The organism is Enterobacter sp. 301B, assembly GCF_003850715.1.
GTDB classification, from domain to species: domain Bacteria; phylum Pseudomonadota; class Gammaproteobacteria; order Enterobacterales; family Enterobacteriaceae; genus Enterobacter; species Enterobacter intestinihominis.
The window spans coordinates 171,390-273,720 of record NZ_PQTC01000005.1 but is presented as its reverse complement, the minus strand read 5'-3'; the positions used below and the strand labels follow the sequence as shown (position 1 = coordinate 273,720).

Sequence of the window (102,331 nt, the reverse complement as noted above, 5' to 3'; positions counted from 1 at the left end):
CGCGATCAACAACCTGTTTGACTGCTTCAGTTTTAAACTCTTCGGGATAACGCTTACCGCTCATGGGCACCTCTCTTTAAGCCATCTTAAATGACTCTGAGGTGTCTGTTAAACCCGTGGCGATTCAGCCTTTGTTTTGCATGAGATAACAAAAATGAGGCAATGGTGTTTTATATACTAAACAAGATAGCGAATTTGAGGGGGAATGTCATCGGGAATTGATGCCGGTAGCATTTGTCGGCTGGTGGCTTCGCCTTACCCGACCTACAAGGTACTGGCGAAAGACAGATAGCAAAAAGGCGCCTTTAGGGCGCCTTTCTACATTGGTGGGTCGTGCAGGATGACTCGGCTTCGCCTCGCCCTTCGGGCCGTTGCTAAAGCAACGTTATCCTTCACGTGTAGTATCTGAGTAAGACATTAAAATTGGTGGGTCGTGCAGGATTCGAACCTGCGACCAATTGATTAAAAGTCAACTGCTCTACCAACTGAGCTAACGACCCCTTACGGGATGTACTTCAAATCTATTCAGGCTGGTGGGTCGTGCAGGATTCGAACCTGCGACCAATTGATTAAAAGTCAACTGCTCTACCAACTGAGCTAACGACCCATTCGGGTGTTGCCTGAATTATCACTCGGAACCAATAAAATTGGTGGGTCGTGCAGGATTCGAACCTGCGACCAATTGATTAAAAGTCAACTGCTCTACCAACTGAGCTAACGACCCGAGTGGTGGGTGATGACGGGCTCGAACCGCCGACCCCCTCCGTGTAAAGGAGATGCTCTACCAACTGAGCTAATCACCCACTCTGTACTGCCGGAACTGCTTTAAGTGGTGGGTCGTGCAGGATTCGAACCTGCGACCAATTGATTAAAAGTCAACTGCTCTACCAACTGAGCTAACGACCCACTTTTGCGCTGCTTTCACGTTGTTTGATATCCCGTGGCAACGGCGGCATATATTACTGATTTAAGAATTCTGCGCAACAAAAATTTCGATGAAGATCACTTAACTGCTTAGGAATCATGCTGCACGACCAGAAATGACGCGATTTCTGGTCATGCGATAATCAACCCATCGAACTTAAACGTTTTTGCGCTTGTTTGGCGCCGTCTGTACCCGGGAATTTTGCAACCACCTGCTGATAAACCGCTTTGGCTTTTGCAGTGTCGCCTTTGTCCTGCATGATCACGCCGACTTTATACATCGCATCAGGCGCTTTCGGTGATTTCGGGTAATTTTTCACCACAGAGGCAAAATAAAACGCCGCATCATCCTTTTTACCCTTGTTGTAATTCAACTGACCCAGCCAGTAGTTCGCATTTGGCTGGTAAGTGGAATCAGGGTACTTCTTAACGAAGTTCTGAAACGCAACGATAGCATCGTCCTGGCGCGATTTATCCTGCACCAGGGCAATGGCCGCGTTATAGTCCGTATTCGCGTCACCGCTCTGTACAGGCGCACCTGACGACGCGGAGGCATCTGCCGCAGGTGCAGGCGTCGCCGAACCGCTTTGATCGCCTGCTGCTGGCTGTGCTGTTGCTCCGCCGCTGTTCAGGCTATCCATCTGCAACAAAATTTGCTTCTGGCGCTCCACAACCTGATTAAGCTGATACTGGCTCTCCTGAATCTGACCACGAAGGGAATCAATATCATTCTGGTTATCGGAAAGCTGCTGCTGGAGTTGAGTTAAAAGTTGGCTGTGAGCGTTAGAAATACGCTCGAGTTGAGTAACCCGGTCTTCTACCGAGCCTGAGCCGACACTACTGATTGGTGCCTGAGCAAAAGCGGCCCAGGGGGCCGCTATTCCAACCAGTAACGACAGACTCATCAGATGATGTCTGAAGTTACTGCTCATGCAATTCTCTTAGTAAACGAGTACGGCACGACGGTTTTTGGAGTAAGCCGCTTCGTCGTGACCCAGTACTGCTGGTTTTTCTTTACCGTAAGAAACGATGGAGATCTGGTCAGCAGAAACGCCTTTACCCTGCAAATACATTTTAACAGCGTTTGCACGACGTTCACCCAGGGAGATGTTGTACTCCGGAGTACCACGTTCGTCCGCGTGACCTTCTACGGTGACTTTGTAAGACGGGTTGCTACGCAGGAAGTTTGCGTGCGCATCCAGCATCGCAGCGAAGTCAGAACGGATGTCGTATTTATCCAGATCGAAGTAAACGATGTTGTTCTGCTGCAGCTGCTGCATCTGAAGACGCGCTTGCTCTTCAGAAGACATATTGCCATTGCCGTTAGCGTCCATACCGGTGCCGGCACCCATCATGCCTTCGCCGCTCTGGTCATTGCTTGCGTTCTTGTTAGAAGAACACGCTGCGATTGCCATAACAGGCAGAGCGATCATCAGCCCCTTCAGCACTTTGTTCAGTTGCATTTCTAAGATTCCTTTAGTAATCAATTAATTATTATTACAGATACGGCGACCAGGCAGGTGATTTTACCTGTCCATCAGTTGCCGGAAGACGCGCTTTGAAACGCCCATCTGTAGAAACCAGATTCAGCACGGATCCCATCCCCTGAGAAGAGCTGTAGATTACCATGGTGCCGTTAGGTGCCAGACTTGGCGTTTCATCCAGGAACGTTGACGACAGTATTTGTACGCCTCCCGTTACCAGATCTTGTTTGGCAATGTGCTGCTGACCACCCGCAGTGCTGACCATTACCATTGTTTTACCATCGGCACTGACGTCAGCATCCTGGTTCTGAGAACCTTCCCAGGTAATACGCTGCGCTGCTCCGCCGTTGATATTCACTTTATAAACTTGTGGACGACCTGCCTGGTCGGACGTAAAGGCCAGATTCTGGCTGTCCGGGAACCAGGTTGGCTCAGTGTTATTGCTACGACCATCCGTGACCTGACGGATCTGACCAGAACCAATATCCATTACGTACAGGTTCAGGCTACCGGTTTTAGACAGGGCAAACGCCAGTTTGGTACCGTCCGGAGAGAACGCAGGTGCACCGTTGTGACGTGGGAATGACGCAACCTGACGAACAGCACCGTTAGAGAGCGTCTGGATGACCAGCGCGGAGCGGCCGCTTTCGAAGGTCACATACGCCAGCTTAGAGCCGTCCGGAGACCATGCCGGAGACATCAGCGGCTGCGGTGAACGGTGTACGGTGAACTGGTTGTAACCATCGTAGTCAGAGACGCGCAGCTCATAAGGGAACTGGCCGCCGTTGGTCTGTACCACGTACGCGATACGGGTACGGAACGCACCTTTAATACCGGTCAGCTTCTCAAACACTTCGTCACTCGCCGTATGGCCAGCGTAGCGCAGCCACTGCTTGTTCACTTTATACGTGTTCTGAGCCAGAACGGTACCCGGCGCACCGCCGGTATCAACCAGCTGATACGCAACGTTATAGCCGCCGTCTGGTGCAGGCGTAACCTGACCGACAACTACCGCATCAATACCCAGCGCAGACCATGCAGCAGGCTGAACGTCCTGCGCAGTACCCGGCTGCTGAGGCAGGCGGGAACGATCTAATGGGTTAAATTTACCGCTGTTACGCAGGTCAGCTGCAACAATGCCGCCAATATCTTCAGGCGCAGCGCCCGGGCCTGCCCACTGGAACGGAACGACACCAATCGGACGCGCCGAGTCCACCCCCTGGGTGATCTCGATACGTACTTCTGCGTGCAGTACAGCTGCCCACAGCATTAAAAAACTAACTGCTACACGTAATGCCTGCTTCATCATATCTCCCTTATCTGGGTAACCTTACCCACGATAATTTAGCAGAATGTTAACAAACCCAAATAGACAAAACTACTTATCCTGTTTACGACCATAGACTGTTTTTCATACTTCCGTTAGAAGAGTTGATTACAGCTTAAAGTCCAGTTTGGCATCTTTTATCCTTTCATAAACAGCCTCGCTAGGCGGTTTAGGAATGTTCGCCGATCTGGCTGCGGCCAGCGCAGCCTGACAGAGCGCAGGATCGCCCCCTTCAGACGTCACGCTTTTCAACCTGCCGTCTGGCGCAAGATTGATGTGCAGTACGCATTGCTTGCCCTGATACAGGCCTGCATCAAAGAGTCGGCTCTGAATCGCAACCTGGATCTGTTTGGCATAAGCACTGATATCTGCACCTGTTGCCCCACCGTTGGCTCCGGAGGTACCGCTGTCTTTTGACGGCTGTCCATTTCCTTTCGCCCCACCGCCCGTTTTCGGTGCATTCTTACCGGAACTCAGGTCGCCCAGCAGATCGTCAACTCCTGCGGCTGCGGCAGCTTTCTCAGCGGCAGCGGCCTTTTTAGCAGCGGCTTTTTCGGCTGCTGCTTTCTTATCGGCAGCGGCTTTCTCAGCTGCAGCTTTTTTATCAGCAGCGGCTTTTTCCGCAGCGGCGGCTTTTTCTGCCGCAGCTTTCTCAGCGGCAGCCGCTTTCTTCGCCGCTTCGGCGGCCGCTTTTTTCTCTGCTTCCTGGGCGGCTTTCTTCGCGGCTTCTGCTTCGGCTTTCTTCTGTGCGTCAGCAGCGGCTTTTTTCGCGGCTTCGGCTTCCGCTTTCTTCTTCGCATCAGCAGCGGCTTTCTTCGCGGCTTCTGCTTCGGCCTTCTTCTGCGCGTCAGCAGCGGCTTTTTTCGCTGCTTCTGCGGCTACTTTCGCCTGAGCATCTGCCTGCGCCTTAGCGTCTGCTGCGGCTTTGGCTGCCGCCTCCTCCGCCTGCTTCTGCTGTTCCTGAGCTTTCTTCGCTGCGGCTTCAGCCTGTTTCTGCTGCTCCGCCTGCTCTTTCGCGGCTTCCTGCGCCTGCAAACGCTCTTTCTCAAGCTGCTTCAAACGTTCCTGCTCGGCGGCCTGCTTTTCACGCAGCTCTTCCGCCTGCTGTTGCGCCTGTTTTTCACGCTGCTCTTCAGCGCGTTTTGCGCTCGCCTGCTGCTGTTGCTGACGATTATAGTTCTGCACTACCGCACCGGGATCTACCATGACGGCGTCGATGGATGAGCCTCCACCACCGCCCGATGCATCAATGTGCTCATCGAACGAACTCCAGATCAGCGCTGCAAAAAGAATCACGTGCAGCACTGCGGAGACGATTATCGCTCGCTTAAGCTTGTCGTTCTGTTCGGTTGCCTTTGACACTATCGGTTCCCAAAAACTACGCAGATGATCAAATAGGCTGAGTCATTAAGCCAACTGACTTAACGCCCGCGCTATGTAGCAAGTTCAGCGCTTTGATAATTTCATCATATGGTACGTCTTTCGCACCACCGATTAAGAAGACCGTCTTCGGATTTGACTCCAGGCGTCGTTGCGCTTCAGCAATAACCTGCTCTGGGGGGAGCTGATCCATACGATCCTTCTCGACCACCACGCTGTACTGCCCTACGCCGGAAACCTCAATGATGACCGGAGGATCGTCATTGGTGCTTACCGCCTGTGATTCTGTCGCATCCGGCAGATCAACTTCTACGCTCTGGGTGATGATGGGGGCTGTCGCCATAAAGATCAGCAGCAGCACCAGCAGCACGTCCAGTAACGGAACGATATTGATTTCGGACTTGAGCTCGCGACGACCTCGTCCACGCGATCTGGCCATGGTTTACCCCTTGTTGCTCTCGGTGCTGGTAAACGCCTGACGATGCAGAATCGCGGTGAACTCTTCCATAAAGTTGTCGTAGTTCAGTTCCAGTTTATTCACGCGCTGGCTCAGACGGTTGTACGCCATTACCGCCGGAATTGCCGCGAACAGACCGATTGCGGTCGCGATCAGTGCTTCTGCGATACCCGGTGCCACCATCTGCAAGGTTGCCTGCTTCACCGCCCCCAGGGCGATAAAGGCGTGCATGATCCCCCACACCGTACCAAACAGGCCGATATACGGGCTGATGGAGCCAACGGTACCGAGGAAAGGAATATGCGTTTCAAGATTTTCCAGTTCGCGATTCATGGAAATGCGCATCGCACGCGACGCACCTTCTACCACGGCTTCCGGCGCATGGTTGTTAGCACGGTGTAAGCGAGCGAACTCTTTGAAACCACTATAAAAAATTTGTTCGGAGCCTGAAAGGTTATCACGGCGTCCCTGGCTTTCCTGATAGAGACGAGAAAGCTCTATACCCGACCAGAACTTATCTTCAAACGCTTCGGCTTCGCGGCCAGCGGCATTGAGGATACGCGTTCTCTGGATGATGATGGCCCAGGATGCGATTGAAAAACCAATCAAAATCAACATGATAAGTTTAACCAGAAGGCTTGCCTTCAGGAACAAATCAAGGATATTCATGTCAGTCACTGCTTAAACTCCGCGACAATAGACTTAGGAAGCGCACGAGGCTTCATTATGGTTGGATCAACACAGACAATCAGGACTTCAGCTGAGTTCAGTACCGTGTTCTCTGCATTGACTATCCGCTGCGTGAAAACCAGTGAAGTTCCGCGCATTGATGTAATTTCTGTTTGGACTTCGAGCATATCGTCGAGTCTGGCAGGCGCAAAATACTCAAGCGTCATCTTGCGTACCACGAAGGCAACTCGCTCAGCCAACAGCACCTGTTGACTAAAGTGATGATGGCGCAGCATCTCTGTGCGTGCCCGTTCATAAAAAGCAACGTAGCTGGCGTGGTAGACCACACCACCGGCATCGGTATCTTCGTAATAGACACGTACCGGCCATCGAAACAGCGTTGTATTCACTTTACATCCCGGTAATACAAGAAAAGTTGGAGCTTTCAAACTTCGCTACTATACGCGCGGGAATGATGGTTTGGAATGGGGGAAAGTAAACGGAGAGTAAATTTTTATGGGCTCGGGTAAGCCCATATCATTAACGGACATTTCTTATTCAGAAGAAGAAGAAAATCAAACCGGCGAGAAGAACCAGATCGGCAATCAGCGGGCAGAAGATGCCCTGCCAGTGAAGCGCTTTCGGACGAAAGCCGACACCGTGAATCACACCTGCACACACCGCCCACATAATCAGGAAACCGTGCCAGATCTCAAGCTCGCTGGTTTTAGCCGCGAAGCGCGACGGGTCCCAGAAGATACAGCCCGCCAGCAGTAATGCCATAATGAGGGAAAGCGCCCGCAGGGGGCGCTTGTCCATTACCGCATATAACGTTGCGATAATATTCATTAGTGCTTATCTTCACCTGCTTTAGACGCTTCTACATGCTCAAGCGCCAGGGCAGTGATGACACCAAATGCACAGGCAAGAAGCGTCCCTAAAATCCATGCGAAATACCACATATTCAGCTCCTTACTTAATACATAGAGTGGGTGTTGCTTTCGATATGTTCTTTAGTGATGCGACCGAACATTTTCCAGTAACACCAGGCGGTGTAGAGCAGGATAATCGGCACGAACACGCAAGCAACGTACGTCATCAGGTTCAACGTCAACTGGCTGGACGTTGCATCCCACATGGTCAGGCTAGCATTCATCATGGTGCTGGATGGCATCACGAATGGGAACATAGCAATACCTGCCGTCAGGATAATGCACGCCAGCGTCAGGGAAGAGAACACGAACGCCATAGCGCCTTTCTCCAGACGAGACATTAACACTGTCAGCAGTGGCAGCAGCACACCCAGAGCAGGGATAGCCCATAGCGCAGGCATATTGTTGAAGTTCACCAGCCATGCGCCAGCCTGACGCGCCACCTCTTTGGTCAGCGGGTTAGACGGTGCGGTATGGTTAATGGCGGAGGTCACCACGTAGCCATCAATACCGTACACGACCCACACGCCTGCCAGCGCGAAGCAGACCAGCGTCACCAGCGCCGCCACCTGAGCGGTCGCACGGGAACGCAGGTGCAGTTCACCCACGGTACGCATCTGGAGATAGGTTGCGCCCTGGGTGATGATCATCGCCACGCTCACCACGCCAGCCAGCAGACCAAACGGATTCAGCAGCTGGAAGAAGTTACCGGTGTAGAACAGACGCATATATTCGTCGACGTGGAACGGTACGCCCTGTAACAGGTTACCGAACGCCACACCAATGACCAGCGGTGGAACGAAGCTACCAATGAAGATGCCCCAGTCCCACATGTTACGCCAGCGGGTGTCTTCAATCTTGGAGCGGTAGTCAAAACCTACCGGACGGAAGAATAAAGAGGCCAGCACCAGAATCATCGCCACATAGAAGCCGGAGAACGCAGCCGCGTAAACCATCGGCCAGGCAGCGAACAGCGCGCCGCCTGCGGTGATCAGCCACACCTGGTTACCGTCCCAGTGCGGGGCGATGGAGTTGATCATGATTCGACGCTCGGTGTCATTACGACCGAGGAAACGGGTGAGCATGCCCACGCCCATATCGAAACCATCGGTGACCGCAAAACCAATCAGCAGAACGCCGATCAACAGCCACCAGATAAAACGCAATACTTCATAATCGATCATTTGATGACTCCTGTCTTAGCGTGCCGGCTGAGTAGTCGTAACAGACTGCTCGTAGTGATAGCGACCGGTTTTCAGGCTGCTTGGGCCAAGGCGCGCGAACTTGAACATCAGGAACAGTTCAGCCACCAGGAACAGGGTGTACAGACCGCAAATCAGCAGCATGGAGAAGATCAGGTCGCCTGCGGTCAGGGAGGAGTTCGCTACCGCTGTTGGCAGCACCTCACCGATCGCCCATGGCTGACGGCCATATTCCGCAACAAACCAGCCGGACTCGATAGCAATCCATGGCAGTGGGATACCGTACAGCGCGGTGCGCAGCAGCCATTTTTTCTCACCGATACGGTTACGAATGACTGACCAGAACGAGGCCGCGATGATCAGCAGCATGATAATGCCGCAACCCACCATGATGCGGAACGCGAAGTACAGCGGCGCAACGCGTGGAATAGAGTCTTTGGTTGCCATCTGAATCTGCGCTTCCGTCGCGTCGGAGACGTTCGGGGTATAGCGTTTCAGCAGCAGACCGTAACCGAGGTCTTTCTTCACGTCGTTAAATTGATCGCGAACGGCCTGGTCGGTAGAGCCGGCGCGCAGCTGTTCCAGCAGCGAGTAGGCTTTCATCCCGTTACGGATACGCTCTTCATGCTGCACCATCAGATCTTTCAGGCCAGTCACCTGTTTGTCGACGGAGCGCGTGGCGATAATACCCAGAGCGTAAGGAATTTGAATGGCGAAGCGGTTTTCCTGCGCGTCCTGGTCAGGCACGCCGAACAGGGTAAACGCTGCCGGTGCCGGCTGGGTTTCCCATTCAGCTTCAATTGCGGCGAGTTTGGTTTTCTGCACGTCACCCATTTCGTAACCGGATTCATCACCCAGAACAATAACGGACAGAATCGCGGCCATACCGAAGCTTGCTGCGATAGCGAAAGAACGCTTGGCGAACGCGAAGTCACGGCCGCGCAGCATATAGTAGGAGCTGATGCCCAGCACGAACATCGCGCCGCACACATAGCCAGACGCCACGGTGTGCACGAATTTAACCTGGGCAACCGGGTTCAGGACTAGCTCAGCGAAGCTGACCATCTCCATACGCATGGTTTCGAAGTTGAAATCAGATGCGATTGGGTTTTGCATCCAGCCGTTCGCCACCAGGATCCACAGTGCGGACAAGTTGGAGCCTAATGCCACCAGCCAGGTTACCGCCATATGCTGGACTTTACCCAGACGGTCCCAACCGAAGAAGAACAGACCTACAAAGGTGGATTCGAGGAAGAAGGCCATCAGACCTTCAATGGCCAGCGGCGCACCGAAAATATCCCCTACATAGTGGGAATAGTAAGACCAGTTTGTCCCGAACTGGAACTCCATGGTCAGACCGGTTGCCACGCCCAGCGCAAAGTTGATACCAAACAACTTGCCCCAGAACTTGGTCATATCTTTATAAATCTGTTTGCCGGAGAGGACGTAAACCGTTTCCATGATGGCCAGCAGGAACGCCATACCGAGCGTCAGCGGCACAAAAAGGAAGTGGTACATCGCGGTCAAGGCAAACTGTAAGCGCGACAGTTCGACTACGTCTAACATTATGACTCCTTGCTCATCGCATGAAGACTCCGAGAGTGAACCCCGTTAGATAAGGATCCACACGCATGCCCCAATACAAAGTTATCTGCTTCCCTTCTTCGTTGCTTATTCTCTACAGGAGGAAAAAGCAATGATGAAAGGTTACAAATACGTTAAGAAAAACCAAATTGATCCCGTAAATATAATACGCTGCAAAACCCTTACAATAAACAGGTTTTTATTCGAACAGATTTACGTTTTTCGACGGCGATCAATTTATAGCAAAATTACCACTTTTCGGCCATTTTGATCGGGAACAATTTAACGCCTTTTGGAGCCTTTTTCCAAGGATTAAACATTGATTTAAATCAAAAACAGCCGGCACTGTTAATGATGTTTCTTTGTGACATGGATAGTAAAAACCTTGTTAATAACATGTATATTTAAAGGCATTAATGGTTATAAAAGCCAGAAGATAATATAAACAGTTGTGATTTTTATTAACGCGTGTGAAAAAAGACCTTTTTGCAGGGAGAGAAACATATAATGTTATCCGCTTCACAGTATTTTTCTTTCGTTTTACTACCCGCCTAAAAGATTACATTTCATTCACCTTCGCTAATCTTAAAATTAACACCCTTTAGTGACTATTTGATGAAATAAAGGCCGCAGGGGATGCGGCCTTGATATTGTTCTTGAGATTACCTTTCAATTTTTATGCTGAAGGTGCGTGACTGGCCTGGCCTGAAAGGCCCCGTAATGGCTGAGCCCTCCTCCCCTTGCGCTTTGCACACCTCATTCATGTCCGTTTCGCAACAGGCCTGGACCTCACGGTTCACAGACAAAGCCACGTCACAGGAGCGGGTCTCCGAAGGGTTGTACAGACGAAGAATCATCTCGTCACGATCCTCCGCTTTTTTCAGCGCACTGAGTACACATCCGTTAGGCGCCAGCGTTAGCAGGCTATAGCTACAGGGTGTGGTGAAAGAGGCACGGTTAAGCTTCATCGCATCCCACGGAATTTTGTTATAACAGTGCACTGGCGTTAACCACGACTTCGCCTGCTGCGCAACGCCAGCACTGACGGGCGTACCATTAAAACTGAACAGGCTAAAGCGACAGGTTAACTGGCCCCGCATCTGCGAATCAGGCACCGGCATTTTGATCCCGGACGGTCTGCCAGGGCGCAGAAGTAAGTCTTCCTTCCCAAGCAACCCCACGCCGCGAAGCAACGTCAGGGCAAACGTGTTTTGACGCTCACCTGTTACTTCGAATTCGCGCAACCCTTCGGTAAATAGCGCCATCCCGTTACGCCGTTCCTGGAGCACCGCGTAGTTGAGCAGATTCCACACCGGCAGCGGCGCTTCCTTCCATCCCTCCTCCTGCCAGTCTGCCATCGCTTCATCCTGTACAGGGCGCGTCAGCGAACCAAACTGGGTATCGGCTAAGACCGTCTCTGTGGTGAATGGTGTCGGGATCAGCACCCGCACACGGTGGTCATCCGCGTGATTTCCGAGACGTGCCTCGACGTCGATACGTCGGCTGTTATGGCTGAGCGTGACCGTGAGTTCTGCCTCAAGCGTTCCCGTCTGCTGACGCGCAGAACGTTCAGCGAGATCCGCTGGCACCGCCATTCGATGGCGGATCACCGCCCTGCTCTGCCAGGCCTCGTGGATCACCTCAACCTCATGTTCGCCCTGCGCGGAAGAGAGTCTCCACTCTTCCCGTGAAGGCGAGTAGTCGTACTCATCGCCATCATCCGAGCTCTCTTCAATTTCCAGCGCGCGGTCATAGATAAGCCCGGACGCTTTATCGAGCAGACGCAAAGTACCGTCCTCGTTTAACGTTACTTCCCAGAAAGCATTTTCCAGTAACGCCTCCGGCGATTTATCTGGCGTCTGCAGTTTGCCGGCCACGTGCGGCTCGATATAGAGCATGCGGTAACCCATAGATGGCAGGATCTGTTTGAGCTGGATGTCAAACTCCATGAAGGGATCGTAGTTGCCGTAATGCACTATCTGCCGGTCAATCAGCCCGGGGTCTATCTCACGCGCGCTGCGGAGATAATAAGGGATTTCATTTCCCTTTTCGTCCAACAGGCGGAACTGGCTGGCGCGCAGACGTATCGTGGTGTTGATCACTTCCTCACGCGGCCAGGGCGTGAGGTTAAACATCACCAGTTTGTCTTCCTCGCTCTGCGGCATGTTGTCGACAATCTTGCGCATATAGAAGCACGTCAGGTTATCGGCCATGTCTTCCGCCAGCTCAAAGCGTGACATCACCTCGCGATGCACTTTATCGCTGCAGCAGCAGCCGATACTGTCGTGGGCGTGATTCTTGAGGATCTCTTTCCACATTTTTTCCAGCAAGCCGTGGTGATAGTCAAAGCCCAGCGTCCAGGCAAGCGTAGCCAGCGGCTCGAGGACGTTGACGATTTTATTCTCTATCCGGGCGTGGGCGATTTTGATGTCCATCCGCGTGGAGCCGATCGTCCGGTGCACCCGCATATATTTACCGTCAATAAATTCCCCTTTCAGCGTCGCCAGTTCATCGCGGTGCGCATCGATATGGTCAAACACCTCCTCGAAGCGGCTCATCACAAACTGACGCTGCGGGTAGATTTTGCGCAGCTTATCCATCACCGCAAATATGTTCTGCTGGAGCGGCATCTGATCATGGCCGTTAGGCAGCAAAATTTCTTTCGTCACGGAGGCTTTTTCGAGCACCTCGAAGTAGTTGTCGAGCCGTTTGCGCAGTCCGGCTTCATCCTCCGGTAAGTACTTACCAATCGCGTAGCCCAGCGGCAGTACCTGTGCCGTCACTTCGCTGCCGTCCTGGCTTTGCCAGAGAAATTCGGTTTTATCGGTACCGTGCCGCTCGGAACCCCCGCGCCAGAACATGGTGCGCGTGATGCCAAAACCGTTGTAAATGTGTGGCAGCTGGGAAGACATGCCGAAGGAGTCCGGCAGATAGCCAATTTTCATCGGCTCGCCAAAGGCCAGACAGTCGCGCATGCCGTACATCAGATTGCGCACAATCGACTCGCCGGAGACAAGGGTGGTGTCCGTCTGGGTATACCACGGCCCGATAATCAGCTTCCCGGCCGCCACCAACGCCTTCACGCGTGGCCTGTTTTCCGGTTTCACGGCAAAATAATCTTCCAGCACCGCCGTCTGGCCGTCGAGAACGTAGTATTTATACTCTGCGTCCTGCTCAAGACGGGTGAGGATCTCTTCCATATTATTGACCAGAAGAATACGTGACGCTTCGGTGGTGAAGTACCACTCTCGGTCCCAGTGCATATGTGGCGTGATATGAACGCGAGATACAGCTTTCATCTTCGTTTCCTGTCAGTGCGTGTTTAGGTTGGTATGTCTTCAGTCACGTAGGTACCGCTCTTCACGGCCTGGCGTCGCCAGAGCAGTAAAATGAGCGTAGAGATTGCGGCGCCCACCAGCGCGGCGCCAAACCAGCCGGCAGCGGCTATCACGCCGCCCAGCCCGGCATCATGCAGTAAGAAGAGAGAGAAAATGCCCGCGCCCGGGGTGGAGAGCCCAATCCCCATCGCTCCGACAATCGCTCCGGTCGCCATTGACCCCAGAACAAATGAGCCGATGACTCGCAACGGATCCTCGATAGCCATCGGAATTGCCCCTTCGGTGATGCCCGCCAGCCCCAGCAGCCAGGTGGATTTGCCGGTCTCAATTTCGAACTGTTTAAACAGATTCGGAGCCAGCATCGTTGATGCCGTCACGGTAAAAGCCGAAACCATTTTGACGGAGGCGAAGATCGCATAAGGCCCGTATACGCCGTTGGCCATCGCGCCCAGACAGAACGCGTAAGAGGCTTTGTTGACCGGACCGCCCAGATCGAACGAGCACATAAAGCCCAGGATCGCCCCCAGCAGCAGCGCGTTCGCACCGGAGAGACCATTAAGCCAGGCGGTCAGGGCGTTATTGATCCAGGCCACCGGTTCGCCGATCACAAACAGCATCAGGCTGCCTGCGCCCAGTACGCCAATCACCGGATAGAGATAAAAGGTTAGAAAGCCGTTGTAGCGGCTACTCAGCCGGATGTGGTTTTTCACCCAGCGCATCAGGTAGCCCGCAATCAGCCCGCCGACGATGGCCCCCAGAAAGCCGGAGCCGATCATATTGGCGGCAAGACCCGCCGCAAAGCCCGGCGTAAGCGCAGGTTTATCCGCCAGCGAGTAAGCGGTATAGGCCGCCAGAACAGGGACCATCAGAATGCCGAGCATCCCACCGCCCAGTTTACGGTACATCCACAGCCACGAGTTTTCCTGATCGAACAGGTGCTGCAAGCCAAGGATTTGCGCCAGCAGTACCGACACGGCCAGCACCGTGCCGCCAGCGACAATCAGCGGCACCGCAAAGGAGATACCGCTGAGCAGCGCTTGCTTGAGTTCGGTTTTAACGGACTTTTTCGCGTCCGAGTCGACATGCGCAGGACGCGCATCGGATACAGGCTGTAGCGCCAGCGCACGCTCAATGAGCGCTTCCGCATGGCGCAAGGGTTCCGCGACGGGCACGGAAATGGCGGGGATCCCCTGAAAACGCTCACGCTCTTTGATCGCCACTTCCGCCGCGAAGATACACGCTTTTGCCTCCTGCAAATGCTGCGCGGTGATGCGCCCCTCAATACCGTTTGCCCCCTGCTTTTCGACCACTACATTGACGCCGAGCTTACGTCCCGCTTTTTCGAGATATTCCGCTGCCATGTAGGTATGGGCGATCCCGGCCGGACAGGCGGTAACGCAGACGATCGTCGGGGCATTCTCTGCGACGGCGGTTTCTTGCGCGTCAGGCGTCGTTTCCAGCGCAGCAAGCACCTCTTCCGCGCTGGTCGCCGTCATCACGTGCGCCCTGAGATCGTCATCCGCCAGGCGGGACGTCAGTTCCGTCAGCACCTGAATATGCGTTGATCCCGCTTGTGCGGGAGGAATGGCGAGCAAAAAAATCAGCTCGACCTCCTCCGGTCCGTCCACGCCTTCCCAGGCCAGCGGCTCGCGCAGTGTTGCCACGGCAAAAGCCGCTTCCTTTACTGCCGCTGATTTACCATGGGGTACGGCCAGCCCCTCGCCCAGCGCCGTCGGGCCAAGCGATTCGCGATGGAAAACCTCTGCCAGAAACGTATCGGCGTCGGCTATTTTGCCCAACGCTACCAGCCGCGTCGCAAGCTGACGGATTGCCTCATCACGGCTGGTAAACTGCGCCTGCACGCAGACAGCACGGGGGTCGGTCAGAGTCGTCAGGTTCATAAGATCCTCACCTATCCAAAGTTATTGTCTGGGGAGGATTGTGGCAGACTGGATAATACATTTATGTGATCATTTTCACTAACAACGATATTTGTATTTAATTTGTATTATTTACAAATCAGTCACTGAAGGCATAATTCCCCTAAAAAGGTATTAAAAAGGCGTAACACAATGGGCAATAAACCGATGTACCGGCAGATCGCCGATGCGTTCCGCGAGAAGATTAACGCCGGGGAATTAAAACCCGGAGACGCGCTGCCGACGGAATCCAGCCTTCAGGAGGCATTTAACGTTAGCCGTGTCACCGTGCGGCAGGCTTTGAAGCTGCTCGCCGACGAGCTGATCATCGAAAGCATTCAGGGCAGCGGCTCGTATGTAAAAGAGGAGCGGGTGAATTACGATATTTATCAGCTTACCGGCTTTTACGAAAAACTGGCGGATCGCAACGTTGATACGCACAGCGACGTCAGCGTCTTCGAAGTGGTGAAAGCCGATGAGCGGCTCGCGGCAAAACTGGCGCTCAATCCGGATGATAAGGTCTGGCACGTCAAGCGCGTACGCTTCATCAGGGAAAAGCCGGTGAATCTGGAAGAGACATGGATGCCGCTGGCGATGTTCCCCGACCTCACCTGGGAAGTGATGGAACAGTCGAAATACCATTACATTGAGCAGGTCAAAAAGCTGGTTATCGATCGCAGCGAGCAGGAGCTGGTGCCAGTCATGCCATCGGACGAGGCGATTGCCGCCCTGGCGCTCGATCCGGCAAAACCAATTCTTGAAAAAGTTTCCCGCGGCTTCCTGAAAGACGGCCGGGTATTTGAATACAGTCGCAACGTGTTTAATACCGACGACTATAAATTCACTCTGGTGGCTAAACGCAGGCAATAAAAAAAGGCCGCTTTACAGCGGCCAACCATGTCGAAACGGACATTTTTTATACTTCAACGCGCCCCATTCGGAGAGCAGAGAGGACTTACTTAATGATGGATTTCAGTGCTTCACCGATATCCGCCAGGCTGCGAACGGTTTTCACGCCTGCGGCTTCCAGTGCTGCGAATTTCTCATCAGCCGTACCTTTACCGCCAGCGATAATCGCACCCGCGTGACCCATACGTTTGCCTTTCGGCGCGGTCACACCCGCGATATAACCCACCACCGGCTTGGTCACATGATCTTTGATGTAAGCAGCCGCTTCTTCTTCCGCGCTACCACCGATCTCACCGATCATCACGATCGCTTCGGTCTGTGGATCTTCCTGGAACAGCTTCAGGATGTCGATAAAGTTAGAGCCTGGGATCGGGTCACCGCCGATGCCCACGCAGGTGGACTGGCCGAAGCCGTAATCGGTGGTCTGCTTAACCGCTTCATAGGTCAGGGTACCGGAACGGGACACGATGCCCACTTTGCCCGGTTTGTGAATGTGGCCCGGCATGATGCCGATTTTGCATTCGCCCGGGGTGATAACGCCTGGGCAGTTCGGACCGATCATGCGCACGCCTGCTTCGTCCAGCTTCACCTTCACGGTCAGCATATCCAGCGTCGGGATACCTTCGGTGATGGTGATGATCAGCTTAATGCCTGCGTCGATCGCTTCCAGAATAGAGTCTTTACAGAACGGCGCTGGAACGTAGATCACGGTCGCGGTTGCGCCCGTCGCTTCTACTGCTTCACGCACGGTGTTGAACACCGGCAGGCCCAGGTGCGTGGTGCCGCCTTTACCTGGCGTTACGCCGCCAACCATCTGCGTACCGTAGGCAATCGCCTGTTCGGAGTGGAAAGTCCCCTGGCTACCGGTGAAGCCCTGGCAGATAACCTTGGTATCTTTATTAATTAAAACGGACATTATTTCCCCTCCACTGCGGCAACAACCTGCTGAGCTGCATCCGTCAGACTTTTCGCTGCAATAATATTCAGGCCGCTGTCAGCCAGTTTTTTCGCGCCGAGTTCAGCGTTATTCCCTTCCAGACGTACAACAACCGGAACGTTAACGCCCACTTCTCCTACCGCGCCGATGATACCGTCGGCGATCAGGTCGCAACGTACGATACCGCCGAAGATGTTCACCAGAACCGCTTTTACGTTGCTGTCAGAGAGAATGATTTTGAACGCTTCGGTTACGCGCTCTTTGGTTGCGCCACCGCCCACGTCGAGGAAGTTCGCTGGCTCACCGCCGTGCAGCTTAACGATGTCCATGGTGCCCATTGCCAGGCCCGCACCGTTAACCATGCAGCCGATGTTGCCATCCAGCGCCACGTAGTTCAGCTCCCACTGGGCAGCCTGCGCTTCACGCGGATCTTCCTGAGACTGGTCGCGCATTTCGCGCAGATCCGCCTGGCGGAACAGCGCGTTGCCGTCAGCGCCCAGCTTGCCGTCGAGGCAGATCAGGTCGCCCTGGGTGGTGATCACCAGCGGGTTGATCTCGATCAGCGCCAGATCGCGCTCCAGGAAGATGGTCGCCAGCCCCATGAAGATCTTGGTGAACTGCTGAACCAGCTTGCCTTCCAGACCCAGTTTGAACGCCAGCTCACGACCCTGGTAAGGCATTGGGCCCGCCAGCGGATCGATTGCCACTTTGTGGATCAGGTGCGGGGTCTCTTCCGCCACTTTTTCGATTTCCACGCCGCCTTCGGTAGATGCCATGAACACCACGCGACGGGAGCTACGGTCTACGACTGCGCCGAGGTACAATTCTTTCGCGATGTCGGTTGCCGCTTCAACCAGGATCTGGTTGACCGGCTGGCCATTCGCATCTGTCTGGTAGGTTACCAGACGCTTGCCGAGCCAATGTTCAGCAAACGCACGGATCTCTTCTTTGCTCTTAACAACCTTCACACCGCCCGCTTTACCACGGCCACCAGCGTGAACCTGACATTTAACTACCCACGGGCCGGAACCGATTTTAGATGCGGCTTCTTCTGCTTCACGCGGGGTAGTACAGGCATAACCCACCGGAGCCGGTAAGCCTGACCTGGCAAACAGCTGTTTGGCCTGATATTCATGTAAATTCATGTGTTCTATCCATCCTTCAGGGTAATCGTTATCTTCAAACCTGTAGACCGGCGCTACGCTTATCCGGCCTACAGGGCAGGTGATGCTAAATAGTTACTAAACGTCCAGCAGCAGACGCGTTGGATCTTCCAGCAGCTCTTTAATGGCAACCAGGAAGCCTACGGACTCGCGGCCGTCGATCAGGCGGTGATCGTATGAGAGCGCCAGGTACATCATCGGCAGGATCTCAACTTTACCGTCTACCGCCATTGGACGATCTTTAATGGCGTGCATACCCAGGATCGCGCTCTGCGGCGGGTTGATGATCGGGGTAGACATCAGCGAGCCGAACACGCCACCGTTGGTAATGGTGAAGTTACCGCCGGTCAGGTCTTCAACGGTCAGCTTGCCGTCGCGGCCTTTCACGGCCAGCTCTTTGATTTTCTTCTCAATGTCAGCCATACCCAGGGTGTCCACATCACGCAGAACCGGGGTGACCAGGCCGCGTGGGGTAGAAACCGCCATGCTGACGTCGAAGTAGTTGTGGTAAACCACGTCATCGCCATCGATAGACGCGTTCACTTCCGGGTAGCGTTTCAGCGCTTCAACTACCGCTTTCACGTAGAAGGACATGAAGCCCAGACGGATACCGTGACGTTTTTCAAACGCGTCACCGTACTGCTTGCGCAGGTCCATGATTGGCTTCATGTTGACTTCGTTGAAGGTGGTCAGCATCGCGGTGGAGTTTTTCGCTTCCAGCAGACGCTCGGCCACGCGCTTGCGCAGGCGGGTCATTGGCACGCGTTTTTCGCTACGTGCACCCAGAGCTGGCTGTGCCGCTGGTGCTGCCGCAGGGGCTTTCGCTTCCGCTTTCGCCTCTGAAGGCGCTTTTGCCAGATGCTTGTCGATATCTTCGCGAGTCAGACGGCCACCCACGCCGGTACCTTTGATGGCTGCCGGATCGAGGCTGTGCTCAGCCAGCAGGCGACGGATCGCCGGGCTGAGCGCGTCATTGGTTTGCTCTTCCAGAGACGCCTGCTGGCGCTGGGCTGGGGTAGACGCTTTCTCTTCAGATTTCGCGCTGGACTCTTTGCCCGCGCTGTTGCCTTCACGCAGGCGACCCAGGATCTGGCGAGAAGTCACGGTCGTACCTTCGTCTTCCAGGACTGCATCCAGAATGCCATCCGCTGAAGCCGGTACTTCCAGTACCACTTTGTCAGTTTCGATTTCTACCAGCACTTCGTCACGGGTTACCGCGTCGCCTGGTTTTTTGTGCCAGGTGGCGACGGTTGCATCTGCTACGGACTCAGGCAGGTCGGGAACAAGAATATCTACGCTACTCATTATGTATCCTTTAATTAATCGACGTTCAGCGCGTCATTGACCAGATCTTGTTGCTGCTTCTGGTGAACGGACATATACCCTACCGCCGGAGAGGCGGAGGCCGGGCGACCTGCATAACGCAGGGCAGACCCAAATGGAATCACTTCACGGAAATGATGCTGGCTGCAATACCATGCGCCCTGGTTGAGCGGCTCTTCCTGGCACCAGACAAAATCATGAACGTGAGCGTACTGTTTCAGTACTTCCTGCATCGCCTGATGCGGGAACGGATAAAGCTGCTCGATACGCACGATGGCGACATCTTTCTGATCGTTCTTACGGCGCTGTTCCAGCAGGTCGTAATAAACCTTACCAGAACACATTACGACACGCTTAACGGCCTGCGGATCCAGCTCGTCAATTTCACCGATGGCTGGCAGGAAGGTGCCGTTAGCCAGTTCATCCAGGCTCGAAACCGCCAGCGGATGACGCAGCAGGGATTTTGGCGACATGACCACCAGCGGACGACGCATACCGCGCAGCGCCTGACGACGCAGCATGTGGTACACCTGAGCCGGGGTGGACGGCACGCAGACCTGCATGTTCTGCTCGGCGCAGAGTTGCAGATAACGCTCCAGACGCGCGGAGGAGTGCTCCGGCCCTTGTCCTTCATAGCCGTGCGGCAGCAACATCACCAGACCACACATACGGCCCCACTTCTGCTCACCGGAGGAGATGAACTGGTCGATGACGACCTGCGCACCGTTGGCGAAGTCACCGAACTGCGCTTCCCAGATAGTCAGGGTGCGAGGTTCTGCGGTGGCGTAGCCGTATTCGAAGGCCAGAACCGCTTCTTCTGACAGCACGGAGTCCCAGACCTTGAACTGGCCCTGACCGTTATGCACGTGCTGAAGCGGAGTATAGGTTGAACCGTTAGACTGGTTGTGTACAACCGCATGACGGTGGAAGAAGGTGCCACGACCCGCATCTTCACCGGACAGACGAACCGGAATACCTTCGTCAACCAGCGTCGCATAGGCCAGCGTTTCCGCGCCGCCCCAGTCGAACAGCTTTTCACCCGCCGCCATGGCCTGGCGGTCGCCATAGATCTTGGCCACGCGGGATTGCATCTCGATCGCTTCCGGCACGGTGCTGATGCGTTTAGCCAGCTCCTGCAAACGCTTCATCTCAACCTTGTTCGGGTAGCTCTCGTCCCACTCGTGGTTGAGGTACGGCGACCAGGTAAAGGAGTGCATGTTCATTGGGCGCAGCTCTTTGACCACGCATTCACCCGCGTCCAGCGCGTCGCGATAAAGATTGACCATTTCGGTCGCATCTTCCAGCGTCGCCACTTTTTCGCTTTCCAGCTTGTCAGCATAGATTTTACGCGGCGTCGGGTGTTTTTTGATTTTCTGGTACATCAGCGGCTGGGTTGCACTTGGCTCATCCGCTTCGTTGTGGCCGTGACGGCGGTAGCAGAAGAGGTCAATGAACACGTCGCGCTTAAAGGTGTTACGGAAGTCCAGCGCCAGACGGGTAACGAAAGCAACGGCTTCCGGGTCATCCGCGTTTACGTGGAAGATTGGCGCCTGAACCATTTTACCGATGTCGGTGCAGTACGGGGTAGAACGCGCATCCAGCGGGTTAGAGGTGGTGAAGCCCACCTGGTTGTTGATTACGATGCGAACGGTACCGCCCACTTCATAACCACGCGCTTTCGACATGTTCAGGGTTTCCTGAACCACGCCCTGCCCTGTGACTGCCGCATCACCGTGAATGGTGATTGGCAGCACTTTATTGCTGCTCGGCTCGTCCAGACGATCCAGACGCGCACGCACGGAACCGATAACCACCGGGCTGACGATTTCCAGGTGCGACGGGTTAAACGCCAGCGCCAGGTGAACCTGACCGCCCTCGGTTTCGATATCCGACGAGAAGCCCATGTGGTACTTCACGTCACCGGTGCCGAGGTGCTCTTTATGTTTACCCGCAAATTCGTCGAACAGATCCTGCGGTTTTTTACCCAGCACGTTAACCAGCACGTTCAGACGGCCACGGTGCGCCATGCCCAGCACCACTTCGCGCGTGCCGCTCTTACCGGCATGACGAATCAGCTCTTTCAGCATCGGGACTAACGCATCGCCGCCCTCCAGTGAGAAGCGTTTTGCGCCCGGGAATTTCGCGCCCAGATAGCGCTCAAGGCCTTCGGCTGCCGTCAGTTCGCTCAGGAAACGTTTTTTCTCGTCTGCTGAGAAATTCGCGTGACCCGCCACGGATTCGATACGCTGCTGGATCCAGCGTTTCTCTTCGGTGGAGGTAATGTGCATATATTCCGCGCCGATGGAGCCGCAGTAGGTTTGCTTGAGCGCATCAATCAGATCGCCCAGCTTCATCGTGTCTTTGCCGATGGCAAAGGAACCTACGTTAAAGCTTTCCTGGAAATCGGCCTCGGTCAGATCGTGATAAGCCGGATCGAGATCCGCTACACGTTCCTGCTGCCACAGTCCCAGCGGATCGAGATTCGCATGCTGGTGACCACGGAAGCGATAAGCGTTGATAAGCTGCAGGACTTTTACCTGCTTCGCATTGGTGTCAGGGTCGGAAATCGCAGAAGAGTAACGTGAGGCATCCTTCGCCAGACGACGGAAATAATCACGTGTTTTTGAATGGAATTGATCCGGTTTGACCCCTGTACCAGGCAACTGCTGGAACATGGAACGCCAGTTTGCGTCCACTGAGTCAGGATCGGTTAAGAAGTCTTCATAGAGCTGTTCTATCCAGCTCTGGTTTGAACCAGAGAGGTAAGAAGAGTCCAGCCAGGCTTTCATTGCGCCGTTCTGCATCGTGATCCCTTAAGCATTTTTATGCTTACTTTCGCCGTAGAAACTACCACGCACACCACGTGTACGTGCCGGGGTTCACCTGCGAGCTCTTTTCATTTGGCCCGCGAAGGAACCTTTAGAAACTGTCTAAACTTCAGGGCAGTTTTTAAAGGTTTCTGCAATTTGCCCGGTGGCGCTACGCTTACCGGGCCTACTGTTACGTAGGCCGGATAAGCGCAGCGCCATCCGGCGTTGTTACTTACGCACTGCGCTGCAACAACATCGACTTAATATGGCCGATGGCGCGCGTCGGGTTCAGCCCCTTAGGACACACACTGACGCAGTTCATGATGCTATGGCAGCGGAATACGCTGAAAGCGTCACTTAACCCTTCCAGACGATTCTCGGTTTCGGTATCGCGGCTGTCGATCAGGAAGCGATAGGCAGCCAGCAGACCCGCAGGGCCGATAAATTTATCCGGGTTCCACCAGAATGACGGGCATGACGTTGAACAGCATGCACAGAGAATACACTCGTATAACCCATCGAGTTTTTCACGCTGCTCAGGCGACTGTAAGTGCTCGCGAGCGGGTGGATTTTGCCCATTATTCAATAAGTAAGGCTTAATCTTCTCATATTGTGCATAGAATTGCCCCATGTCCACCACCAAATCACGCACGACCGGCAGGCCAGGCAGAGGACGGATGACAATTTTCTGGCCTGCACGCTGTAGCGCTGAAATTGGCGTGATACAGGCCAGACCGTTTTTGCCGTTCATGTTTACACCGTCAGAGCCACATACCCCTTCACGGCAGGAGCGGCGGAACGACAGCGTAGGATCTTTTTCTTTCAGCTGGATTAAAGCATCCAGCAGCATCATGTCACGACCTTCTTCCGCTTCGAGGGTGTAATCCTGCATACGCGGAGCATCGTCTACATCCGGGTTATAACGATAAACTGAGAATTCGAGTTTCATTATCCTGTCTCCGCATTAGTAAGTACGAATCTTCGGCGGGAACGCCGGACGCAGTTTCGGTTCCATGTTAACGCTACGACGCGTCATGGTTTCCGACTCTGGCAGATACAGGGAATGGCACAGCCAGTTTTCGTCATCACGATCCGGGAAGTCGAAGCGGCTATGGGCGCCACGGCTTTCGGTACGGAAGTTTGCCGACATCGCAGTGGCGAACGCGGTTTCCATCAGGTTATCCAGCTCCAGGCACTCAACGCGCTGGGTGTTGAACTCGCTCGAGGTATCGTCCAGACGGGCATTCTTCAGACGCTCGCGGATCGCTTTCAGCTGCTCCAGCCCTTTGGCCATCGCGTCACCTTCACGGAATACCGAGAAGTTGTGCTGCATACACTCTTGCAGCGCTTTACGGATTTCAACCGGATCTTCGCCGTTACGGTTGCCGTTCCAGCGGTTGAGGCGCTCAAGAGAGGCATCAATTTCGTCGTCGGTCGCATCACGCAACGCGCCCTGCTCGGCAATAGATTCCTGGAGATGCAGCCCCACCGCACGGCCAAATACCACCAGGTCCAGCAGGGAGTTGCCGCCCAGACGGTTTGCGCCGTGCACGGATACGCAGGCAATTTCGCCTACCGCGAACAGACCAGGGATGACCACGTCTTCACCCTGCTCGTTCACGGTCAGCGCCTGACCGGTCACTTTGGTCGGAATACCGCCCATCATGTAGTGACAGGTTGGGATAACCGGAATCGGCTCTTTTACCGGGTCGACGTGGGCGAAGGTGCGGGACAGTTCCAGAATGCCCGGCAGACGGGATTCCAGCACTTCTTTACCCAGATGGTCGAGTTTCAGCTTCGCGTGCGGGCCCCAAGGGCCGTCGCAGCCGCGGCCTTCACGGATTTCGATCATGATGGAACGCGCCACCACGTCACGACCCGCCAGGTCTTTCGCATTCGGGGCATAACGCTCCATAAAGCGCTCGCCATGTTTGTTCAGCAGGTAGCCACCTTCACCACGGCAGCCTTCTGTCACCAGCACGCCCGCACCGGCGATACCGGTTGGGTGGAACTGCCACATCTCCATGTCCTGCACCGGCACGCCAGCGCGGATAGCCATCCCAACGCCGTCACCGGTGTTGATGTGGGCGTTGGTAGTGGACTGATAGATACGGCCTGCGCCGCCGGTGGCCAGCACGGTTGCGCGCGCTTTGAAATAGACCACTTCACCGGTTTCAATGCACAGTGCGGTACAACCCACCACCGCGCCATCGGCGTTTTTCACCAGATCCAACGCATACCACTCGGAGAAGATGGTGGTGTGGTTTTTCAGGTTTTGCTGATAAAGGGTGTGCAGCAAAGCGTGACCGGTACGGTCAGCCGCTGCTGCGGTACGTGCCGCCTGTTCGCCGCCGAAGTTTTTCGACTGGCCGCCAAACGGACGCTGATAGATGGTGCCATTTTCCAGACGGGAGAACGGCAGACCCATGTGGTCCAGCTCCAGAATCGCTTCCGGGCCGGTTTTACACATATATTCGATGGCATCCTGGTCACCGATGTAGTCGGAACCTTTTACCGTATCGTACATGTGCCATTCCCAGTTATCTTCATGGGAATTACCCAGCGCAACGGTGATACCGCCCTGCGCAGACACAGTGTGGGAACGGGTCGGGAATACTTTAGAGAGCAGCGCACAGGTCTGGCCGCTCTGGGAAATTTGCAGTGCGGCACGCATACCTGCGCCACCCGCACCAATCACAACAGCATCAAATTCTCTGACTGGCAGTTTCATTACACACCCCACACCACAACAAATCCATAAATGACGTAAACCAGCAGAGCAACAACAATAATCAGTTGCAGCGGAAGGCGAATCGCCAGCGGTTTAACGTAATCGGTCAACACCTGCCACATGCCAATCCAGGCATGAATAAGGATGGAGAACAGGGCCAGCAGGGTGAACACTTTGGTGAAGGCCGATCCGAAGAAACCACTCCAGATTTCCCACGTCAGTGTGCCGCTAGTGGCGAAGAAACCGATCATATAGATGATGTAGAGCGTGAGGACGATGGCGGTAGCGCGGACCAAGATGAAGTCATGTACGCCGTTGCGTCCTAATGCGGAGGCGTTGCTTACCATACGAGAACTCCTGCGAGAAGTGAAAGCACGACAGTGATCACAAATGAAATGTTAGCGGTACGTTTACCGGCCTCGAACGTCTCTTCCAGGTAGCCAAAGTCCATCAGCATATGGCGAACGCCGCCAACCACGTGATAGGCCAGCGCGGTCAGAATGCCCCACATGATAAATTTCACGAAGAAGCTGTTCATGATGGCTGAGGCCTGGAGGAATCCTTCAGGAGATGAGAGGCTGGTTCCCAGTAACCACAGCAAGATACCAACCGCCACAAACGTAATCACACCAGAAACACGGTGCAGAATGGACGCTATTGCTGTTACAGGGAATCGGATCGTTTTGAGATCCAGATTGACAGGTCTTTGTTTTTTCACATTTCTTATCATGAATAACGCCCACATGCTGTTCTTATTGTTTCCTTCCTCCGGACTGCGATGCGGGTCAGACAGCGTTCCTTTTCTATAACTGCGCGTCATGCAAAACATTGCTTCCAAATGCTAAAACGACACGTTACAACGCTGGGTGGCTCGGGATTGCAGGGTGTTCCGGAGACCTGGCGGCAGTATAGGCCGTTCACAAAATCATTACAATTAACCTACATACAGTTTGTTGGGTTTTCTCTGGAACAGTGATCGGGGTCACGATAACAACATCTTTTTAATTTTTAATCATCTGATTTGACAAATGTTAAACAATATTGTTACAAACGTCATCAGAAAAGGCATATAATGCGCAAAAGTTATGAGGTCTCTCTTTCACCTGACAAATAGTTATGTAACAGTGTGATGGTATTGACCGAAGTTATCAGGACAGTTATTAGTGATATACAGGTTTGAATAATTCGGACTGCAAAAACGCTGATTTGCTGTTGTTTCACTGATATTTCATTCGTTTACCTGCAAGGCGCCATAGCTCTGTACCCTGGTTTCTCCTCGTGAGCTGAGCGGTAAGCCAAATAACAATCTGGTAACGATGATTAACAGCTGAAAGCAAATCCGGTAAAGCGCAGTCTTAAGCATAAGGCGCTAAGGAGACCGTAAATGGCTGATACAAAGGCAAAACTCACCCTAAATGGTGATGATGCTATTGAACTGGATGTGCTAAAAGGCACGCTCGGTCAGGATGTTATTGATATCCGTACGCTGGGTTCCAAAGGGGTATTCACCTTTGACCCTGGATTCACCTCTACCGCATCTTGCGAATCCAAAATCACCTACATTGACGGTGACGAAGGTATCCTGCTCCATCGCGGCTTCCCCATCGATCAGTTAGCCACCGAATCCAACTATCTGGAAGTGTGCTACATCCTGCTGAACGGCGAAAAACCGACGCAGGCCCAGTACGATGAATTTAAAACCACCGTGACCCGTCACACCATGATCCATGAGCAGATTACCCGTCTGTTCCATGCGTTCCGTCGTGACTCTCATCCGATGGCGGTCATGTGCGGTATTACCGGTGCGCTGGCGGCGTTCTACCACGATTCTCTGGACGTGAATAACCCACGTCACCGTGATATCGCGGCGTTCCGTCTGCTGTCCAAAATGCCTACCATGGCGGCGATGTGTTACAAATACTCTATCGGTCAGCCGTTTGTGTATCCACGCAACGACCTCTCCTACGCAGGTAACTTCCTGCGCATGATGTTCTCCACGCCGTGTGAAGAGTATGAAGTGAACCCGGTGCTGGAACGCGCGATGGACCGTATTCTGATCCTGCACGCTGACCACGAACAAAACGCCTCGACCTCTACCGTCCGTACCGCGGGCTCTTCCGGCGCGAACCCGTTCGCCTGTATCGCTGCGGGCATCGCCTCCCTGTGGGGACCGGCGCACGGCGGCGCGAACGAAGCAGCACTGAAGATGCTGGAAGAGATCAGCTCCGTTGAGCACATTCCTGAGTTCGTGCGCCGCGCGAAAGACAAGAATGACTCCTTCCGTTTGATGGGCTTCGGTCACCGTGTTTACAAAAACTACGACCCGCGCGCGACCGTCATGCGTGAGACCTGCCACGAAGTACTGAAAGAGCTGGGCACCAAAGATGATCTGCTGGAAGTGGCGATGGAGCTGGAACACATCGCGCTGAACGACCCGTACTTCATCGAGAAGAAACTCTACCCGAACGTCGATTTCTACTCTGGCATTATTCTGAAAGCGATGGGCATTCCGTCTTCCATGTTCACCGTAATCTTCGCCATGGCGCGTACCGTGGGCTGGATTGCGCACTGGAACGAAATGCACAGCGAAGGCATGAAAATCGCGCGTCCTCGTCAGCTGTATACCGGCTACGAGCAGCGTGATTTTAAGTCTGACATTAAGCGCTAAAAAACACGCCCGGCGGCGCTTCGCTTGCCGGGCCTACAAGTGCGAGATGTAGGCCGGGTAAGGCGTAGCCACCACCCGGCTTTTTTACATCTGGCACCCAGGACACCAGTAAAACGGCCTGGAAGAGATCGTCGCCTTCTCAATCACCCCGCCGCACCGCTCACACTTTTTACCTGCCCGATGAAACACCTTGAAGCGGAACAGCGCCCCGTGATGCTTGTTCTCATCCACCACGCCGCGCGTGTTGTACGACAGCCGTGGAATATCCAGTAACGCGTACGACAGCGCCTCCAGCTGTTCATCGCTTAGCTGCGACGCTTTGCGCTGCGGCGCCAGCCCCACTTCCCAGAGGATCTCCACCCGCAGGTAGTTTCCCAGCCCCGCCAGAAATGCCTGATCGAGCAACAGCCCGGAAAACTGCCGGTTGCGGAATGTGGCGGATAACAACCGGGCTTTCACATCGCTTGCCGTCAGACGCATGTCGAGCACGTCCGGCCCGACCCGCTGTAAGAACGGATGCGTCAGCAGCTGCTCCGGCGTTAACATTTCGATATCAGAGGCGCTGTAAAGCAGGATCGCCTTATCCGCCGTTTGTAGCCGCACGCGCAGCACGCGGGTCGTTTGCGGCTTCTCGTCCGCCTCCACCACCCGCCAGACGCCGTAAAGCTGATTGTGGCTATATAACGTCAGGTTATGGGAAAAGTGGGTGAGTAACGCTTTGCCGCGCGTTTCAATGTGGGTCACCGTCTGTCCCACCAGCTGCGATTCAAACGGTTTGAGTTGAGGAAAGGCAAACCAGACGTGTGTCAGAGGTTTGCCCTTTATCGCCGCCTCCAGGCTATCCGCCGCGCGGCGGATCTCCGGACCTTCTGGCATGTTATTGTCCTTTCATGATTATTCTGCGCTGACAACAATGCCCTCTTCCGAGAACGCCGCCCGCAGGCGTCGTGCAAACTGGAGCGCATGCTCGCCGTCACCGTGTAAGCACACCGTATCAGCCTGAACGTTTGCCGTTGTACCCTCCGTCGAGGTTACTCGCCCGAAGCGCACCATCTCCAGCGTCTGCGCCAGCGCTTTCCCTTCGTCGGTGATCAGCGCACCGGCCTGCGTACGCGGAACCAGGCTGCCGTCCGGCAGGTATCCCCGATCGGCAAACACTTCCTGCCGCGTAATCAGCCCCAGCCGTTCGCCGGCACGGATAAGCTCGCTGCCCGCCAGGCCCACCAGCACCAGACGCGGATTGCAGTCCCGTACCGCGCGGGCAATGGCGTCTGCCAGCGCCGGATCTTTCGCCGCCTGGTTATAGAGCATGCCGTGCGGCTTGACGTGGCGCATCTCGCCCTTCTCAGCGCGCACTATCGCCTCCAGGGCACCGATCTGGTAGAGCATTTGCGCGTAAACCGTCTCAGGCGGCAGATCCATCGCCGTGCGACCAAAGTTTTCCCGGTCCGGAAAGCTGGGGTGAGCGCCTATCGCCACGCCATTTTTCATGGCATTGCGCACGCTCGCCAGCATGGTCTGCGCATCGCCGGCATGAAACCCACAGGCGATGTTCACCGAGGAGACCAGCGTCATCAGCGCCGCATCGGCGCTGCTGCCCTCCCCCAGATCGGCGTTTAAATCAATCTTTACCATCGAGCCTCCACGCCAGCTGTTCGAGATAACGCTGCTGATCCTGACGGGCTTTCAGCGCCTCCTCCAGCGAACACTGCACAAAATGAATTGGTTGACCGAGAGGAATTTGCGCCAGATGGTAGCGATCCGCTTCAATAATGCAGGCAATACGCGGATATCCTCCCGTGGTTTGCGCATCGTTCATCAGTACGATGGGCTGTCCGTTGCCCGGCACCTGAATCACCCCCGGCAACAGACCATGGGAAAGCAGCTCCCGGTCAGTCGTGCGGGTCAGCGGCTGGCCCTGAAGCCGGTAACCCATGCGGTTACTCTGCGGGCTGATCTTCCATGGCGAGCGCCAGAAAGACTCTTTTGAGGCCTCATCGAACTCATGATATTCCGGCCCCGGCAGGGCGCGGATCAGGTTCCCCCACAACAGCTGCTTCACGCCCTGCGTGGTGGTGAAATGGCGCGCTGATGGCTTAATCGCCAGGCGATCGCCGTCGCGCAGCAGCCGTCCTTCATGTCCGCCCATTCCCGCTTTCTGGTCGGTGCTGGATGAGCCCAGCACCTCCGGCACGTCGATACCTCCCGCCACCGCAAGATAGCTGCGCACGCCGTGCAGAGGACGCTTGAGCGTCAGACGCTGTCCGGCTTTCGCCCGCAGGCGCCAGCCGGTCCACACCGCTTTGCCGTCCAGCGTCGCGTCACAGCCCGCGCCGGTTAAGGCAAACCAGGTTTCCTGACCAAACTCAATCACGCACTGACCCAGCGTAATTTCTAACGCCGCCGTGCTGCCGGCGTTGCCTACCAGCAGGTTGGCAATCTCCAGCGAGGGACGATCAAGCGCACCGCAGTAGCTCACGCCCGACTGACGCAGGCCAAAGCGCCCGGCATCCTGTACCGAGGTGTAAAGCCCTGCGCGAATAAGCGTTAACATATCCCCTCCTTTTGCGGGATAAAGCGCAGGGTATCCCCCGGACGCAGGAGTATGGGCGCGTCCTGGCCTGGTTCAAATAACGGCGTGGACGTGTGCCCGATAAGCTGCCAGCCTCCCGGCGAGGCGAGCGGATAAATTCCCGTTTGCTCACCACCAATCGCCACGCTGCCCGCCGGTACGCTCAGGCGTGGCTCAGCCCGGCGCGACGTATGCAACTGGGGCGATAACCCGCCCAGATAGGGGAAACCCGGCTGAAATCCCAAAAACCAGACGACATAGTCGACTGAGCTATGCAGCTCCACAACCTGCTTCTCCGTTAATCCACAGTGTTCGGCCACGACGCCAAGGTCGGGGCCTCCCTTGCCGCCATAGACAACCGGGATCTCAATCGTCCGCGATTCCGGCTCCAGCGCCTCGCTCTCCTCCCACCAGCGTTGCAGGCGCTCAATGGCATCCAGCGCCCCCGTGTGCGGATCACGCAGCACCACGGTGATATTATTCATACCCGGAATAGCTTCAACCACGCCAGGTAGCTCGGGCAGTCGCTGAGCCAGACGCCAGATACGCTTTTGCGTGGCAAGCGTCACCGGAGGCTCAAGCTCCAGAACTACCGCGGTTTCACCCAGAAGATAACAACGCGCTCGCTGCACTTAACTACCTCTCATCAGGCCGGATTAGGGATATCAATAAACGTCACATCCAGATCGGTATTTTCCGTCAGCCACTCGCTGAGGGCGCGGATGCCGCCACGCTCGGTGGCGTGATGGCCTGCCGCGTAAAAATGCAGGCCTTGTTCACGGGCAGAGTGAATGGTCTGCTCGGAAACCTCGCCGGTAATGAAGGCGTCGACACCGAAACGCGCCGCGCTATCAATAAAGCCCTGGCCGCCGCCGGTGCACCATGCCACGCGCTTCACGGTATCCGGCCCGGTGTCGCCGCACCACAGCGGACGACGCCCCAAGCGTGCTTCGATCCACGATGCCAGCTCCAGACCCGGAACCGGCATCGACAGTTCACCCCACGGCACCAGGGGTTCAATTTCGCCCATCACGGTAATCCCCAGCAGCTGCGCAAGCTGAACGTTATTCCCCAGTTCAGGATGCGCATCGAGCGGCAGGTGATAGCCGTACAGGTTGATGTCATTCGCCAGCAGCGTTTTGAGACGGTTGCGCTTCATGCCGCGAATAATCGGTGATTCGTTTTTCCAGAAATAACCGTGATGGACAATCACCGCGTCGGCTTCCTGACGCACCGCCTCATCCAGCAGCGCCTGGCTTGCCGTTACGCCGGTGATGATTTTTTGCACCGTCTCGCGACCCTCCACCTGCAAGCCATTCGGACCGTAGTCGCTAAACGAGGCGGTGTTGAGTTTTTCGTTAATCAGGCGTTCCAGTTCACTGTTTTTCATCATCATTCTCTCAAACTTTTCGGGCGGTTTCGTACGCCGCCAGCGTGGCGACGCGCGCCTGTTTATGGTCGACAATGGGACGGGGATAGTTCAGGGTAACACGCTGTTTATCCGCCCATGCCCAGGGTTCATGAATGGCTTTGGCGGGGACATCCTTAAGTTCAGGCAGCCAGCGACGGATAAACTCGCCGTCGACGTCAAATCGTTGTCCCTGCGTGGTCGGATTAAAGATCCGAAAATAGGGAGCCGCATCCGTGCCGGTGGAGGCCGCCCACTGCCAGCCGCCATTATTCGCCGCCAGATCGCCATCGATCAGCTGAGAGATAAAATAACGCTCTCCGGTTCGCCAGTCGATAAGCAGATCCTTTACCAGGAAGCTGGCGGTAATCATACGCAGACGGTTATGCATCCACCCGGTTTCATTGAGCTGCCGCATAGCCGCATCAACAATCGGGAAGCCGGTAAGCCCACGCTGCCATGCCTTCAGCAGCTTCTCATTCGACTGCCACTGTACCTTATCGGTCCAACGAATGAAGGGGCGATGTTTACATAAATCAGGATGATACGTCATCAGATGGCGATAAAACTCACGCCAGATCAGTTCGTTCAGCCACACTGCGCCCGCCCCCCCGTCTAACGCCTGAGGCTGTTCCGCCAGTAGCCGATGTAAACACTGGCGCGGGGAGAGCGCGCCCAGCGCTAAACAGGCCGACAGGCGGCTGGTGCCTTCAATCGCTGGAAAATCCCGCCGCGCCTCGTAATCCGCCGCCCCCTGCGCGCAGAACTGACGCAACCGGGCGATAGCCGCTTTCTCGCTGGGGGGGAATACCGTTTCATCATACGACTGCTGGGGATAATTCAGCCTGATGTCCTGCAGATCCGTTATCGTTTCCCCTCTTATGGCCGGGGCGGGAACGCATTCTGGCAGCCCCTCTTTCAGGCGTTTGATAAAAGCATTTTTAAACGGCGTGAAAACTTTATACATTTCGTGACTGCCGGTCATCACGCTGCCCGGTGCGAGCATCACGCTGTCATCAAAGCCTTCACAGACCACGCCCGTAAGGTTTTTCTCCAGCTGACGATCCCGCTGCTGCTCGTTAAATTCATACTGGTAGTTGTAAAAAAGACGCGTTACCGCGTGCTGCTTACAGATTGCCTGCACCATCTCAAGCTGTGCGGCAAAATCATGGGCCTCTTTATAGATCAGCGGAATGCCTTTTTCGGCCAGTGAATGTTGCAGGTCATTCAGATACGCGCTGAGTAATGCCGCTTGCCGGGGCGCCATGTCATGCTGCTGCCACTGTTCAGGCGTGGCGATAAACAGGGCCAGCACATTCGCGTCTTTAGCGCGGCAGGCGGCCGCGAGAGCGAAGTTGTCGTGAATGCGTAAATCCGCGCGAAACCAAACCAGATGGGTGGGCATAAAACTCCAGGCAATTGTCCATTATGTCCGTAAGGGCATGCCGTAAAAGGAAAAAGGCATGCATTGAACTACTTTGCCATGAAGTGTAGACGGGATGAAATAAAAAAGGCCGCCCGAGGCGGCCTTAACGCTACTTGTCCTGCGCTATCGGGGTAAAGGCAATAAACACATCCGGTTTATCACTCTTTACAACGAGTGCGCTGGCGACAATGAACGCGATGCATAAATAGCGTTTCACTATGCGGTCCCTGCTGCTAACCGCTCCACCTATCACCACCGGTGATAAATCGGTGGACACAAGCCCGGGTAGGCGGGCTGCTTTACGGCTATGGATACACATTTCCCAGGACCGATGCCCATTTGCGAGATGGCGGAAAGGGACGTGGCATCATAATTAACACCAACGCCAAAAGTAAGTTATTTCAGTAAAATTAGGAATTTATAAAGGTGAAGTGGATTGCGAACTTTTTAAAGAAGGGTATGATAAAAATCCCGGGTAGGGGCTGCAAGATTACCCAACGGACCGCGAATCCCGAGGGACAAAAAAACCGCCACTTTGCTGTAGGCGGTTTTTTTATGGCTACGATGTCACACCGTATCAGTAGAAATCGCAGGTTGCTTTCTCGGCCTGATCCATCCACACCGGCTTTTCGCTGGTTTTCGCCCAGACGCGGTGCAGATAGCTGTAAAAACGTGCGCGATCTTTCCAGAACAGCATCACCGGCAGGGCCAGCACGCCAGCCACTACGGCGAAAGTGCGACGCATGAACACGATATGAGCCGGATACTCTTTATAAAGATCCATATTTTTCTCCCCTGTAGTTGGCCGGAAACCGTCTCCGGAAAATGTGAAATCTGTGACCTGGTTAAAATAATACCGCTTTGTTTGTAATTTTACTACTCATCCGACCACTTATTTTCATCCATTTCGTGAATATTTACATTCACGCCTGTAATTAAGTTACAAAAAAGTTAACAGTTTACTTAACAATAGTTAAATTGTGGTCTTTCCCATTTTTATACTTTTTTTACACCTGCCCTTCTGATTTTTGCGAAATCTTTGCGCCACAAATCCTACCGTTTGTACAACAACAAAAGTCACCCGGAGGTGGAGTGTGAGTGCAGGTCTGATTGCCGGCATCGTGCTGGTGTTCCTGTTATTGGGTTATCTGATTTATGCCCTGATTAATGCGGAGGCATTCTGATGGCTGCTCAGGCGTTTTTGCTTATTGCCAGCTTTTTACTGCTGCTGTTTGTGCTCGCCAGGCCGCTGGGAACAGCGCTGGCACGGCTGATAAATAACGTGCCACTGCCGGGTACGCGAAAAATTGAAAACGTGCTCTGGCGCATTTCAGGTATCAGCGACCGCGAAATGAGCTGGGGCCAGTACCTGATGGCGATACTGCTTCTGAATATCGTGGGGCTTATTGCCCTCTTTACGCTGCTCATGCTCCAGGGCAATTTGCCGTTGAATCCGCAGCAGTTACCAGGTTTATCCTGGCATCTGGCGCTGAACACGGCGGTCAGCTTTGTCACCAATACCAACTGGCAGTCTTACGCCGGTGAAACCACGCTCAGCTACTTCAGCCAGATGGCCGGGTTAACCGTGCAAAACTTTCTGTCTGCAGCCAGCGGTATCGCGGTGATCTTCGCCCTGACGCGCGCGTTTGCCCGTCAGAATGTCAGCACGCTCGGCAACGCGTGGGTTGATGTCACGCGCATCACCCTTTGGATCCTGGTGCCTGTTGCGCTGATTATTGCCCTGTTCTTTATACAGCAAGGCACTCTGCAAAACCTGCTGCCTTATACCCCTTACACCTCGCTTGAAGGGGGCAGGGAACTCCTGCCAATGGGGCCAGTGGCGTCGCAGGAAGCAATCAAGATGCTGGGCACCAACGGGGGCGGCTTCTTCAACGCCAACTCATCGCATCCGTTTGAAAACCCAACGGCATTAACCAATTTTGTACAGATGCTGGCGATATTCCTGATCCCCGCCGCGCTCTGCTTCGCCTTTGGCGATGTGGTTAACGATCGCCGCCAGGGCCGTACGCTGCTGTGGGCCATGTCGTTAATCTTCGTGGTCTGCGTTGCACTGGTGATGTGGGCCGAATGGAACGGCAACAGCCATTTCATGCAGCTGGGGGCTAACAGCAATATCAACCTGGAAGGCAAAGAGAGCCGCTTCGGTATTCTTGCCAGCAGCCTCTACGCGGTGGTCACCACGGCGGCCTCCTGCGGGGCGGTGAACGCCATGCACGACTCTTTCACCGCGCTTGGCGGCATGATCCCGATGTGGCTGATGCAGATTGGCGAGGTAGTCTTCGGTGGGGTCGGTTCGGGGCTGTACGGCATGCTGTTGTTCGTTCTGCTCGCCGTGTTTATCGCCGGGCTGATGATCGGCCGCACGCCGGAATATCTCGGCAAAAAAATCGACGTCCGCGAAATGAAATTAACCGCGCTGGCAATCCTGGTCACCCCCGCCCTTGTGCTGCTCGGTACCGCGCTGGCGCTGATGACCGACGCCGGGCGCAGCGGCATCTTTAACCCGGGCATTCACGGCTTTAGCGAAGTGCTTTACGCCGTTTCGTCTGCCGCAAACAACAACGGCAGCGCCTTTGCAGGGTTAAGTGCCAACTCACCGTTCTGGAACTGTCTGCTGGCGTTCTGCATGTTCTTCGGTCGTTTCGGCGTGATTATTCCCGTCATGGCGATCGCCGGAACACTGGTGAATAAGAAGATCCAGCCGACCACTACCGGTACGTTACCGACTCACGGCGCGCTGTTCGTCGGCCTGCTGATTGGCACCGTTCTGCTGGTAGGTGCCTTGACCTTTATCCCCGCCCTCGCGTTAGGCCCGGTTGCGGAATATCTCTCTTTACGCTGATTTTGCGGAGAATTTGTCATGAGTCGTAAACAACTGGCCCTGCTCGAACCAACCTTAGTTCGTCAGGCCCTCATGGATGCGGTAAAAAAACTGAGCCCGCGCGTGCAGTGGCACAACCCGGTGATGTTTATTGTCTGGACTGGAAGTTTACTCACCACCGCATTGGCGATTGCCATGGGAACGGGACACCTTTCAGGAAATGCAACCTTTACCGGCGCCATCAGCCTGTGGCTGTGGTTTACCGTGCTGTTCGCCAACTTTGCCGAAGCGCTGGCGGAAGGCCGCAGTAAGGCGCAGGCCAACAGTCTGAAAGGGGTCAAAAAAACCGCCTTTGCGCGCAAATTACGCGAACCTAAATACGGCGCGCAGATGGACCACGTTCCGGCGGATGAACTGCGCAAAGGTGACGTGGTGCTGGTGGAAGCCGGGGACATCATCCCCTGCGACGGGGAGGTAATTGAGGGCGGCGCGTCGGTAGACGAAAGCGCTATTACCGGGGAATCCGCGCCCGTGATCCGTGAGTCGGGCGGAGATTTCGCCTCAGTTACCGGCGGAACGCGCATTCTTTCCGACTGGCTGGTGATCCAGTGCAGCGTTAACCCGGGCGAAACCTTTCTCGACCGGATGATCGCCATGGTGGAAGGCGCACAGCGTCGTAAAACGCCGAACGAGATCGCCCTGACCATTCTGCTGGTGGCGCTCACCATTGTGTTCCTGCTGGCAACGGCGACCCTGTGGCCCTTCTCTGCCTACGGCGGTACAGCGGTCAGCATCACCGTACTGATCGCCCTGCTGGTCTGTCTGATCCCCACCACTATCGGCGGCCTGCTTTCCGCGATTGGCGTGGCGGGGATGAGCCGTATGCTGGGCGCGAACGTCATCGCCACCAGCGGACGCGCCGTTGAAGCGGCGGGTGACGTAGACGTACTGCTGCTGGATAAAACCGGGACCATCACCCTGGGTAATCGTCAGGCCTCTGACTTTTTACCTGCTCCCGGCGTGGATGAAAAAACGCTGGCCGACGCGGCGCAGCTTTCTTCGCTGGCCGATGAGACGCCGGAAGGTCGCAGTATCGTGATCCTCGCCAAGCAGCGCTTTAACCTGCGCCAGCGCGACGTACAAAGCCTGCACGCCACGTTCGTGCCCTTTACGGCGCAAACCCGCATGAGTGGAATTAACATTCAGGACCGGATGATCCGTAAAGGGTCCGTTGATGCCATTCGCCGTCATATTGAAGCCAATAATGGACATTTCCCTCCGGAAGTCGACCACCTGGTGGAAAGCGTGGCGCGTCAGGGGGCAACCCCGCTGGTGGTGGCGGAAGGTGCAAGCGTTCTGGGGGTTATCGCCCTGAAGGATATCGTTAAAGGCGGTATAAAAGAGCGTTTCGCCCAGATGCGTAAGATGGGCATTAAAACGGTGATGATCACCGGGGATAACCGTCTGACTGCGGCGGCCATTGCCGCCGAAGCGGGCGTGGATGATTTCCTTTCCGAAGCGACACCGGAAGCGAAGCTGGCACTCATTCGCCAGTATCAGGCGGAAGGTCGTCTGGTGGCGATGACCGGCGACGGCACCAACGACGCCCCGGCGCTGGCGCAGGCCGACGTGGCGGTGGCGATGAACTCCGGTACCCAGGCGGCAAAAGAGGCGGGCAACATGGTGGATCTCGACTCGAACCCGACCAAGCTGATCGAAGTGGTGCATATCGGGAAGCAGATGCTGATGACGCGCGGCTCGCTGACCACGTTCAGTATCGCCAACGACGTGGCGAAGTATTTCGCCATAATCCCGGCGGCCTTTGCGGCAACCTATCCGCAGCTGAATGCCCTGAACGTAATGCACCTGCACTCTCCAGCCTCGGCCATTTTGAGCGCGGTGATCTTCAACGCGCTGATTATTGTCTTTCTTATTCCTCTGGCGCTGAAAGGGGTGAGCTATAAGCCATTGACGGCCGCCGCCATGCTGCGCCGTAACCTTTGGATTTACGGTCTGGGTGGGCTGGTGGTGCCCTTTATTGGAATCAAGGTTATCGACATGTTGTTAACGCTGTTCGGGCTGGTTTAAAAGGTGAATCTCATGACGATGTTACGTCCCGCTATACTGTTGTTTATTCTGCTGTCTCTGATTACCGGCGGGCTTTACCCGCTGATGACAACCGCGCTGGGCCAGTGGTGGTTTGAGGACCAGGCCAACGGCTCGCTGATTATCCAGAACGGTGAAAACCGTGGCTCGCGTCTGATTGGGCAAAACTTTACGGACCCGCGCTACTTCCAGGGACGCCCTTCCGCCACTGCGGAAAGCCCGTATAATCCAATGGCCTCCGGCGGCAGCAATCTGGCTGGCAGTAATCCTGACCTGGACAAAGCCGTTGCTGAACGCGTTGCCGCCCTGCGCGCCGCGAATCCGCAGGCCAGCCGTGAGGTGCCGGTTGAGCTGGTCACCGCCTCCGCGAGCGGGCTGGATTACAGCCTGACGCCGGACGCAGCGGCGTGGCAGATCCCACGCGTGGCCGCCGCCCGTCAGCTGACCGTCGAGCAGGTGAGCCAGCTGGTTGCAGAACATACGCAAAAGCCGCTGGTCAGCTTCATCGGCATGCCGGTAGTGAACATTGTTGAGCTGAATCTGGCGCTGGATGCGCTAAGGAAGAATTAAATGACCGATGAGCCCATGCGCCCGGATCCGGACAGGCTGCTTGAACAAACGGCTGAAGCCCACCGCGGCAAGCTGAAAATTTTCTTCGGCGCCTGCGCGGGCGTCGGGAAAACCTTCGCCATGCTGACGGAAGCCCAGCGGCTTCGGGCGCAGGGGCTTGATATTCTCATCGGCGTGGTGGAAACCCACGGTCGCAAAGAGACGGCGGCGCTGCTGACGGGGCTGGCGACGCAGCCGCCCCAGCGTATCAGCCATCGCGGTCGGCTGGTGACGGAGTTCGATCTTGATGCCGCCCTCGCCCGCCGCCCCGCGCTGATCCTGATGGACGAACTGGCGCACAGCAACGCGCCTGGCTCACGCCACCCGAAGCGCTGGCAGGATGTTGAGGAGCTGCTTGAAGCCGGCATCGACGTCTTCACTACGGTGAATGTTCAGCATCTGGAAAGCCTGAACGACGTGGTAAGCGGGGTAACCGGTATCCAGGTGCGGGAAACCGTCCCCGATCCGTTTTTTGATTCTGCCGATGAAGTCGTACTGGTTGACCTGCCGCCTGACGATCTGCGCCAGCGCCTGCACGAAGGCAAGGTGTATATTGCCGGCCAGGCCGAACGCGCCATCGAACATTTTTTCCGCAAAGGAAACCTGATTGCCCTGCGCGAGCTGGCCCTGCGCCGCACCGCCGATCGCGTGGATGACCAGATGCGCGCCTGGCGAGACCTGCAGGGGCGGGAGCGCGTCTGGCACACGCGTGACGCCATTCTGTTATGCATTGGTCACGGCAGCGGCAATGAAAAACTGGTCCGCACCGCCGCCCGGCTTGCGGCGAAGTTTGGCAGCGTCTGGCACGCGGTGTATGTCGAAACGCCACAGCTTCACGGCCTGCCGGAAAATCAGCGTCGCGCCATTTTGAGCGCGCTGCGGCTGGCGCAGGAGCTGGGTGCCGAAACCGCAACCCTGTCCGATCCGCAGGAAGATAAAGCCATTCTGCGCTACGCGCGCGAGCATAACCTGGGCAAGATTGTCATTGGACGTCGCCAGCATCGCCGCTGGTTTAGCCGCGAATCTTTTGCCGACAGGCTGGCACGCCGCGCGCCGGATCTGGATTTAGTCATCGTCGCGCTGGATGACAAGCCCGCCCCCCTGCCCGGCCGTACGCCGGACGCACGCACCTTTGGCGATAAATGGCGCGTCCAGATCCGGGGCTGCCTGGTGGCCGTGGTCCTTTGCGCCCTGATTACGGTGATTGCCAGCCAGTGGCTAATCGCCTTCGATGCCGCCAATCTGGTCATGATTTATCTGCTGGGCGTCGTTGTGGTCGCGCTCTTTTATGGCCGCTGGCCGTCGGTGCTGGCAACGGTGATCAACGTCATCAGCTTCGACCTCTTTTTTATCGCTCCGCGCGGGACGCTTGCTGTCTCGGACGTGCAGTACATTCTGACCTTTGCCGTGATGCTTACCGTCGGGCTGGTGATCGGGAATCTGACGGCAGGCGTGCGCTACCAGGCACGCATTGCCCGCTATCGCGAGCAGCGCACCCGCCATCTGTATGAGATGTCAAAATCGCTGGCGGTCGGCCGCACGCAGCAGGATATCGTCCAGACCAGCGAGCAGTTTATCCGTTCGACCTTTCATGCCAGTAACCTGATTTTGCTCCCCGACGAGCAGGGGCGCCTTCGCCCGCTGACCTCCCCTTCGGGGATGACGCCCTGGGATGAAGCGATTGCACGCTGGAGCTTTGATAAGGGTTTACCTGCCGGTGCTGGCACCGACACTCTGCCCGGGGTGCCTTACCAGATCCTGCCGCTGCGCAGCGCGGATAAAAATCACGGGCTGGTCATCGTCGAGCCGTCTAACCTGCGTCAGCTGATGATCCCCGAGCAGCAGCGCCTGCTGGAAACCTTCACCCTGCTGGTCGCCAGCGCCCTTGAACGGCTGGCGCTCACCGCCAGCGAAGAGCAGGCGCGGCTGGCAAGCGAGCGCGAAAGTATTCGCAATTCGCTGCTGGCAGCGCTGTCTCACGATTTGCGCACCCCGCTTACCGTGCTGTTTGGCCAGTCCGAAATTCTGACGCTGGATCTGGCGGCGGAAGGATCAAAACATGCGATGCAGGCCAGCGAAATTCGTCAGCACGTGCTAAATACCACGCGTCTGGTGAACAACCTGCTGGACATGGCGCGCATTCAGTCCGGCGGGTTTAACCTCAAAAAAGAGTGGCTCACCCTTGAGGAGGTTGTCGGCAGTGCGCTGAAGATGCTGGAGCCGGGTCTCGGCGGGCGCCATATCGAGCTGGACATGCCGGAACCCCTGACGTTAATCCATGTGGATGGCCCGCTGTTTGAGCGCGTGCTGATTAATCTTCTGGAAAATGCCGCTAAATACGCCGGGGCAAAGGCCCGGCTGGGGATTGCTGCCAGGGTGGATAAACGTGTGCTGCGGCTCGACGTCTGGGATAACGGGCCGGGTATTCCGGCCGGCCAGGAGCGCGCCATATTCGAAAAATTTGCGCGCGGTAATAAGGAATCCGCCATTCCGGGCGTTGGGCTGGGTCTGGCGATCTGCCAGGCGATTGTCGACGTGCATGGTGGCACCATTTCCGCAGAGAACCGCCCGGAAGGTGGGGCACGCTTTTGTGTTACACTTCCTCTTGAAACCCCACCAGAACTTGATGAATTACCAGAGGATTTGTGATTAACGTTCTGATTGTTGAAGATGAGCTCGCTATCAGCCGATTTCTGCGTACCGCGCTGGAAGGCGACGGCTTGCGCGTGCATGAAGCCGGTACGCTTCAACGGGGGTTAATTGAAGCCGCCACCCGCAAGCCAGATCTGGTGATCCTGGATCTGGGACTTCCGGATGGCGACGGCATCGATTTTATTCGTGAGGTGCGTCAGTGGAGCCAGATGCCCATTCTGGTGCTCTCTGCCCGCACCGAAGAGACGGATAAAATCGCCGCGCTGGATGCCGGAGCGGATGATTATCTGATCAAACCGTTTGGCATTGGCGAGTTACAGGCCCGGCTTCGTGTGGCGCTGCGTCGACACAGTGCCACCACTCCTTCTGAACCGGTGTACGTCTTTGGCGATATCCGCGTCGATCTTGCCGCCCGCCGCATCGTGCGAGGGGAAGAAGAGATCCACCTTACGCCTATCGAGTTTCGTCTGCTGGCCGTGTTGCTCAGTAACCACGGAAAAGTGTTAACGCAGCGACAGCTGTTAAGCCAGGTCTGGGGACCGAATGCTGTCGAACATAGTCACTATTTACGCATTTATATGGGACACCTTCGCCAGAAACTTGAAGCCGATCCCGCGCGTCCTCGTCATTTATTAACAGAAACCGGTATCGGATATCGGTTTATGATCTGAATAAGTATTCACTTTAATTTTAAATAAAGAACACACCAGCCTGAATATAGCCATGAAAATAACGACGAGATTATTTTCATGCCTATATTCTCCCTCACTAAACATAATTAGAACACCAATTTAACACCAAACCAACAAAACAGCATTTTGATCTGCGTTATTCACTCAAAACGACTAATTATTTCTGAAATGATCGGTTATTGGTGATCTGTTTCACAGTTAATCCCTTTTTCCTGGATAAAATGACCGTGCTTTCAATTACTGAAAGGAAAATGAACATGGAAAACAATAATCGTTTAATGCCCCATATAAGGCGGACAACACATATCATGATGTTTGCCCACCGAAACTGTTTTGACTTTCATCTCTTTAACGCCCGGTAGTCCTTCGACTTCTGGCGCATCTGCTTACAGGTTATCCTGAAAAACGCTATTTTACAGGCTGTTGCCTGTGAACACCTGCGCTCATTCCTTGTGATTCAGATTCTCCGCAACCGGGCGGACTGAATTCTACTCAGCAAAAAAGCAATTAACTGATTTCGTATCAGCGGACACGCTTTGCTTTTTTTCCGGAAAAAATCGATTTCTTTACCGCAAGAAGTCGAGGGACCCATATTGCCTGAAATAAAGAGATAAAGATGAAAACGTTAAAAATTGCCGTCAGCCGTGCCTGCCCTGAATGCTTTACCACTTCGCGCGAGATCGTGGATATCACCGCATCGGATTATACTGATGTGGCAGCCGTGGTTCTGGCCGTCAGTGATATTTTCAATGGCGCCATAGAAGAAATAGAAGCCACGGGATTCGGTATTCCGGTGTTTATTGCCACGCATAAAGAAGAAAGGGTTCCGGCTGAATTTTTGTCGCGTATTCACGGCGTTTTTGAGTACTCCGACACCAGCAATGCGTACTACGGACGCCAGCTTGAAGCGGCTGCGCAGAAGTACGAAACCCAGCTCCGTCCGCCGTTCTTCCGCGCGCTGGTCGATTACGTCCAGCAGGGGAACAGCGCGTTTGACTGCCCCGGACATCAGGGAGGCCAGTTCTTCCGCCGCCATCCGGCCGGAAACCAGTTTGTCGATTTCTTTGGCGAAACGCTTTTCCGCGCCGATCTGTGCAATGCCGACGTGGCAATGGGCGATCTGCTGATCCATGAAGGTGCGCCATGCATCGCCCAACAGCATGCGGCAAAAGTCTTTAATGCGGATAAAACCTACTTCGTGCTGAACGGCACCTCCTCTTCCAATAAGGTGGTGCTCAATGCCCTGCTCACGCCAGGCGATCTGGTGCTGTTCGATCGCAATAACCATAAATCTAACCACCACGGGGCGCTGTTACAGGCGGGAGCGACGCCGGTGTATCTGGAAACAGCGCGCAACCCGTACGGGTTTATCGGCGGTATTGACGCACACTGTTTCGACGAGAGTTACCTGCGGGAACTGGTGTCAGAGGTCGCGCCTGGTCGCGCGCGGGATGAACGTCCCTTCCGTCTGGCGGTGATCCAGCTGGGCACCTACGACGGTACCATTTATAACGCCCGTCAGGTGGTGGATAAGATTGGTCACCTGTGCGATTACATCCTGTTTGACTCCGCCTGGGTGGGTTACGAGCAGTTTATCCCGATGATGGCCGACTGCTCGCCGCTGCTGCTGGAGCTGAACGAAAACGATCCGGGCATTCTGGTTACCCAATCGGTGCATAAGCAGCAGGCGGGCTTCTCGCAAACCTCGCAAATCCATAAGAAGGACAGCCACATAAAAGGCCAGCCGCGCTATGTTCCGCATAAGCGCCTCAACAACGCCTTTATGATGCACGCCTCCACCAGCCCGTTTTATCCGCTGTTTGCCGCCCTGGATATCAACGCCCGCATGCACGACGGGCAAAGTGGGCGCAACATGTGGATGGACTGCGTGGTGACGGGTATCGAAGCGCGAAAACTGATCCTTCAGAACTGTCAGTTTATTCGCCCGTTCGTGCCGGAGATGGTGGATGGCCGTCCGTGGGAAAGCTGGGATACGGCGGAGATCGCCACCGATCTGCGCTTCTTCCATTTCGTTCCGGGCGAACGCTGGCACGCCTTTGAGGGATATGCCGAGCATCAGTATTTTATTGATCCCTGCAAACTGCTGCTGACCACGCCAGGCATCAACGCCTGCACCGGCGAGTATGATGATTTCGGCGTGCCCGCCACCATCCTCGCCAACTTCCTGCGTGAAAACGGCATCGTGCCGGAAAAATGCGACCTCAATTCCATTCTGTTCCTGCTCACCCCGGCGGAGGACATGGGCAAATTGCAGCAGCTCGTCGCCCAGCTGGTGCGCTTCGAAAAACTGCTCCAGAGCGATGTGCCGCTGAAAGAGGTTCTGCCCTCTCTTTATAAGCAACATCCGGAACGTTATGCGGATTATTCCCTGCGTCAGATTTGTCAGGAGATGCACGACCTCTACGCCCGCCATAACGTGAAGCAGTTGCAGAAAGAGATGTTCCGCAAGTCTCACTTCCCGCGCGTCATGATGAACCCGCAGGAGGCGAACTATGCCTATCTGCGCGGTGAGGTCGAGCTGGTGTCACTGCGCGACGCGGAAGGCCGTATCGCCGCGGAAGGCGCGCTGCCTTACCCACCGGGGGTGTTGTGCGTGGTTCCGGGGGAAGTCTGGGGCGGTTCCGTGCTGCGCTATTTCGCCGCGCTGGAAGACGGGATCAATCTGCTGCCGGGCTTTGCGCCGGAGTTACAGGGGGTTTACGTCGAGGAGTGTGACGGGCGCAAACAGGTGCGCTGCTACGTCATTAAACAACCCGCCGCTCAGCCGTCTCTGCTGAAGGGAGAAAAATTATGAGTAAGTCCAACAAGATGGGCGTGGTACAACTCACTATCCTCACCATGGTGAATATGATGGGGTCCGGGATCATCATGCTGCCCACCAAGCTCGCTGAAGTGGGGACGATTTCGATTATCTCCTGGCTGGTAACGGCAGTCGGCTCAATGGCGCTGGCGTGGGCGTTTGCCAAGTGCGGGATGTTCAGCCGTAAGTCTGGCGGCATGGGCGGCTATGCCGAATATGCGTTTGGCAAGTCGGGCAACTTTATGGCCAACTACACCTACGGCGTGTCGCTGCTGATCGCCAACGTGGCGATTGCCATTTCCGCTGTCGGTTACGGTACGGAGCTGTTTGGCGCGACGCTGACCCCGGTGCAGATTGGGCTGGCGACCATCGGCGTGCTGTGGATCTGCACCGTCGCCAACTTTGGCGGCGCGCGCATCACCGGACAACTCAGCAGCATCACCGTCTGGGGCGTGATCATTCCGGTTGTCGGTCTGTGCATCATCGGCTGGTTCTGGTTCAGCCCGACGCTGTACGCCAATTCCTGGAACCCGCATCACGTACCGTTCTTCACCGCCGTGGGATCATCCATCGCCATGACGCTATGGGCTTTCCTCGGGCTGGAGTCAGCCTGTGCGAATGCGGAAGTGGTGGAAAACCCGGAAAAGAACGTGCCGATCGCGGTACTCGGCGGGACGCTGGGGGCGGCGGTGATCTATATCGTCTCAACCAACGTGATTGCGGGAATTGTGCCCAACATGGATCTCGCCAACTCCACGGCGCCGTTCGGGCTGGCGTTTGCGCAGATGTTTACGCCAGAGGTAGGGAAAGTGATCATGGGACTGATGGTGATGTCCTGCTGCGGCTCGCTGCTGGGCTGGCAGTTCACCATCGCCCAGGTATTCAAATCCTCCGCTGACGAAGGTTATTTCCCGAAAATCTTCTCCCGCGTCACCAAAGCGGATGCGCCGGTACAGGGTATGCTGGCGATTGTGATTTTCCAGAGCGGTTTGTCGCTGATGACCATCAGCCCGTCACTGAACAGCCAGTTTAACGTGCTGGTCAACCTGGCGGTGGTGACGAACATCATTCCGTACATTCTGTCGATGGCGGCACTGGTGATTATTCAGAAGGTGGCGAAGGTGGATCCGCGCAAAGCCCGGGCGGCCAATATCGTGGCGCTGATTGGGGCGATTTACAGCTTCTATGCGCTCTACTCGTCCGGTCAGGAGGCGATGCTGTATGGCGCGATGGTGACCTTTATGGGCTGGACGCTGTACGGTCTGGTATCGCCGAGATTTGAACTGAAGAATAAGCATAGTTAAAAAAGAAGCCCGGTGGCGCTAACGCTTACCGGGCCTACGAGATCAATGTTTTCTCCCTCTCCCTGTGGGAGAGGGCCGGGGTGAGGGCATCAGCCCGCACCAGACACCACTTACGCGTTTTTCAGCACTTCGCTGACAATCTCTACCGCTTCTTTCTCAATCTGCTGGCGGTGCTCAGCGCCGAGGAAGCTTTCGCAATAGATTTTGTACGCATCTTCCGTACCGGATGGACGCGCGGCGAACCAGCCGTTTTCGGTCATCACTTTCAGGCCGCCGATGGATGCGCCGTTACCCGGTGCCGCCGTCAGACGCGCGGTGATCGGGTCACCTGCCAGGGTGCTTGCGCTGACCATCTCCGGAGAGAGTTTGGACAGAGCGGCTTTCTGAGCAGAGGTCGCGCCAGCCTGAATACGGTTATAGCTTGGCGCACCAAAGCGTGCTGCCAGGTCGTTGTAATGTTCCTGCGGGTTCTTACCGGTAACCGCGGTGATTTCCGCCGCCAGCAGGCACATGATGATGCCGTCTTTATCGGTTGACCATGGGGTGCCGTCGAAGCGCAGGAAGGATGCCCCCGCGCTCTCTTCACCACCAAAGCCGAAGCTGCCGTCGTGCAGACCGTCAACAAACCACTTGAAGCCCACCGGCACTTCCACCAGCTTGCGGCCCAGCGCATCGACCACACGGTCAATCATGGCAGAAGAGACCAGCGTTTTACCCACCGCAACCTCTTTGCCCCACTGCGGACGGTGCTGGAAGAGATAGTTAATCGCAACAGCCAGGTAGTGGTTCGGGTTCATCAGCCCAGCCGGGGTGACGATACCGTGACGGTCGTAGTCCGGGTCGTTGGCAAACGCCAGATCGAACTTGTCGCGCAGCGCCAGCAGGCCCGCCATCGCGCATTCGGAGGAGCAGTCCATACGGATCGCGCCGTCTTTGTCCAGGTGCATAAAGCGGAAGGTCTGATCGACGTGATCGTTCACGATGGTCAGATCCAGCTTGTAGTGATCGGCAATGCGTTTCCAGTATTCAATACCGGAGCCGCCCAGCGGATCCACGCCCAGCTTCAGACCGGCTTTCTGGATAGCGGCCATATCGACGATATCCGCCAGCCCTTCCACGAACGGCTGCACCAGATCCTGCTCTTTCACGTGGCCGGACGCCATGGCTTCATCCAGCGAGATGCGCTTCACGCCGTTCAGACCGTTAGCCAGTAACGCGTTGGCGCGATCTTCCACCACTTTCGTGACGTTGGTATCCGCCGGGCCACCGTTAGGTGGGTTGTACTTGATGCCGCCATCTTCCGGTGGGTTGTGGGACGGGGTGATCACAATACCGTCCGCCTGCGCGCCACCTTTTTTGTTATGTACCAGAATAGCGTTAGAAACCGCAGGCGTTGGCGTGAAACCGTTGTTCTCCTGAACAATCACGTCTACGCCGTTTGCCGCCAGTACTTCCAGCACGGAGATAAAGGCAGGTTCAGACAGGGCGTGGGTATCTTTCCCAACATAGCACGGACCGGTGACGCCATTTTTGGCGCGCTCTTCCGCGATGGCCTGAGCAATGGCCAGAATGTGCGGTTCGTTAAAGCTATGGCGCGCCGCGCTGCCGCGGTGGCCAGATGTACCAAACTTCACTGCGTGTTCTGCGTTGCCCACCACCGGCTTCAGCACGTAGTACTGCGCGGTCAGTTGAGCGACGTTAATCAAATCGCGTTGTTGTGCAGGTTGTCCTGCACGGCTGTGATTTGCCATTGCCTGGTCCTTCTGATGCAAGGGTTAAATTGTACCGCAAACCTTTTCGATCAATTCCGCCGGGAACTGCATGGACTGCATGATATGTTCGATCATGCTGCACTTGCGGCCCGTATTGGTATTGGTGATCACCCAGTATGGCGTACCGGGAACATGTTTGGGTTTGGTTTGGTTGCCATTTTGCAGCAGGGTATGCTCGTCACCTGCGAAGTAAACGCGCGTGCGACCGTGCAGCGACTCTGTCGCTTCTGCAAATGCGTTGTTATCCAGTGAGTAAAGTGTAGACAGCACCAGCATAAAGCGGTTAACCGCCTTTTTCTGCTCTGCATATTCATCGGACAGCAGCAGCTCGCGCATCGCGCGCACTTTGTCTTTTGCCGGCATGACGGCAGGTTTTACTTGTGCAACAACGCTCGGCTGAGACACAACATCTTTTGTGACAGGAGTGGGCTGTGAGGCGGCGGAAATTTTAAGCATGCGCCGTAAAATGTCGGACGCGCTCTCCCCAATATGCCGCGTCTGGCTGGCAATATACTGATAGAGTTCGTCATCAACTTCGATTGTTTTCATCTTAATCCAGTGCGATATCTTATCTGAATACAAGTCGTTGAGATTATAAGGTCTAATCCCAACAGCGGATAGCGTCAAACCAGGTTGGCGGCAAAAGTCAGATTAAACTGGATCCTTGCCCCCGGGCGGCAGAATGGTCAACATGATACCCTAACCTGACAAACCTAAAAAAAGAACTTTGCCATGAAATTGAATACCCGAGCGCAAACTGCACAATCGCCGAACAATAATTCTCCCATCGTACTGGTTCACGGCCTGTTTGGTAGTCTGGATAACCTGGGCGTGCTGGCGCGCGATTTAGTGACCGATCACGAGATCCTCCAGGTTGATATGCGCAATCACGGTCTTTCAGGGCGCTCTGAGGAGATGACCTACGCAGCCATGGCGCAGGATCTGCGGGACACCCTCGATGCGAATAATATCCAGAAAGCGACGCTCATCGGGCATTCAATGGGCGGTAAAGCGGTGATGGCGCTTACAGCGCTGGCCCCTGAGCGAATTTCCGGTCTGGTGGTCATTGACGTTGCGCCCGTCAATTACGACGTTCGCCGTCACGATGAGATTTTCGCTGCGATCAATGCTGTGACAGAGTCAGGCGTCTCCACACGCCAGCAGGCGGCAGCCGTTATGCGCGAGCATCTCGATGAAGAAGGCGTGGTCCAGTTCCTGCTGAAATCCTTTGTTGACGGACAATGGCGCTTTAACGTCCCGGTACTGTGGGATCAGTATTCGCATATTGTGGGGTGGGAAAATGTCCCCGCCTGGCCGCACCCTACCCTCTTTATTCGCGGCGGCAACTCCCCTTACGTCACTGACGCGTACCGTGACACGCTGCTGGCGCAATTTCCGCAGGCTCGCGCTCACGTCATCGCCGGTGCCGGGCACTGGGTCCACGCGGAAAAACCGGATGCGGTCCTGCGCGCCATTCGCCGCTATCTTACTGATACAGCGAATTGATTAAAAAGCCAGCGACCGGAAGACGCCGGGCTTCCAGTCGTTGGCGTGTGGATTTGGGTGATGTATGATGGCGCGCTTATCGCCCGGGCATTAGCAGGGCGGCGTGTTTCCCCCGAAGTCTCAGAATCATGGCCAAAGAACAAACGGACCGTACGACACTAGATCTGTTCGCGAATGAGCGTCGACCGGGACGACCGAAAACGAATCCGCTTTCGCGCGATGAACAGCTGCGTATCAATAAACGCAACCAGCTTAAACGCGATAAAAATCGTGGGCTTAAGCGTGTCGAACTCAAGCTGAATGCCGATGCCGTCGATGCGCTTAACGAGTTAGCTGACGCGCGCAACATCAGCCGCAGCGAACTGATCGAAGAGATGCTGATCGCCCAGCTTGAGACGTTACGCGGCAAGGCGTGAGTCAGAAAATCCCCAATATTACCTTTTTCATGTAGCACAGAGTGCAGTCCTGCGTGATAGCTGTTTCCGCAGGGTTGCCTGTTCTGCTATTATTGCCCTTATCCGTGGACAATTTGCGCCACCATACCATTAAGTTTCAAGAGGTTATTTTACTCATGGCAATCATCGGCATTTTCTTTGGCAGTGATACCGGCAATACTGAAAATATCGCAAAAAACATTCAAAAACAGCTCGGTAAAGACGTTGCTGATGTGCATGACATCGCCAAGAGCAGCAAAGAAGATCTCGAGGGCTATGACATCCTGCTGCTGGGCATCCCGACCTGGTACTACGGTGAAGCACAGTGTGACTGGGACGATTTCTTCCCGACGCTGGAAGAAGTCGACTTCAACGGCAAGCTGGTTGCCCTGTTTGGCTGTGGCGATCAGGAAGACTACGCTGAGTATTTCTGTGATGCGCTGGGCACTATTCGTGACATCATTGAGCCGCGCGGTGCGGCGATTGTTGGTCACTGGCCAACAGCGGGTTACCACTTCGAAGCTTCCAAAGGTCTGGCAGATGACGATCACTTCGTTGGCCTTGCCATTGATGAAGACCGTCAGCCAGAGCTGACCGCAGAGCGTGTAGAAAAATGGGTTAAGCAGGTTCGTGAAGAACTGAACCTGGACGATATCCTTAACGCCTGATATCCCTGCGGCGCAACTCCGGTTGCGCCCGTTGTCCAGGTAAAACCGATTAAATTAATTGCTACAAACTTTTAACTTTTTCGTCCAGACCTGTACAATATCCCCCTGGTAAAAAGTGGGTGCCATCGAACAAGTTTGTTGGTGATACCACGTTTTTATAAGCATACTTTGCTTGAGACTTGCAGTTTTCATTTAGCCATGGCAGTTCTATAATGAGACGCATTATCCCAAGTGCATTTTCTGTCACTTCTTCTTTTGAAGTGAATCGTTTAGCAACAGGACAGATTCCGCATGACTGACAACAATACCGCATTAAAGAAAGCTGGCCTGAAAGTAACGCTTCCTCGGTTAAAAATCCTTGAAGTGCTTCAGGGGCCAGACAATCACCATGTCAGTGCGGAAGACCTTTATAAGCGTCTTATCGATATGGGTGAAGAGATTGGGCTGGCAACCGTCTATCGTGTGCTGAACCAGTTTGATGACGCGGGCATTGTTACTCGTCATAATTTCGAAGGCGGTAAATCCGTGTTCGAGCTGACTCAGCAGCACCACCACGATCACCTGATCTGCCTCGACTGTGGCAAGGTCATTGAATTTAGCGATGATTCCATTGAATCACGCCAGCGTGAAATCGCCGCCCGTCATGGCATCCGCCTGACCAACCACAGCCTGTACCTGTACGGTCACTGTGCTGAAGGGGATTGCCGCGAAAATGAACATGCGCACGACGCAAAATAAGTCAGTGTTCATACTCTGAGCCAACCGTGAGGTTGGCTTTTTTTTGCCTGGAAAAAGCCCGGTAAGCGCAGCGCCACCGGGCGTAAAGCAACTTATTTATTGTTATTGCGAATCTCGTCCCAAATCTTATCGCAACGCTTCGCCACTTCCTGATCGTTACCGGTTTTACGCGCCTGAATACAGGCCTGGTAATCCATCACGCGAACGTTTTCCTGCGTGGCGAATTGCTCATGGGCTTTGTCTTTTTTTAGCTCGTTCAGCACGCTTTGACAGGCTTCAATCTTCTCATGTGAACCTTGTGCGGTATTGATGCAAGCGCTATACGCCTCTTTCAGACGGGAGTCTTCTTTCGGCGCCTGATCCTGCGCGCACGCCACCAGCCCGAATGCCAGCAGCGCAACGATTACCCTTTTTTTCATCATGTTCAGTCTCCATAACGGCGGGACACAGCCCGCCGCAGCATTCATCAGAAGATGGTAAATGGCGCAATGACCATAAATTTCACGTCGCGCTCATCCTGGAAGATGTTGCCGTAACCGCCCGCGTAGCTCGGGATATCGGAGTGGTTGTCATACTGGGTGAAGTGCAGTTTGAACATCGTGCCTTTCGCACGCCCCTCCTGCAGGGTGTAAATCGCATCCAGACTGTATGAAGACTCTTTCAGACGGTAGTTCGGATCGTAGTAGGCGTCTGGCGTAGCCATATCCGCTGGCTTCGCGTCCCAGGCGTACGCGTAGGACGCACCCACTGCCCAGCCAGGCAGGTTCCAGTTCTTCAGGTCATACATTGCGCCGAAGAAGACCGCCTTTTCACCGTCGGCGTTGAAGTCAGAGCGATTATCCCACCAGATATCCAGACGACCATTGGAAGAGGCGTAGGTTGGCGTCATACGTTGCAGGAAGTAGCCCTGCTGCCCTTCTGCCTTGACCCATGTACCCTCCAGACGCAAATCAACCTGACCCACCTTGTAGCCGAAGGTCAGCGCCTGTAACCACGCGGTGCCGTCATAAATATCATTTACGCTGCCATCGCTGACCTTGTCGCGCGTACCGTAGAACTGATAGCTGGTGCTCAGCGGGCTACCTGCGATATCAAATTTGTAGCTGGCTTTAGCAAAGTACTGATCGATATAGCCTTCAGCCTGACCAAAAGCCGCTTCCAGCACCAGATCGTTTTTGAAGTCGTACTTCGCCCCCAGCGAGTGGAGATAATCAACTTTGGTTTTTTTATCGTTTTGATAGAACTTGTCCATCTCAATGTGCCACGGCGCTTTGTACTCATTGGTCCACATATAGGAGAAGCTCAACGCCCCCGCATCGCCGTAGTCAAAATTAGCACCGGCTTCCGCGCCCTGATAGGTACCTGGCATAAAGCTCCAGTGCGGCGCTAACAGCGTCTGACCGGTTGGCTGGATATAACCACCACGCGCCCAGACCGGGCCATATTTGAATTTTGCAGCCGCTTTATACAGGCTGATTCCGCTTTTATCGCCGGACCAGTCTTCGTCGTAAGCTTTATTGCTGGAGGAAAACGCAATTTCGTTCGGATGGCCGCTGTCGCCATTTTCGGCCATTTCAATTGCGGTGAACGCTGCAATATCGATCCCGAACATATCGGCGGCATATCCCGACTGGAAATCCAGGTTGGCGTTCCAGGTCGAGTGAGAGAGGTTAGTTTTGTATTTATCTTCAGTGACGTCTTTACGGTCACGCTCACGTTGCCAGTAATAAATACCGCCCGTAAGGGTGGAATCTTCAATGAAACCTGCTGCTTTTGCCTCTGGCGCAACCACCAGGCCCGACATTGCTGTCACACCGGCGATAGCCAGCGCCAGCGCACTACGTTTGCCACTGAACGTACGCATAGATTATTCCTCTTTGACGAATTAAAACGCCTTAAACGGCGAAAAACAGAAAAGACCAAATGGTCAGGGGTAGTCAGAAATACCCTCGAATTAACTACCGTCTTTAGGTTATTTTTCGCGACGCGAATTATCAATGCTTTTAATCAGGCAAAAGTCAGGATTATGACGAAGAGCACATATTTCGTAGTGCTTTGTAACATTTACCGTGAAGCGAGTACTGGCGGGGGAATACGCTAATTTTCAGTAAGTAACATTGAGATTGAGAATATATTTTTCAGCGTTTCTGTTTTTGGAAAACAACAAACTTTTTTTAAATAAAATAAGTAGCACCACATTGACCTGGAATGTTGGCTTTAAAAGATTATCCCGATGCTTAACGACATGATCGTTAAATAAAAAAACGCCGCATTACGCGGCGTTTGTTTCTCATTGACCAGAGCAGCGTTATTATTCGCCGATCTTAGTCCAGGTATCACGCAGACCCACGGTACGGTTAAATACCGGTTTTTCTGCCGTGCTGTAACGGCTGTCCAGGCAGAAATAACCCTCACGTTCGAACTGGAGCGCTTTACCGGCTTCAGCGGCTTTCAGAGACGGCTCGGCATACCCCTGCTTGATAATCAGCGACTCAGGGTTAATAACCGCCAGGAAGTCTTCCGCTGCGCCTGGGTTAGGCACGCTGAACAGACGGTCGTATAGACGGATCTCAACCGGCAGCGCATGCTGCGCGCTCACCCAGTGGATTACACCTTTCACTTTACGGCCATCCGCCGGATCTTTGCTCAGCGTTTCTGCGTCGTACGTACAGAAGATGGTCGTGATGTTACCTTCCGCATCTTTCTCTACGCGCTCGGCTTTGATTACATAGGCGTTACGCAGACGTACTTCTTTGCCCAGCACCAGACGCTTGTACTGCTTGTTCGCTTCTTCGCGGAAGTCGGCACGATCGATCCAGATTTCACCGCTGAACGGCACGTCGCGGGTGCCCATTTCCGGTTTGTTCGGATGATTAGGCATAGAGACCAGTTCGCTCCCGCCCTGCGGATAGTTTTCGATAACCAGTTTCACTGGATCGATCACCGCCATCGCGCGCGGCGCGTTTTCGTTCAGGTCTTCACGAATGCAGGATTCCAGAGACGCCATTTCGATGGTGTTGTCCTGCTTGGTGACGCCGATACGTTTGCAGAACTCACGAATGGAGGCGGAGGTGTAGCCACGACGACGCAGGCCAGAGATGGTCGGCATACGTGGGTCGTCCCAGCCTTCAACGTGCTTGTCAGTGACCAGCAGGTTCAGCTTACGCTTGGACATCACGGTGTATTCCAGGTTCAGACGAGAGAACTCGTACTGACGCGGATGCACAGGAATGGTGATGTTATCCAGCACCCAGTCGTACAGACGACGGTTGTCCTGGAATTCCAGCGTGCACAGAGAGTGCGTAATGCCTTCCAGCGCATCGCTGATGCAGTGGGTGAAGTCGTACATCGGGTAGATGCACCACTTGTTACCGGTCTGGTGGTGTTCTGCGAACTTAATGCGGTACAGCACCGGATCGCGCATCACGATGAACGGAGACGCCATATCGATTTTGGCACGCAGACACGCTTTACCTTCTTCGAAGCCACCGGCACGCATTTTTTCAAACAGCGCCAGGTTCTCTTCCACGCTACGATCGCGGAACGGACTGTTCTTACCAGGCTGAGTCAGCGTACCACGGTATTCACGGATTTCGTCAGCAGAGAGCTCGTCGACGTATGCCAGACCCTTGTTAATCAGTTCAACCGCATAGGCATACAGCTGATCGAAATAGTCTGAGGAGTAGCAGATATCGCCAGACCAGTTGAAGCCCAGCCATTGCACGTCGTTTTTAATCGACTCAACGTATTCGATGTCTTCTTTTACTGGGTTGGTGTCATCGAAACGCAGGTTGCACTGCCCCTGGTAGTCTTGCGCAATACCAAAGTTCAGGCAGATCGATTTGGCGTGACCAATGTGCAGGTAGCCATTTGGCTCCGGCGGGAAACGCGTGTGGACTGTGGTGTGCTTACCACTGGCCAGATCTTCATCGATGATCTGACGAATAAAGTTACTCGGGCGGGCTTCTGCCTCACTCATCGTGGATTCCTCAAAGCGTAAACAACGTATAACGGCATATGATCTTATAAGCCGGACGTAGTGACAACCCTTAAAACGTCCCGGAAGAAAATAATGGGGGCAATTGCTGCAAAAAAAAGCGGCGGAGGATATCCCCCGCCGCTAAAGGCATAACTCTACTCAGGAGCGATTACTTGCCTTTAATCTCATACAGTGGCGTTTGGCCTGCAACTACCTGCCCCTGCGCCTGGATCACCAGACCGCTGAAGTCGTCGATGTTGCTGCACACTACCGGGCTTATCATGGAGCGCGCGTTGGCGTTCAGGAACTCCAGATCCATTTCCAGAATCGGCTGGCCTGCCGCCACTTCAGCGCCCTCTTCCACCAGGCGAGTAAAGCCCTGACCGTTCAGCGCAACGGTATCGATACCCATATGGACAACGATCTCCGCGCCTTTTTCCGTTTCCAGGCAGAACGCGTGGTTGGTGTTGAAGATTTTCACGATAGTACCGGCTGCCGGAGAGACCACGGTTTTGTCCGTTGGTTTCACCGCCACGCCATCACCGACCGCTTTGCTGGCGAACGCTTCGTCAGGCACCTGCTCAAGCGCAACAACGTCACCTGTCACCGGAGAAACCAGCGCAGCGATGGTCACCGCATTTGGCACAGCCTGCGGTTTTGCAACCGGCGCGTCAGCCACTGGCGCGTTATCCGTTGAGGCGGCAGCGACCGGCCCACGGGCAACCACTTTTTTCATTTCATCGCCGATAGATTCGGCTTTCGCACCCACGATAACCTGGATGGTTTGTTTGTTCAGCTTCACCACACCAGACGCACCAAGGCGTTTGCACATTGCATCGCTCACGCGTGCGGAGTCGCCCACGGTCAGACGCAGACGGGTAATACAGGCATCGATCGCTTTCAGGTTGTCGGTGCCACCCACAGCGGCAATATAGCTAGTTGCCAGCTGGGTTAAACCCTCTTCGGTATTGCTGTTGGCTTCACTGGTCACAACATCATCTTTCGTATCTTCGCGGCCCGGCGTCTTCAGATTAAACATACGAATAACCGCGCTGAACAGAACGAAGTAGATAACGAAGAAGATCAGGCCCATCACCACCAGCATCCAGACGTTGCTGCTTGCCGCTGGCAGGTTGTACATCAACACATAGTCGATAGCGCCTGCGGAGAAGGAGAAGCCTGCATGGATACCCAGAAGGGTGGCAACGAACAGGCTGATACCGGTCAGGATCGCGTGCATCAGATACAGCAGCGGAGCCAGGAACATGAACAGGAATTCCAGTGGCTCGGTCACGCCGGTCAGGAAGGCGGTGATCGCAACGGACAGCAGCATCCCGCCAACCATTGGGCGACGCGCTTTCGGCGCAGCCAGGTACATTGCCAGCGCGGCGCCAGGCAGACCAAACATCATGATTGGGAAGAAGCCGGACATGAACATGCCCGCGGTGCCGTCACCTGCGTAGAAGCGGTTGATATCACCGTGGAATACCGCGCCAGCCGCGTTGGTGAACTCACCAATCTGGAACCAGGCGATGGTGTTCAGTACCTGATGCAGACCGGTTGGGATCAGCAGACGGTTAATGAAACCGAAGATGCCCGCGCCCATTGCGCCCGCAGATACGATCCACTCGCCACCCGCATGGATAGCATGCTGAACCGGTGGCCAAACGTAGCCAAAGATGGCGGCGAGGATCAGACAGAAAAAGCCCGTCGCAATCGGCACAAAACGTTTACCGCCGAAGAAGCTCAGGAAGTCAGGCAGTTTGATACCCGCCCAGCGGTTGTACACGGCGCCACCGACCAGACCGGTAATGATACCCGCCAGTACACCCATGTTGATTTCCGGGTTGATGGTTACCATCGCTTTCGTGAGGATGAAGTAACCTACCGCCCCTGCCAGTGCCGCAGCACCGGCGCTGTCTTTTGACCAGCTTGACGCCACGCCGATGGCGAAAATCAGCGCAAGGTTGTCAAAAATGGCGCCGCCTGCCTGGGCAATAAACGGCACATTAAGAAGATCGGGTTGCCCGAATCGCAGCAGCAACGCTGCAACCGGTAGCACGGCGATAGGGAGCTGCAAAGCCCTACCGAGGCGCTGGAAAAAACCTAAAATATTCATCCTATTCCCCCTACGAGACCCTTTGTTAAGACTCGCGCATAAACTATGTTTTTATTGTGTCACGAACGATAGATACTGTTGATGATTCACTGGCAGTGTGAGTGTGTGAAAAATTAATTCGTATCGCAAATTAAACACCTATTTTTTGTGATTATTGTCACCAAATATCGTATTAAACCCTCCCTTTCACTGGCTAACCACGAAAACTTATTTTATCATTCAAAAAATCAAGACGGATTGATCCGGCCTGAAAGGTTCCAGGTTACGCTTAGTTCAGGTTGCACTAATCATCCGCCCACTTTTACTTAAACTTTAGAGGTGAATAATGAGACTGATTCCCCTGGCAACAGCTGAACAAGTCGGAAAATGGGCTGCTCGTCATATCGTTAACCGCATCAACGCGTTCAAACCAACAGCCGATCGTCCTTTCGTACTCGGTCTTCCAACCGGTGGAACTCCCCTGACCGCATATAAGGCTTTGGTTGAAATGCACAAAGCGGGCCAGGTTAGCTTTAAACATGTTGTGACCTTCAACATGGACGAATATGTCGGCCTGCCAAAGGAACATCCGGAAAGTTACCACAGCTTTATGCACCGTAATTTCTTCGATCACGTTGATATTCCGGCTGAAAACATTAACCTGCTGAATGGAAACGCGCCTGATATTGACGCAGAATGCCGTCAGTATGAAGAAAAAATCCGTTCCTACGGTAAAATCCACCTGTTTATGGGCGGCGTAGGCAACGATGGTCATATCGCGTTCAACGAACCGGCATCTTCACTGGCTTCCCGTACCCGTATTAAAACGTTGACCCATGACACGCGTGTGGCTAACTCCCGCTTCTTTGACGGCGACGTCAATCAGGTGCCGAAATACGCGCTGACCGTGGGTGTGGGTACACTGCTGGATGCCGAAGAAGTGATGATTCTGGTACTGGGCGCAGTGAAAGCGCAAGCGCTTCAGGCTGCCGTTGAAGGCAACGTGAACCATATGTGGACGATTAGCTGCTTACAGTTGCATCCAAAAGCGGTTGTCGTGTGTGACGAACCGTCCACCATGGAGCTGAAAGTGAAAACGCTGAAATACTTCAACGAGCTGGAAGCTGAGAACATTAAAGGTCTGTAATTGAATAACCGCCTCTTTTATCAGGGGCGGTCGCTTTTTTAACCGGGGGTCGATATGTACGCTTTAACCCACGGTCGGATTTATACCGGCCATGAAATTCTGGATGACCATGCGATTGTAATCGCCAATGGCCTGATTGAACGTGTTTGCCCGCTGGCGGAACTGCCGCCGGAGATCGAACAACGTTCCCTCAATGGAGCAGTAATCTCCCCCGGTTTCATCGACGTACAGCTTAACGGCTGCGGCGGTGTCCAGTTTAACGATACCGCAGAGGCGGTAACGGTTGAAACGCTGGAAATCATGCAAAACGCCAACGAGAAATCGGGCTGCACCAGCTATCTGCCAACGCTGATTACCAGCAGCGATGACCTGATGAAACAGGGTATCCGCGTCATGCGTGAATACCTGGCAAAACGTCCGAATCAGGCGCTGGGTCTGCACCTGGAAGGACCATGGCTGAATATGGTCAAGAAAGGCACCCATAACCCGAACTACGTGCGCAAACCGGATGCCGAGCTGGTGGATTACATGTGCGCCAATGCCGATGTGATCACCAAAGTGACGCTGGCACCGGAAATGACCGGCACGGACGTTATCAGCAAACTGGCCGCCGCCGGGATTGTGGTATCTGCGGGCCATTCGAACGCGACGCTGAAAGAGGCGAAGGCCGGTTTCCGCGCAGGCATTACATTTGCCACACACCTTTATAACGCGATGCCGTATATTACCGGTCGCGAACCGGGACTGGTTGGCGCAATTCTGGATGAACCAGACGTCTACTGCGGCATTATCGCCGACGGCTTGCATGTCGATTACACCAACATCCGCAACGCCAAGCGCCTTAAAGGCGACAAGCTCTGCCTGGTCACGGATGCAACCGCTCCGGCAGGAGCGAATATTGACCAGTTCATTTTTGCTGGTAAAACAATATACTACCGGAATGGACTGTGTGTGGATGAGAACGGCACGCTGAGCGGTTCTTCTCTGACGATGATCGAAGGGGTACGTAACCTCGTTGAACATTGCGGCATCGCGCTTGAGGAAGTGCTGCGCATGGCCACGCTTTATCCGGCGCGCGCTATTGGCGTCGATAAACAGCTCGGCGGTATTGCGCCAGGTATGGTTGCAAACCTGACGGCGTTCACACACGATTATAAAATTATTAAGACCATCGTTAATGGTAACGAGGTCGTCACTGAGTAAGTAAAAGTATGACACCAGGCGGACAAGCTCAAATCGGTAATGTCGATCTCGTTAAACAACTTAACAGCGCGGCAGTTTATCGCCTGATTGACCAGCACGGGCCAATCTCACGCATTCAGATAGCCGAACAAAGCCAGCTTGCTCCCGCCAGCGTGACAAAAATTACACGTCAGCTTATTGAGCGCGGCCTGATCAAAGAAGTGGATCAGCAGGCCTCCACCGGCGGCCGCCGCGCGATTTCCATCGTCACTGAAACCCGCAATTTTCAGGCCATTGGCGTTCGCTTAGGCCGTCATGACACCACGCTTACGCTCTACGATCTGAGCAGCAAGGCCATTGCCGAAGAGCATTACCCCCTTCCTGAGCGCACGCAGGAGACGCTCGAACACGCGTTACTGAATACCATCGCGCAGTTTATCGAAAGCTGTCAGCGCAAGATCCGTGAACTCATCGCCATCTCGGTGATTTTACCCGGTCTGGTTGACCCGGAAAGCGGCGTTATTCGCTACATGCCGCATATTAAAGTAGAGAACTGGGGGCTGGTTGAGGCGCTGGAAAAACGCTTCAAGCTGACCTGCTTTGTTGGTCACGATATCCGCTCGCTGGCGCTGGCGGAGCACTACTTTGGTGCGAGCCAGGACTGCGAAGACTCTATTCTGGTGCGCGTTCACCGTGGTACAGGTGCGGGTATCATCTCGAATGGCCGCATTTTTATTGGTCGTAACGGTAACGTAGGCGAGATCGGTCATATCCAGGTGGAACCGCTTGGCGAGCGCTGCCACTGCGGTAACTTTGGCTGTCTTGAAACCGTTGCCGCCAATGCCGCCATTGAACATCGCGTCCGCCACCTGCTGGAGCAGGGTTATCAGAGCCGCGTCACGCTGGGCGACTGTAAGATCGGTGCCATCTGCAAAGCGGCAAACAAAGGCGATGCGCTGGCCTGCGAAGTGATCGAACAGGTAGGACGCCACCTGGGTAAGACCATCGCCATTGCCATCAACCTGTTTAATCCGCAAAAAGTGGTGATCGCCGGCGAGATCGTTGAAGCCGAAAAAGTATTACTGCCTGCCATTGAAGGCTGCATCAATACCCAGGCGCTGAAGGCATTTCGCCAGAATTTGCCGGTGGTGCGATCTACGCTCGATCACCGCTCGGCAATTGGCGCATTCGCCCTGGTAAAACGTGCCATGCTCAACGGGATCCTGCTGCAACATTTGCTGGAATCCTGATCGGACCTTATAGTAACGCCTTCTTTTTTTGATGTCGGATTGTCCATGACCATTAAGAATGTAATTTGTGATATCGACGGCGTGCTGATGCACGACAACGTTGCCGTGCCGGGTGCTGCGGAGTTTCTTCACCGCATCATCGACAAAGGAATGCCACTGGTTCTTCTCACGAACTACCCTTCACAGACTGGTCAGGATCTGGCAAATCGCTTTGCTACTGCGGGCGTCAATGTCCCGGACAGCGTGTTTTATACCTCTGCGATGGCGACCGCGGATTTCCTGAAGCGTCAGGAAGGCAAAAAAGCCTACGTGGTTGGCGAAGGCGCGCTGATCCACGAGCTGTATAAGGCGGGCTTCACCATCACCGACGTGAATCCGGACTTTGTCATCGTGGGCGAAACGCGCTCCTTTAACTGGGAGATGATGCATAAAGCAGCCTACTTTGTCGCCAATGGTGCACGTTTTATCGCCACCAACCCGGATACGCACGGTCGTGGTTTTTATCCAGCCTGCGGTGCGCTGTGCGCCGGTATCGAAAAAATCTCAGGCCGTAAGCCGTTTGTTGTCGGCAAACCGAGCCCGTGGATCATCCGCGCTGCACTGAACACAATGCAGGCACACTCAGAAGAAACCGTCATTGTTGGCGACAACCTGCGCACCGATATTTTGGCCGGCTTCCAGGCCGGGCTTGAAACCATCCTGGTGCTTTCTGGCGTTTCACAGCTTGATGACATTGATACGATGCCGTTCCGGCCAAGCTGGATTTACCCCTCTGTCGACGAAATCGACGTTATTTGATTCAGAACCACGCCCCAGGGCGTGGTTTTTCATTTCTGCCGCCTGAAAATATCACTTCATCTAACGAAATCAGCTCTTCATTGAGAAATCATCAATAGAATGGCTTAATGCATACTCTTTTTTTAAGATTCGGCAATTGCCATTGCACTTTTTACGTTTTCATCGGTAAATCGCTTGCGCCCCCTCCCCTTTTTGCGGCATTTTCATAAGCAAGCAACATCACAACGCAACAGGGTTAACGGAGAAGGTTATGTGTTCTATTTTTGGCGTACTGGATATTAAAACTGACGCGGGCGAACTGCGTAAAAAAGCACTCGAATTGTCCCGCCTGATGCGCCATCGCGGTCCGGACTGGTCAGGCGTTTACGCCAGCGATAAAGCGATTCTGGCTCACGAACGTCTTTCCATTGTTGATGTCAACGCTGGCGCACAGCCGCTGTATAACGAGAAAAAAACGCACGCGCTTGCTGTTAACGGTGAAATTTACAACCATCAGGCGCTGCGCGCTGAGTACGGCGATCGCTACGCGTTTCAGACCGGCTCAGACTGCGAAGTGATCCTGGCGCTGTATCAGGAGAAAGGCCCGGAGTTCCTCGACGACCTGCAAGGTATGTTCGCCTTCGCGCTGTACGACAGCGAAAAAGACGCTTACCTGATTGGCCGCGACCATATTGGTATTATCCCGCTGTACATGGGACACGATGAACACGGTAACTTCTACGTTGCCTCAGAGATGAAAGCCCTGGTACCGGTGTGCCGCACCATCAAAGAGTTCCCGGCAGGTAGCTACCTGTGGAGTAAAGACGGCGAGATCCGCCCGTACTACCAGCGCGACTGGTTTGATTATGAAGCGGTGAAAGACAACGTGACGGATAAAGCCGAACTGCGTCAGGCCCTGGAAGAGTCAGTGAAAAGCCACCTGATGTCAGACGTACCTTATGGCGTACTGCTCTCCGGCGGTCTGGACTCCTCCGTGATCTCCGCGATCACCAAGAAATTCGCTGCACGTCGCGTGGAAGATCAGGAGCGCTCTGAAGCCTGGTGGCCGCAGCTGCACTCCTTTGCCGTGGGTCTGGAAGGGGCACCTGACCTGAAAGCCGCCCAGGAAGTGGCGAACCATCTCGGCACGGTGCACCATGAAATTCACTTCACCGTACAGGAAGGTCTGGATGCGATCCGCGATGTGATCTATCACATTGAAACCTATGATGTGACCACCATTCGCGCCTCCACGCCGATGTATTTGATGTCGCGGAAGATCAAAGCGATGGGCATCAAGATGGTGCTCTCCGGCGAAGGTTCTGACGAAGTGTTTGGCGGTTATCTCTATTTCCACAAAGCGCCAAACGCCAAAGAGCTGCATGAAGAAACGGTGCGTAAGCTACAGGCGCTACACATGTTTGACTGCGCGCGCGCCAACAAAGCGATGTCCGCCTGGGGTGTGGAAGCCCGCGTGCCGTTCCTCGATAAGAAATTCCTCGATGTGGCGATGCGCATCAACCCGCAGGACAAAATGTGCGGCAACGGCAAAATGGAGAAACATATCCTGCGTGAATGTTTTGAATCCTACCTGCCGGCGAGCGTGGCGTGGCGTCAGAAAGAGCAGTTCTCCGATGGCGTAGGTTACAGCTGGATCGACACCCTGAAAGAGGTGGCGGCAAAACAGGTTTCTGATCAACAACTGGAAACTGCGAGCTTCCGCTTCCCGTACAACACGCCAGCCTCGAAAGAAGCGTATTTGTACCGTGAGATCTTTGAGGAGCTGTTCCCGGTTCCAAGTGCAGCCGAGTGCGTACCGGGTGGTCCATCGGTCGCCTGCTCTTCTGCTAAAGCCATTGAATGGGATGAATCCTTTAAAGCCATGAACGATCCGTCAGGACGCGCAGTGGGCGTTCACCAGTCTGCCTATAAATAATGTTCAGAGTATCATCAGGCCCTCCGGGGCCTGATTTTTTTGCCTCTCTTTTCCCCGCATAAAATCGATTAATAACCAATAATTGTCGAATATTCGGCCTCGCTGTTCGCAACCTAACCAAACAGTCACATTCCGGCTATTTTCATTGAAAAAGGTGTTGACGCTGCAAGGGTCTATACGCATAATGCGCCCCGCAACGCCGATAAGGTAACGCGAAAAAAAGATGGCTACGTAGCTCAGTTGGTTAGAGCACATCACTCATAATGATGGGGTCACAGGTTCGAATCCCGTCGTAGCCACCATCTTTTTTGCGGGAGTGGCGAAATTGGTAGACGCACCAGATTTAGGTTCTGGCGCCGCAAGGTGTGCGAGTTCAAGTCTCGCCTCCCGCACCATTCCCAGGTAAGCGTTGCACGGATGGGGTATCGCCAAGCGGTAAGGCACCGGTTTTTGATACCGGCATTCCCTGGTTCGAATCCAGGTACCCCAGCCATATTTCTTCGATCATGCGGTTCTCCGCGGTATTGGGGTATCGCCAAGCGGTAAGGCACCGGTTTTTGATACCGGCATTCCCTGGTTCGAATCCAGGTACCCCAGCCATCGAAGATTGCAGTACTGGCTACGTAGCTCAGTTGGTTAGAGCACATCACTCATAATGATGGGGTCACAGGTTCGAATCCCGTCGTAGCCACCATATTTATGTTATCGAATACGATTCGGTAAACTGAACATTGTTGGGGTATCGCCAAGCGGTAAGGCACCGGATTCTGATTCCGGCATTCCGAGGTTCGAATCCTCGTACCCCAGCCACTTTAAAGTCGTTAAGCAGTTTGTTTAACGCAATTGGGGTGTCGCCAAGCGGTAAGGCTCTGGTTTCTGATACCAGCATTCCGGGGTTCGAATCCCTGCACCCCAGCCACTTAAAACAAACAAGCCCGCTCTGCGGGCTTGTTTGTTTTTGTTGCTCAGAATAGTGCGGCCTGATGCCCTCACCCTAACCCTCTCCCACGGGGAGAGGGAATAAAGATTAGAGTCCGAGGGCGTATTTCAGTGCCTGACGCTTCAGACCACCGGCACGTTCCGCTGCCATCAATCCAATATTGCGCAATATCCGCACCGGACCCACGTCATTGCTGAACCCGGCATAGAACAGATCCATCCCCGACTGCATAATGAAGTTATCCGCCATACGGCGCGTCTGGTAGCGCTTCAGTACCTCATGGCTGGCCCAGGCTTCCGCGTGGGCGCGAGCGTTACCCAGCACATCCAGTAACGCATCGACGTCACGGTATCCCAGGTTAACCCCCTGCCCCGCCAGCGGATGAATGGTGTGCGCCGCGTCTCCCACCAGGGCCAGCCCTTCACGGGCATACTGCAACGCATGGCGTCGCATCAGCGGGAATGCGCCAGCGGCAACCGGGGTCACGTTACCCAGACGGCGCGGGAAGTGCTGGCGGATTTCGCGCTGCAACTGTTCCATGGACAGCCCCTGCAAATGTCGAATACGCGCCGGTTTGTCGTACCACACCAGCGAAGCCCAGTTATCAAACAACGGTAAGAATGCATGCGGGCCGTTCGGCGTAAAATGCTGCCAGGTGCTTTCGCCCGGCGCGTTTTCTGACTGCACGGTGATCAGCATGCAGGATTGCTGATACTGCCAGGCATGGATCCCAATGCCTGCCATCTGCCTGACCTGCGAGTTCGCGCCATCCGCCCCCACCACCAGCTTTACGGCCAGCTCATCGTCGTTATCCAGCGTCAGGAGATATCCACCTTCATGACGATGCAGGGCTTTCAGCGAGTCCGGAACGCGCAGCGTCACCTTCGGGTGCGCCTCCAGCGCCTGCCAGAGCGCCTGCTGGAGCACGTTGTTTTCCACCATATAGCCCAGACGCGGCAGTTTCAGCTCGGCGGCGTCAAACGAGACGTGAGCATTTTCCCACTCCCAGGTTTCAAGACGGCTGTAGGGGTGCGCGCGCATCGCCAGCACCGCCTCCCAGACGCCCAGCCCGCGAAGCAGATCAACAGAGGACGCGCTGATGGCGGAAAGACGCACGTCCGGTTGGCTGGAAGGATCGAATACCGGCGGAGCCGCCTGTTCAATAACGGTTACGTCAAATCCCTGCTGCGCCAGCCCCAGCGCCAGTGCGCCGCCGACCATACCGCCGCCAACAACGGCAACTTCGGTGTTCAGGAGTGTCATGGTCACTATTCCTTATTGGAGAATACCTTAAGTTTACCGGATTTTTGCGGCCCTGAGGTTGACAACCTTCATACTGGTCACAACCGCACCAAAGCATTACAATACGCGGCTTGCAATCCTGAGCTGAGCAAGTCGATGACTAAAAAACTCCATATAAAAACCTGGGGCTGTCAGATGAACGAATACGATTCATCGAAGATGGCCGATCTGCTGGATACCACCCACGGATACCAGCTGACTGAAAATGCGAAAGAAGCCGATGTGCTGCTGCTGAACACCTGTTCAATTCGTGAAAAAGCACAGGAAAAAGTCTTTCATGTGTTAGGCCGCTGGAAGCTTCTCAAACGGAAAAATCCGGACCTGATCATTGGCGTGGGTGGCTGCGTCGCATCGCAGGAAGGTAAGCTGATCCGCCAGAGAGCCCCCTATGTGGATATCGTTTTTGGCCCTCAGACCCTTCACCGCCTGCCAGAGATGATTAATCAGGTTCGCGGCAGCCGTAGCCCGGTGGTTGACGTGAGTTTCCCGGAGATCGAGAAATTTGACCGTCTGCCAGAGCCGCGCGCTGATGGCCCGACCGCCTTCGTCTCCATCATGGAAGGCTGCAACAAATACTGTACTTACTGCGTGGTACCTTACACCCGTGGTGAAGAAGTGAGCCGCCCGGCAGACGATATCCTGTTTGAAATCGCGCAGCTTGCCGCGCAGGGCGTTCGCGAAGTGAACCTGCTGGGCCAGAATGTGAACGCCTGGCGCGGGGAAAACTACGACGGCACCACCGGCAGCTTTGCTGAACTGCTGCGTCTGGTGGCGGCGATTGACGGCATTGACCGCATTCGCTTTACCACCAGCCATCCGATGGAATTTACCGACGACATTATTGACGTCTATCGCGATACGCCAGAGCTGGTGAGCTTCCTGCACCTGCCGATCCAGTGCGGCTCTGACCGCGTGCTGAACCTGATGGGTCGTCCACATACGGTGCTGGAGTATAAGTCCACCATCCGCAAGCTGCGTGAAGCGCGCCCGGATATCCAGATTAGCTCCGACTTTATCGTCGGCTTCCCTGGCGAAACCGCTGATGACTTCGAGCGCACCATGAAGCTCATCGGCGAGGTGAATTTCGACGTCAGCTACAGCTTCATCTTCTCAGCACGCCCGGGCACCCCAGCGGCCGATATGGTTGACGATGTGCCGGAAGAAGAGAAAAAGCAGCGTCTGTATATTTTGCAGGAGCGTATCAACCAGCAGGCCAACGCCTGGAGCCGTCGTATGCTCGGCACTGTCCAGCGTATTCTGGTGGAAGGCACTTCCCGTAAGAGCATCATGGAACTGTCTGGTCGAACCGAAAATAACCGCGTGGTGAATTTTGAAGGCACCCCGGACATGATTGGTAAGTTTGTGGACGTCGAGATTGTCGAAGTGCTCACGAACTCGCTGCGCGGGAAGGTGGTACGCACTGAGGACGAAATGGGTCTGCGTATTGCACAGACTCCGGAATACGTTATCTCTCGCACCCGTAAAGTCAACGATTCTGGCGTAGGTATTTACCAGCCCTGATCCCTCTGGCCTGCCTGTCCGGCAGGCCTTGTATTTCCTCTCATCACCCCCAATATCTACCGCAACGCTTGCGCCTTTATTCTATGGCGTGAATAATTTCGGTAATGACCGTTTTATTACGCCGTGTGGCCACAGGTCAGTTAACCAAATAAAGAGGAACCGTTTGAACATAGATACGCGTGAAATTAGCCTTGAGCCCGCAGACAACGCTCGCCTGCTGAGCCTGTGCGGGCCGTTTGATGACAACATCAAACAACTGGAGCGACGTCTGGGTATCGAAATCAATCGTCGCGATAACCATTTCAAACTCACCGGACGCCCAATCTGCGTCAACGCCGCGGCAGATATTCTCCGCAGCCTGTATGTTGATACCGCCCCGATGCGCGGTGAGATCCAGGATATTGAACCTGAACAGATCCACCTGGCCATCAAAGAGGCGCGCGTGCTTGAGCAGAGCGCGGAAAGCGTGCCGGACTATGGCAAAGCCATCAACATTAAAACCAAACGCGGCGTGATTAAGCCTCGTACCCCGAACCAGGCACAGTACATCGCCAACATTCTCGACCATGACATCACCTTTGGCGTGGGTCCGGCGGGTACGGGTAAAACCTATCTGGCCGTTGCTGCTGCTGTCGATGCGCTTGAGCGTCAGGAGATCCGCCGTATCCTGCTGACCCGCCCTGCTGTAGAAGCCGGTGAGAAACTCGGCTTCCTGCCGGGCGATTTAAGTCAGAAAGTGGACCCCTACCTGCGCCCGCTGTACGACGCGCTGTTCGAAATGCTCGGCTTCGAGAAAGTTGAAAAGCTCATCGAGCGTAACGTGATTGAAGTGGCTCCGCTGGCCTACATGCGTGGGCGTACACTTAACGACGCGTTCATCATTCTGGATGAGAGCCAGAACACCACCATTGAACAGATGAAGATGTTCCTGACGCGTATTGGCTTTAACTCGAAAGCGGTTATTACCGGTGACGTCACCCAGATTGACCTGCCGCGTAACACCAAATCGGGTCTGCGTCACGCCATCGAAGTGCTGGCCGAGGTAGACGAAATCAGCTTTAACTTCTTCCACAGTGAAGATGTGGTACGCCACCCGGTGGTCGCGCGTATCGTTAACGCTTATGAGGCCTGGGAAGAGGCAGATCAGAAGCGCAGGGCCGAGCTGGCCGCAGAACGTAAGCGCGAAGCGCAGGAGCATGAACAGAAATGAGTCAGGTGATCCTCGATTTACAGCTGGCCTGTGAAGATAATTCCGGCATGCCAGAAGAGGCACAGTTTCAGAAATGGCTGGATGCCGTTATCCCCCAGTTTCAGGAAGAATCAGAGGTCACGATTCGCCTGGTGGATGAAGCAGAAAGCCATGAGCTCAACCTGACCTATCGCGGGAAAGATAAGCCGACCAATGTGCTCTCTTTCCCGTTCGAAGCCCCTCCGGGCATTGAGATGCCGCTGCTGGGCGATCTGATCATCTGCCGTCAGGTGGTTGAGCAGGAAGCCAAAGAGCAGCAAAAGCCGCTGGAAGCGCACTGGGCACACATGGTGGTGCACGGTAGCCTGCATCTTCTGGGTTACGACCATATTGAAGATGACGAAGCGGAAGAGATGGAATCCCTCGAGACAGAGATAATGCTTGCTCTGGGCTATGAGGATCCGTACATTGCCGAGAAAGAATAGTCAGTCACTGACTACCATGCCGCCGCGCAGGGACATAGCGCGGCGGTTAACGTTGAACTAACAAGAGAACCCTTAACAAACGCCATGAGCGACGACAATTCACACAGTAGCGACACGACAACCACTAAAAAGGGATTTTTCTCCCTCATCCTGAACCAGCTTTTCCACGGCGAACCGAAAAACCGTGATGAACTGCTGGAGCTGATTCGTGATTCCGGGCAGAACGACCTTATCGACGAAGATACGCGCGAAATGCTCGAAGGGGTGATGGACATCGCCGACCAGCGCGTCCGCGACATCATGATCCCCCGCTCGCAGATGATTACCCTGAAACGCAACCAGACGCTGGACGAGTGCCTCGATGTGATTATCGAATCGGCTCACTCACGTTTCCCGGTCATCAGCGAAGACAAAGATCACATCGAAGGGATTTTGATGGCGAAAGATCTGCTGCCGTTTATGCGCAGCGATGCCGAAGCCTTCAGTATGGAAAAAGTGTTACGCCCGGCCGTGGTTGTGCCGGAAAGTAAGCGTGTGGATCGGATGCTGAAGGAGTTTCGCTCCCAGCGCTATCACATGGCGATTGTTATTGATGAATTTGGTGGCGTTTCCGGTCTGGTCACAATCGAAGACATCCTTGAGCTGATCGTGGGCGAAATCGAAGATGAGTATGACGAAGAAGAGGATATCGACTTCCGTCAGCTGAGCCGCCACACCTGGACCGTGCGCGCGCTGGCCTCCATTGAAGACTTCAATGACACCTTTGGCACCAGCTTCAGCGATGAAGAAGTGGACACCATTGGTGGTCTGGTGATGCAGGCCTTCGGCCATCTTCCGGCCCGCGGTGAAACCGTTGACATCGATGGTTACCAGTTCAAGGTCGCAATGGCTGACAGCCGACGTATTATTCAGGTTCATGTCAGAATGCCGGACGACTCACCGGTGCCAAAACTGGAAGATTAATGTAAATGGCATTTGCCCCACTCTTTGAACGCCAGCGCGTCCGTTTGCTGCTGGCGCTGTTACTCGGAGCCAGCGGTACGCTGGCTTTTTCTCCTTACGATATCTGGCCAGCCGCTATTCTCTCCCTGATGGGGCTACAGGGTCTTACCCTGAATCGTCGTCCGGTACAGGCCGCGGCCATAGGCTACTTCTGGGGGCTGGGGCTGTTTGGCTCTGGTATCAACTGGGTCTACGTCAGTATCGCGCAATTTGGCGGAATGCCGGGGCCGGTTAACGTCTTCCTGGTTGTGCTGCTCGCCGCCTATCTTTCGCTCTACACTGGCCTGTTCGCCGGTATTCTATCTCGTCTGTGGCCTAAAACGACCTGGCTGCGCGTCGCGATAGCGGCTCCCGTTGTCTGGCAAATCACCGAATTTCTGCGCGGCTGGGTACTGACCGGCTTCCCGTGGTTGCAGTTCGGCTATAGCCAGGTGGACGGCCCGCTGAAAGGTCTGGCTCCCGTCATGGGCGTGGAGGCGATTAACTTCCTGCTCATGGCGGTCAGCGGCCTGCTGGTGCTGGCTCTGGTGACACGTAACTGGAAGCCGCTGGTTGCCGCGTTAATCCTGTTTGCCCTGCCTTTCCCACTGCGTTATATCCAGTGGTTCACGCTGGAGCCCGCGCGCGCCACGCAGGTATCGTTGATACAGGGCGATATCCCGCAGTCATTGAAATGGGATGAGAATCAGCTGCTGAACACGCTGAAAATCTACGCCAACGCCACTGAAAAGGTGATGGGCAAATCGCAGCTCATCATCTGGCCTGAGTCTGCGATCCCGGATCTGGAGATCAATCAGCAGCCCTTCCTGAAGATGATGGACGATCTGCTGCGCGCGCGCGGCAGTACGCTGATTACCGGAATTGTGGATGCGCGTCTCAATCAGCAGAACCGCTATGACACGTACAACACGATCATTACGCTCGGTAAGGACAGCGAATACAGCTATACCTCCACCAATCGTTACAACAAAAATCACCTTGTACCGTTTGGCGAGTTTGTTCCGCTGGAGTCTATTCTGCGCCCACTGGCACCGTTCTTTGACCTGCCGATGTCCTCATTCAGCCGGGGCCCTTACGTTCAGCCGCAGCTGCATGCGCACGGGTTTGCCCTGACGGCCGCTATTTGCTACGAGATTATCCTCGGCGAGCAGGTGCGCGATAACTTCCGCCCGGACACCGACTATCTGCTGACCATCTCAAACGATGCGTGGTTCGGTAAATCGATCGGCCCGTGGCAGCACTTCCAGATGGCACGAATGCGTTCTCTGGAGCTGGCACGTCCGCTGTTGCGCAGCACCAATAACGGCATCACCGCCGTGATTGGTCCGCAGGGTGAAATCCAGGCCATGATCCCGCAGTTCACCCGTGAGGTGCTGACCACGAAAGTGACGCCAGCTACGGGCCTTACGCCTTATGCGCGCACCGGGAACTGGCCGCTGTGGATCCTGACCACGCTGTTCGGTTTTGCCGCCGTAGTGATGAGCCTGCGTCAGCGTCGTAGATAACCTGGCCTTCTGTTGCCGGGTGGCGGCTACGCCTTACCCGGCCTACTCTCCGGCGCAGCCGCCACCCGACAATTTCCTCCTAAACTTCAATTCTGGCACGCCTGTTGCTTTGTTTAATTACGCAAACGCTGTCTGGCTTAACGTGCAACCTTGTCGCACCAGCATGGATCTCCGGTAGCACCGAAACGGTGCAACGAGAGATTATTGCCTCTGAATGGTGCGGCGCGCTTCGCAAAAATAAACAATAACGCAGCAAAATCTTTACATTAAGCCAGACTAAATGTTAACAAGCTTGCATAACACTGCACTCGCATTGCGCGAGATATAACAACATCACAATGGGTATCAAAGCGTCACTGGCGCTGATAAGAAAGGAGTTGGGTATGCAATTACGTAAACTGGCCACAGCAATGCTGGTTATGGGAATGTCTGCGGGCATCGTTCACGCTGAAGACGCTCCGGCAGCAGGAAGCACTCTCGACAAGATTGCCAAAAACGGCGTGATCGTGGTCGGCCACCGTGAATCTTCTGTCCCGTTCTCTTACTACGACAACACGCAAAAAGTCGTGGGCTATTCACAGGATTACTCCAACGCCATCGTTGAAGCCGTGAAGAAAAAGCTGAACAAACCTGACCTGCAAGTGAAGCTGATCCCCATCACTTCACAGAACCGTATTCCTCTGCTGCAAAACGGCACATTTGATTTTGAATGTGGCTCAACCACCAACAACCTTGAGCGTCAGAAACAGGCCGCTTTCTCGGACACTATCTTCGTTGTAGGCACCCGCCTGCTGACGAAGAAAGGCGGCGATATCAAAGATTTTGCTGACCTGAAAGGCAAAGCGGTTGTCGTGACCTCCGGTACCACGTCCGAAGTGCTGCTGCACAAGCTGAACGACGAGAAGAAAATGGACATGCGCATCATCAGCGCGAAAGATCACGGCGACTCCTTCCGTACCCTGGAAAGCGGTCGTGCCGTTGCGTTTATGATGGATGACGCTCTGCTGGCAGGCGAGCGCGCCAAGGCGAAGAAACCAGACAACTGGGAAATCGTCGGGACTGCGCAGTCGAAAGAAGCTTACGGCTGTATGCTGCGTAAAGGCGATGAAGGCTTCAAAAAGCTGATCGATGACACCATCGCTCAGGCGCAAACCTCTGGCGAAGCGGCAAAATGGTTCGACAAATGGTTCAAGAACCCAATTCCACCAAAAAACCTGAACATGAACTTTGAACTGTCTGACGACATGAAAGCGCTGTTCAAATCACCAAACGACAAAGCTCTTAACTAACTAGAACGACAGGGGCGGGATCTCCTGCCCTCTCGATTGTCGGGAAGCATGGACAGACTATACGTTGAGTGGTCGTTCCCCACTCAGCGCAAAAATTGAGCTTCTCACCAATCTTCGAGGGTAGCGCTGCTACCCTCTTTTTTCTGGAGTTTACTATGTCAATTGACTGGAACTGGGGCATCTTTCTGCAACAAGCCCCGTTCGGCAACACCACCTATCTCGGCTGGCTGTGGAGCGGCTTTCAGGTTACCGTTGCGTTATCGATAACGGCGTGGATTATCGCGTTTCTTGTCGGTTCGCTGTTCGGTATTCTGCGTACCGTCCCTAACCGTTTTCTCTCTTCGATTGGCACGCTCTATGTGGAACTGTTCCGTAACGTTCCGCTGATCGTGCAGTTCTTTACCTGGTATCTGGTGATCCCGGAACTGCTGCCGGAAGATCTCGGCATGTGGTTCAAGGCCGAGCTGGATCCTAACGTACAATTCTTTGTCTCCTCCATGCTGTGTCTGGGACTGTTCACCGCTGCGCGCGTCTGCGAGCAGGTGCGTGCCGCCATACAGTCACTGCCACGCGGACAAAAGAATGCGGCACTGGCGATGGGCCTGACCCTGCCACAAGCTTACCGTTACGTACTGCTGCCTAACGCTTACCGCGTCATCGTTCCGCCGATGACCTCCGAGATGATGAACCTGGTAAAAAACTCGGCCATCGCCTCAACCATTGGTCTGGTAGATATGGCGGCGCAGGCGGGCAAACTGCTGGATTACTCCGCTCACGCATGGGAATCCTTCACGGCAATCACGCTCGCCTATGTTCTGATTAACGCTTTCATCATGCTGGTGATGAACCTGGTTGAACGCAAAGTACGCCTGCCGGGCAATCTGGGGGGCAAATAATGTACGAATTTGACTGGAGTTCCATTGTTCCCTCCATGCCTTATCTGCTGGATGGACTGGCGATCACCTTAAAGATCACCGTAATCGCCATTATCGTCGGTATTGTCTGGGGCACCCTGCTGGCAGTGATGCGCCTGTCGAGCTTTAAGCCGCTCGCCTGGTTTGCTACGGCTTACGTTAACGTGTTCCGCTCCATTCCACTGGTCATGGTGCTGTTGTGGTTTTACCTGATTGTTCCCGGCTTTTTACAGAACGTGCTGGGACTGTCGCCGAAAACCGATATCCGCCTGATCTCTGCCATGGTGGCATTCTCTATGTTTGAAGCCGCCTACTACTCCGAGATCATCCGCGCAGGTATTCAGAGTATCTCGCGCGGGCAGTCCAGCGCTGCGCTGGCGCTCGGTATGACGCACTGGCAGTCCATGAAGCTTATTATTCTGCCACAGGCGTTTCGCGCCATGGTTCCGCTGCTGCTGACGCAGGGCATCGTCCTGTTCCAGGATACCTCCCTGGTCTACGTGCTGAGCCTGGCAGACTTCTTCCGTACCGCCTCCACCATTGGCGAACGTGACGGAACGCAGGTTGAGATGATCCTCTTCGCGGGCGGGGTCTATTTTGTGATTAGTTTAAGCGCATCGCTGTTGGTCAGCTGGCTGAAGAAAAGGACCGTATAATGATTTCCCTGAAAAATGTTTCTAAATGGTATGGGCACTTTCAGGTGCTGACCGACTGCTCAACAGAAGTGAAAAAAGGCGATGTGGTGGTGGTATGCGGCCCGTCCGGCTCCGGTAAGTCGACGCTTATCAAAACCGTTAATGGGCTGGAACCTGTCCAGCAGGGCGAGATTGTCGTTAACGGCACCAAAGTGAATGACCGCAAAACCAACCTTGCCCAGCTTCGCTCCCACGTTGGGATGGTGTTCCAGCATTTTGAGCTGTTCCCTCACCTCTCCATCATTGAGAACCTGACGCTGGCGCAGGTGAAAGTGCTGAAGCGCGACAAAAAAGCGGCGCGTGAAAAGGGACTGAAGTTGCTGGAACGCGTCGGGCTGTCTGCACATGCGGATAAGTTCCCTGCGCAGCTTTCAGGTGGCCAACAGCAGCGCGTGGCAATCGCGCGTGCGCTGTGCATGGATCCGGTGGCGATGCTGTTTGATGAGCCGACGTCCGCGCTCGATCCTGAGATGATCAACGAAGTGCTGGACGTTATGGTGGAACTGGCGCACGAAGGGATGACCATGATGGTGGTGACGCACGAAATGGGCTTCGCCCGTAAAGTGGCCAACCGTGTGATCTTCATGGATGAAGGGAAAATTGTTGAAGACTCACCGAAAGAAGAGTTCTTCGCAAATCCTAAATCTGAACGTGCAAAAGACTTCCTCGCTAAAATCCTGCATTAATCTTTTTAGTGCGCAATCTGTGGATTGCGCACTGCTTCACGCTTTAGATCTCTTTTTCTATTCGGCGTCACATCGCAGCGTTAACCTTGTCACAAATAATGCTAAGAATGGAGAACGCCATGGCACAGCCTATTATTCTCGACTGCGATCCGGGTCATGATGACGCGATCGCACTCGTCCTTGCTCTTGCCTCCCCTGAACTGGACGTAAAAGCTGTCACCTCCTCTGCAGGGAACCAGACGCCGGATAAAACCCTGCGAAACGTGTTGCGCATGTTAACGCTGCTAAAACGCACCGATATTCCGGTCGCAGGTGGCGCCATTAAGCCGCTAATGCGCGAGCTGATCATTGCGGATAACGTTCACGGTGAAAGTGGGCTGGATGGCCCGGCGCTGCCGGAGCCGGGTTTCGCACCACAAAACTGTACTGCCGTCGAGCTCATGGCGAAAGTTCTGCGTGAAAGCGCAGAGCCCGTGACGCTGGTGGCGACCGGCCCACAGACCAACGTAGCGCTGCTGCTGAACAGCCATCCTGAACTGCACAGCAATATCGCCCGTATCGTCATCATGGGCGGGGCAATGGGGCTGGGGAACTGGACGCCAGCCGCGGAGTTCAACATCTTTGTTGACCCGGAAGCCGCGGAAATCGTCTTCCAGTCGGGCCTGCCGATTGTTATGGCGGGGCTGGACGTTACCCACCGCGCACAAATTATGGCGCAGGACATCGAACGATTTCGTACTGTGGGTAACCCGGTTGCAACAACCGTGGCAGAGCTGCTCGATTTCTTTATGGAGTATCACAAAGCCGAGAAGTGGGGATTCCACGGCGCCCCGCTGCATGACCCATGCACCATCGCCTGGCTACTGAAGCCGGAAATGTTTACCACGGTCGAGCGTTGGGTTGGTGTGGAAACACAGGGGAAATATACCCAGGGAATGACGGTGGTGGACTATTACTCGCTGACGGGAAACAAGCCGAATACCACGGTAGTGGTGGATATCGATCGGGAAGCGTTTGTGGATTTGCTGGCGGAGCGGCTGGCTTATTATTCTGCGGCCTGATGCCCTCACCCCGCCCCTCTCCCACAGGGAGAGGGTGCAAACAGTTTTGCTTTTACCTACGGCTCAAATGGCCGACGCTGGAACTGGTCGTGCCCGCACTTCGGACACAGCGGCAGCACCTCAGGCGTATAAACGGCGATATGGTGGTGGCACTTCTCACACACCAGGTTCCCCAACCCCACTACTTCGCCGCTGTGATAGACACCGTGGTGGTTTAAATCCTGGAATACCTCGCGCCACTCCAGCTGAGTTTTATCGGTAATATCCGCCAGCTCCTGCCACAGGCTCTCTTTAATTACCCGCATAAAAACACTGTCGGCGATTTCGTCCTGGCTCTCTTCATAGCTTCGCGCAAACTCTTCCAGGTCGCGGCGCACGGCGCGCGTCACCTCTTCCACTTCGGTTCGCGATAACTCACCCGTTTGCGTCACGCGTGCGCGTGCCTGTTCGACCAACGCGTCGATATCACGCTCGCCGTTACGTAGCCTTTCCGTCAGAGTCGCTACCAGTTCACGGTAAAATTGAGCAACCTTGTTCATCATTTTGCCTCCCGGGTAAGTAACTGTCTCTAATAATAGACCTTATTTCGTCGCCGCTTTGTCAGGTGAAGCACAGACCCGGTAAATTCCTGCAAAGTGCATTTGCGTGAAAGGCTGTTTTGACGCGGGCGTTTGGGCTATGCTATGCGGATCTGAATTACCACATCCATTGGCTACATTTGTAGCTGTATTGAACACAGGACCACTGGCTGCCATGCAAGAGCAATACCGCCCGGAAGAGATAGAATCAAAAGTCCAGCAACACTGGGACGAGAAGCGCACCTTTGAAGTAACCGAAGACGAGAGCAAAGAGAAGTATTACTGCCTGTCGATGCTTCCCTATCCTTCTGGTCGACTACACATGGGCCACGTGCGTAACTACACCATCGGTGACGTGATTGCACGCTACCAGCGTATGCTGGGCAAAAACGTACTTCAGCCTATCGGCTGGGATGCGTTCGGCCTGCCTGCTGAAGGCGCGGCGGTGAAAAACAACACGGCACCGGCTCCGTGGACGTACGACAACATCGCGTACATGAAAAACCAGCTGAAAATGCTGGGCTTTGGCTATGACTGGAGCCGCGAGCTGGCAACCTGTACCCCGGAATACTACCGCTGGGAGCAGAAGTTCTTCACCGAGCTGTATAAAAAAGGCCTGGTCTACAAGAAAACGTCCGCCGTTAACTGGTGCCCGAACGACCAGACCGTTCTCGCGAACGAGCAGGTTATCGATGGCTGCTGCTGGCGCTGTGACACCAAAGTAGAGCGTAAAGAGATCCCGCAGTGGTTTATCAAAATCACCGCCTACGCTGACGAACTGCTGAACGATCTGGATAATCTGGATCACTGGCCTGACACCGTTAAGACCATGCAGCGCAACTGGATCGGCCGTTCCGAAGGTGTGGAAATTACCTTTAACGTAGAAAACTACGACCAGACGCTGACCGTCTACACCACCCGTCCGGACACCTTCATGGGCGCGACCTACCTGGCCGTGGCCGCAGGTCACCCGCTGGCGCAAAAAGCGGCGGAAAACAATCCGGAGCTGGCGACCTTTATCGACGAATGCCGCAACACGAAAGTGGCCGAAGCCGACATGGCGACGATGGAGAAAAAAGGCGTTGATACCGGCTTCAAAGCGATCCACCCGCTGACGGGCGAAGCGATACCTGTCTGGGCCGCCAACTTCGTACTGATGGAATACGGCACAGGCGCCGTGATGGCCGTGCCGGGTCACGATCAGCGCGACTACGAATTTGCCACCAAATACGGCCTGACCATCAAGCCTGTTATTCTTGCTGCTGACGGCTCTGAACCCGATCTCTCTGAGCAAGCGCTGACTGAAAAAGGCACCCTGTTTAACTCCGGTGAGTTCAGCGGCCTGAGCTTCGAAGAGGGCTTCAACGCCATCGCCGACAAACTGGCCTCCCTGGGCGTGGGCGAGCGTAAAGTGAACTACCGTCTGCGCGACTGGGGCGTTTCCCGTCAGCGTTACTGGGGTGCGCCAATCCCAATGGTGACCCTGGAAGACGGCACCGTGATGCCAACGCCGGAAGATCAGCTGCCGGTGATCCTGCCGGAAGACGTGGTCATGGACGGCATCACCAGCCCGATCAAAGCCGATCCTGAGTGGGCAAAAACCACCGTCAACGGTCAGCCAGCGCTGCGTGAAACCGACACCTTTGACACCTTTATGGAATCCTCCTGGTACTATGCGCGCTACACCTGCCCGCAGTACAAAGAAGGCATGCTGGATTCCGATGCTGCAAACTACTGGCTGCCGGTAGACATCTATATCGGTGGCATTGAACACGCCATCATGCACCTGCTCTACTTCCGCTTCTTCCACAAACTGATGCGTGACGCAGGCCTGGTCAACTCCGACGAACCGGCAAAACAGCTGCTGTGTCAGGGTATGGTGCTGGCAGATGCGTTCTACTACGTTGGCGCGAACGGTGAACGTAACTGGGTTTCTCCGGTTGATGCGATTGTGGAGCGCGACGAGAAAGGCCGTATCGTGAAGGCGAAAGACGCCGAAGGTCATGAACTGGTTTATACCGGCATGAGCAAGATGTCCAAGTCTAAAAATAACGGTATCGACCCGCAGGTGATGGTTGAGCGTTACGGCGCTGACACCGTGCGTCTGTTCATGATGTTCGCCTCCCCGGCAGATATGACGCTGGAATGGCAGGAATCCGGCGTTGAAGGGGCAAACCGCTTCCTGAAACGCGTCTGGAAACTGGTTTACGAGCACACCTCACAAGGTGATGCGCCAGCGCTGAACGTGGCTGCACTGAGCGAAGATCAGCAGGCGCTGCGTCGTGATGTTCATAAAACCATTGCGAAAGTCACCGATGATATTGGTCGTCGTCAGACCTTCAATACCGCAATTGCGGCTATTATGGAACTGATGAACAAGCTGGCAAAAGCCCCGCAGGACGGCGAGCAGGATCGCGCGTTAATGCGCGAAGCGCTGCTGGCGGTCGTTCGCATGCTGAACCCGTTCACGCCGCACGTTAGCTTCACCCTGTGGCAGGAGCTGAAAGGCGAAGGGGATATCGACAACGCGCCGTGGCCAGTGGCGGATGAATCCGCTATGGTGGAAAACACCACGCTGGTTGTGGTGCAGGTTAACGGTAAAGTGCGCGGTAAAATTACCGTCGCGGTCGACGCAACCGAAGAACAGGTTCGCGAGCGCGCAGGCCAGGAGCATCTGGTCGCGAAATACCTTGAGGGCGTTACCGTACGTAAAGTGATCTACGTACCCGGTAAACTGCTGAATCTGGTCGTTGGCTAAGCGCGGGAGGAAACGTGCGACACCTGGCAACAATACTCTTATCTCTGGCGGTGCTGGTCACCGCTGGCTGCGGCTGGCACCTGCGCAATACCACGGCAGTGCCGGCTCAGATGAAAACAATGATCTTCGACTCATCCGATCCGAATGGACCGCTGAGCCGGGCCATTCGTAACCAGCTGCGTTTGAACGATGTTGAGCTGATCGAGAAGGGAACCCTGCGTCAGGATGTTCCTTCGCTCCGCGTCCTGAAATCAACGCTGTCACAAGACACGGCATCGATCTTCCAGGATGGACGAACCGCGGAATATCAAATGGTGCTTACCGTTGATGCGGCCGTTTTAATGCCAGGTAAAGATATTTACCCTATCAATACCAAAGTCTACCGCTCGTTCTTCGATAACCCGCAGACGGCCCTGGCAAAAGACGCCGAACAGCAGATTATCATCAAGGAAATGTATGATAAGGCCGCGGAGCAACTGATCCGCAGACTGCCTGCCATTGCCGCGTCGACGAAAAAAGGCGCTGACGTTATCGAAACACCGGATGCCAGCACGCCGGATATGCCAACGTCGCTGGGTAACTGATGATCAGGTTGTATCCTGAACAACTCCGCGCGCAGCTCAACGAAGGGCTGCGCGCGGCCTATCTGCTACTCGGCAATGACCCCCTGTTACTTCAGGAAAGCCTTGATGCGGTTCGCCATGCGGCAGCCGCGCAGGGTTTCGATGAGCATCATACGTTCCAGATCGATAACAGTACCGACTGGAACGCTATCTTCTCGCTTTGTCAGGCCATGAGCCTGTTTGCCTCTCGTCAGACAATCCAGATCGTGCTGCCAGAGAATGGTCCTAACGCGGCCATCAATGAACAGCTGACCATGCTGGTGAGTTTATTACACGGCGATCTGCTGCTTATCGTACGCGGTAACAAGTTCACGAAAGCGCAGGAAAACGCGGCCTGGTTTACCCAGCTTGCCACCAATGCGGTACTGGTTACCTGCCAGACGCCAGAACAGGCGCATCTGCCAAAATGGGTTGCCGCGCGCGCAAAGCTGCACAATCTGCAACTGGATGATGCCGCCAGCCAGCTCCTTTGCTATTGCTATGAAGGCAACCTTCTGGCACTGGCGCAGGCGCTGGACAGGCTCGCCCTACTGTGGCCCGATGGCAAGCTGACGCTACCGCGCGTGGAACAGGCGGTGAATGATGCCGCGCACTTTACTCCCTTCCACTGGGTTGATGCGCTGCTGTCGGCGAAAAGTAAGCGAGCCCTGCACATACTGCAACAGCTGCGCCTGGAAGGGAGTGAGCCGATCATTCTGCTCCGCACGCTCCAGCGCGAATTACTGCTGCTGAACAACCTTAAACGTCAGTCGGCACATACGCCCCTGCGCGCCTTATTCGATAAACATCGCGTCTGGCAGAACCGTCGGGCGATGACCACGGAGGCGATAAACCGCCTGAGCCAGGAGCAGTTGCGTCAGGCAGTGCAACTTCTGATGCGCGCCGAACTGACGTTAAAACAGGACTACGGCCAGTCTGTCTGGGCGGAGCTGGAGAGCCTCTCTTTGCTGCTCTGCCATAAGGCGCTGGCAGACGTATTTATCGATGGGTGATATGCATTCTTTACAGGCAATGTATGGCGGGACCTTCGACCCGGTACACTATGGGCATCTTAAACCGGTAGAAATCCTCGCGAATTTGATTGGGTTGCAGCGGGTAATCATCATGCCCAACAATGTTCCTCCGCATCGTCCTCAGCCAGAAGCAACCAGCGAGCAGCGCAAAGCGATGCTCGCGCTGGCTATCGCAGATAAGCCTCTCTTCACGCTGGATGAGCGCGAATTGCGCAGGGATACCCCTTCCTGGACATCGCAAACGCTGCGGGAGTGGCGCGCTGAGCAGGGGCCTATGCAACCGCTGGCGTTTATCATCGGCCAGGATTCCTTGCTCAACTTTCCCAGCTGGTACCAGTACGAAACCATTCTGGAAAACAGTCATCTGCTGGTCTGCCGCCGTCCGGGCTACCCGTTGACCATGCGCGACGCGCAGCATCAGCAGTGGCTTGACGCGCATCTGACGGACAATATAGAAGACCTGCACAGTCTACCCGCCGGGAAAATTTACCTCGCTGAAACGCCGTGGTTTGATATTTCCGCGACCCTCATCCGCGAGCGTCTCCAGCAGGGTTTAGACTGTGACGATCTCCTGCCCTCGCCCGTGCTGGCCTATATCCACGCACACGGTTTGTATCAGAAAAGTACAGATGCCTGATCATCACCGGCGAAATTGTCTGTTAATGTTTATCCTGCCTTGACAGGCTAAGCCATACTGATATCCTCCGCTGCCAGACTTTCCCGCCGATCGCTGCTTTACAGAAATTGTTTTACAAAAATGGCGATGCAATCTCAGGCGGAGGGTGGGATGATACCCGCCTTCAAAAGCCGGGCGGTGACATTTGTCCCGCGACTGGCGTCAGTTCAGGTATACTGACTGGCCACGAATTCATAGTTGTACAATCTCATTCACCCAGGGGGAAAACTTGCAGGGTAAAGCACTCCAGGATTTTGTTATCGACAAAATTGATGACCTGAAAGGTCAGGACATCATCGCTATCGACGTTAAGGGTAAATCCAGCATCACCGACTGCATGATCATCTGCACCGGGACCTCAACTCGTCACGTTGTTTCGATTGCTGACCATGTTGTTCAGGAATCGCGCGCGGCAGGGCTGCTTCCGCTGGGCGTTGAAGGTGAAGCGACCGCTGACTGGGTGGTTGTCGATCTCGGCGATGTGATTGTCCACGTCATGCAGGAAGAGAGCCGTCGCCTGTATGAGCTGGAAAAACTCTGGGGTTAATGCGTGAAGTTGCAACTGGTCGCCGTCGGCACCAAAATGCCGGACTGGGTACAAACCGGTTTTACTGAGTATCTGCGTCGTTTCCCAAAAGATATGCCGTTCGAACTGGTGGAGATCCCAGCAGGAAAGCGCGGCAAGAACGCAGATATCAAACGTATTCTCGATAAAGAGGGAGAGCTGATGCTGGCTGCCGCAGGCAAAAACCGCATCGTGACCCTCGATATCCCGGGAAAACCCTGGGATACGCCGCAGCTGGCGCACGAACTGGAGCGCTGGAAGCAGGATGGTCGTGATGTCAGTCTGTTGATTGGCGGACCAGAGGGGTTATCTCCCGCCTGCAAAGCGGCAGCAGAACAAAGTTGGTCACTCTCGGCGCTGACGTTGCCCCACCCGCTTGTGCGGGTTCTCGTGGCAGAAAGTTTGTATCGCGCATGGAGCATCACTACCAACCACCCTTATCACCGCGAGTAATGACAGACCAGGGTAATTTAAGCAGCGGATGAAACTACAGAATTCTTTTCGCGACTATACGGCTGAGTCCGCGCTGTTTGTGCGCCGGGCGCTGGTCGCCTTTACGGGGATTTTGCTGCTTACCGGCGTGCTGATCGCCAACCTCTATAATCTGCAAATTGTCCGCTATACCGATTACCAGACCCGCTCAAACGAAAACCGTATCAAGCTGGTGCCCATCGCGCCCAGCCGCGGCATTATCTACGATCGTAACGGCACCCCGCTGGCGCTAAACCGCAACATCTACCAGATAGAGATGATGCCAGAGAAAGTGGATAACGTGCAGGATACGCTGAACGCGCTGAGAAGCGTTGTCGACCTGACTGATGACGACATCGCTGCGTTCAAAAAAGAGCGCGCACGTTCTCACCGCTTCACCTCTATTCCGGTAAAAACCAACCTGACGGAAGTGCAGGTCGCCCGTTTTGCCGTTAACCAGTACCGTTTCCCCGGTGTGGAAGTCAAAGGCTATAAACGCCGCTACTATCCTTACGGCTCCGCGCTGACGCACGTCATTGGCTACGTCTCCAAAATTAACGATAAAGACGTCGAACGCCTTGATAAAGACGGCAAGCTGGCTAACTACGCCGCAACCCATGATATCGGCAAGCTTGGGATTGAACGTTATTACGAAGATGTCCTGCACGGTCAGACCGGGTATGAAGAGGTTGAAGTTAACAACCGTGGCCGCGTGATCCGTCAGCTCAAAGAGGTTCCCCCACAGGCGGGACATGACGTTTATCTGACGCTCGACCTGAAGCTACAGCAGTATATCGAAACGCTGCTGGCGGGTAGCCGGGCCGCCGTAATCGTGACCGACCCGCGTACCGGCGGTATTCTGGCGATGGTTTCTATGCCAAGCTACGATCCGAACCTCTTCGTGGATGGCATCTCCAGCAAGGATTACTCCGGCCTGCTCAACGATCCAAACACCCCGCTGGTGAACCGCGCCACGCAGGGGGTTTATCCTCCAGCCTCAACGGTAAAACCGTATGTCGCCGTTTCTGCGCTGAGCGCGGGCGTCATTACCCGTAATACCAGTCTGTTTGACCCTGGCTGGTGGCAGTTACCTGGCTCTGAAAAACGCTACCGTGACTGGAAAAAATGGGGTCACGGCCATCTGAACGTGACCAAATCACTGGAGGAGTCGGCGGATACCTTCTTCTATCAGGTCGCCTACGACATGGGTATTGATCGTCTGTCTGAATGGATGAGCAAATTCGGCTACGGACATTACACCGGTATAGATTTGGCGGAAGAACGTTCCGGCAACATGCCAACCCGCGAATGGAAGCTGAAGCGCTTTAAAAAACCCTGGTATCAGGGTGATACCATTCCGGTGGGGATCGGCCAGGGCTACTGGACGGCAACGCCGCTGCAAATGAACAAGGCGATGATGATCCTCATCAACGATGGCGTTGTGAAAGTACCGCACCTGCTGCAAAGCACCGTAGAAGACGGCAAAAAAGTGCCATGGATACAGCCGCACGAGCCGCCGGTGGGTGACATTCATTCCGGGTACTGGGAAATCGCCAAAGACGGGATGTATGGCGTAGCCAACCGCCCTAACGGGACGGCGCACAAATATTTCGCTGGCGCACCGTATAAGGTTGCCGCGAAATCAGGTACGGCTCAGGTCTTCGGTCTGAAAGCGAATGAAACCTATAACGCACATAAAATTGCTGAACGTCTGCGTGACCACAAGCTCATGACGGCGTTTGCCCCTTATGATAACCCGCAAGTTGCGGTGGCGATGATTCTTGAGAACGGCGGCGCAGGCCCGGCGGTGGGTACCATCATGCGTCAAATCCTCGACCACATCATGCTGGGTGATAACAACACCGAACTGCCAGCTGAAAACCCGGCAGCCGCTGCGGCGGAGGACCAATAATCATGACGGATAATCCGAATAAAAAATCGCTGTGGGACAAGATCCACATCGACCCTGCCATGCTGCTGATCCTGCTGGCTCTGCTGGTGTACAGCGCCCTCGTTATCTGGAGCGCCAGCGGCCAGGATATCGGCATGATGGAGCGTAAAGTTGGCCAGATCGCCATGGGTCTGGTCATTATGGTGGTGATGGCGCAAATACCACCGCGCGTGTATGAGGGCTGGGCGCCCTATCTCTATATTTTCTGTATCATTTTGCTGGTGGCAGTAGATGCGTTCGGTGCTATCTCGAAGGGGGCGCAACGCTGGCTGGATCTGGGGATTGTCCGCTTCCAGCCGTCAGAAATCGCCAAAATCGCCGTTCCGCTGATGGTGGCGCGCTTCATTAACCGCGACGTCTGCCCGCCGTCGTTGAAGAATACCGCCATTGCGCTGGTGCTAATTTTCCTGCCGACGCTGCTCGTGGCCGCACAGCCTGACCTCGGTACCTCGATTCTCATCGCCCTCTCCGGCCTGTTCGTCCTGTTCCTGTCAGGCCTGAGCTGGCGTCTGATCGGCATCGCGGTGGTCCTGCTGGCTGCCTTTATTCCTATTCTCTGGTTCTTCCTGATGCATGATTACCAGCGCCAGCGCGTGATGATGCTGCTCGATCCCGAGACCGATCCGCTGGGCGCAGGCTATCATATTATTCAGTCGAAGATTGCGATTGGCTCCGGCGGCCTGCGCGGAAAAGGCTGGCTGCACGGGACACAGTCGCAGCTCGAATTTTTACCGGAACGCCACACCGACTTTATCTTTGCCGTTCTGGCTGAGGAGTTAGGGCTGGTTGGCATTCTGGTGCTGCTTGCACTCTACGTGCTGTTGATCATGCGTGGGCTCTACATTGCCGCACGCGCGCAGACCACCTTTGGCCGGGTTATGGCGGGTGGATTAATGTTGATTTTGTTCGTTTATGTCTTCGTAAATATTGGTATGGTGAGTGGTATTCTGCCGGTTGTTGGCGTACCGCTGCCGCTGGTGAGTTACGGGGGCTCGGCACTGATCGTGTTGATGGCCGGGTTTGGTATCGTCATGTCGATCCATACCCACAGGAAAATGTTGTCCAAAAGCGTATAAAAATAAGGGGATCGCAATGCGTAAGCAGTGGCTGGGGATCTGCATCGCAGCAAGTTTACTTGCCGCCTGTACAAGTGATGATGGTCAGCAACAGGCAACCGTCGCGCCGCCGCAGCCTGCGGTCTGTAATGGTCCGATTGTTGAAATTAGCGGTGCCGATCCCGTTTATGAACCGCTGAACGCCAGCGTGAATCAGGATTATCAGCGCGACGGTAAAAGCTATAAAATCGTTCAGGATCCTTCCCGTTTCAGCCAGGCCGGCTTTGCTGCCATCTATGACGCTGAGCCAGGCAGCAATCTGACCGCGTCAGGTGAAACCTTCGATCCGATGCAGATCACGGCGGCACACCCGACACTGCCTATTCCAAGCTATGCGCGCATCACTAACCTGGCGAATGGCCGGATGATCGTGGTACGTATCAACGATCGTGGCCCTTACGGCAACGATCGCGTGATCTCCCTGTCACGCGCGGCAGCCGACCGTCTGAATACCTCAAATAATACAAAAGTGCGTATCGACCCGATTATCGTGGCGCAGGATGGTTCGCTGTCTGGCCCGGGCACGGCCTGTACCACGGTCGCGAAACAGACCTACGCCCTGCCCGCACGCCCGGATCTAAGCGGTGGTATGGGGGGCGCTTCAATGCCAGCAGAGCCCGCGCAGCCGCAGGGTGAAGTGCACGCCATCAGCAACGATACGCTACAAAGTGAAGATGCGACAGGCGCCCCGGTGAAAAGCAGTGGTTTCCTTGGTGCACCCACCACGTTAGCGCCGGGCGTGATTGAATCAAATGAACCTGCCCCAGCGCCTGCGCCCGTTGTTGCTGCACCCGCTACACAACCCGCCCCGGTGACCGCACCGGCTGCTACGCAGACTGCGGCGCCTGCGACGGCGAGCGGCAGCTACGTGGTTCAGGTTGGCGCCGTCAGCGATCGGGCCCGTGCAGAGCAGTATCAGCAGCGTTTAAGCCAGCAGTTTGGCGTGCCAGGCCGCGTTGAGCAAAACGGTGCGGTATGGCGTATCCAGATGGGTCCGTTTGCCAGCAAATCGCAGGCAGCGTCCCTGCAACAGCGTTTGCAGAGCGAGGCGCAGCTCCAGTCGTTTATCGCTGTTGCGAAGTAATTAATTGGTGGTATCCGAAATGTCAGTTTGTGTAAACCACGTTAACACTCTCATGATGAAAGTCGGATGCCTGCCCGTATAGCATTTGCTATAGTAAGGCACTTTTTTTAATTCCATCACGGATGTCGTAGTTCTGACCATGAAGACCACTTTTTCTGCTCGTTTTGTGCAGCGCATGGCGCTGACCACGGCCCTTTGCGCTGCTGCGTTCTCCGCAGCTCACGCGGATGACCTGAACATCAAGACCATGATCCCTGGCGTTCCGCAGATCGACGCGGAATCCTACATCCTGATTGATTACAACTCCGGCAAAGTTCTGGCAGAACAGAACGCCGATGCCCGCCGCGATCCGGCCAGCCTGACCAAAATGATGACCAGCTATGTTATCGGCCAGGCCATGAAAGCGGGTAAATTTAAAGAAACCGATCTGGTGACTATCGGTAACGATGCGTGGGCAACCGGCAACCCGGTGTTCAAAGGTTCATCGCTGATGTTCCTGAAGCCAGGCATGCAGGTTCCGGTCTCTCAGCTTATCCGTGGCATCAACTTGCAGTCCGGTAACGACGCCTGCGTGGCAATGGCCGATTTTGCAGCGGGCAGCCAGGACGCGTTTGTGGGCCTGATGAACAGCTACGTCTCTGCGCTGGGCCTGAAAAACAGCCACTTCCAGACCGTTCACGGCCTGGACGCCGAAGGTCAGTACAGCTCCGCGCGTGACATGGCGCTGATCGGTCAGGCGCTGATCCGCGATGTGCCAAACGAGTACTCTATCTACAAAGAGAAAGAGTTCACCTTCAACGGCATTCGTCAGACCAACCGTAACGGCCTGCTGTGGGACAATAGCCTGAACGTCGACGGCATCAAAACTGGTCACACCGACAAAGCCGGCTATAACCTGGTGGCTTCTGCCACTGAAGGCCAGATGCGTCTGATCTCTGCCGTGATGGGAGGCCGCACGTTTAAAGGACGCGAAACGGAAAGTAAAAAACTGCTGACCTGGGGCTTCCGCTTCTTCGAAACCGTGAATCCGCTGAAAGCCGGTAAAGAATTTGCCTCTGAACCTGTCTGGTTTGGCGATAACGACCGTGCTTCCCTGGGTGTGGACAAAGATCTCTATCTGACGATCCCACGCGGTCGTATGAAAGATCTGAAAGCCAGCTACGTGCTGAATACCACCGAGCTGCACGCCCCGCTGCAAAAGAATCAGGTCGTGGGTACTATCAACTTCCAGCTGGATGGCAAAACCATCGATCAGCGCCCGCTGGTGGTGCTGGAGGAAATTCCTGAAGGCAATTTCTTCGGCAAAATCATTGATTACATTAAGCTGATGTTCCATCACTGGTTTGGTTAAAAATTGAACACTTGAAAGTGTGATTTTGATCCCCATATACTACGTATCAGTAAAACTCCCGCCCCGTGGCGGGAGTTATTATTTTTTATACACACGCCGGAGCTGACATGAAAACCAAACTTAACGAACTGCTTGAATTCCCTACCCCTTTTACTTACAAAGTAATGGGTCTGGCGAAACCTGAGCTGGTTGATCAGGTGGTTGAAGTGGTACAGCGCCATGCGCCGGGCGACTACTCTCCATCAGTCAAACCGAGCAGCAAAGGTAACTACCACTCGGTCTCAATCACCATCACTGCGACACACATTGAGCAGGTTGAGACGCTGTACGAAGAGCTCGGCAATATTGAAATTGTTCGTATGGTGCTGTAGTCCTTCTGCGGTTACCCGGTTTGCCGGGTAACCCACTTCCCCGCTGTGATATACTCCCCGTACCTATTCTCCCTTGTCTTCGGAGACATCCTTTTGTACCAGGATAAAATTCTTGTCCGCCATCTTGGGCTACAGCCTTACGAGCCTGTCTCTCAGGCTATGCATGACTTTACCGACAGGCGCGATGACACCACGCCTGATGAAATCTGGCTGGTTGAACACCTGCCGGTGTTCACTCAAGGCCAGGCAGGAAAAGCCGAACATTTATTGATGACGGGCGATATCCCGGTGATCCAGAGCGATCGCGGTGGACAGGTGACCTACCACGGCCCGGGCCAGCAGGTGATGTATGTTCTGCTTAACCTGAAACGCAGAAAGCTGGGCGTGCGTGAGCTCGTGACCTTACTGGAGCAAACCGTGGTCAATACGCTGGCTGAGTACGATATTGACGCTCACCCTCGCGCCGATGCCCCGGGCGTTTATGTGGGAGAGATGAAGATCTGTTCGCTGGGGCTGCGTATCCGCAAAGGCTGCTCGTTCCACGGGCTGGCGCTGAATATCAATATGGATTTGGCCCCCTTCCAGCGCATCAACCCATGTGGGTATGCCGGTATGGAAATGACGCAAATGCGCCAGTGGGTCGATACCGCCACGCCTGACAATATCCGGCCCGTGCTTCTGAAGAACTTTTTAGCACTGCTTAACAATCCCACCTACGAATATATTGCTGCTTAACTTACCTCGGGCAGTGGCTCAATTATTTGACCAGCCACTGCTTAATTACCGCATTTACGCTTTACAATAAACCGCATATTCTATATTTTCGAGTCGCCCATATATTAGCGTCACATATTAATTAGAACCTTAATAGAACCATCGCCGGGTTTCGTGTAACGTGCGTGACAATCACCCAACTGCTTGTTTTCGATAAATAATGGAAACTTACTAAACACTTTACGAATCTCTGCAAGCATAATAAATAAATTCAACTATCATTCATATTGTGAATGGATACGGAGTAAGAGCGTGGAGCCTACTAATTTACCAGCCAAACGCCTGAATGAAACCAGCGGCGAAGATAAGCCGCAAATTTTTCGGACTTTACGTAATATTGATCTCAATTTATTGACTATTTTTGAGGCGGTATATGTCCATAAAGGTATCGTTAATGCTGCGAAAATTCTTAATCTCACGCCCACTGCTATTAGCCAGTCAATTCAAAAATTGCGCGCGATATTTCCCGATCCGTTATTTATTCGTAAAGGCCAGGGCGTAACCCCAACCGCGTACGCCACCCATCTGCATGAGTACATCAGCCAGGGTCTGGAATCAATACTGGGCGCGCTGGATCTCACCGGCAGTTATGATAAGCAACGAACTATCACCATAGGCACCTCTCCCTCAGTGGGCGTTCTGGTCATGCCGGCCATCTATCAGGCGGTGAAACAGCATGCGCCACAGTTGCTTATCCGCAACGTGCCCGTCACCGATCCGGAAACACAGCTGGCGCAATTCCAGACGGACCTGATCATCGACGGCAATAGCTTTACGGCCAGAGCGTTAGGGCATAACGTACTTTATACCGACACTCTGGCGCTCGTTTGTCGTCAGGCTCACCCTGCGTTGAGCGCACCTTTGACGCCAGAAAATTTGCGCCATTACGAACATGCGACATTTATGTCCGAAGGACAGGGTCAGGATCCGCTGCGACAACGTATTGACGAACTGTTCCCGGACCGTCCGATCAGCTTTAGCAGTTACAATATGTTTACCCTCGCGGCCCTGATTGGCAGCAGCGACTTGCTCTGTATCATGCCTGTGCGTCTCTTCACTTTGCTTCAAAAGTGCTGGCCACTGGAGAGCATTCCATTAAGTCAACTTACGACGGAATCTATTGAAATCTCACTGCATTACAACAAGCTAAGCCTGCGCGATCCGGTGCTGGAAAACGTCATCAATGTGATCCGCCAGACTTTTTGATCCGCCTTTCAGCGTAAGGCCCTGCCGCATGCGGGGCAAAAGGCACAAAACAACAACTATTTTACAAATTGGCGACCTGGCAGGCTGCTTTACCGCCCCTTTAAATGATATACTGCCTGTCGTTCGTTCAAAAATAGTTGATAATTACAACATTCCCTTGAATTGAAACGCTTTCCTTCGATATTCGCAACTGGAACACGCACGCTATGAGTAAACCCATTGTGATGGAACGCGGTGTTAAATACCGCGATGCCGATAAAATGGCCCTTATCCCGGTTAAAAACGTGGCTACAGAGCGCGAGGCGCTGTTAAGAAAACCGGAATGGATGAAAATTAAACTTCCGGCTGACTCTTCGCGTATTCAGGGGATCAAAGCGGCGATGCGCAAAAATGGCCTCCACTCTGTCTGTGAAGAGGCCTCCTGCCCTAACCTTGCTGAATGTTTCAATCACGGTACCGCGACGTTTATGATTCTGGGTGCCATCTGCACCCGCCGCTGTCCGTTCTGTGACGTTGCCCATGGCCGTCCTGTTGCGCCTGACGCTAACGAACCGCAAAAACTGGCGCAGACCATTGCCGATATGGCGCTGCGTTATGTTGTTATCACCTCCGTTGACCGTGACGATCTGCGCGATGGCGGTGCTCAGCATTTCGCTGACTGCATTACCGCCATCCGCGAAAAAAGCCCGAACATTAAGATTGAGACGCTGGTGCCGGACTTCCGTGGCCGTATGGACCGCGCGCTCGATATCCTGACCGCGACGCCACCAGACGTGTTCAACCACAACCTGGAGAACGTACCGCGTATCTACCGTCAGGTGCGTCCAGGTGCAGATTACAACTGGTCGCTGAAGCTGCTGGAGCGCTTTAAAGAAGCCCATCCGCATATTCCTACCAAGTCTGGCCTGATGGTGGGACTGGGTGAAACCAACGCTGAGATCATTGAAGTGATGCGCGATCTGCGTCGCCACGGCGTCACCATGCTGACGCTGGGCCAGTACCTACAGCCAAGCCGTCACCACCTGCCTGTACAGCGTTACGTGAGTCCGGATGAGTTCGATGAAATGAAAGCCGAAGCGATGGCGATGGGCTTTACCCACGCTGCGTGCGGTCCGTTTGTTCGCTCCTCTTATCACGCCGATATGCAGGCGAAGGGCGAAGAAGTGAAATAAAGCTGTAAAACTTATTTACAGTAAAACAAAAAACCGGCCTCGTGAGCCGGTTTTTTTATGCAAGCCTTGCAGCATTGCCATTACTCTTTGTGTGAAAGCTTCTGTGCTGCGATGTCATCTTCGGCACTTTTCTTCGCTGCCGCGTCGTCATCGTTCATTGCTTTCTTAAAGCCCTTAATGGCAGCACCCAGGTCTCCACCCAGCGTGCGTAACTTCTTGGTACCGAACAGCAGGACGACCAGTGCGGCAACCACCAGCAGTTTGGTAATACTAATCTCACCCATAAATACCTTCTTTACATGAAACAGGCTGCATTCAGCGCCAAAGAAACCTGAACGTATTAACGGTCATCAGGCGCGCGCACACAATAGCAATCTGTAACAAGGTGAATCAAGCATTGTTGAAAAAAACATCATATTAATTGCGGTGGCGCAAACCTGCGGTTGCGCAGAACAGGTAATTGCTGACGCGCAAGCGTTATTCGTGCTGACGTTATCTCCGTCAGCAGTAAAGCAGGCGCTTCCGCCGCCGCGGCTACGGTCACTCCCAGCGGATCGACAACCCTGCTCTGTCCGATATTTTTATTGCCACATTCACCCGCAGCCACTACATAGCAGGTGGTGTCCAGCGCGCGTGCGGCCAGTAGCGTTACCCAGTGATGCTCCTTAAGCGGTCCTCTGACCCACGCGGCGGGCAGAACCAGCACCTCGGCCCCCTGTAGTGCCAGGTTCAGCGCCAGCTCCGGAAAACGGATATCGTAGCAGGTCATCAGGCCAACCTTAAAACCCTCCACCTCAATCAGCGGCGGAATTACACTCCCCGGATCGACCAGTCGCGACTCCTGGACGCTGAACGCATCATACAGATGAAGTTTGGCGTAGCTTGCGACAATAGCGCCTTCACGTATCGCCACCAGCGTGTTCACCGCCCGCCCCGGCGTGGAGGGAACATGGATAGTCAAAATGGTGGTGAGCGCGTTACCGACGCTTTCGGCCAGCAGTCGTTTCAGAAACGCCCCTTCCAGCATTTGCGCAGACTTTACCGACAGGTCCGGATCGCCATCATCGCGCGCCAGTAACGCTTCAGGAAGCACCAGCAGCGCCGCCCCTTTTTGCTTCGCCTGGTTCATCAGGGAGATGCACTTGTCCGCGTTTTCATTCCAGTCCGGCGTCACCGCAAACTGCCCTACTGCTACATACATAATTGTCTCCCGGTTAAAAACAGCGTTACACTCGACGCACTTACACAGCAAATAGCAGGTATTGACAGTGTTACAACTACTTATAGCCGTTTTTATTGGTGGGGGCACGGGTAGCGTTGCGCGCTGGCTCTTAAGCATGCGGTTTAACCCGCTGCATCAGGCCATTCCGATGGGGACACTGGCGGCAAACCTGATCGGGGCATTTATCATCGGGATGGGGCTGGCGTGGTTTAATCGCATGACCAACATCGACCCTATGTGGAAGGTATTGATTACGACCGGTTTCTGCGGCGGTTTAACGACGTTTTCTACCTTCTCTGCGGAGGTGGTGTTTCTGTTTCAGGAAGGCCGGATGGGCTGGGCGCTGACGAACATTGCCGTTAACATGCTTGGCTCGTTTGCGATGACTGCGATCGCATTCTGGTTATTTTCCTCCGCCAGCGGACATTAAGCGCGACAACCTTAATGTTGGCTTAATTTTTGTCTGTCATTCTTGGCTCAATATTGAACGAGGGTGATAGCATGAGAGAGAATCTGTCAGGCGTGGGTATGGTATTGCTAAGCGTCGCGATCGTCGCCAGCTTTCTGAAGATCTATCTTTTTGGTTGATTCATAACGAAAAAAACCCGCTCATTGAGCGGGTTTTGAAATTCTTGCTGACGCGTCTGAATTACAGAGCGATTACGTTAGCAGCAGAAGGGCCTTTGGCACCGTTAGTGATTTCGAACTCTACGCGCTGACCTTCAGCCAGAGTTTTGAAACCATTAGACTGGATTGCAGAGAAGTGTACGAACACGTCTTTGCTGCCATCTTCAGGAGTAATGAAACCGAATCCTTTGGACTCATTAAACCACTTAACGTTACCTTTAATCTTAGACATCAAAATTACCTTTACATTAAAAAACGACACAAATGCTGTGTCGGGTATCAGTACAACAATTGTGAGGCGTTTTGTCCAGCGGATCTTTGATAAAAAGTGACAAAAGTCGCGTTAATTTTCGCTGTCCGATTTTTATCCTTTACATTTCAATGTCTGTGCGTTTTTTGGCCGATTTACCAGACAAATTCAGTTAAAACTGAAACCGCATCCAGGCAAAGTAAACGTTACCGTTGTTATACGTACCCGGTATGTAGGTCATCTGAAACGTTGCAGGACCATAGCCGATGGAGGCAAGCGGCAACAGTACCGGAACAGGAATGTATTTCCAGTTATCACGCGCCGTGAACCCTGCCGTATAGCCCAGCCCAAGACGGAAGTTGTCGTCTGATAACGGACGCCAGGTTTTTTCCCAGCCGTAGCCACCAATAGGCTCCCATTTATTGTAGGAGTCCTTAAACGCCATCAGGTACAGGCCATGCCAGTTACCTTTTTCATCCCAGCGAGACTGACCGAAACCAGCCCCCCACGGACGCTCGTTATAACGGTCTGTTTTTTCTTTATCGTAGGCAAAACGTGCATGCCACGTAATGGCCGGAATATAGAGATCGTAATGTTCAGGTTCGTTCCATGTTTGCGCAACGTTATCCGTGAAGGTGGTGAACCAGCTTTTATCCGCTGTATTGCTCTGTGCATTAACAGCAGACGCAAATGATAACTGCGCAATAATAAACAATAAAATCAGGGGGAATTTAATTCGTACAATCACAATGCCATTACCATATTTAGTATTCGGTGCAGACCTTAGCACAGAATACTTGAATGAACGCTTAACAGCATGGGTGTTATTCCTAATTACCATCCCGCTCCTGAGAATAGTCTGACGATACATAAACTGCATGCCTGAATAAGCACATGCAGTTGACATTTTTAACGTTGATGTAACAATTTGTAGAGTGCGGGAATAACTAACATCGACAATAACGGTGCAGTAACCATGCCACCAATCATCGGTGCAGCAATACGTTGCATCACCTCCGAGCCACTCCCATTGCCCCACATGATGGGCAGCAGTCCCGCCATAATCGTGGCGACCGTCATCACCTTCGGACGCACGCGCAGCACGGCACCTTCGTGGATCGCCCGCAATAGCACCGTATTTCCCCCTTCTGGCTCAAGCCTGTGATATTTATCAAGCGCATGATTCAAATATAGAACCATAATTACGCCGAATTCTGCTGCCACCCCGGAAAGGGCGATAAAGCCAACGGCCCCCGCCACAGACAAATTATATTCAAGCAGCCATAATAACCACACCCCACCAATAAGCGCGAAAGGCAATGTCCCCATTATTATCAGGACATTTGATATCCGCCTGAAGGTTAACCATAAAAGGATGAATATAATCATCAGCGTGACAGGTAAGACTATTTTAAGCGTCGCGGTCGCCCGTTCCAGATATTCAAACTGCCCGGACCAGGAGAGAGATACGCCCTGCGGCAATAGCACCTTCTCCTCCACCCGTTTTTGCATTTCATCTACGGCGGACTTCAGATCGCGCCCGCGTAAGTCCACGTAGATCCAGCTGGAAAGGCGCGCGTTTTCACTTTTTAGCATCGGTGGGCCTTCCGTCACGACGATATCGGCCAGTTCCCCCAGCGCCACCTGGCTACCGCTGGCGGTTACTACCGGCAACACCCGCAACGTGTCGACGTTATCACGCAAATCGCGGGGATAACGCAGGTTGATGGGGTACCGCTCGCGTCCCTGGATCACCTCACCAATGTTATCGCCCCCGACCAGCGTGGAGACCAGGCTTTGCAGTTCATCGACGGAAACGCCGTAGCGCGCGGCTTTTTGCCGGTCGATACGAATATCCACGTAGCGCCCGCCTTCCAGTCGCTCCGCCAGCGCCGAGGAGACGCCAGGAACGTCCTTCACCACCTGCTCAATCTGCCGGGCCACGCGCTCAATGTCGGCAATATTATTGCCGTTCACCTTAATGCCGACCGGGCTTTTGATCCCGGTTGCCAGCATGTCCAGACGGTTACGGACAGGGGGCACCCACACATTGGCAATGCCCGGCAGCGACACGGTTTTATCGAGCTCCTCCACCAGCTTTTGCGGCGTCATTCCAGGCCGCCACTGCTCGCGGGGCTTAAAGTGGATAGTTGTTTCCAGCATGGTTAATGGCGCGGGATCGGTTGCCGACTCCGCCCGACCAGCTTTGCCAAACACGCTCGCCACCTCCGGTACGCTTTTGATCAAGCGGTCCGTCTGCTGAAGCAGCCGCGATGCCTCGCGAGCAGAGATCCCCGGCAGCGTGGAGGGCATATAGAGTAAATCCCCTTCATCCAGCGGCGGCATAAACTCACTCCCCAGGCGGCTCAGCGGCCAGAGCGTGGCGATCAGCAGCAGACATGCCAGTGCCAGCGTCGTTTTCGGGAAGGTCAGTACCTTATCAAGCAGCGGCTCATACAGGCGGATCAGGAGGCGGTTTATCGGGTTTGCCTTCTCATCCGGGATTTTCCCGCGGATAAAGAAGCCCATTAGCACCGGCACCAGAGTGATCCCAAGCCCGGCGGCCACGGCCATCGACCAGGTTTTGGTGAACGCCAGCGGCGAGAACATTCGCCCCTCCTGCGCTTCCAGCGAAAATACCGGTATAAATGACAGCGTGATGATTAACAGGCTGCAAAACAGCGCCGGTCCCACTTCAACCGCCGCCTTTTCCGCCAGACGCCAGTACTCTCCCGACGCAGGCTCCTTGCCCGGATTATCATGCCGCCACTGCTCCAGCACCTTGTGCATGTTTTCAATCATGACAATTGCCGCATCCACCATCGCTCCGATGGCAATGGCGATCCCGCCGAGCGACATCATATTCGCGTTAATGCCCTGATAGTGCATCACCACAAAAGCCCCGAGGATCCCCAGCGGCAGAGAAACCATCGCCACCAGCGCGGAACGCAGGTGGAACAGGAACAGCGCGCACACCAGTACCACCACGGCAAACTCTTCGAGCAGCTTGTGCGTCAGCGTTTTGACCGACTCCTCAATCAGCGTGGAGCGATCGTAGACCGGAACAATCTCGACGCCCTGCGGCAGCGTTTTTTGCAGCTCGCTCAGTTTCGCTTTTACCGCGCGAAGGGTTTCCAGCGCGTTCTGCCCGTAGCGCATCACGATTACGCCGCCAGCAACCTCCCCTTCACCGTTAAGCTCCGCCACGCCCCGGCGGATCTCCGGGCCAATGCCAATGGTGGCGACATCTTTCAGCAGGACAGGTACGCCATCGCGGGTGGCGATCACCACATTGCGAAAATCCTCCAGCGAGCGCAAATAGCCCGTTGTCCGCACCATATACTCCGCTTCGCCCATCTCCAGCAGGGCGCCGCCGCTCTCTTTATTGGCGGCCTGCACCGCGCCGGATAGCTGGCTGTGGGTAATATTCAGCGCGCGCATTTTCGCCGGGTCCGCCACGATCTGATACTGACGCACCATTCCGCCAATGCTTGCCACTTCTGATACATTCGGTACCGTCTTAAGCTCGAACTTAAGCGTCCAGTCCTGTAGGGCCTGCAGATCTGCCAGGCTGTGTTTTCCACTACGGTCGATCAGCGCATATTCGTAGATCCAGCCCACGCCCGTCGCATCCGGCCCCAGCGACACCTTCACGCCCGGCGGAAACTGCGCCTGTACCTGGCTTAAATATTCCAGCACCCGGGATCGCGCCCAGTAAAGATCGGTACCATCCTCAAACAGCACATACACATAAGCGTCACCAAACATTGAAAAACCGCGCACGGTTTTGGCGCCCGGCACAGACAACATGGAGGTTGTCAGCGGCCAGGTCACCTGATCTTCAATCACCTGCGGCGCTTTCCCGGGGTAACTCGCTTTGATAATGACCTGCACATCAGACAGATCGGGCAACGCGTCCAGCGGCGCGCGCTGCACCGCCCACCAGCCCCAGCTGGCCATCATCAGCGCGGCCAGGATCACCAGCAGGCGGTTACGCAACGAGGCGCGAATCACAGCGGCAATCATGGCGTCACCTCCGGCATCACGCTACGCAGGCTGGCTTCGGAATCAATCAGGAATTGCCCGGACGTCACCACCTTATCGCCCTCTTTGACCCCGGACAGGATCGCCGTCCAGCCCTGCGCCGTCAGGCCGGTTTTCACCGTCACAGGCTGGAAATAACCGTCCCCGGTAGCCAGCAGCAGACGCGCAGACTCTCCGCTGTTAATCACCGCTTCTTCCGGCACCGCCAGCACCGGCGGGCCTTTCAGCTCTTCCGCACGCCTGACGGAGAGGTACATGCCCGGCTTCAGCTTATGTGCGGAATTTTCCAGCACGATACGGGCTTTCAGGGTTCGCGTGGCCGCCTCCATCTGCGGCAGCAATTCGCTGACCGTGCCGTGGAACTGCTCCCCCGGCCAGCTTTCTGAGGTTGCTACCACCTTGCTGCCCACCGCCAGAGACTGCGCCTGCGTTTGCGGGTAGTCGACCACCAGCCAGACCGGATCGAGGCTGGCGATCTCAAACAGCGGCGCCGTTGCGGTGATTTGCGCCCCTTCCCGCACGTCCAGCTTCACCACATAGCCCGCCCGGTTGGTGCGCAGAATGAGCGTGGTCTGCGGCTTACCGCTACGCTCCAGCAAACGAATGACCTCTTCTGGCATAAACTGCAACGCCAGCCGCTCGCGTGCGGCGCGGGTCAATGCGGCATCGCCAAGCTGACGAACCGCGAGATACTCCTGCTGGGCGGCGGTCCACTGCGGGATCCACAGTTGCGCCAGCGCCTCTCCGGCTTTTACCTGCTGCTGCGGCGCATTAACAAACAATTTTGACACCACGCCATTGGCCGGGGCTGACAACACCGAGACGTTACGTTCATCCGTTGCAACCGTGGCAAAGGCCGAGAACGGCGAAACCAGCTGGCGCATCTCAACGTTGGCGGTTTTCATCCCCAGGTTTTGCTGCTGTTGAGTGCTGATGGCCACGCCTGACGCCGCCTGCGCTTCATCGGCGTAGCGTGGGACCAGATCCATATCCATAAAGGGGGATTTACCCGGCTTATCGAAGCGCTGACCGGGCACCATGGGGTCGTACCAGTAAAGCACCTTGCGTTCTGAGGGTTGTGAAGCCGCATCCGGCTGATGCGTCTGCTTCTGTCCGACAAAATAGCCGCCAACGGCAGCTATCGCGATGGCAATCGCCATTAACGTTGTTTTTTTCATTGCGCCAGCTCCTGCGGGATCAGCCAGTTCACGGCAGCCCAGGTTCGCGCCATTTCGCGCTCCGCCTGGTTCACCGCCAGTTCCGTATCCAGTACGCCACGACGCGCCTCCAGCAGGGCCGGAAGCGCCGACTGTCCAGAACGATATTGCGCCGTCAGCACCGCCAGCCGTTGTCGCTGCAACGGTAGTACCTCATCCCGCTGACGCTGCCACACCGTTTGCGCAGCCTGATACTGCGCCACCAGCGTTTGCACCTGGGCAATGTGTTCGCGTTTGAGCAGCGTCAGTTGATCCACCGCCTGCATTGAGCGGGAAACATCGGCGGCGTAATCCTTGTCCTGACGTTTTGACTGGAACAAAGGCAGATCCACGCTGAACATCACGCCAGCCATATCGTCATAGCCTTCGGCGCGGTGGGCGTAATAGACCTCCACATCCACATCGGGTATCGCTGCCACGGCAGATTGCGCTGAACGCGCTTTCGCGGTCTCTGCTTCACGTCGCGCGGCCTCTACTTCCGGGTGTCTGGCAATCCCCTCCTGCAACGTTTTTTCATCGGCAGGAAGGCGCTGATAGCGCGGCAGCGGACCGCGAACCGCCGTAATAGCGTGCCCTGTTAGCTCCAGCAGACGGCTTTGCGCCAGCTGCACATCCCGCTGCGCCAGCGTCTCTTTGTCGCGCATGGCGCTGAGGATCATTTGCAGGGCCAGTACGCTGTCCGGCGTTGCGCCTCCCGCCCCGACGCTCGCCTTCTGCACGCCCCGCTGGCGTTCCGTTTCACGGACCAGCGTTCTGGCCGTTTTCAGCGCCTGCTGTGCCAGCGCCAGATCCAGCCAGGCCTGGGCGGTATCACGCTGAAGCGCGGCACGTACGGCCTCGGATTTTGCCAGCACGCTTCGCGCCTGCGCCTGAAAAGTCTGTGCTTTACGTTCCCGCTTCTCTGAGCTGACGTAGCTTTGCATGATGCCAACCTTCTGCATGGTCATCCCTTCGCGCGTAAGCCGCCGATCGTTGCTGCCCTGTACCGGCACGTTTTCAATACCGAATTTCAGTTTTGGATCAGGTAATTGCGTGGCGGAATCCGCCATCGCATCCAGCGCCTGCGCTTCGTTACGGCTGGCGGAGAGTTCTGCCGAGTAGCGCTGGGCTTCGGTCAGGGTGTGTTCGAGCGTCCACGGCTCCGCCTGCGCGGCGGAGGTTAACAGGCCGAACAACACCCCACCGAGCCACAGGCTCAGTGAGTGTTGTTTCATGGTGACCTCGCTTAGCGCGCTGGCGTCAGCGAGATAATCTGGAAACCGTCACCCGCACGCTCAAGCGTGAAGGTCACCTCATCCCCCGGTTTGGCGCCATTCAGCGTGGCGCCGGCAGATAAAGTAAACGGCATGGTCATCGCTGGCCATTTTAGTTCCGGTATGGCCTCGTGACGGAGCATGACGGCATTGTCAGAGATCGACTGAACCACGCCGCGGCCCTGCCAGGTCTGGTTTGCCTGAACGGTATAAGAAGCGAAAGAGATGGACGCGCCAACCAGCGCGGAAAGGAATAGGGTACGCATGATAAAACTCCTGTTAAACGTTAAGTAAATAAAATCAACGAATTAACAGGTTTTTACTCCCGAAACCGGCAATAGCGGATCGTTGCCGGCGGCCCCACAGCAGGAGGGGTAACAGACCACGCAGAATGGCTTGCAGATGAACACTCTGGCGTCGTTAAGGTCAGCGTCATGGCGGCAGGCAGCGCCACCAGATGCGGCTGGGCAGGATCTTTTTGTACCTGATCCGGCACACAATGTTTTTCACACAGCGGTGAAGCACCGGCAGCATAATGCGGCCCCGGTTCCGCCATCATATCCATATGCTGGATGGTGGCCACCTCACCGCGCAAATCCATTGAACATTGATGGGAGGCGACGGCCACCTGACTCTGGATTAACAGCCAGCCAAACGCCAGCAAAAACATCAGCAGATGTTTTTTGATAAAGCGCAGGCGATACGTCCAGCTGGCGTGCATATTCAGATCGTCGGATAGGGTAAAAGTGAACCGAGTATAAGCAGGCAAAAGAATGAAAGAGAAGTAGTTTTAAAGAGATTTACGTTTTTAAATCGATTGTCGGCAAGTAATACTCAAAACCTTAACACTTCACCATCAATTTAATGACATATAATATCTATTCATCAGGTCAATAACGTCTTAATATAAATGACGCAGGGTTAGCAAAAATATCGTCATCATTGCCTTTAGTAGTCTCTTTCTTGATTTTAATCAGCAAGGACTGGCCATTTATTCGGCACATTTCAGGCTTCTTTTTTATTGATTATTTGTCTCTCGGGCAGCAAGGATACAGGGGAAATCATGCTTACTTTTCTCGAACTCCTCATTGGAGTCGTGGTCATTGTCGGTGTAGCACGCTACATCATTAAAGGTTACTCAGCCACCGGCGTGCTATTTGTCGGCGGCCTGACGCTGCTGATCATTAGCGCGCTAATGGGTCATCAGGTTTTACCCGCCAGCGAAGCCAGCACCGGATATACCGCTACCGATATTGTGGAATATATAAAAATTCTGCTGATGAGCCGCGGCGGCGACCTGGGCATGATGATCATGATGCTCTGCGGATTTGCTGCCTATATGACCCATATCGGTGCGAATGATATGGTGGTGAAGCTGGCTTCTAAGCCGCTGCAATATATTAACTCCCCCTATCTGCTGATGGTCGCGGCTTATTTCCTGGCCTGTCTGATGTCATTAGCCGTTTCCTCAGCAACGGGCCTTGGCGTGCTGTTAATGGCGACGTTATTCCCGGTAATGGTTAACGTCGGGATCAGCCGTGGCGCAGCGGCGGCTATTTGCGCCTCTCCGGCGGCGATTATTCTCTCCCCTACTTCCGGTGACGTGGTGCTGGCCGCGAAAGCCGCGGAAATGTCGCTGATTGACTTCGCCTTCAAAACTACACTGCCAATCTCCATCACCGCTATTCTCGGCATGGGCGTGGCGCATTTCTTCTGGCAACGCTACCTCGATAAGAAAGAGAACG

At 54.7% G+C, this 102,331-nt stretch carries 91 protein-coding genes, 12 tRNA genes and 1 pseudogene (1 of these 104 running past the window's edge); 54 read left to right on the top strand and 50 right to left on the bottom strand.

What is annotated here, in order from left to right; translation table 11 throughout:
• Positions 1-424: 424 nt before the first annotated feature.
• The 18 genes from C3451_RS08275 to mngA all read right to left on the bottom strand — a co-directional run bounded on the left by C3451_RS08275 (position 425) and on the right by mngA (position 15,198).
• Positions 425-500: transfer RNA gene (locus C3451_RS08275), tRNA-Lys, on the bottom strand.
• 31 nt (positions 501-531) lie between these two features.
• Positions 532-607 (bottom strand) — tRNA-Lys (locus C3451_RS08270).
• A 41-nt stretch (positions 608-648) separates the two neighbouring features.
• Positions 649-724: transfer RNA gene (locus C3451_RS08265), tRNA-Lys, on the bottom strand.
• Positions 725-727: 3 nt separating this feature from the next.
• A tRNA-Val gene (locus tag C3451_RS08260) sits at positions 728-803 on the bottom strand.
• 27 nt (positions 804-830) lie between these two features.
• A tRNA-Lys gene (locus tag C3451_RS08255) sits at positions 831-906 on the bottom strand.
• 161 nt (positions 907-1,067) lie between these two features.
• Positions 1,068-1,856 carry a cell division protein CpoB gene (cpoB, locus tag C3451_RS08250; RefSeq protein WP_124304285.1) on the bottom strand — a complete coding sequence of 263 codons (789 nt, stop codon included), beginning with the start codon at positions 1,854-1,856 and terminating at the stop codon, positions 1,068-1,070.
• 9 nt (positions 1,857-1,865) lie between these two features.
• Complete coding sequence (pal, locus tag C3451_RS08245; protein WP_003858578.1) at positions 1,866-2,387, bottom strand: peptidoglycan-associated lipoprotein Pal; 522 nt, start codon at positions 2,385-2,387, stop codon at positions 1,866-1,868.
• Positions 2,388-2,421: 34 nt separating this feature from the next.
• Positions 2,422-3,714, bottom strand: coding sequence for a Tol-Pal system beta propeller repeat protein TolB (gene tolB, locus C3451_RS08240; protein ID WP_022647472.1), 1,293 nt, complete (start codon positions 3,712-3,714; stop codon positions 2,422-2,424).
• 129 nt (positions 3,715-3,843) lie between these two features.
• The gene (gene tolA, locus C3451_RS08235; protein ID WP_023299616.1) at positions 3,844-5,097 is read right to left on the bottom strand and encodes a cell envelope integrity protein TolA; all 1,254 of its coding nucleotides are present in this window, start codon (positions 5,095-5,097) and stop codon (positions 3,844-3,846) included.
• Positions 5,098-5,125: 28 nt separating this feature from the next.
• A complete protein-coding gene (tolR, locus tag C3451_RS08230) occupies positions 5,126-5,554 on the bottom strand; it encodes a colicin uptake protein TolR (RefSeq protein WP_003858589.1) in 429 nt (142 codons plus the stop codon).
• Between the two features lie 3 nt (positions 5,555-5,557).
• On the bottom strand, positions 5,558-6,250 hold the full coding sequence (gene tolQ, locus C3451_RS08225) for a Tol-Pal system protein TolQ (protein ID WP_074142935.1): 693 nt from the start codon (positions 6,248-6,250) through the stop codon (positions 5,558-5,560).
• Entirely contained in the window at positions 6,247-6,651 is a 405-nt protein-coding gene (ybgC, locus tag C3451_RS08220; RefSeq protein ID WP_003858593.1) for a tol-pal system-associated acyl-CoA thioesterase, read from the bottom strand. Before ybgC ends, tolQ begins: the two co-directional genes overlap by 4 nt.
• A 148-nt stretch (positions 6,652-6,799) precedes the next feature.
• A complete protein-coding gene (gene ybgE, locus C3451_RS08215) occupies positions 6,800-7,090 on the bottom strand; it encodes a cyd operon protein YbgE (protein ID WP_003858596.1) in 291 nt (96 codons plus the stop codon).
• Entirely contained in the window at positions 7,090-7,203 is a 114-nt protein-coding gene (cydX, locus tag C3451_RS08210; protein WP_014169181.1) for a cytochrome bd-I oxidase subunit CydX, read from the bottom strand. The genes ybgE and cydX overlap by 1 nt, the downstream gene beginning before the upstream one ends.
• 14 nt (positions 7,204-7,217) lie before the next feature.
• Positions 7,218-8,357: a cytochrome d ubiquinol oxidase subunit II gene (gene cydB, locus C3451_RS08205; RefSeq protein WP_022647469.1), complete on the bottom strand. Its 1,140-nt coding sequence runs from the start codon at positions 8,355-8,357 to the stop codon at positions 7,218-7,220.
• Positions 8,358-8,372: 15 nt separating this feature from the next.
• On the bottom strand, positions 8,373-9,941 hold the full coding sequence (gene cydA / locus C3451_RS08200) for a cytochrome ubiquinol oxidase subunit I (protein ID WP_023299615.1): 1,569 nt from the start codon (positions 9,939-9,941) through the stop codon (positions 8,373-8,375).
• A 680-nt stretch (positions 9,942-10,621) separates the two neighbouring features.
• Entirely contained in the window at positions 10,622-13,258 is a 2,637-nt protein-coding gene (gene mngB / locus C3451_RS08195; protein WP_045621776.1) for a mannosylglycerate hydrolase, read from the bottom strand.
• Between the two features lie 23 nt (positions 13,259-13,281).
• Entirely contained in the window at positions 13,282-15,198 is a 1,917-nt protein-coding gene (gene mngA, locus C3451_RS08190; protein ID WP_022647466.1) for a PTS 2-O-a-mannosyl-D-glycerate transporter subunit IIABC, read from the bottom strand.
• 171 nt (positions 15,199-15,369) lie between these two features.
• Between mngA and C3451_RS08185 the strand changes: the two genes are divergently transcribed.
• Complete coding sequence (locus C3451_RS08185; RefSeq protein WP_063139240.1) at positions 15,370-16,086, top strand: GntR family transcriptional regulator; 717 nt, start codon at positions 15,370-15,372, stop codon at positions 16,084-16,086.
• A gap of 85 nt (positions 16,087-16,171) precedes the next feature.
• Here the strand turns inward: C3451_RS08185 and sucD are convergent, their stop codons facing one another.
• From sucD to sdhC, 8 genes are all read right to left on the bottom strand, one after another.
• Positions 16,172-17,041: a succinate--CoA ligase subunit alpha gene (gene sucD, locus C3451_RS08180; protein WP_006809578.1), complete on the bottom strand. Its 870-nt coding sequence runs from the start codon at positions 17,039-17,041 to the stop codon at positions 16,172-16,174.
• A complete protein-coding gene (sucC, locus tag C3451_RS08175; protein ID WP_022647464.1) occupies positions 17,041-18,207 on the bottom strand; it encodes an ADP-forming succinate--CoA ligase subunit beta in 1,167 nt (388 codons plus the stop codon). Before sucC ends, sucD begins: the two co-directional genes overlap by 1 nt.
• Positions 18,208-18,303: 96 nt before the next feature.
• Positions 18,304-19,530 carry a 2-oxoglutarate dehydrogenase complex dihydrolipoyllysine-residue succinyltransferase gene (gene odhB, locus C3451_RS08170; protein WP_023299612.1) on the bottom strand — a complete coding sequence of 409 codons (1,227 nt, stop codon included), beginning with the start codon at positions 19,528-19,530 and terminating at the stop codon, positions 18,304-18,306.
• A gap of 14 nt (positions 19,531-19,544) precedes the next feature.
• A complete protein-coding gene (sucA, locus tag C3451_RS08165; protein WP_022647462.1) occupies positions 19,545-22,352 on the bottom strand; it encodes a 2-oxoglutarate dehydrogenase E1 component in 2,808 nt (935 codons plus the stop codon).
• A gap of 238 nt (positions 22,353-22,590) precedes the next feature.
• Entirely contained in the window at positions 22,591-23,307 is a 717-nt protein-coding gene (locus tag C3451_RS08160) for a succinate dehydrogenase iron-sulfur subunit (RefSeq protein ID WP_022647461.1), read from the bottom strand.
• 15 nt (positions 23,308-23,322) lie between these two features.
• Entirely contained in the window at positions 23,323-25,089 is a 1,767-nt protein-coding gene (gene sdhA / locus C3451_RS08155) for a succinate dehydrogenase flavoprotein subunit (protein ID WP_003858619.1), read from the bottom strand.
• The gene (gene sdhD / locus C3451_RS08150; RefSeq protein ID WP_003858621.1) at positions 25,089-25,436 is read right to left on the bottom strand and encodes a succinate dehydrogenase membrane anchor subunit; all 348 of its coding nucleotides are present in this window, start codon (positions 25,434-25,436) and stop codon (positions 25,089-25,091) included. The genes sdhA and sdhD overlap by 1 nt, the downstream gene beginning before the upstream one ends.
• The gene (gene sdhC / locus C3451_RS08145) at positions 25,430-25,834 is read right to left on the bottom strand and encodes a succinate dehydrogenase cytochrome b556 subunit (RefSeq protein WP_026080740.1); all 405 of its coding nucleotides are present in this window, start codon (positions 25,832-25,834) and stop codon (positions 25,430-25,432) included. The genes sdhD and sdhC overlap by 7 nt, the downstream gene beginning before the upstream one ends.
• A gap of 639 nt (positions 25,835-26,473) precedes the next feature.
• Between sdhC and C3451_RS08140 the strand changes: the two genes are divergently transcribed.
• Positions 26,474-27,757 (top strand): citrate synthase, encoded by a 1,284-nt coding sequence (locus tag C3451_RS08140; protein ID WP_006809584.1) that lies wholly within the window; start codon positions 26,474-26,476, stop codon positions 27,755-27,757.
• A gap of 84 nt (positions 27,758-27,841) precedes the next feature.
• On the opposite strand, the gene nei is transcribed toward C3451_RS08140, so the two are convergent.
• The 7 genes from nei to C3451_RS08105 all read right to left on the bottom strand — a co-directional run bounded on the left by nei (position 27,842) and on the right by C3451_RS08105 (position 33,947).
• Positions 27,842-28,633 (bottom strand): endonuclease VIII, encoded by a 792-nt coding sequence (gene nei, locus C3451_RS08135; protein ID WP_045621777.1) that lies wholly within the window; start codon positions 28,631-28,633, stop codon positions 27,842-27,844.
• Positions 28,634-28,651: 18 nt separating this feature from the next.
• A complete protein-coding gene (gene pxpA / locus C3451_RS08130) occupies positions 28,652-29,392 on the bottom strand; it encodes a 5-oxoprolinase subunit PxpA (RefSeq protein ID WP_045621778.1) in 741 nt (246 codons plus the stop codon).
• Positions 29,379-30,311: a 5-oxoprolinase subunit PxpC gene (pxpC, locus tag C3451_RS08125; protein WP_022647458.1), complete on the bottom strand. Its 933-nt coding sequence runs from the start codon at positions 30,309-30,311 to the stop codon at positions 29,379-29,381. The genes pxpA and pxpC overlap by 14 nt, the downstream gene beginning before the upstream one ends.
• A complete protein-coding gene (gene pxpB, locus C3451_RS08120) occupies positions 30,305-30,961 on the bottom strand; it encodes a 5-oxoprolinase subunit PxpB (protein ID WP_045621779.1) in 657 nt (218 codons plus the stop codon). Before pxpB ends, pxpC begins: the two co-directional genes overlap by 7 nt.
• A 14-nt stretch (positions 30,962-30,975) precedes the next feature.
• Positions 30,976-31,719 (bottom strand): type 2 GTP cyclohydrolase I, encoded by a 744-nt coding sequence (locus C3451_RS08115; RefSeq protein ID WP_003858635.1) that lies wholly within the window; start codon positions 31,717-31,719, stop codon positions 30,976-30,978.
• Between the two features lie 10 nt (positions 31,720-31,729).
• Complete coding sequence (gene phrB / locus C3451_RS08110) at positions 31,730-33,142, bottom strand: deoxyribodipyrimidine photo-lyase (RefSeq protein WP_045621780.1); 1,413 nt, start codon at positions 33,140-33,142, stop codon at positions 31,730-31,732.
• A gap of 598 nt (positions 33,143-33,740) precedes the next feature.
• Positions 33,741-33,947 (bottom strand): YbfA family protein, encoded by a 207-nt coding sequence (locus tag C3451_RS08105; protein ID WP_014069366.1) that lies wholly within the window; start codon positions 33,945-33,947, stop codon positions 33,741-33,743.
• A 310-nt stretch (positions 33,948-34,257) separates the two neighbouring features.
• Here C3451_RS08105 and kdpF point away from each other — a divergent pair, with 310 nt between their 5' ends.
• From kdpF to potE, 9 genes are all read left to right on the top strand, one after another.
• Positions 34,258-34,347 carry a K(+)-transporting ATPase subunit F gene (gene kdpF, locus C3451_RS08100; RefSeq protein WP_003858638.1) on the top strand — a complete coding sequence of 30 codons (90 nt, stop codon included), beginning with the start codon at positions 34,258-34,260 and terminating at the stop codon, positions 34,345-34,347.
• Complete coding sequence (gene kdpA / locus C3451_RS08095) at positions 34,347-36,026, top strand: potassium-transporting ATPase subunit KdpA (RefSeq protein WP_045621782.1); 1,680 nt, start codon at positions 34,347-34,349, stop codon at positions 36,024-36,026. The genes kdpF and kdpA overlap by 1 nt, the downstream gene beginning before the upstream one ends.
• 18 nt (positions 36,027-36,044) lie before the next feature.
• Positions 36,045-38,093, top strand: a complete 2,049-nt coding sequence (gene kdpB / locus C3451_RS08090) for a potassium-transporting ATPase subunit KdpB (RefSeq protein WP_023305699.1) — start codon at positions 36,045-36,047, stop codon at positions 38,091-38,093.
• A gap of 12 nt (positions 38,094-38,105) precedes the next feature.
• Entirely contained in the window at positions 38,106-38,681 is a 576-nt protein-coding gene (gene kdpC / locus C3451_RS08085; protein ID WP_022647452.1) for a potassium-transporting ATPase subunit KdpC, read from the top strand.
• Positions 38,682-41,369 (top strand): two-component system sensor histidine kinase KdpD, encoded by a 2,688-nt coding sequence (gene kdpD / locus C3451_RS08080; protein ID WP_045621784.1) that lies wholly within the window; start codon positions 38,682-38,684, stop codon positions 41,367-41,369.
• The gene (kdpE, locus tag C3451_RS08075) at positions 41,366-42,043 is read left to right on the top strand and encodes a two-component system response regulator KdpE (protein ID WP_022647450.1); all 678 of its coding nucleotides are present in this window, start codon (positions 41,366-41,368) and stop codon (positions 42,041-42,043) included. Before kdpD ends, kdpE begins: the two co-directional genes overlap by 4 nt.
• 278 nt (positions 42,044-42,321) lie before the next feature.
• Positions 42,322-42,426: a leader peptide SpeFL gene (speFL, locus tag C3451_RS08070; RefSeq protein WP_003858645.1), complete on the top strand. Its 105-nt coding sequence runs from the start codon at positions 42,322-42,324 to the stop codon at positions 42,424-42,426.
• Positions 42,427-42,680: 254 nt separating this feature from the next.
• Positions 42,681-44,879, top strand: coding sequence for an ornithine decarboxylase SpeF (speF, locus tag C3451_RS08065; RefSeq protein ID WP_045621785.1), 2,199 nt, complete (start codon positions 42,681-42,683; stop codon positions 44,877-44,879).
• Positions 44,876-46,189, top strand: coding sequence for a putrescine-ornithine antiporter (gene potE / locus C3451_RS08060; RefSeq protein ID WP_022647448.1), 1,314 nt, complete (start codon positions 44,876-44,878; stop codon positions 46,187-46,189). The genes speF and potE overlap by 4 nt, the downstream gene beginning before the upstream one ends.
• A gap of 110 nt (positions 46,190-46,299) precedes the next feature.
• Here the strand turns inward: potE and pgm are convergent, their stop codons facing one another.
• Positions 46,300-47,940, bottom strand: coding sequence for a phosphoglucomutase (alpha-D-glucose-1,6-bisphosphate-dependent) (gene pgm, locus C3451_RS08055; RefSeq protein WP_045621787.1), 1,641 nt, complete (start codon positions 47,938-47,940; stop codon positions 46,300-46,302).
• Positions 47,941-47,964: 24 nt separating this feature from the next.
• Positions 47,965-48,510 (bottom strand): replication initiation negative regulator SeqA, encoded by a 546-nt coding sequence (gene seqA / locus C3451_RS08050; RefSeq protein WP_045621789.1) that lies wholly within the window; start codon positions 48,508-48,510, stop codon positions 47,965-47,967.
• Positions 48,511-48,693: 183 nt separating this feature from the next.
• On the opposite strand from seqA, the gene ybfF reads away from it, so the two are divergent.
• The 4 genes from ybfF (at position 48,694) to fur (ending at position 51,307) form a co-directional block, all read left to right on the top strand.
• Positions 48,694-49,467, top strand: coding sequence for an esterase (ybfF, locus tag C3451_RS08045; protein WP_022647446.1), 774 nt, complete (start codon positions 48,694-48,696; stop codon positions 49,465-49,467).
• Positions 49,468-49,595: 128 nt separating this feature from the next.
• A complete protein-coding gene (ybfE, locus tag C3451_RS08040) occupies positions 49,596-49,883 on the top strand; it encodes a LexA regulated protein (RefSeq protein ID WP_003858652.1) in 288 nt (95 codons plus the stop codon).
• 155 nt (positions 49,884-50,038) lie between these two features.
• On the top strand, positions 50,039-50,569 hold the full coding sequence (gene fldA / locus C3451_RS08035; RefSeq protein ID WP_003858653.1) for a flavodoxin FldA: 531 nt from the start codon (positions 50,039-50,041) through the stop codon (positions 50,567-50,569).
• A 291-nt stretch (positions 50,570-50,860) separates the two neighbouring features.
• Positions 50,861-51,307, top strand: a complete 447-nt coding sequence (gene fur, locus C3451_RS08025; RefSeq protein WP_003858655.1) for a ferric iron uptake transcriptional regulator — start codon at positions 50,861-50,863, stop codon at positions 51,305-51,307.
• A 92-nt stretch (positions 51,308-51,399) separates the two neighbouring features.
• Here the strand turns inward: fur and chiQ are convergent, their stop codons facing one another.
• A complete protein-coding gene (gene chiQ, locus C3451_RS08020) occupies positions 51,400-51,726 on the bottom strand; it encodes a ChiQ/YbfN family lipoprotein (RefSeq protein WP_045621826.1) in 327 nt (108 codons plus the stop codon).
• 47 nt (positions 51,727-51,773) lie between these two features.
• Entirely contained in the window at positions 51,774-53,171 is a 1,398-nt protein-coding gene (gene chiP, locus C3451_RS08015) for a chitoporin (RefSeq protein ID WP_017694280.1), read from the bottom strand.
• An 87-nt stretch (positions 53,172-53,258) separates the two neighbouring features.
• Between chiP and C3451_RS24500 the strand changes: the two are divergent.
• Positions 53,259-53,357 (top strand): annotated as a pseudogene (locus C3451_RS24500) (methionine synthase); the annotation flags it as partial.
• A 261-nt stretch (positions 53,358-53,618) separates the two neighbouring features.
• On the opposite strand, the gene glnS reads toward C3451_RS24500, so the two are convergent.
• Together glnS and nagE are read right to left on the bottom strand one after the other, a co-directional pair.
• A complete protein-coding gene (gene glnS, locus C3451_RS08005; protein ID WP_063139242.1) occupies positions 53,619-55,286 on the bottom strand; it encodes a glutamine--tRNA ligase in 1,668 nt (555 codons plus the stop codon).
• Between the two features lie 169 nt (positions 55,287-55,455).
• On the bottom strand, positions 55,456-57,405 hold the full coding sequence (gene nagE / locus C3451_RS08000) for a PTS N-acetyl glucosamine transporter subunit IIABC (protein ID WP_022647444.1): 1,950 nt from the start codon (positions 57,403-57,405) through the stop codon (positions 55,456-55,458).
• A 325-nt stretch (positions 57,406-57,730) separates the two neighbouring features.
• Between nagE and nagB the strand changes: the two genes are divergently transcribed.
• The 12 genes from nagB to C3451_RS07935 all read left to right on the top strand — a co-directional run bounded on the left by nagB (position 57,731) and on the right by C3451_RS07935 (position 64,595).
• The gene (gene nagB, locus C3451_RS07995; protein ID WP_003858663.1) at positions 57,731-58,531 is read left to right on the top strand and encodes a glucosamine-6-phosphate deaminase; all 801 of its coding nucleotides are present in this window, start codon (positions 57,731-57,733) and stop codon (positions 58,529-58,531) included.
• A 54-nt stretch (positions 58,532-58,585) separates the two neighbouring features.
• Positions 58,586-59,734, top strand: coding sequence for an N-acetylglucosamine-6-phosphate deacetylase (gene nagA, locus C3451_RS07990; protein WP_045621790.1), 1,149 nt, complete (start codon positions 58,586-58,588; stop codon positions 59,732-59,734).
• Between the two features lie 8 nt (positions 59,735-59,742).
• Entirely contained in the window at positions 59,743-60,963 is a 1,221-nt protein-coding gene (locus C3451_RS07985; protein ID WP_022647442.1) for an N-acetylglucosamine repressor, read from the top strand.
• A gap of 45 nt (positions 60,964-61,008) precedes the next feature.
• Positions 61,009-61,761, top strand: a complete 753-nt coding sequence (gene nagD / locus C3451_RS07980) for a ribonucleotide monophosphatase NagD (protein ID WP_003858667.1) — start codon at positions 61,009-61,011, stop codon at positions 61,759-61,761.
• Positions 61,762-62,011: 250 nt separating this feature from the next.
• Entirely contained in the window at positions 62,012-63,676 is a 1,665-nt protein-coding gene (gene asnB, locus C3451_RS07975) for an asparagine synthase B (protein ID WP_015571128.1), read from the top strand.
• A 225-nt stretch (positions 63,677-63,901) separates the two neighbouring features.
• Positions 63,902-63,978 (top strand) — tRNA-Met (locus C3451_RS07965).
• An 8-nt stretch (positions 63,979-63,986) separates the two neighbouring features.
• Positions 63,987-64,071: transfer RNA gene (locus tag C3451_RS07960), tRNA-Leu, on the top strand.
• A gap of 23 nt (positions 64,072-64,094) precedes the next feature.
• A tRNA-Gln gene (locus tag C3451_RS07955) sits at positions 64,095-64,169 on the top strand.
• 32 nt (positions 64,170-64,201) lie between these two features.
• Positions 64,202-64,276, top strand: a tRNA-Gln gene (locus C3451_RS07950).
• Positions 64,277-64,293: 17 nt separating this feature from the next.
• Positions 64,294-64,370, top strand: a tRNA-Met gene (locus C3451_RS07945).
• Between the two features lie 41 nt (positions 64,371-64,411).
• A tRNA-Gln gene (locus C3451_RS07940) sits at positions 64,412-64,486 on the top strand.
• A 34-nt stretch (positions 64,487-64,520) separates the two neighbouring features.
• Positions 64,521-64,595: transfer RNA gene (locus C3451_RS07935), tRNA-Gln, on the top strand.
• 108 nt (positions 64,596-64,703) lie between these two features.
• On the opposite strand, the gene ubiF is transcribed toward C3451_RS07935, so the two are convergent.
• The gene (gene ubiF / locus C3451_RS07930; RefSeq protein WP_124304284.1) at positions 64,704-65,879 is read right to left on the bottom strand and encodes a 3-demethoxyubiquinol 3-hydroxylase; all 1,176 of its coding nucleotides are present in this window, start codon (positions 65,877-65,879) and stop codon (positions 64,704-64,706) included.
• 135 nt (positions 65,880-66,014) lie between these two features.
• Here ubiF and miaB point away from each other — a divergent pair, with 135 nt between their 5' ends.
• The 10 genes from miaB to rihA all read left to right on the top strand — a co-directional run bounded on the left by miaB (position 66,015) and on the right by rihA (position 76,265).
• Complete coding sequence (gene miaB, locus C3451_RS07925) at positions 66,015-67,439, top strand: tRNA (N6-isopentenyl adenosine(37)-C2)-methylthiotransferase MiaB (RefSeq protein ID WP_045621800.1); 1,425 nt, start codon at positions 66,015-66,017, stop codon at positions 67,437-67,439.
• 163 nt (positions 67,440-67,602) lie between these two features.
• Entirely contained in the window at positions 67,603-68,649 is a 1,047-nt protein-coding gene (locus C3451_RS07920) for a PhoH family protein (RefSeq protein ID WP_022647440.1), read from the top strand.
• Positions 68,646-69,113 (top strand): rRNA maturation RNase YbeY, encoded by a 468-nt coding sequence (ybeY, locus tag C3451_RS07915; protein ID WP_003858677.1) that lies wholly within the window; start codon positions 68,646-68,648, stop codon positions 69,111-69,113. The genes C3451_RS07920 and ybeY overlap by 4 nt, the downstream gene beginning before the upstream one ends.
• Before the next feature lie 84 nt (positions 69,114-69,197).
• Complete coding sequence (gene corC, locus C3451_RS07910) at positions 69,198-70,076, top strand: CNNM family magnesium/cobalt transport protein CorC (protein WP_003858679.1); 879 nt, start codon at positions 69,198-69,200, stop codon at positions 70,074-70,076.
• 5 nt (positions 70,077-70,081) lie between these two features.
• A complete protein-coding gene (gene lnt / locus C3451_RS07905) occupies positions 70,082-71,620 on the top strand; it encodes an apolipoprotein N-acyltransferase (protein WP_022647439.1) in 1,539 nt (512 codons plus the stop codon).
• A gap of 383 nt (positions 71,621-72,003) precedes the next feature.
• Complete coding sequence (locus C3451_RS07900; RefSeq protein WP_022647438.1) at positions 72,004-72,909, top strand: amino acid ABC transporter substrate-binding protein; 906 nt, start codon at positions 72,004-72,006, stop codon at positions 72,907-72,909.
• A 155-nt stretch (positions 72,910-73,064) separates the two neighbouring features.
• Positions 73,065-73,805, top strand: coding sequence for a glutamate/aspartate ABC transporter permease GltJ (gene gltJ, locus C3451_RS07895; protein WP_015571133.1), 741 nt, complete (start codon positions 73,065-73,067; stop codon positions 73,803-73,805).
• A complete protein-coding gene (gltK, locus tag C3451_RS07890) occupies positions 73,805-74,479 on the top strand; it encodes a glutamate/aspartate ABC transporter permease GltK (protein ID WP_022647437.1) in 675 nt (224 codons plus the stop codon). The genes gltJ and gltK overlap by 1 nt, the downstream gene beginning before the upstream one ends.
• Positions 74,479-75,204 (top strand): amino acid ABC transporter ATP-binding protein, encoded by a 726-nt coding sequence (locus C3451_RS07885; RefSeq protein WP_006809622.1) that lies wholly within the window; start codon positions 74,479-74,481, stop codon positions 75,202-75,204. Before gltK ends, C3451_RS07885 begins: the two co-directional genes overlap by 1 nt.
• 119 nt (positions 75,205-75,323) lie before the next feature.
• Complete coding sequence (rihA, locus tag C3451_RS07880; RefSeq protein WP_045621804.1) at positions 75,324-76,265, top strand: pyrimidine-specific ribonucleoside hydrolase RihA; 942 nt, start codon at positions 75,324-75,326, stop codon at positions 76,263-76,265.
• A 56-nt stretch (positions 76,266-76,321) separates the two neighbouring features.
• Here the strand turns inward: rihA and C3451_RS07875 are convergent, their stop codons facing one another.
• Positions 76,322-76,804, bottom strand: a complete 483-nt coding sequence (locus tag C3451_RS07875; protein ID WP_045621827.1) for a zinc ribbon-containing protein — start codon at positions 76,802-76,804, stop codon at positions 76,322-76,324.
• A gap of 214 nt (positions 76,805-77,018) precedes the next feature.
• Between C3451_RS07875 and leuS the strand changes: the two genes are divergently transcribed.
• From leuS to lipA, 14 genes are all read left to right on the top strand, one after another.
• A complete protein-coding gene (leuS, locus tag C3451_RS07870) occupies positions 77,019-79,601 on the top strand; it encodes a leucine--tRNA ligase (protein WP_015571136.1) in 2,583 nt (860 codons plus the stop codon).
• Positions 79,602-79,615: 14 nt separating this feature from the next.
• Positions 79,616-80,185: an LPS assembly lipoprotein LptE gene (gene lptE / locus C3451_RS07865; RefSeq protein ID WP_022647432.1), complete on the top strand. Its 570-nt coding sequence runs from the start codon at positions 79,616-79,618 to the stop codon at positions 80,183-80,185.
• Positions 80,185-81,216, top strand: a complete 1,032-nt coding sequence (gene holA / locus C3451_RS07860) for a DNA polymerase III subunit delta (protein WP_023305689.1) — start codon at positions 80,185-80,187, stop codon at positions 81,214-81,216. The genes lptE and holA overlap by 1 nt, the downstream gene beginning before the upstream one ends.
• Positions 81,209-81,874, top strand: a complete 666-nt coding sequence (gene nadD, locus C3451_RS07855; protein WP_023299589.1) for a nicotinate-nucleotide adenylyltransferase — start codon at positions 81,209-81,211, stop codon at positions 81,872-81,874. The genes holA and nadD overlap by 8 nt, the downstream gene beginning before the upstream one ends.
• A gap of 268 nt (positions 81,875-82,142) precedes the next feature.
• Entirely contained in the window at positions 82,143-82,460 is a 318-nt protein-coding gene (gene rsfS, locus C3451_RS07850; protein ID WP_003858696.1) for a ribosome silencing factor, read from the top strand.
• A 3-nt stretch (positions 82,461-82,463) separates the two neighbouring features.
• A complete protein-coding gene (rlmH, locus tag C3451_RS07845; RefSeq protein WP_003858701.1) occupies positions 82,464-82,931 on the top strand; it encodes a 23S rRNA (pseudouridine(1915)-N(3))-methyltransferase RlmH in 468 nt (155 codons plus the stop codon).
• A gap of 28 nt (positions 82,932-82,959) precedes the next feature.
• Positions 82,960-84,861 (top strand): peptidoglycan DD-transpeptidase MrdA, encoded by a 1,902-nt coding sequence (gene mrdA, locus C3451_RS07840; protein WP_124304283.1) that lies wholly within the window; start codon positions 82,960-82,962, stop codon positions 84,859-84,861.
• 2 nt (positions 84,862-84,863) lie between these two features.
• Positions 84,864-85,976, top strand: a complete 1,113-nt coding sequence (gene mrdB / locus C3451_RS07835) for a peptidoglycan glycosyltransferase MrdB (protein WP_022647428.1) — start codon at positions 84,864-84,866, stop codon at positions 85,974-85,976.
• A gap of 16 nt (positions 85,977-85,992) precedes the next feature.
• Positions 85,993-87,099, top strand: a complete 1,107-nt coding sequence (gene rlpA / locus C3451_RS07830; protein ID WP_023305687.1) for an endolytic peptidoglycan transglycosylase RlpA — start codon at positions 85,993-85,995, stop codon at positions 87,097-87,099.
• 139 nt (positions 87,100-87,238) lie between these two features.
• Complete coding sequence (gene dacA, locus C3451_RS07825; RefSeq protein ID WP_003858714.1) at positions 87,239-88,450, top strand: D-alanyl-D-alanine carboxypeptidase DacA; 1,212 nt, start codon at positions 87,239-87,241, stop codon at positions 88,448-88,450.
• A 107-nt stretch (positions 88,451-88,557) separates the two neighbouring features.
• A complete protein-coding gene (gene ybeD / locus C3451_RS07820; RefSeq protein WP_003858718.1) occupies positions 88,558-88,821 on the top strand; it encodes a DUF493 family protein YbeD in 264 nt (87 codons plus the stop codon).
• A gap of 93 nt (positions 88,822-88,914) precedes the next feature.
• Positions 88,915-89,556, top strand: a complete 642-nt coding sequence (lipB, locus tag C3451_RS07815) for a lipoyl(octanoyl) transferase LipB (protein WP_023299587.1) — start codon at positions 88,915-88,917, stop codon at positions 89,554-89,556.
• A 291-nt stretch (positions 89,557-89,847) separates the two neighbouring features.
• On the top strand, positions 89,848-90,801 hold the full coding sequence (locus tag C3451_RS07810; RefSeq protein ID WP_124304282.1) for a YbeF family transcriptional regulator: 954 nt from the start codon (positions 89,848-89,850) through the stop codon (positions 90,799-90,801).
• A 206-nt stretch (positions 90,802-91,007) separates the two neighbouring features.
• Positions 91,008-91,973, top strand: coding sequence for a lipoyl synthase (gene lipA / locus C3451_RS07805; RefSeq protein ID WP_006809637.1), 966 nt, complete (start codon positions 91,008-91,010; stop codon positions 91,971-91,973).
• An 80-nt stretch (positions 91,974-92,053) separates the two neighbouring features.
• Here the strand turns inward: lipA and tatE are convergent, their stop codons facing one another.
• Positions 92,054-92,257 carry a twin-arginine translocase subunit TatE gene (tatE, locus tag C3451_RS07800; RefSeq protein ID WP_022647424.1) on the bottom strand — a complete coding sequence of 68 codons (204 nt, stop codon included), beginning with the start codon at positions 92,255-92,257 and terminating at the stop codon, positions 92,054-92,056.
• Between the two features lie 128 nt (positions 92,258-92,385).
• Positions 92,386-93,174: a deaminated glutathione amidase gene (locus C3451_RS07795; protein WP_022647423.1), complete on the bottom strand. Its 789-nt coding sequence runs from the start codon at positions 93,172-93,174 to the stop codon at positions 92,386-92,388.
• A gap of 67 nt (positions 93,175-93,241) precedes the next feature.
• On the opposite strand from C3451_RS07795, the gene crcB reads away from it, so the two are divergent.
• Positions 93,242-93,625: a fluoride efflux transporter CrcB gene (crcB, locus tag C3451_RS07790; RefSeq protein WP_017382474.1), complete on the top strand. Its 384-nt coding sequence runs from the start codon at positions 93,242-93,244 to the stop codon at positions 93,623-93,625.
• Positions 93,626-93,844: 219 nt separating this feature from the next.
• Here the strand turns inward: crcB and cspE are convergent, their stop codons facing one another.
• The 7 genes from cspE to C3451_RS07755 all read right to left on the bottom strand — a co-directional run bounded on the left by cspE (position 93,845) and on the right by C3451_RS07755 (position 101,307).
• Complete coding sequence (gene cspE, locus C3451_RS07785; protein ID WP_002439184.1) at positions 93,845-94,054, bottom strand: transcription antiterminator/RNA stability regulator CspE; 210 nt, start codon at positions 94,052-94,054, stop codon at positions 93,845-93,847.
• Positions 94,055-94,244: 190 nt separating this feature from the next.
• Entirely contained in the window at positions 94,245-94,820 is a 576-nt protein-coding gene (pagP, locus tag C3451_RS07780) for a lipid IV(A) palmitoyltransferase PagP (RefSeq protein ID WP_032621658.1), read from the bottom strand.
• Positions 94,821-94,981: 161 nt separating this feature from the next.
• Complete coding sequence (locus C3451_RS07775; protein ID WP_045621807.1) at positions 94,982-98,098, bottom strand: efflux RND transporter permease subunit; 3,117 nt, start codon at positions 98,096-98,098, stop codon at positions 94,982-94,984.
• Positions 98,095-99,294, bottom strand: coding sequence for an efflux RND transporter periplasmic adaptor subunit (locus C3451_RS07770; RefSeq protein WP_045621814.1), 1,200 nt, complete (start codon positions 99,292-99,294; stop codon positions 98,095-98,097). The genes C3451_RS07775 and C3451_RS07770 overlap by 4 nt, the downstream gene beginning before the upstream one ends.
• On the bottom strand, positions 99,291-100,547 hold the full coding sequence (locus tag C3451_RS07765) for a TolC family protein (RefSeq protein ID WP_045621817.1): 1,257 nt from the start codon (positions 100,545-100,547) through the stop codon (positions 99,291-99,293). The genes C3451_RS07770 and C3451_RS07765 overlap by 4 nt, the downstream gene beginning before the upstream one ends.
• Before the next feature lie 11 nt (positions 100,548-100,558).
• Positions 100,559-100,852, bottom strand: a complete 294-nt coding sequence (locus C3451_RS07760) for a copper-binding protein (protein ID WP_023299583.1) — start codon at positions 100,850-100,852, stop codon at positions 100,559-100,561.
• Between the two features lie 53 nt (positions 100,853-100,905).
• Complete coding sequence (locus C3451_RS07755; protein ID WP_023305682.1) at positions 100,906-101,307, bottom strand: hypothetical protein; 402 nt, start codon at positions 101,305-101,307, stop codon at positions 100,906-100,908.
• A 342-nt stretch (positions 101,308-101,649) separates the two neighbouring features.
• On the opposite strand from C3451_RS07755, the gene dcuC reads away from it, so the two are divergent.
• Positions 101,650-102,331, top strand: the 5' portion of a protein-coding gene (gene dcuC / locus C3451_RS07750) for an anaerobic C4-dicarboxylate transporter DcuC (RefSeq protein ID WP_017382481.1). The gene runs 686 nt beyond the window's last position; the window shows 682 of its 1,368 coding nt (coding positions 1-682); it begins with the start codon at positions 101,650-101,652; its stop codon lies off the right edge, out of view.

What these genes read in the sequence shown, in the direction of transcription:
- cpoB (WP_124304285.1), bottom strand. Translation starts at nt 1,856, where the DNA reads ATGAGCAGTAACTTCAGACATCATCTGATGAGTCTGTCGTTACTGGTT.
- pal (WP_003858578.1), bottom strand. Translation starts at nt 2,387, where the DNA reads ATGCAACTGAACAAAGTGCTGAAGGGGCTGATGATCGCTCTGCCTGTT.
- tolB (WP_022647472.1), bottom strand. Translation starts at nt 3,714, where the DNA reads ATGAAGCAGGCATTACGTGTAGCAGTTAGTTTTTTAATGCTGTGGGCA.
- tolR (WP_003858589.1), bottom strand. Translation starts at nt 5,554, where the DNA reads ATGGCCAGATCGCGTGGACGAGGTCGTCGCGAGCTCAAGTCCGAAATC.
- ybgE (WP_003858596.1), bottom strand. Translation starts at nt 7,090, where the DNA reads ATGAATATTATCGCAACGTTATATGCGGTAATGGACAAGCGCCCCCTG.
- cydX (WP_014169181.1), bottom strand. Translation starts at nt 7,203, where the DNA reads ATGTGGTATTTCGCATGGATTTTAGGGACGCTTCTTGCCTGTGCATTT.
- cydB (WP_022647469.1), bottom strand. Translation starts at nt 8,357, where the DNA reads ATGATCGATTATGAAGTATTGCGTTTTATCTGGTGGCTGTTGATCGGC.
- cydA (WP_023299615.1), bottom strand. Translation starts at nt 9,941, where the DNA reads ATGTTAGACGTAGTCGAACTGTCGCGCTTACAGTTTGCCTTGACCGCG.
- mngB (WP_045621776.1), bottom strand. Translation starts at nt 13,258, where the DNA reads ATGAAAGCTGTATCTCGCGTTCATATCACGCCACATATGCACTGGGAC.
- mngA (WP_022647466.1), bottom strand. Translation starts at nt 15,198, where the DNA reads ATGAACCTGACGACTCTGACCGACCCCCGTGCTGTCTGCGTGCAGGCG.
- C3451_RS08185 (WP_063139240.1), top strand. Translation starts at nt 15,370, where the DNA reads ATGGGCAATAAACCGATGTACCGGCAGATCGCCGATGCGTTCCGCGAG.
- sucD (WP_006809578.1), bottom strand. Translation starts at nt 17,041, where the DNA reads ATGTCCGTTTTAATTAATAAAGATACCAAGGTTATCTGCCAGGGCTTC.
- sucC (WP_022647464.1), bottom strand. Translation starts at nt 18,207, where the DNA reads ATGAATTTACATGAATATCAGGCCAAACAGCTGTTTGCCAGGTCAGGC.
- odhB (WP_023299612.1), bottom strand. Translation starts at nt 19,530, where the DNA reads ATGAGTAGCGTAGATATTCTTGTTCCCGACCTGCCTGAGTCCGTAGCA.
- sucA (WP_022647462.1), bottom strand. Translation starts at nt 22,352, where the DNA reads ATGCAGAACGGCGCAATGAAAGCCTGGCTGGACTCTTCTTACCTCTCT.
- C3451_RS08160 (WP_022647461.1), bottom strand. Translation starts at nt 23,307, where the DNA reads ATGAAACTCGAATTCTCAGTTTATCGTTATAACCCGGATGTAGACGAT.
- sdhA (WP_003858619.1), bottom strand. Translation starts at nt 25,089, where the DNA reads ATGAAACTGCCAGTCAGAGAATTTGATGCTGTTGTGATTGGTGCGGGT.
- sdhD (WP_003858621.1), bottom strand. Translation starts at nt 25,436, where the DNA reads ATGGTAAGCAACGCCTCCGCATTAGGACGCAACGGCGTACATGACTTC.
- sdhC (WP_026080740.1), bottom strand. Translation starts at nt 25,834, where the DNA reads ATGTGGGCGTTATTCATGATAAGAAATGTGAAAAAACAAAGACCTGTC.
- C3451_RS08140 (WP_006809584.1), top strand. Translation starts at nt 26,474, where the DNA reads ATGGCTGATACAAAGGCAAAACTCACCCTAAATGGTGATGATGCTATT.
- nei (WP_045621777.1), bottom strand. Translation starts at nt 28,633, where the DNA reads ATGCCAGAAGGTCCGGAGATCCGCCGCGCGGCGGATAGCCTGGAGGCG.
- pxpA (WP_045621778.1), bottom strand. Translation starts at nt 29,392, where the DNA reads ATGGTAAAGATTGATTTAAACGCCGATCTGGGGGAGGGCAGCAGCGCC.
- pxpC (WP_022647458.1), bottom strand. Translation starts at nt 30,311, where the DNA reads ATGTTAACGCTTATTCGCGCAGGGCTTTACACCTCGGTACAGGATGCC.
- C3451_RS08115 (WP_003858635.1), bottom strand. Translation starts at nt 31,719, where the DNA reads ATGAAAAACAGTGAACTGGAACGCCTGATTAACGAAAAACTCAACACC.
- phrB (WP_045621780.1), bottom strand. Translation starts at nt 33,142, where the DNA reads ATGCCCACCCATCTGGTTTGGTTTCGCGCGGATTTACGCATTCACGAC.
- C3451_RS08105 (WP_014069366.1), bottom strand. Translation starts at nt 33,947, where the DNA reads ATGGATCTTTATAAAGAGTATCCGGCTCATATCGTGTTCATGCGTCGC.
- kdpA (WP_045621782.1), top strand. Translation starts at nt 34,347, where the DNA reads ATGGCTGCTCAGGCGTTTTTGCTTATTGCCAGCTTTTTACTGCTGCTG.
- kdpB (WP_023305699.1), top strand. Translation starts at nt 36,045, where the DNA reads ATGAGTCGTAAACAACTGGCCCTGCTCGAACCAACCTTAGTTCGTCAG.
- kdpC (WP_022647452.1), top strand. Translation starts at nt 38,106, where the DNA reads ATGACGATGTTACGTCCCGCTATACTGTTGTTTATTCTGCTGTCTCTG.
- kdpD (WP_045621784.1), top strand. Translation starts at nt 38,682, where the DNA reads ATGACCGATGAGCCCATGCGCCCGGATCCGGACAGGCTGCTTGAACAA.
- speFL (WP_003858645.1), top strand. Translation starts at nt 42,322, where the DNA reads ATGGAAAACAATAATCGTTTAATGCCCCATATAAGGCGGACAACACAT.
- speF (WP_045621785.1), top strand. Translation starts at nt 42,681, where the DNA reads ATGAAAACGTTAAAAATTGCCGTCAGCCGTGCCTGCCCTGAATGCTTT.
- potE (WP_022647448.1), top strand. Translation starts at nt 44,876, where the DNA reads ATGAGTAAGTCCAACAAGATGGGCGTGGTACAACTCACTATCCTCACC.
- pgm (WP_045621787.1), bottom strand. Translation starts at nt 47,940, where the DNA reads ATGGCAAATCACAGCCGTGCAGGACAACCTGCACAACAACGCGATTTG.
- seqA (WP_045621789.1), bottom strand. Translation starts at nt 48,510, where the DNA reads ATGAAAACAATCGAAGTTGATGACGAACTCTATCAGTATATTGCCAGC.
- ybfF (WP_022647446.1), top strand. Translation starts at nt 48,694, where the DNA reads ATGAAATTGAATACCCGAGCGCAAACTGCACAATCGCCGAACAATAAT.
- ybfE (WP_003858652.1), top strand. Translation starts at nt 49,596, where the DNA reads ATGGCCAAAGAACAAACGGACCGTACGACACTAGATCTGTTCGCGAAT.
- fldA (WP_003858653.1), top strand. Translation starts at nt 50,039, where the DNA reads ATGGCAATCATCGGCATTTTCTTTGGCAGTGATACCGGCAATACTGAA.
- fur (WP_003858655.1), top strand. Translation starts at nt 50,861, where the DNA reads ATGACTGACAACAATACCGCATTAAAGAAAGCTGGCCTGAAAGTAACG.
- chiQ (WP_045621826.1), bottom strand. Translation starts at nt 51,726, where the DNA reads ATGAAAAAAAGGGTAATCGTTGCGCTGCTGGCATTCGGGCTGGTGGCG.
- chiP (WP_017694280.1), bottom strand. Translation starts at nt 53,171, where the DNA reads ATGCGTACGTTCAGTGGCAAACGTAGTGCGCTGGCGCTGGCTATCGCC.
- glnS (WP_063139242.1), bottom strand. Translation starts at nt 55,286, where the DNA reads ATGAGTGAGGCAGAAGCCCGCCCGAGTAACTTTATTCGTCAGATCATC.
- nagE (WP_022647444.1), bottom strand. Translation starts at nt 57,405, where the DNA reads ATGAATATTTTAGGTTTTTTCCAGCGCCTCGGTAGGGCTTTGCAGCTC.
- nagB (WP_003858663.1), top strand. Translation starts at nt 57,731, where the DNA reads ATGAGACTGATTCCCCTGGCAACAGCTGAACAAGTCGGAAAATGGGCT.
- nagA (WP_045621790.1), top strand. Translation starts at nt 58,586, where the DNA reads ATGTACGCTTTAACCCACGGTCGGATTTATACCGGCCATGAAATTCTG.
- C3451_RS07985 (WP_022647442.1), top strand. Translation starts at nt 59,743, where the DNA reads ATGACACCAGGCGGACAAGCTCAAATCGGTAATGTCGATCTCGTTAAA.
- nagD (WP_003858667.1), top strand. Translation starts at nt 61,009, where the DNA reads ATGACCATTAAGAATGTAATTTGTGATATCGACGGCGTGCTGATGCAC.
- asnB (WP_015571128.1), top strand. Translation starts at nt 62,012, where the DNA reads ATGTGTTCTATTTTTGGCGTACTGGATATTAAAACTGACGCGGGCGAA.
- ubiF (WP_124304284.1), bottom strand. Translation starts at nt 65,879, where the DNA reads ATGACACTCCTGAACACCGAAGTTGCCGTTGTTGGCGGCGGTATGGTC.
- miaB (WP_045621800.1), top strand. Translation starts at nt 66,015, where the DNA reads ATGACTAAAAAACTCCATATAAAAACCTGGGGCTGTCAGATGAACGAA.
- ybeY (WP_003858677.1), top strand. Translation starts at nt 68,646, where the DNA reads ATGAGTCAGGTGATCCTCGATTTACAGCTGGCCTGTGAAGATAATTCC.
- corC (WP_003858679.1), top strand. Translation starts at nt 69,198, where the DNA reads ATGAGCGACGACAATTCACACAGTAGCGACACGACAACCACTAAAAAG.
- lnt (WP_022647439.1), top strand. Translation starts at nt 70,082, where the DNA reads ATGGCATTTGCCCCACTCTTTGAACGCCAGCGCGTCCGTTTGCTGCTG.
- C3451_RS07900 (WP_022647438.1), top strand. Translation starts at nt 72,004, where the DNA reads ATGCAATTACGTAAACTGGCCACAGCAATGCTGGTTATGGGAATGTCT.
- gltJ (WP_015571133.1), top strand. Translation starts at nt 73,065, where the DNA reads ATGTCAATTGACTGGAACTGGGGCATCTTTCTGCAACAAGCCCCGTTC.
- gltK (WP_022647437.1), top strand. Translation starts at nt 73,805, where the DNA reads ATGTACGAATTTGACTGGAGTTCCATTGTTCCCTCCATGCCTTATCTG.
- C3451_RS07885 (WP_006809622.1), top strand. Translation starts at nt 74,479, where the DNA reads ATGATTTCCCTGAAAAATGTTTCTAAATGGTATGGGCACTTTCAGGTG.
- rihA (WP_045621804.1), top strand. Translation starts at nt 75,324, where the DNA reads ATGGCACAGCCTATTATTCTCGACTGCGATCCGGGTCATGATGACGCG.
- C3451_RS07875 (WP_045621827.1), bottom strand. Translation starts at nt 76,804, where the DNA reads ATGAACAAGGTTGCTCAATTTTACCGTGAACTGGTAGCGACTCTGACG.
- leuS (WP_015571136.1), top strand. Translation starts at nt 77,019, where the DNA reads ATGCAAGAGCAATACCGCCCGGAAGAGATAGAATCAAAAGTCCAGCAA.
- holA (WP_023305689.1), top strand. Translation starts at nt 80,185, where the DNA reads ATGATCAGGTTGTATCCTGAACAACTCCGCGCGCAGCTCAACGAAGGG.
- nadD (WP_023299589.1), top strand. Translation starts at nt 81,209, where the DNA reads ATGGGTGATATGCATTCTTTACAGGCAATGTATGGCGGGACCTTCGAC.
- mrdA (WP_124304283.1), top strand. Translation starts at nt 82,960, where the DNA reads ATGAAACTACAGAATTCTTTTCGCGACTATACGGCTGAGTCCGCGCTG.
- mrdB (WP_022647428.1), top strand. Translation starts at nt 84,864, where the DNA reads ATGACGGATAATCCGAATAAAAAATCGCTGTGGGACAAGATCCACATC.
- rlpA (WP_023305687.1), top strand. Translation starts at nt 85,993, where the DNA reads ATGCGTAAGCAGTGGCTGGGGATCTGCATCGCAGCAAGTTTACTTGCC.
- dacA (WP_003858714.1), top strand. Translation starts at nt 87,239, where the DNA reads ATGAAGACCACTTTTTCTGCTCGTTTTGTGCAGCGCATGGCGCTGACC.
- ybeD (WP_003858718.1), top strand. Translation starts at nt 88,558, where the DNA reads ATGAAAACCAAACTTAACGAACTGCTTGAATTCCCTACCCCTTTTACT.
- lipA (WP_006809637.1), top strand. Translation starts at nt 91,008, where the DNA reads ATGAGTAAACCCATTGTGATGGAACGCGGTGTTAAATACCGCGATGCC.
- tatE (WP_022647424.1), bottom strand. Translation starts at nt 92,257, where the DNA reads ATGGGTGAGATTAGTATTACCAAACTGCTGGTGGTTGCCGCACTGGTC.
- C3451_RS07795 (WP_022647423.1), bottom strand. Translation starts at nt 93,174, where the DNA reads ATGTATGTAGCAGTAGGGCAGTTTGCGGTGACGCCGGACTGGAATGAA.
- cspE (WP_002439184.1), bottom strand. Translation starts at nt 94,054, where the DNA reads ATGTCTAAGATTAAAGGTAACGTTAAGTGGTTTAATGAGTCCAAAGGA.
- C3451_RS07775 (WP_045621807.1), bottom strand. Translation starts at nt 98,098, where the DNA reads ATGATTGCCGCTGTGATTCGCGCCTCGTTGCGTAACCGCCTGCTGGTG.
- C3451_RS07770 (WP_045621814.1), bottom strand. Translation starts at nt 99,294, where the DNA reads ATGAAAAAAACAACGTTAATGGCGATTGCCATCGCGATAGCTGCCGTT.
- C3451_RS07765 (WP_045621817.1), bottom strand. Translation starts at nt 100,547, where the DNA reads ATGAAACAACACTCACTGAGCCTGTGGCTCGGTGGGGTGTTGTTCGGC.
- C3451_RS07760 (WP_023299583.1), bottom strand. Translation starts at nt 100,852, where the DNA reads ATGCGTACCCTATTCCTTTCCGCGCTGGTTGGCGCGTCCATCTCTTTC.
- C3451_RS07755 (WP_023305682.1), bottom strand. Translation starts at nt 101,307, where the DNA reads ATGCACGCCAGCTGGACGTATCGCCTGCGCTTTATCAAAAAACATCTG.